The sequence below is a fragment of the Loktanella gaetbuli genome, from assembly GCF_020531945.1.
Taxonomy (GTDB): Bacteria; Pseudomonadota; Alphaproteobacteria; order Rhodobacterales; family Rhodobacteraceae; genus Loktanella; species Loktanella gaetbuli.
This window is the reverse complement of the sequence record NZ_JAJATZ010000008.1, coordinates 1-115,343: the sequence shown is the minus strand read 5'-3', so window position 1 is coordinate 115,343 and position 115,343 is coordinate 1. Positions and strand designations below refer to the sequence as shown.

At 60.3% G+C, this 115,343-nt stretch carries 85 protein-coding genes and 5 pseudogenes (1 of these 90 running past the window's edge); 46 read left to right on the top strand and 44 right to left on the bottom strand.

Features of this window, described 5'->3' with window-relative positions:
* The 4 genes from LGQ03_RS14740 to LGQ03_RS14725 form a co-directional block, all read right to left on the bottom strand.
* Positions 1–180, bottom strand: the beginning of a protein-coding gene (locus tag LGQ03_RS14740) for an ABC transporter permease (protein WP_226749017.1). It extends 801 nt beyond the left edge of the window; the window shows 180 of its 981 coding nt (coding positions 1–180); it begins with the start codon at positions 178–180; its stop codon lies beyond the left edge, outside the window.
* Positions 177–1,718: a sugar ABC transporter ATP-binding protein gene (locus LGQ03_RS14735; protein WP_226749016.1), complete on the bottom strand. Its 1,542-nt coding sequence runs from the start codon at positions 1,716–1,718 to the stop codon at positions 177–179. Before LGQ03_RS14735 ends, LGQ03_RS14740 begins: the two co-directional genes overlap by 4 nt.
* A 76-nt stretch (positions 1,719–1,794) precedes the next feature.
* On the bottom strand, positions 1,795–2,790 hold the full coding sequence (rhaS, locus tag LGQ03_RS14730) for a rhamnose ABC transporter substrate-binding protein (RefSeq protein ID WP_226749015.1): 996 nt from the start codon (positions 2,788–2,790) through the stop codon (positions 1,795–1,797).
* A 25-nt stretch (positions 2,791–2,815) separates the two neighbouring features.
* Positions 2,816–3,628: a DeoR/GlpR family DNA-binding transcription regulator gene (locus LGQ03_RS14725; RefSeq protein ID WP_226749014.1), complete on the bottom strand. Its 813-nt coding sequence runs from the start codon at positions 3,626–3,628 to the stop codon at positions 2,816–2,818.
* Positions 3,629–3,815: 187 nt separating this feature from the next.
* Between LGQ03_RS14725 and LGQ03_RS14720 the strand changes: the two genes are divergently transcribed.
* The gene (locus LGQ03_RS14720; RefSeq protein WP_226749013.1) at positions 3,816–5,918 is read left to right on the top strand and encodes a bifunctional rhamnulose-1-phosphate aldolase/short-chain dehydrogenase; all 2,103 of its coding nucleotides are present in this window, start codon (positions 3,816–3,818) and stop codon (positions 5,916–5,918) included.
* Positions 5,919–5,939: 21 nt separating this feature from the next.
* Positions 5,940–7,178: an L-rhamnose isomerase gene (locus LGQ03_RS14715; protein ID WP_226749012.1), complete on the top strand. Its 1,239-nt coding sequence runs from the start codon at positions 5,940–5,942 to the stop codon at positions 7,176–7,178.
* Positions 7,179–7,405: 227 nt separating this feature from the next.
* Here LGQ03_RS14715 and LGQ03_RS14710 read toward each other — a convergent pair.
* A pseudogene (locus tag LGQ03_RS14710) lies at positions 7,406–7,555 on the bottom strand (integrase); the annotation flags it as partial.
* Positions 7,556–7,912: 357 nt separating this feature from the next.
* Complete coding sequence (locus LGQ03_RS14705) at positions 7,913–8,833, bottom strand: LysR family transcriptional regulator (protein WP_226749011.1); 921 nt, start codon at positions 8,831–8,833, stop codon at positions 7,913–7,915.
* A 103-nt stretch (positions 8,834–8,936) separates the two neighbouring features.
* On the opposite strand from LGQ03_RS14705, the gene LGQ03_RS14700 reads away from it, so the two are divergent.
* Positions 8,937–9,344, top strand: coding sequence for a RidA family protein (locus LGQ03_RS14700; protein WP_226749010.1), 408 nt, complete (start codon positions 8,937–8,939; stop codon positions 9,342–9,344).
* Between the two features lie 158 nt (positions 9,345–9,502).
* Here the strand turns inward: LGQ03_RS14700 and LGQ03_RS14695 are convergent, their stop codons facing one another.
* A complete protein-coding gene (locus tag LGQ03_RS14695; protein ID WP_226749009.1) occupies positions 9,503–10,393 on the bottom strand; it encodes an NAD(P)H-binding protein in 891 nt (296 codons plus the stop codon).
* 106 nt (positions 10,394–10,499) lie between these two features.
* Here LGQ03_RS14695 and LGQ03_RS14690 point away from each other — a divergent pair, with 106 nt between their 5' ends.
* Positions 10,500–11,417, top strand: a complete 918-nt coding sequence (locus LGQ03_RS14690; protein WP_226749008.1) for an AraC family transcriptional regulator — start codon at positions 10,500–10,502, stop codon at positions 11,415–11,417.
* Positions 11,418–11,483: 66 nt separating this feature from the next.
* Here LGQ03_RS14690 and LGQ03_RS14685 read toward each other — a convergent pair.
* Together LGQ03_RS14685 and LGQ03_RS14680 are read right to left on the bottom strand one after the other, a co-directional pair.
* A pseudogene (locus LGQ03_RS14685) lies at positions 11,484–12,554 on the bottom strand (DDE-type integrase/transposase/recombinase).
* 134 nt (positions 12,555–12,688) lie between these two features.
* Complete coding sequence (locus tag LGQ03_RS14680) at positions 12,689–13,579, bottom strand: PfkB family carbohydrate kinase (protein ID WP_226749007.1); 891 nt, start codon at positions 13,577–13,579, stop codon at positions 12,689–12,691.
* 169 nt (positions 13,580–13,748) lie between these two features.
* Between LGQ03_RS14680 and LGQ03_RS16810 the strand changes: the two are divergent.
* The 10 genes and pseudogenes from LGQ03_RS16810 to LGQ03_RS14635 form a co-directional block, all read left to right on the top strand.
* Positions 13,749–13,889 (top strand): annotated as a pseudogene (locus LGQ03_RS16810) (LacI family DNA-binding transcriptional regulator); the annotation flags it as partial.
* Between the two features lie 57 nt (positions 13,890–13,946).
* The gene (locus LGQ03_RS14675) at positions 13,947–14,786 is read left to right on the top strand and encodes a LacI family DNA-binding transcriptional regulator (RefSeq protein WP_264195044.1); all 840 of its coding nucleotides are present in this window, start codon (positions 13,947–13,949) and stop codon (positions 14,784–14,786) included.
* 34 nt (positions 14,787–14,820) lie between these two features.
* A complete protein-coding gene (locus LGQ03_RS14670) occupies positions 14,821–15,753 on the top strand; it encodes a substrate-binding domain-containing protein (RefSeq protein ID WP_226749005.1) in 933 nt (310 codons plus the stop codon).
* The gene (locus tag LGQ03_RS14665; protein WP_226749004.1) at positions 15,750–16,550 is read left to right on the top strand and encodes an ATP-binding cassette domain-containing protein; all 801 of its coding nucleotides are present in this window, start codon (positions 15,750–15,752) and stop codon (positions 16,548–16,550) included. The genes LGQ03_RS14670 and LGQ03_RS14665 overlap by 4 nt, the downstream gene beginning before the upstream one ends.
* The gene (locus tag LGQ03_RS14660; RefSeq protein ID WP_226749003.1) at positions 16,547–17,548 is read left to right on the top strand and encodes an ABC transporter permease; all 1,002 of its coding nucleotides are present in this window, start codon (positions 16,547–16,549) and stop codon (positions 17,546–17,548) included. Before LGQ03_RS14665 ends, LGQ03_RS14660 begins: the two co-directional genes overlap by 4 nt.
* Before the next feature lie 64 nt (positions 17,549–17,612).
* Positions 17,613–18,455, top strand: coding sequence for a BtpA/SgcQ family protein (locus LGQ03_RS14655; RefSeq protein WP_226749002.1), 843 nt, complete (start codon positions 17,613–17,615; stop codon positions 18,453–18,455).
* 3 nt (positions 18,456–18,458) lie between these two features.
* Positions 18,459–19,106 carry a TenA family protein gene (locus LGQ03_RS14650; RefSeq protein ID WP_226749001.1) on the top strand — a complete coding sequence of 216 codons (648 nt, stop codon included), beginning with the start codon at positions 18,459–18,461 and terminating at the stop codon, positions 19,104–19,106.
* Positions 19,107–19,108: 2 nt separating this feature from the next.
* Positions 19,109–20,176, top strand: a complete 1,068-nt coding sequence (locus tag LGQ03_RS14645) for a phosphotriesterase family protein (RefSeq protein ID WP_226749000.1) — start codon at positions 19,109–19,111, stop codon at positions 20,174–20,176.
* Positions 20,173–20,940 carry a glutamine amidotransferase gene (locus tag LGQ03_RS14640; protein WP_226748999.1) on the top strand — a complete coding sequence of 256 codons (768 nt, stop codon included), beginning with the start codon at positions 20,173–20,175 and terminating at the stop codon, positions 20,938–20,940. Before LGQ03_RS14645 ends, LGQ03_RS14640 begins: the two co-directional genes overlap by 4 nt.
* A gap of 350 nt (positions 20,941–21,290) precedes the next feature.
* A pseudogene (locus LGQ03_RS14635) lies at positions 21,291–21,494 on the top strand (IS3 family transposase); the annotation flags it as partial.
* 187 nt (positions 21,495–21,681) lie between these two features.
* Here LGQ03_RS14635 and LGQ03_RS14630 read toward each other — a convergent pair.
* From LGQ03_RS14630 to LGQ03_RS14600, 7 genes and pseudogenes are all read right to left on the bottom strand, one after another.
* Positions 21,682–22,507, bottom strand: a pseudogene (locus LGQ03_RS14630) (IS5 family transposase).
* Positions 22,508–23,386: 879 nt separating this feature from the next.
* On the bottom strand, positions 23,387–25,045 hold the full coding sequence (locus LGQ03_RS14625) for a hypothetical protein (protein ID WP_226748998.1): 1,659 nt from the start codon (positions 25,043–25,045) through the stop codon (positions 23,387–23,389).
* Positions 25,042–29,547, bottom strand: a complete 4,506-nt coding sequence (locus LGQ03_RS14620; protein ID WP_226748997.1) for a hypothetical protein — start codon at positions 29,545–29,547, stop codon at positions 25,042–25,044. Before LGQ03_RS14620 ends, LGQ03_RS14625 begins: the two co-directional genes overlap by 4 nt.
* A gap of 331 nt (positions 29,548–29,878) precedes the next feature.
* Complete coding sequence (locus LGQ03_RS14615; protein ID WP_226748996.1) at positions 29,879–32,668, bottom strand: hypothetical protein; 2,790 nt, start codon at positions 32,666–32,668, stop codon at positions 29,879–29,881.
* Between the two features lies 1 nt (position 32,669).
* Positions 32,670–36,095 carry a DUF6603 domain-containing protein gene (locus LGQ03_RS14610; protein ID WP_226748995.1) on the bottom strand — a complete coding sequence of 1,142 codons (3,426 nt, stop codon included), beginning with the start codon at positions 36,093–36,095 and terminating at the stop codon, positions 32,670–32,672.
* Positions 36,092–40,603 carry a hypothetical protein gene (locus tag LGQ03_RS14605; protein ID WP_226748994.1) on the bottom strand — a complete coding sequence of 1,504 codons (4,512 nt, stop codon included), beginning with the start codon at positions 40,601–40,603 and terminating at the stop codon, positions 36,092–36,094. Before LGQ03_RS14605 ends, LGQ03_RS14610 begins: the two co-directional genes overlap by 4 nt.
* Positions 40,600–41,028, bottom strand: coding sequence for a Mov34/MPN/PAD-1 family protein (locus LGQ03_RS14600; RefSeq protein ID WP_226748993.1), 429 nt, complete (start codon positions 41,026–41,028; stop codon positions 40,600–40,602). Before LGQ03_RS14600 ends, LGQ03_RS14605 begins: the two co-directional genes overlap by 4 nt.
* A gap of 951 nt (positions 41,029–41,979) precedes the next feature.
* On the opposite strand from LGQ03_RS14600, the gene LGQ03_RS14595 reads away from it, so the two are divergent.
* The 5 genes from LGQ03_RS14595 to LGQ03_RS14575 all read left to right on the top strand — a co-directional run bounded on the left by LGQ03_RS14595 (position 41,980) and on the right by LGQ03_RS14575 (position 45,347).
* Positions 41,980–42,543, top strand: coding sequence for a hypothetical protein (locus LGQ03_RS14595; RefSeq protein ID WP_226748992.1), 564 nt, complete (start codon positions 41,980–41,982; stop codon positions 42,541–42,543).
* A gap of 126 nt (positions 42,544–42,669) precedes the next feature.
* The gene (locus LGQ03_RS14590; protein WP_143056807.1) at positions 42,670–43,302 is read left to right on the top strand and encodes a hypothetical protein; all 633 of its coding nucleotides are present in this window, start codon (positions 42,670–42,672) and stop codon (positions 43,300–43,302) included.
* A gap of 199 nt (positions 43,303–43,501) precedes the next feature.
* Complete coding sequence (locus tag LGQ03_RS14585; RefSeq protein WP_226748991.1) at positions 43,502–43,846, top strand: curli assembly protein CsgF; 345 nt, start codon at positions 43,502–43,504, stop codon at positions 43,844–43,846.
* 26 nt (positions 43,847–43,872) lie between these two features.
* Positions 43,873–44,718 (top strand): CsgG/HfaB family protein, encoded by an 846-nt coding sequence (locus LGQ03_RS14580; protein WP_226748990.1) that lies wholly within the window; start codon positions 43,873–43,875, stop codon positions 44,716–44,718.
* 170 nt (positions 44,719–44,888) lie between these two features.
* Complete coding sequence (locus LGQ03_RS14575) at positions 44,889–45,347, top strand: hypothetical protein (RefSeq protein WP_226748989.1); 459 nt, start codon at positions 44,889–44,891, stop codon at positions 45,345–45,347.
* A 32-nt stretch (positions 45,348–45,379) separates the two neighbouring features.
* Here the strand turns inward: LGQ03_RS14575 and LGQ03_RS14570 are convergent, their stop codons facing one another.
* A complete protein-coding gene (locus tag LGQ03_RS14570; RefSeq protein WP_226748988.1) occupies positions 45,380–46,105 on the bottom strand; it encodes a cyclic nucleotide-binding domain-containing protein in 726 nt (241 codons plus the stop codon).
* Between the two features lie 316 nt (positions 46,106–46,421).
* Positions 46,422–47,126 carry a Crp/Fnr family transcriptional regulator gene (locus tag LGQ03_RS14565; RefSeq protein ID WP_226748987.1) on the bottom strand — a complete coding sequence of 235 codons (705 nt, stop codon included), beginning with the start codon at positions 47,124–47,126 and terminating at the stop codon, positions 46,422–46,424.
* A 137-nt stretch (positions 47,127–47,263) separates the two neighbouring features.
* On the opposite strand from LGQ03_RS14565, the gene LGQ03_RS14560 reads away from it, so the two are divergent.
* Entirely contained in the window at positions 47,264–48,874 is a 1,611-nt protein-coding gene (locus LGQ03_RS14560; RefSeq protein WP_226748986.1) for an FAD-binding oxidoreductase, read from the top strand.
* Positions 48,875–48,880: 6 nt separating this feature from the next.
* Entirely contained in the window at positions 48,881–52,138 is a 3,258-nt protein-coding gene (locus tag LGQ03_RS14555) for an ATP-binding protein (RefSeq protein WP_226748985.1), read from the top strand.
* On the opposite strand, the gene LGQ03_RS14550 is transcribed toward LGQ03_RS14555, so the two are convergent.
* From LGQ03_RS14550 to chvE, 7 genes are all read right to left on the bottom strand, one after another.
* Positions 52,133–53,659, bottom strand: a complete 1,527-nt coding sequence (locus tag LGQ03_RS14550) for an aldehyde dehydrogenase (NADP(+)) (protein ID WP_226748984.1) — start codon at positions 53,657–53,659, stop codon at positions 52,133–52,135. The genes LGQ03_RS14555 and LGQ03_RS14550 overlap by 6 nt on opposite strands.
* A gap of 10 nt (positions 53,660–53,669) precedes the next feature.
* Positions 53,670–54,587, bottom strand: coding sequence for a dihydrodipicolinate synthase family protein (locus LGQ03_RS14545; protein WP_226748983.1), 918 nt, complete (start codon positions 54,585–54,587; stop codon positions 53,670–53,672).
* A 33-nt stretch (positions 54,588–54,620) separates the two neighbouring features.
* Complete coding sequence (locus tag LGQ03_RS14540) at positions 54,621–55,544, bottom strand: Gfo/Idh/MocA family protein (RefSeq protein WP_226748982.1); 924 nt, start codon at positions 55,542–55,544, stop codon at positions 54,621–54,623.
* The gene (araD, locus tag LGQ03_RS14535; RefSeq protein ID WP_090159732.1) at positions 55,544–57,286 is read right to left on the bottom strand and encodes an L-arabinonate dehydratase; all 1,743 of its coding nucleotides are present in this window, start codon (positions 57,284–57,286) and stop codon (positions 55,544–55,546) included. Before araD ends, LGQ03_RS14540 begins: the two co-directional genes overlap by 1 nt.
* 4 nt (positions 57,287–57,290) lie before the next feature.
* A complete protein-coding gene (gene mmsB, locus LGQ03_RS14530; RefSeq protein WP_226748981.1) occupies positions 57,291–58,520 on the bottom strand; it encodes a multiple monosaccharide ABC transporter permease in 1,230 nt (409 codons plus the stop codon).
* Positions 58,521–58,535: 15 nt separating this feature from the next.
* Positions 58,536–60,038: a multiple monosaccharide ABC transporter ATP-binding protein gene (gene mmsA / locus LGQ03_RS14525; protein WP_264195050.1), complete on the bottom strand. Its 1,503-nt coding sequence runs from the start codon at positions 60,036–60,038 to the stop codon at positions 58,536–58,538.
* 141 nt (positions 60,039–60,179) lie between these two features.
* Positions 60,180–61,235: a multiple monosaccharide ABC transporter substrate-binding protein gene (gene chvE / locus LGQ03_RS14520; RefSeq protein WP_264195043.1), complete on the bottom strand. Its 1,056-nt coding sequence runs from the start codon at positions 61,233–61,235 to the stop codon at positions 60,180–60,182.
* Positions 61,236–61,360: 125 nt separating this feature from the next.
* On the opposite strand from chvE, the gene LGQ03_RS14515 reads away from it, so the two are divergent.
* Positions 61,361–62,278, top strand: a complete 918-nt coding sequence (locus LGQ03_RS14515) for a LysR family transcriptional regulator (protein WP_226748979.1) — start codon at positions 61,361–61,363, stop codon at positions 62,276–62,278.
* A gap of 69 nt (positions 62,279–62,347) precedes the next feature.
* On the opposite strand, the gene LGQ03_RS14510 is transcribed toward LGQ03_RS14515, so the two are convergent.
* Together LGQ03_RS14510 and LGQ03_RS14505 are read right to left on the bottom strand one after the other, a co-directional pair.
* Positions 62,348–63,247, bottom strand: a complete 900-nt coding sequence (locus tag LGQ03_RS14510; protein ID WP_226748978.1) for a sugar kinase — start codon at positions 63,245–63,247, stop codon at positions 62,348–62,350.
* Complete coding sequence (locus LGQ03_RS14505; RefSeq protein WP_090159737.1) at positions 63,244–63,975, bottom strand: GntR family transcriptional regulator; 732 nt, start codon at positions 63,973–63,975, stop codon at positions 63,244–63,246. Before LGQ03_RS14505 ends, LGQ03_RS14510 begins: the two co-directional genes overlap by 4 nt.
* Before the next feature lie 147 nt (positions 63,976–64,122).
* Between LGQ03_RS14505 and uxaC the strand changes: the two genes are divergently transcribed.
* The 18 genes from uxaC to LGQ03_RS14415 all read left to right on the top strand — a co-directional run bounded on the left by uxaC (position 64,123) and on the right by LGQ03_RS14415 (position 83,895).
* A complete protein-coding gene (gene uxaC / locus LGQ03_RS14500) occupies positions 64,123–65,529 on the top strand; it encodes a glucuronate isomerase (protein ID WP_226748977.1) in 1,407 nt (468 codons plus the stop codon).
* 23 nt (positions 65,530–65,552) lie between these two features.
* Positions 65,553–66,533: a TRAP transporter substrate-binding protein gene (locus LGQ03_RS14495; RefSeq protein WP_226748976.1), complete on the top strand. Its 981-nt coding sequence runs from the start codon at positions 65,553–65,555 to the stop codon at positions 66,531–66,533.
* A 54-nt stretch (positions 66,534–66,587) separates the two neighbouring features.
* A complete protein-coding gene (locus tag LGQ03_RS14490; RefSeq protein WP_226748975.1) occupies positions 66,588–67,109 on the top strand; it encodes a TRAP transporter small permease in 522 nt (173 codons plus the stop codon).
* A 1-nt stretch (position 67,110) separates the two neighbouring features.
* Complete coding sequence (locus tag LGQ03_RS14485) at positions 67,111–68,391, top strand: TRAP transporter large permease (RefSeq protein ID WP_090159740.1); 1,281 nt, start codon at positions 67,111–67,113, stop codon at positions 68,389–68,391.
* 8 nt (positions 68,392–68,399) lie between these two features.
* Positions 68,400–68,705, top strand: coding sequence for a cupin domain-containing protein (locus LGQ03_RS14480; RefSeq protein ID WP_226748974.1), 306 nt, complete (start codon positions 68,400–68,402; stop codon positions 68,703–68,705).
* A gap of 17 nt (positions 68,706–68,722) precedes the next feature.
* A complete protein-coding gene (gene kduI, locus LGQ03_RS14475; protein ID WP_090159742.1) occupies positions 68,723–69,547 on the top strand; it encodes a 5-dehydro-4-deoxy-D-glucuronate isomerase in 825 nt (274 codons plus the stop codon).
* A complete protein-coding gene (gene kduD / locus LGQ03_RS14470; protein WP_226748973.1) occupies positions 69,544–70,287 on the top strand; it encodes a 2-dehydro-3-deoxy-D-gluconate 5-dehydrogenase KduD in 744 nt (247 codons plus the stop codon). The genes kduI and kduD overlap by 4 nt, the downstream gene beginning before the upstream one ends.
* Positions 70,265–71,704, top strand: coding sequence for a mannitol dehydrogenase family protein (locus LGQ03_RS14465; RefSeq protein ID WP_404807668.1), 1,440 nt, complete (start codon positions 70,265–70,267; stop codon positions 71,702–71,704). Before kduD ends, LGQ03_RS14465 begins: the two co-directional genes overlap by 23 nt.
* On the top strand, positions 71,701–72,873 hold the full coding sequence (gene uxuA / locus LGQ03_RS14460) for a mannonate dehydratase (RefSeq protein ID WP_226748972.1): 1,173 nt from the start codon (positions 71,701–71,703) through the stop codon (positions 72,871–72,873). The genes LGQ03_RS14465 and uxuA overlap by 4 nt, the downstream gene beginning before the upstream one ends.
* Positions 72,866–74,389 carry a UxaA family hydrolase gene (locus LGQ03_RS14455; protein ID WP_226748971.1) on the top strand — a complete coding sequence of 508 codons (1,524 nt, stop codon included), beginning with the start codon at positions 72,866–72,868 and terminating at the stop codon, positions 74,387–74,389. Before uxuA ends, LGQ03_RS14455 begins: the two co-directional genes overlap by 8 nt.
* On the top strand, positions 74,386–75,771 hold the full coding sequence (locus tag LGQ03_RS14450) for a family 4 glycosyl hydrolase (protein ID WP_226748970.1): 1,386 nt from the start codon (positions 74,386–74,388) through the stop codon (positions 75,769–75,771). The genes LGQ03_RS14455 and LGQ03_RS14450 overlap by 4 nt, the downstream gene beginning before the upstream one ends.
* Positions 75,771–76,655 carry a carbohydrate ABC transporter permease gene (locus tag LGQ03_RS14445; RefSeq protein ID WP_226748969.1) on the top strand — a complete coding sequence of 295 codons (885 nt, stop codon included), beginning with the start codon at positions 75,771–75,773 and terminating at the stop codon, positions 76,653–76,655. The genes LGQ03_RS14450 and LGQ03_RS14445 overlap by 1 nt, the downstream gene beginning before the upstream one ends.
* 4 nt (positions 76,656–76,659) lie before the next feature.
* Positions 76,660–77,571 (top strand): carbohydrate ABC transporter permease, encoded by a 912-nt coding sequence (locus LGQ03_RS14440; RefSeq protein WP_218144657.1) that lies wholly within the window; start codon positions 76,660–76,662, stop codon positions 77,569–77,571.
* Positions 77,571–78,707, top strand: a complete 1,137-nt coding sequence (locus LGQ03_RS14435; RefSeq protein ID WP_226748968.1) for an ABC transporter ATP-binding protein — start codon at positions 77,571–77,573, stop codon at positions 78,705–78,707. Before LGQ03_RS14440 ends, LGQ03_RS14435 begins: the two co-directional genes overlap by 1 nt.
* Before the next feature lie 10 nt (positions 78,708–78,717).
* Positions 78,718–79,980 (top strand): ABC transporter substrate-binding protein, encoded by a 1,263-nt coding sequence (locus tag LGQ03_RS14430; RefSeq protein WP_226748967.1) that lies wholly within the window; start codon positions 78,718–78,720, stop codon positions 79,978–79,980.
* Positions 79,981–80,043: 63 nt separating this feature from the next.
* Positions 80,044–81,549 (top strand): polygalacturonase PglA, encoded by a 1,506-nt coding sequence (gene pglA / locus LGQ03_RS14425; protein ID WP_226748966.1) that lies wholly within the window; start codon positions 80,044–80,046, stop codon positions 81,547–81,549.
* Entirely contained in the window at positions 81,539–82,594 is a 1,056-nt protein-coding gene (locus tag LGQ03_RS14420) for a glycoside hydrolase family 88/105 protein (RefSeq protein ID WP_226748965.1), read from the top strand. The genes pglA and LGQ03_RS14420 overlap by 11 nt, the downstream gene beginning before the upstream one ends.
* The gene (locus LGQ03_RS14415) at positions 82,594–83,895 is read left to right on the top strand and encodes a pectinesterase family protein (protein ID WP_226748964.1); all 1,302 of its coding nucleotides are present in this window, start codon (positions 82,594–82,596) and stop codon (positions 83,893–83,895) included. Before LGQ03_RS14420 ends, LGQ03_RS14415 begins: the two co-directional genes overlap by 1 nt.
* A 90-nt stretch (positions 83,896–83,985) precedes the next feature.
* Here LGQ03_RS14415 and LGQ03_RS14410 read toward each other — a convergent pair whose 3' ends face one another.
* The 9 genes from LGQ03_RS14410 to LGQ03_RS14370 all read right to left on the bottom strand — a co-directional run bounded on the left by LGQ03_RS14410 (position 83,986) and on the right by LGQ03_RS14370 (position 94,223).
* Complete coding sequence (locus LGQ03_RS14410; protein ID WP_226748963.1) at positions 83,986–85,566, bottom strand: flotillin family protein; 1,581 nt, start codon at positions 85,564–85,566, stop codon at positions 83,986–83,988.
* A 13-nt stretch (positions 85,567–85,579) separates the two neighbouring features.
* Positions 85,580–86,386, bottom strand: coding sequence for a coniferyl-alcohol dehydrogenase (locus LGQ03_RS14405; protein ID WP_226748962.1), 807 nt, complete (start codon positions 86,384–86,386; stop codon positions 85,580–85,582).
* Complete coding sequence (locus tag LGQ03_RS14400) at positions 86,386–87,852, bottom strand: aldehyde dehydrogenase family protein (protein WP_226748961.1); 1,467 nt, start codon at positions 87,850–87,852, stop codon at positions 86,386–86,388. The genes LGQ03_RS14405 and LGQ03_RS14400 overlap by 1 nt, the downstream gene beginning before the upstream one ends.
* Position 87,853: 1 nt before the next feature.
* Positions 87,854–88,999 carry an ABC transporter ATP-binding protein gene (locus LGQ03_RS14395; protein WP_226748960.1) on the bottom strand — a complete coding sequence of 382 codons (1,146 nt, stop codon included), beginning with the start codon at positions 88,997–88,999 and terminating at the stop codon, positions 87,854–87,856.
* On the bottom strand, positions 88,992–89,723 hold the full coding sequence (locus tag LGQ03_RS14390) for an ABC transporter ATP-binding protein (RefSeq protein ID WP_226748959.1): 732 nt from the start codon (positions 89,721–89,723) through the stop codon (positions 88,992–88,994). The genes LGQ03_RS14395 and LGQ03_RS14390 overlap by 8 nt, the downstream gene beginning before the upstream one ends.
* Before the next feature lies 1 nt (position 89,724).
* Complete coding sequence (locus tag LGQ03_RS14385) at positions 89,725–90,660, bottom strand: branched-chain amino acid ABC transporter permease (RefSeq protein WP_226748958.1); 936 nt, start codon at positions 90,658–90,660, stop codon at positions 89,725–89,727.
* Complete coding sequence (locus tag LGQ03_RS14380) at positions 90,657–91,523, bottom strand: branched-chain amino acid ABC transporter permease (RefSeq protein ID WP_090159758.1); 867 nt, start codon at positions 91,521–91,523, stop codon at positions 90,657–90,659. Before LGQ03_RS14380 ends, LGQ03_RS14385 begins: the two co-directional genes overlap by 4 nt.
* 63 nt (positions 91,524–91,586) lie before the next feature.
* On the bottom strand, positions 91,587–92,786 hold the full coding sequence (locus LGQ03_RS14375) for an amino acid ABC transporter substrate-binding protein (RefSeq protein WP_226748957.1): 1,200 nt from the start codon (positions 92,784–92,786) through the stop codon (positions 91,587–91,589).
* Between the two features lie 51 nt (positions 92,787–92,837).
* Complete coding sequence (locus tag LGQ03_RS14370; RefSeq protein ID WP_226748956.1) at positions 92,838–94,223, bottom strand: aldehyde dehydrogenase family protein; 1,386 nt, start codon at positions 94,221–94,223, stop codon at positions 92,838–92,840.
* A gap of 143 nt (positions 94,224–94,366) precedes the next feature.
* Between LGQ03_RS14370 and LGQ03_RS14365 the strand changes: the two genes are divergently transcribed.
* Together LGQ03_RS14365 and LGQ03_RS14360 are read left to right on the top strand one after the other, a co-directional pair.
* Positions 94,367–95,287 carry a helix-turn-helix domain-containing protein gene (locus tag LGQ03_RS14365; protein ID WP_226748955.1) on the top strand — a complete coding sequence of 307 codons (921 nt, stop codon included), beginning with the start codon at positions 94,367–94,369 and terminating at the stop codon, positions 95,285–95,287.
* Between the two features lie 88 nt (positions 95,288–95,375).
* On the top strand, positions 95,376–96,479 hold the full coding sequence (locus tag LGQ03_RS14360) for a TIGR03032 family protein (RefSeq protein ID WP_226748954.1): 1,104 nt from the start codon (positions 95,376–95,378) through the stop codon (positions 96,477–96,479).
* On the opposite strand, the gene LGQ03_RS14355 is transcribed toward LGQ03_RS14360, so the two are convergent.
* On the bottom strand, positions 96,476–97,357 hold the full coding sequence (locus LGQ03_RS14355) for a hypothetical protein (RefSeq protein WP_226748953.1): 882 nt from the start codon (positions 97,355–97,357) through the stop codon (positions 96,476–96,478). The two genes, LGQ03_RS14360 and LGQ03_RS14355, sit on opposite strands and share 4 nt — an antisense overlap.
* Before the next feature lie 271 nt (positions 97,358–97,628).
* Here LGQ03_RS14355 and LGQ03_RS14350 point away from each other — a divergent pair, with 271 nt between their 5' ends.
* Positions 97,629–100,871 (top strand): autotransporter family protein, encoded by a 3,243-nt coding sequence (locus tag LGQ03_RS14350; protein ID WP_226748952.1) that lies wholly within the window; start codon positions 97,629–97,631, stop codon positions 100,869–100,871.
* A 71-nt stretch (positions 100,872–100,942) separates the two neighbouring features.
* Here the strand turns inward: LGQ03_RS14350 and urtE are convergent, their stop codons facing one another.
* From urtE to LGQ03_RS14320, 6 genes are all read right to left on the bottom strand, one after another.
* Positions 100,943–101,641, bottom strand: coding sequence for an urea ABC transporter ATP-binding subunit UrtE (gene urtE / locus LGQ03_RS14345; RefSeq protein ID WP_226748951.1), 699 nt, complete (start codon positions 101,639–101,641; stop codon positions 100,943–100,945).
* Entirely contained in the window at positions 101,634–102,383 is a 750-nt protein-coding gene (gene urtD / locus LGQ03_RS14340) for an urea ABC transporter ATP-binding protein UrtD (protein ID WP_226748950.1), read from the bottom strand. Before urtD ends, urtE begins: the two co-directional genes overlap by 8 nt.
* On the bottom strand, positions 102,380–103,546 hold the full coding sequence (gene urtC / locus LGQ03_RS14335) for an urea ABC transporter permease subunit UrtC (RefSeq protein ID WP_226748949.1): 1,167 nt from the start codon (positions 103,544–103,546) through the stop codon (positions 102,380–102,382). Before urtC ends, urtD begins: the two co-directional genes overlap by 4 nt.
* Positions 103,547–103,673: 127 nt before the next feature.
* On the bottom strand, positions 103,674–105,608 hold the full coding sequence (urtB, locus tag LGQ03_RS14330; protein ID WP_226748948.1) for an urea ABC transporter permease subunit UrtB: 1,935 nt from the start codon (positions 105,606–105,608) through the stop codon (positions 103,674–103,676).
* A 69-nt stretch (positions 105,609–105,677) separates the two neighbouring features.
* Positions 105,678–106,970 (bottom strand): urea ABC transporter substrate-binding protein, encoded by a 1,293-nt coding sequence (gene urtA, locus LGQ03_RS14325; RefSeq protein WP_056035592.1) that lies wholly within the window; start codon positions 106,968–106,970, stop codon positions 105,678–105,680.
* A 428-nt stretch (positions 106,971–107,398) separates the two neighbouring features.
* Positions 107,399–108,085, bottom strand: coding sequence for a D-lyxose/D-mannose family sugar isomerase (locus LGQ03_RS14320; protein WP_226748947.1), 687 nt, complete (start codon positions 108,083–108,085; stop codon positions 107,399–107,401).
* A 214-nt stretch (positions 108,086–108,299) separates the two neighbouring features.
* On the opposite strand from LGQ03_RS14320, the gene LGQ03_RS14315 reads away from it, so the two are divergent.
* From LGQ03_RS14315 to LGQ03_RS14305, 3 genes are all read left to right on the top strand, one after another.
* Complete coding sequence (locus LGQ03_RS14315) at positions 108,300–109,454, top strand: efflux RND transporter periplasmic adaptor subunit (RefSeq protein WP_226748946.1); 1,155 nt, start codon at positions 108,300–108,302, stop codon at positions 109,452–109,454.
* Positions 109,451–112,573: an efflux RND transporter permease subunit gene (locus tag LGQ03_RS14310; protein WP_226748945.1), complete on the top strand. Its 3,123-nt coding sequence runs from the start codon at positions 109,451–109,453 to the stop codon at positions 112,571–112,573. The genes LGQ03_RS14315 and LGQ03_RS14310 overlap by 4 nt, the downstream gene beginning before the upstream one ends.
* A gap of 103 nt (positions 112,574–112,676) precedes the next feature.
* Entirely contained in the window at positions 112,677–114,833 is a 2,157-nt protein-coding gene (locus tag LGQ03_RS14305; RefSeq protein ID WP_226748944.1) for a malate synthase G, read from the top strand.
* A gap of 183 nt (positions 114,834–115,016) precedes the next feature.
* On the opposite strand, the gene LGQ03_RS14300 is transcribed toward LGQ03_RS14305, so the two are convergent.
* The gene (locus LGQ03_RS14300) at positions 115,017–115,250 is read right to left on the bottom strand and encodes a methyltransferase family protein (protein WP_226749032.1); all 234 of its coding nucleotides are present in this window, start codon (positions 115,248–115,250) and stop codon (positions 115,017–115,019) included.
* Positions 115,251–115,343: the final 93 nt, after the last annotated feature.

Below are 115,343 nucleotides of genomic sequence, written 5' to 3'. Positions count from 1 at the left end.
GCGGGTCAGGATCACGACCATCTGCCCAAGCGCGAGGATAATCAGCGGGGCCGTGTCGTTGAACACATTGGCCAAATTAGAGGGCGCAACGAAGCCGGCGAAGCGGGACGCGGTCAAAAGCAGGAGCACCAGAATGGCACCTGCCAAAATTGTTTCGCGCACGGGAATAAAACGGGTCATGCAGCCGCTCCGTCAGTTGTAATGCCCGCTGCGTGGCGCACGAGGGTCTCTGGGGTTAATTCGTCTTTTGACAATTCCGCAGCGATACGACCGTCCCGCATAACGATCACGCGGTCCGACATGCCAATGATTTCAGGAATTTCAGAACTGACCATAATAACGGACAGCCCTTGCGCGGCCAGTTCGGACATAAATTCATGCACGGCCGCCTTGGATCCGATATCGATGCCCTTGGTGGGTTCATCCAAAATGATCACCTGCGGCTGGGTCGCCAACCATTTGGCAATGACAACCTTTTGCTGATTGCCGCCCGACAGATTGCCCACGTCTTGATCAAGTGCCGCCGCACGAAGGTCCAACCGCTGTGAATACTCGCGTGCCAGTTTGAATTCCTCGGCGAGCTTCAGGAACCCGCTGCGGGATGTTTTGCCCAAGGACGGCAGGGTGACGTTCTGAAATATCGGCAGGCCGATAATCGCGCCCTGCTTGCCGCGATCCTCGGGGACATAGACGATCCCGTTGAAGACCGCATCGGCGGGCGAGCGGATCACCTTGATGTCGCCATTGACCCGGCACACGCCTTTGGAGGGTTTGGTGATCCCGAACAGGGCTTGCATGAACTCAGATCGACCAGCGCCAACGAGGCCATAGAAGCCAAGGATTTCGCCCTTGTTGAGGGTAAAATTAATGTCGGCAAATTCGGTTGGGTGTTCATATCCCACGACTTTCAGGACCTCGTCACCAATTGCATGGTCCCTTTGCGGGAAAATCTGATCGACGGATCGTCCGACCATCATCGTCACAAGATCGCCTTCGGAGATATCATCGATCTTGCCATCGCCGACAAAGGCACCATCACGAAACACGGTGTAGCGGTCAGCGATGCGGAAGATTTCATCAAACTTGTGGCTGATAAACAGGATCGCTTTGCCCTGTGATTTCAGGGTTTCGACCAGCTCATACAGCTCTTGGATTTCTTTGTGGGACAGGGCTGCGGTCGGTTCGTCCATGATGACAACACGGGCATCGACGGACAAGGCGCGGGCAATTGCCACGAGGTGTTTGTTGGCAATGCCGAGATCGCGCAATTGGGTGTGGGAACTGAAGGGCGCGCCGATGTCAGCCAGAAGCTTGGCCGCGTTGCGGTGCATTTGCGCGGTATCAATCAGGCCGAACCGCGTGCGGGGCGCATGCCCGATGAAGATATTCTCGGCCACGGACAGCTCATCAAACAGCACAGTCTCTTGGTGGATGGCCGTGATGCCCGCTTTTGCCGCGTCATTCGGGAACGCAAAGGCAATTGGGTCACCGTCGATCCGGATCGTGCCACCGTTGGGTTGGTAGATGCCTGTCAGGATTTTCACAGTCGTGGATTTACCAGCGCCATTCTCACCGACAAGGGCGGTCACTTGGCCGGGGTAAAGGTCCAGCTTGACCTGATCCAGCGCTTTCACGCCGGGAAAGGTTTTGGTGATCATGTCCATCGAGACCATCGGGGACACGTCAGGCGATATGGCGGGCGCGGGGCGAGTCGACATGCCGATACTCTCTCAGGATGGGTGGGATAAGTTGGCCCGGCGCACGTGATGCACCGGACCGAAGCGGCGAGACGTCTTAGAAGATCGACTTAAAATCGTCGATGTTGCTGGCGTCGTAAACAAACGGATCGGCCATGGCGCCTTCGTTATTTTCATCCAGCGTCAGCGTGCCCATGCGGCCCATTGGGATTTCCGCACCGGGTGCTTCTTCGGCTCCGTTCTGGCTCAGTTCATAGGCCAGCATCGTTGCGGAGTAGCCCAGATCTATGGGGTTCCAGATCGCGAAGGACTGAGACGCACCGGATTCGATGGCACCGGCCATTTCGGACGGCAAACCAAGACCCGTGACGTTCACCTGACCGACTTTGTCAGCATCCACGACGGCCTGTGCGGCGGCCACGATACCAACGGACGTCGGCGCGATTATCGCATCAAGATCGGGGTAGGACTGCATCAGGCCTGTTGCTTCACGGTAGGATTTGTCGGCGAGGTCGTCGCCATACACAGTCGCAACCACGTCGATGCCAGGATAGTCGCCCATGACGGCCATCATCTCTTCGATCCAGATGTTCTGGTTTGTGGAGGTGGTGGTGGCCGAAAGCAGGGCCACTTCGCCGCCGTCTGGCAGGTGATCGGCAGCCAGCTTGATAATCATGTTACCGATCAGCGGGTTGGAGGACGGGTTCAGGTGCAATTGGCGCCCTTCGGGGGCCACGCCGGAATCCCAGCTGATAACCGTGATGCCACGCTGCATGGCGCGTTGAAGGGCGGGAACCAATGCGTCGGTGTCATTTGCGGAAATCGCAATCGCGTCGACCTGCTGCGCGATCAATGCGTTGATGACTTCGATCTGGCCTTCGGCCGTTGTGTCTGTTGGGCCGGTATAAATGATCTCCACATTGCCAAGCTCTTCTGCGGCTTCTTCTGCACCTTCTGCAGCGGCCTCAAAGAACCCGATGCCAAGCGCTTTGACGACAATGGCGATTCGAACGTCGTCTTGTGCGAATGCTGGCGTGGCGATCATCGCGGCGGCCATTGCAGCAGATGCTGCCAGTTTCTTCAGTACACTCATGGTTTCCTCCCTGGAGTGGTTGCGGTCAGGCTGGCAGGTGCGCCACCCCCTCTTTCTGCGCAGCACCCGAAGGCACCACGATCAGTGTGACATCCGCCGATTCCAGCATGGCCGCCGTGCGGTCATCGATCTGGTCGTCGGTGATGATTGTGTCGACCCGCTCAAGCGGGCAAAGCACAAGGCTGGAGCGATTTTCAAATTTGGAGCTGTCCACCAGAACGATCAGTTCCTCGGCTTGGCCGATCAGCTTTTGTTCGGCCTGGATCAGCAATGGATCGCCCTCCATCAGGCCCAGTGGACCGATGCCCTGCGCGCCCATGAACATGCGTTTGGCATAGAAATTGCGGGTCACGTCATTGTCGAAGGGCGACAGGATTATGTTTTGTTCGCGGTAGATAATTCCGCCAGACAGCATCACAGTGTTTTGGGTGTTCTTCAGCAGATGTTCGGCGATCGGGAAGGAGTTGGTGAAAACCTGCATCCGGCGCGAGGCCAGCGGGTGAACCATCTGGAACGTTGTCGTGCCGCCGTTGATGATGATTGGCTCACCGTCCGCGCAAAGTTCTACTGCAGCTGCAGCAATGGCCTGCTTTTCGGCAATGTTCATCGTCTCGTTGATGGAAAATGGACGGCCCGAAAGGCCAACGAACGGCGTCGTCGTCAGGGCCTCGGCGCCGCCACGGACGCGGCGCAATTTCTTCTGTTCGTCCAACGTATTGATGTCGCGGCGCACGGTCGCCTCAGAGGCGCCAGTCAATGCACACAGGTCAATAACGGTTACGAGCGACCGGTCTTGAACGGCGGATAGGATGACTCTGTGGCGATCGTTTTCGTGCATGGGATGTCCCTTTGATTGCTCTGAACGTGAGGCGAATCGCGACAGTTTGTCAATCACTATTTGTCATATTCAATCATTCTGCACTGCAGCATGATTGTTTGTGATTGAAAATGATTGACTCGCCTGCAACCTGCCGTCACGTTGATTCTGAATAATTCGTCTTAACCCGTCGTCCACGGAGACACACATGACCTCTTCCAAAAATAGTCAACGTCTTGAAAACAAATGGGATGACGCCCACACCAGAAAGATGAGCGAGCCGGAGAAGTTGCTGTATCGCTCCAACCTGCTTGGGTCGGACAAGAGAATCACGAACTACGGCGGCGGCAATACATCTGCCAAGGTCACGCAGATGGACCCGCTGACCAAGAACGTCACGGATGTTTTGTGGGTCAAAGGGTCGGGCGGGGACGTTGGTTCAATCAAAATGGATGGGTTCTCAACGCTCTATATGGAGAAACTGAACGCGCTGCGCGGGCTTTATCGCGGTGTCGAGTTCGAGGACGAGATGGTCGCATACCTCCCCCATTGCACGTTCAACTTGAACCCGCGCGCAGCGTCGATCGACACGCCGCTTCATGCCTATGTGCCTGCCAAGCACGTCGATCACATGCACCCGGATGCTATCATCGCAATTGCCGCCGCAAAGGACAGCAAGGCGCTGACGCAACAGATATTCGGTGACAGCATCGGCTGGTTGCCGTGGAAAAAGCCGGGCTTTGAGCTGGGCCTGTGGCTGTCGGATTTCTGCGAGAAAAACCCGGATGCCAAGGGCGTTGTCCTTGAAAGCCACGGGTTGTTCACTTGGGCGGATGACGCGAAAGACTGCTATGAGCTGACGCTAGATGTTATCCAAACGGCGGTGGATTGGTTTGCCAGGGAAACCGCCGGCAAAGATGCGTTCGGCGGGGCGGTTCACACCAGCCTGAGCGCCGAGGACCGCCGTGCCACCGCTGCACGCCTGATGCCAGCCATTCGCGGATATGTATCCGGCCAGCAGCACATGGTAGGCCATTTCACCGACAGCGATGCGGTGCTGGAATTCGTTAACGCCAAGGATATGGAGCGTCTGGCCGCGCTGGGCACGTCTTGCCCCGACCACTTTTTGCGCACCAAAATCTGTCCGCTTGTGGTGGATTTTGACCCCGCCAAGCCGGACGTAGACGCCACGATTGCTGGCCTCGACGAAGCCATCGCCGAATACCGCGTCGGCTATCAGGCTTATTATGACCGTTGTAAACGCGATGACAGTCCGGCCATTCGTGACCCCAGCGCGGTCGTCTATCTGATCCCCGGCGTCGGCATGATCACCTTCGCCAAGGATAAGGCGACAGCCCGCATTTCAGGTGAATTCTACGTCAACGCCATCAACGTGATGCGCGGTGCAGACGCTGTTTCTGAATACCAAGGCCTTCCCGAACAAGAGGCGTTTGACATCGAATACTGGCTGCTTGAGGAGGCCAAGTTGCAGCGCATGCCCGCGCCGAAATCCATGGCGGGCCGCGTGGCTTTGGTCACTGGCGGGGCTGGCGGGATCGGGGCGGCGACGGCTGAACGATACTTGTGCGAAGGCGCCTGTGTGATGTTGGCCGATATTGATGACGCGGCCCTTGCCGAAATCTTTGAGAGTCTCAGCACCAAATACTCCGCTGACGTTGTGCGCACCGTAAACATGAACGTCACCGATGAAGCTGCCGTCGCATCTGCCTACGATGATATCGCCGCAGAGTTTGGCGGTGTCGACATTCTCGTCTCCAACGCAGGCATCGCGAGCTCTGCCCCAATCGAAGAAACCAGCCTCGATCTGTGGAACAAGAACATGTCGATCCTCTCCACGGGCTACTTCCTTGTGAGCCGCGAAGCGTTCAAGCTCTTCAAGGTTCAAGACATGGGCGGCGCGGTTGTGTTTGTGGCTTCCAAGAATGGTCTTGCGGCCTCGCCTAATGCGTCGGCCTATTGCACCGCCAAAGCGTCTGAGATCCACCTCGCGCGGTGTCTGGCCCTTGAGGGTGCGCCAATGGGGGTGCGGGTGAATGTCGTAAACCCTGATGCCGTGCTGAAGGGGTCCAAAATCTGGCAGGGTGAATGGCTCGACCAGCGTGCGGGCACTTACGGCACCGACAAGGACGGATTGGAAGAGATGTATCGCGATCGCTCCATGCTGAAACGTTCCGTGCTTCCCGAAGATATCGCAGAGGCTGCCTATTTCCTTGCATCCGATCTTTCGGCCAAATCGACAGGCAACATCATCAACGTCGATGCGGGCAACAAAGAAGCGTTCACGCGATAAGCGGCGCAGGGAGGACAGACGATGAGTTATGAGAGCGCAAAAGCCGCCTTTGCCGACTGGGGCGTGGACACGGAAGCGGCCCTGAACCGGTTGGCCGATATCCCGATTTCGATGCACTGCTGGCAGGGCGATGACGTTGTTGGGTTCGAGGCCAAAACCGGCAACTCTGGCGGGGGCATTCAAGCCACGGGTAACCACCCCGGCCGCGCCCGCACACCTGACGAGCTGCGCGCCGATCTTGAGTTCTCCTACTCAATGATCCCCGGCAAGCACCGGTTGAACCTGCATGCTTTCTACCTTGACACCGACCAGAACCCTGACCGCGACGAGATCGAATTCAGCCACTTCGAACCTTGGGTCGATTGGGCCAAGGATCAGGGGCTTGGCCTTGATTTCAACCCGACGTTCTTTGCCCATGAAAAGGCAGATGACAACCTGACCCTCAGCCACCCGGATCAGGGTATTCGCGATTTCTGGATCGAGCACGGCAAACGGTCACGTGATATTGCGGCGCAAATGGGGGCGGCCCTTGGCAGTCCATGTGTCAACAATATCTGGGTGCCAGATGGTTATAAAGACACGCCCGTCGATCGTATGGCCCCGCGCCAGCGTTTGGAAAACTCGCTCAACGCGATGATGGCCGCGTCGCAGGATAAGGCGCAAATGCTTGATGCTGTCGAAAGCAAACTGTTCGGCATCGGCGTAGAGGCCTGCACTGTCGGCAGCCACGAATTCTACATGGGCTATGCGATCCGCAAAGGCACCTTGCTGTGCCTCGACATGGGGCATTTCCACCCGACCGAAAACGTCGCTGACAAACTGAGTTCAGTGGCCTTATCGGTTGACAAAATCCTTCTCCACGTCAGCCGCCCCATGCGTTGGGACAGTGACCATGTGATCCTGTTGGACGACGCAATCCTGCAGATGGCGCAAGAACTGGTGAGTGCAGACCTGCTGGGGCGCACCCATATCGGGCTTGATTTCTTTGACGCAACCATCAGCAGGACCGCAGCTTGGGTCATCGGAACGCGCAACATGCAAAAAGCACTTTTGCGCGCGCTACTGGCCCCGTGGGATGGGTTGAAGTCAGCGGAAAACAACCTCGACTACACATCTCGTCTGGTTGTGACCGAGGAGATCAAAGACTTGCCCTACGCAACCGTCTGGACCGAGTTCTGCGACCGAATGGATGTCCCGTCAGGCCAATCTCTGGTCTCGAACCTCAACCGATACCAAGGCAGTATCGCCGGCCGCGGCTGAATATGCTGCAAAGCCACGTGTTAGGCGGTTTCGAGCGACGGCTTCGAGTCGGGAAGCCGACAATCGAGATAAATCGTCGTTCGGCAGCTTAGTCCGCACACCGGACCTTGGCCCTTAGAAAATGCTGCACGACGCAAGAACGACCGCTTCGATTAAGCTGCACCGCAGCTTTGTCACCCAGTCTCAAAGTCGGCAATGGGTCGGCCGCGACAGCCGGCCCGTTCGGGTCAGATTTCCACCGCATCGGCAATCGCGAGCGCATCTTTCAGCTCGACTCCCAAGAAATGCACCGTGCTGTCCATCTTCGTGTGTCCAAGGAGGAGTTGCACCGCCCGCCGGTTGCCGGTCTCTTGGTATATCTGCGCGACGCGCTCTCGCGCGCTGCACGCGATCAACTCGCGGACTGGATGAGCATCGGTGGTGTGACAGGTAACTTGCTGCGCGCCGATGCGCCGGACGGTTGGCTTGTCTTGGACAAGTCGGGCAGCGGGAGTCACACGCGCAGCATCATTGGGGTGGTCGTGCCCGAATGCCGCGCCCCCTGGATCGTCAACATTTTCGTCTCCGACGTCGATGCAGATTTCGAGACGCGCAACGTTGCACTTCAGCAGGTCGGCAGCGCTGTAATTTCGGTGATGCGAAACTAAAAACGGCCAGATCCGGTGACCGCTGGCGTCTGCATCGTCATGCCGCATCACGGGCGGCATGACGACCGCGGCCCCGGCATGATCGCGTCAATGAGGCGCCGCGTCGGCACTTGGGGGCGCAAGGTCCGACACTAAAGCATCAATGAAACGCCGCACGCGCGGTTCGAGAAATTTTTTGTGCGGATAAAGCGCGATGATCGGCACCTCCCCACAGTCGACATCCGGCAAGACCCGCAAAAGGCGTCCTGCTTGCAGGTCATCCTTCACGAGGACCATGGGCAGTAGAGCGATCCCCATCCCTGCGAGTGCCGCCGCCCGCAGACCCTCTGCGCTGTCCATGCGCAGAGGCACGCGACCCGACACATTGCCCGGAAAGCTGCTGGGATCCTGCAGGGACCAAGCCTGACGCTTCGCGACACTCGAAAATTGCAAAAGGTCATGACTGCTAAGCTGATCGACGTTTCGGGGCGCATCGCGGTTCGTGAGATATACGGGCGACGCGCACAAGACGGTTTTCTCTACCATCAAAGTTCGTGAGATCAGCGTGGCATCCGGGGTCGTTACGCCGACCCGAATGGCCAGATCGAAACCATCCTCAATGATACGGCTGACGGTGTCAGAAAAACTGATTTCAAATCGGACGTCGGGCCAGGTCTTCTGAAATCTCGCAACGACAGGAAGAATAATGCGCCGGCCAAGCGCATCCGGTGCGGTGATCCGCAGCGTGCCCTTGGGGATGCCGTCGACAGTATCAAGGCACGCATCGGCTTCGGCAATGGCCGCTTGAATGGCTTCGCCCTGCGCGAACAACCTTTGGCCCGCCTCGGTCAGGCTGACGGCGCGAGTCGTGCGGTTCAAAAGGCGGACACCGTATCTGTCCTCCAGCCGTGTCACGGCCTTTCCCGCAGTCGAGCGTGAGAGGCCGAAGGCCCGACCCGCCGACGCGAAGTTCCCGGCTGCGGCGACCGACATGAACAGAAGGATGTCGTTTACTTTCGAGTCAGCCATGCCGTGCCAATTGTCGAACCTTGTTCGCCTCAGATGCGGAATCCATTCGCCAGTGTTTTGCCATATGCGGCGGATATTCAAGTGCAATCAAGGGACAAACACGATGCAGACCTCACTGAAAAGAATGAACCCCGCAACGCTACCGAATACGGGCAGTATGGGCTACTCGCAGATTGTGGTTGTGAATCCGGGCACCTTGGCCTTTGTGTCCGGTCAGGTTGCGCAAACCGCAGACGGATCCGCCGTGCCGGACGGGCTTGCCGCGCAGACGAGTCAGGTCGTCGCGAACCTTGCCGAAGCGTTAAGGGCCGTGGGCGCAAGCCCCCAAGACATCGTTCAGATGCGCATTTACGTGACGCATTTGGACGATGACGCCATTGCTATCGCGATGCCGCCTATCATGGGGTTTCTTGACGGGGCAAAGCCCAGTCTGACGGGGATAGGTGTTGCGGCGCTGGCTGGGCCGGATCTGAAAATCGAGATCGAGATGATCGTTCAGGTTCCGGATTGACTCCGTCACACGCTGAGGTCCAGCACCCCCTGACGTAGGCAGAGTTCAACCGGTTTGGCCGAAGCGCGGAGCAACTCAAAAAAGATGGTGCAGGACCATACAGCGGGGGGCTGGCCGGTTCTGCACTAGTCATTCGAGGAATGCCTCGCGCTTCGAAACTATTTCGGCAAACTATTTGTGAGGACAGGACGCAGCTCTTCTTCGCACCATTGCCGGAAGGTCGTGGGCGTGTTGGCGCGCGAAGGCGGCTCTACCATGTTGTCCATACCCTCATTCTTGGCCGTAAACATTTCTACCATTGCCGCCGCCATACCTTCGGAAGCACCGACTGCCTGCATCATCCCGCCAAAGTCATCCATGCTCATCTCCTGAAACCGAATGGGGCGGCCCAGAACGGACGTCATAACGTCCGCCATTTCCGCAAACGACAGGTTTTCCGGCCCGAGCAGCGGAATGGCATCAACGCCAGACCAGTCGGTATTTATCAAGAGGTGCGCGGCGACATCGGCAATATCTGCTTTTGCCACGTGCGGAAGCTCCAGTCCCTCGGCGGTAGGCTGATAGAAGGCGCCGCCATCACGGATCACGTCCGTCTGGCGCAAGAGGTTGTCCATCAGAGACGCACAGGCAAGCGCGCGATAGGCGACCCCGCTCTCAGCAATCATGTCGTCCATGCGCAGGCTTGCGGTGACATGGCCTGCGGATTTCGGCCAACCACGTCCAAAGGCCGAAACGCCGACCACGTGGCGCACCTGCGAGCTAGCCAGTGCCGCACAGAAGGGGCGGCTGAAGTCGACGTAGGCTTCATGTGCGCTCGCGCTTGCAGGAGACCCAGGTGGCAGCCAGAAGACGCTTTCGATCTTCGCGAGAGCTTGTGCGATGACGGACGGATCGCCGTGGGAGCCTTCAATAATGTCGACGCGACCTATCAAATCGCGCGGTATCTTTGCCGGATCGCGAACGACGACGCGAAGTGGAAGAACGCTTTGCGCGAGGCGCGACAGAACGCGGGCCCCTATGTCCCCGCTAGGGGTCGTGACAAGGATCATGGTCTAGGCCTTTCTGAGTTATATATTCCCCCAATTTACGAACTGATGGCGAACGCTCTATGGTGTAGCGTCCCGATTACTATCGCCTCCGTTCAAAAGGACTAAAATGGACCCGCTTTCCCAGGTGATATCGCATCTCAAGCCGCACAATTGCGTAGCAGCCGGTCTCGATGCAGGCGGTGCATGGTCAATTCGTTTCCAGAGTCATGCCGGCCTGAAGTGCAATGCAATTCTAAAGGGCCGGTGTTGGCTTACTGTAGAGGGGTGCGACCCGATCGGTCTGGAAGAGGGTGATTGCGTCATCCTGCCTCACGGGCGAGCTTTCGTTATGTCGGCGGAGCGTCTCCGTCACGGCAAAGACGCGGGGACGATTTATGCCCCGGTTTCGCATGGCGGCACCGCGATGCTGGGCGGCGGTGGCGACTTCTTTATGATTGGCAGCCGCTTTTTGGTCGCGGGGCTACCCGCTGACAGGCTGCTCCGAACGCTTCCGTCTGTAATGCACATCCGCGCCGGACCTGAACAGGCGTCCTTGAGATGGGCGCTTGACGGGATCGCGTCAGAAGTGCGGACGTCGCGGATCGGCAGAGCGGTGTCGATTGAGCATCTGTCGCACCTGGTCCTCGTGCAGGCTTTGCGGCACCATCTCGCCAAGCCCGCCGTGCCAGGGACGGGTTGGCTCGCGGCGCTTGCCGATCGTCAGTTATGTATTGCAATAGGCGCGCTTCACGACGATCCGGCGCGGGACTGGAGCGTATCCGAACTTGGTGCCCACGCTGGTCTGTCGCGCACCGCCTTCGCCACGCGCTTTGCGCAGACGGTGGGCGTAACGCCTATGGCTTACCTTACCGAATGGCGGATGTGTCTCGCTGCGGATCAGCTCACCCGGGGCGCTCAGCCGGTTGCGCAGATCGGGAGGGACGTCGGATACGCATCGGTGAGCGCCTTCGTCGCCGCCTTTAAGCGTGTAACAGGCCAGACACCGCGACAATACCGGCGGGCACCCAAAACGGGGCCCTTGTAGTTGGTCGCGTTGAAAGGCTCGCTCGGTTCGAGGCCTATCAGCAGCAGCACACATCTGCAGTTCGACCTATTCAAAAAACGCTACGGGCTTTTTCGTGTTTAGTCCCGGCATTTGGTGGATCGGATCGATGATGAATCTGTCTGGCTTTGATGTCCAGATTTTGCAGATGTATTCGTAGGGCGTGAGCCCGCTGAGGGTCTTCAGTCTGCGAGAAAAATTGTAGGTGAGGAGGGGTCAGACGACAGTCCAGTGGACTGTCGTCCCCGACGCAAGATGAAGTCTGCGAGGTGTGTGCGCAGCTGGTCGTGGCTGTCGTGATGGTATCGTTCGACGGTAGCATCCTTTTTCGTCCGGTTGGTTCGTTCGATTTGGCCGTCCCTCGAGAAAACAGTCCCCCGGACTGTTTTCTCATCCTCGAAACTCCACGGGTTGTTGGGCTTTGTGAACCTATGCTCAATCTCATTTGCCTCGCAGATCATGTCGAACCGCATTTGCCTGGATACTGCGTTATTGCGGTTGCGGGGTTGCTCGGCGAACTGGATCCCGTTGTCCGTCAGGATCATATGGATACGGTAGGGAACGGACTCCAGCAGGTGCTCGAGGAACTCCCATGCTGTCTTGCGATCAGCCTTATCCACCAGCTGCATGACCGCAAACCTGCTAGTCCGGTCGATGCCTAAGAAGAGAAATAGCTTGCCCTTCCACCGTTTGAACCTCGGCGATTTCGATATGGAAGAACCCGATGCGGTATCGCTTGAACTTCTGCCACTTTGGATTGTCGCCTTCGACATTTGGTAAGCGAGAAACCCCATGTCGCTGCAGACACCGATGCAGCGCTGAACGTGTCAGGTGCGGTATCGAGGGCTGAAGGGCATAGAGACAGTCATCAAGCGGTAGCAGCGTGTGGCGCCGGAAAGCGACGATCATTGCCTCCTCAGCTACAGTGAGAACGGTCGAGCGCGGCTCTTTTGGCCCGGTCTTCAAGTCCTCGACCGTCGCACGCTTGCGCCACTTCGTAACTGTCTTGGGGTTGATACCCAATTCCTTGCTTAGCTGCGCGAGCGAAGCTTGCGATCGCTATATTACAGCTCTGACGGCGTACGTGGTCGTGGCGCTCCCGTGACGAACTTGTCCCATAGTGCTTCCTTTCACGCCTGAAAAAGGATCGCACCATCAAACCGTGGGATCAAACACCTAGTTTCATCATGGGCGCAGCGAATGTCCGGAATCCGCCCATCTACGAAGGCGACCTTGGGGTCAACGTGCCCGGCTCAAAGAAGTCCCTCCAGTTCCGCGGCCGATGGAAATGCGGCGGCCGTCCCGAAGCGCGACACGGTGATGGCCGACGCCTTAGCTGCTTTTGACAGCGCGTCGCTATCGATCCATGCCTTTCTCCGCAAGGCACTCCCGATAGCGACGCTTTGGAATGTGTCACCTGCACCTGTGCTATCCGCGACGCTGACCTTTTGCGCAGGGACAGAAATCACGCCGTCTTTGCTGCCAAGAAGTGCCCCGGAGGCACCCAGTGTCAAAACGACGACATCGATGTTGAGGTCCTGCAGATAGCGAACCGCCGCCTGCGTGCGCAGACCCGTAATCTCCTCCGCCTCGTGTTCGTTGAGAAATATGGCATCCAGACCTTTCATATGGGGCACTATGCCTGGAGAAAGCGGCGAAGGGTTCAGGGCAAGCCGCAACTGCCTTGCGCGCGCCTCTCGCATTATGTCCGCAGTTGCCGCCACGGTCAGGTTTCCCTGAAGGACCACCAGATCGCCCGGTTCGGCATCTTCCATCAGCGGTCTGACGTCGTCGATTTCGAGACTGCGCGCGCAGTCGACAGTCGTGATGTTGACGTTTCCACCGTGGGCATCCTTAAGTACGATAGTTGTATCGCCCGAGATGTTTGACCTCTCGATCAGCCGTGCCGTGACTGGCTCTCTGGATAAGCGATCACGCATTTGCCGGCTTTGGGCATCGGCTCCGATTGCCGCGATCAGAATGGTTGTGATACCGCAACGCGCCAGGACGATCGCTTGGTTCGTGCCCTTGCCGCCGAGATCGGTGGAGATGTTGCTCCCAAAAATCGATTCGCCTTCAAGCGGCATCCGGTCCACTGCCAGCGTCTGATCCAACGCTATGTTTCCGACTACAAAAACTTTCATCGCCCTCTGCTTTCTTACCGGCGAAGCTGATTAATTTTCAGGCAACGCCGGCTACCACTACAATTCTTTCCCGCAAGAATGGTTGACAGAATCAAAAAAGGCAATTGTTAATGGGTTTACTAAACCGCTTAACTTACGCTTCGCCGACCTGATTAAAGAAGAGTGACGCATGAAATTACGGACCAGTCTCAAGGATGTTGCGAAGGAGGCAGGCGTTTCGACGGCGACTGTTTCCCGCCACCTAAACGGATCACTGGACCTGCCGGATGCGACGCGCGCCCGGATCGACGCGGCCGTGTGCAAGCTTCAGTACCACCCGAACCCCCATGCCCGGCGCCTGAGCCTCGGGCGGTCGGATTCGATCGCATTGATCCTGCCGGATATCGCGAACCCGTTTTTCGCAAAACTGGCCGCGGCCATCGAAGGGGCTGCCGAAAAACACGGCTCCATGGTGCTCCTTCACGCGACTTTCAACAAAAGAGATCGCGAAATGGCGGCGTTGCGACGTGCAGCCCAGAACCAGGTGGATGGCGTAATCTTTATCACCAACCGCGCACCCGAAGCGCAAGTCGCGCGGGCACTGAATGACTTTGCGAGAGCCGTCATCCTTGACGAAGACGTGCCCGATGGAAAGATCCCGCGGGTGCTGTGCGACAACGAACTCGGTGGCGTTCTGGCAGGGCAGCATCTGAAGGCTGCGGGTCATCGCCACGTCGCCTATTTCGGCGGCGGGCTCGATCTGCACAGCACGCAGATGCGGCTGGCAGGCCTGCGCCGCGGATTGGCTCAGGACGGCACCCAGTCCGTCGAGCCGACCCTGTTCGTCGGAGACCATTCTCCAACCTCGGGCCGTGTGCTTGCCGAAACATTTCTGCGCGATGCCGATCAAGAAACAGCCATCTTTTCGGGGTCTGACGAGCTGACAGTCGGAATTCTGGAGGTCTTTCGGGCGCGGAGCATCCGCGTGCCTGAAGACTTTTCCCTCATCAGCTTCGACGACGCGCGATCTTTGCATCTTTTTGCGCCAGCGATCACGGCGGTTTGTCAGCCCGTCGAGCAGCTTGGCGCGCGCGCCGTTGAAATCCTGTTCAGCGACTCTTGGGGTCAACCAGGTTTCAAGGCGCTGACAGAACGTCTGCCGGTAAATTTGATCGAACGCCGTTCGGTTTCGACACCGGCCAATAACAAGAAACGAACCGAAACCTAAGCACAAAAACAGCTTGAACCCAACGGAGACAAATATGACACGCTTTATAAAGACGGCATTACTATCGGCCACAGCTACGGCTTGCGTGATGGCTTCCTCTGCAAACGCCGAAACCTTTGCAATGGTGCAGATCAACCAGCAGGCACTGTTTTTCAATCAGATGAACGCAGGCGCGGTCGCGGCGGCAGAGGCGTCTGGGGACGAGTTGGTTGTATTCAATGCCAACAATGATCCCGCCGCGCAGAACAGTGCTATCGAAACCTACATCCAGCAGGGTGTAGACGGTATTATTGTCGTGGCAATCGACACCAATGGCATCATGCCAGCGGTCCAGCAGGCCGCGGACGCTGGTATTCCTGTCGTCGCAGTTGATGCCGTTCTTCCGGAAGGTCCGCATGCCGCGCAGGTCGGTGTGAACAACGAAAGCGCTGGCGCTGAAATGGGCGCATTCTTTCTGGACTACATGGTCAGCGATATGGGTGGCACGGCGAATATCGGCGTCGTAGGCGCCCTGAATTCTTCGATCCAGAACATCCGGCAGGACGGTTTCGTGAATGTCATCTCAGGTGCAGAGGGTGTTACCGAGACGGGGGTAGTAGATGGCCAGAACGTGCAGGATCTTGCCTTGGCCGCGGCTGAGAACATGATTACCGCGAATCCGGATCTGACCGCGATCTACGCAACGGGAGAGCCGGCGCTTGTGGGTGCGGTCGCTGCTGTCGAAAGCCAAGGCAAGCAGGACAGCATCCAGATCTTCGGCTGGGATCTTACGGCGCAGGCCATTCGCGGCATCGATGAAGGCTATGTCGCGGCGGTGATCCAGCAGGATCCGGCGGGAATGGGTGCGGCTGCGGTCGAAGCGCTCAAGACCCTGAGCAGTGGCGGAGAGGTTGAAGCGACCATCGCCGTGCCTGTCACGATCGTGACCAGCGAAAACGTCGACAGCTTCCGGAGCATTTTCGAGTGAAAGCAGGGCCAGCACAGAGCATTGCCCGGGAGCCGGAGGGCCTTGCGTCCTCCGGCACGGGCATAGTGCCGCGCATCTCTTTGCGCGGCATCAAGAAGAACTTCGGATCCATCGAGGCGCTAAGAGGCGTCGATCTGGATATTGCCCCAGGGGAATGTCTCGGATTGATCGGCGACAATGCAGCCGGCAAGTCGACGCTGACGAAAGTCATCTCCGGCACCTATGTCCCCGATGCAGGAACCATCAGCATCGATGGCGAGGTCGTTCGATTTGCCAATCCAGCTGATGCAAGGGATCGTTCTATCGAGATGGTTTTTCAGGACCTGAGCCTGTGTGACCACATCGATGTAATGGGGAACTTGTTCCTCGGTCGCGAAATGACAAAGATGTCGTTTCTGGACAATAGCAGCATGCGCGCCAAAGCCCGCGAGATGCTGGATGATCTGGACATCCGCATTCCGAAGCTGACGGCCAAGGTTGCACAACTGTCCGGCGGACAACGCCAGGCCATCGCAATTGCCCGCGCTGCGTCGTTCAATCCGCGTGTCCTGATTATGGACGAGCCGACATCTGCATTGGCAGTCGCCGAGGTCGAGGCCGTGTTGCGGCTGATCAACCGCGTCAAAGCGCGGGGCGTGTCAGTTATCCTAATTACGCACCGCCTGCAGGATCTGTTCCGCGTCTGTGACAAGATCGCGGTCATGTACGAGGGCACCAAGGTGGCAGAACGCGACATCAGCACCACAAGCCTTGAGGATCTGGTGAAGCTGATTGTTGGCAAGGGAGAAGAAATATGAGCAACGCCTACACAGAGCGTGGTCAAGGATCGGCACTGGCTGATTTCCTGACAGAGAACGCACAAGTTCTGTCCATCTCGTTCTTCTTCGCGGTTTGCGTGATCTTCTTTTCAGTCACGACCGACGTTTTTCTGAGCGTCGGCAACATTTTGAACATCCTGCGGCAGGCGGCTCCGATCCTGATCGTCGCGGTCGCGATGACCTTCGTCATCATCACGGCGGGCATCGATCTGTCGGTGGGCTCGCAGGTGGCGATCATCAGTGCATCGGTCGCACTGATCCTGTCATTCGGTATCCCTTGGCCCCTCGCTGTCTTTGCGATGCTCGCTTTTGGCGCGATGATCGGTCTGGTGCAGGGCTGGTTCATTGCCTACCAAGGGATCCCAGCCTTCATCGTGACACTGGCGGGCCTTTCGATCCTCCGTGGCTTCGCCTTGTACATGACGAAAGGGTACTCGATCCCGATCGACGATGTGCCCGGGTTCTTTGCCTTGGGTCGTGGGACGATCCTAGGTCTACCGGTGCCGGCGGTGATTGCGCTGCTGATCGCCGCTTTCGCCGCGGTCATCATCCAACGCCAGATGTATGGCCGCCAGGTTGTTGCCGTCGGCTCCAACCCCGAAGCTGCACGTCGCGTCGGGATGCCCGCGAAGTGGACAATCGCATCGGTCTACATGCTGTCTGGAATTGCCTGCGCCATTGCCGGCCTTCTGATCGCGGCCCGGCTGGGATCAGGGTCTTCGAATGCCGCGGTCGGCTTCGAGCTACAGGTCATCGCTGCCGTTGTTTTGGGCGGAACGTCGTTGTTCGGCGGCCGCGGGTCCATTCTGGGCACACTGCTTGGCACGTTGACCATCGCGGTCATCGGAAACGGTCTGATATTGCTTCATGTGTCGCCGTTTTTCACTCAAATCGTGACCGGCACGATCATCCTGATCGCGATCTGGCTCAATACCCGGATATTCACCGCGAACTTCAAGTTCAAGCGCAAGGCCTGAACGGTCGGACTCTGCCGTGGCTTGTCCCAATCGGACAGGTCACGGCGCAAAAAATAGGACTGAAATGCAATCTATCTCTGACAACGCAGGCAACGCCATCACGCAGTTATTCGGCCGGCCAAAAGCCTTGATCGGCATGATCCACTGTCCGCCCTTTCCCGGTTCGCCGCGCTATCGCGGCGAAACGCTGGACCAAATCTATGACGCCTGCATGCGCGATGCGGACCGGTTGATCAGCAACGGATTGCACGGGCTGGTCGTTGAAAACCACGGCGACGTACCTTTTGCCAAACCGGACGACATCGGCCCAGAGACACCGGCGTTCATGTCCGTCGTCGTCGACCGCATCAAGCGCGAGTTTGATGTCCCCATCGGGATCAACGTGCTGGCAAATGCGCCCCTTCCCGCATTCGCCATCGCGCGGGCAACGGGGGCAGCGTTCATCCGGGTGAATCAATGGGCAAATGCCTATGTCGCCAACGAAGGCTTCATGGAAGGCCGCGCGGCAGAGGCGATGCGCTACCGGTCTGCCCTGCGCGGAGAGGGGATCAGAGTATTCGCCGATAGCCACGTCAAACACGGAAGCCATTCGATCACGGCAGATCGCAGCGTTGCAGAGCTGACACGGGATCTGGCCTTCTTCGACGTGGATGCCGTCATCGCTACCGGTCAGCGGACCGGAAACAGCGCCACGATGGAAGAGATCGCCGAAGTTGCGGATGCGACGGACCTACCGGTTCTGGTCGGCTCGGGCGTGACCGAAGGCAACATCTCCGACATCCTGTCGATCGCAAGTGCCGTCATCGTTGCGTCCTCACTGAAAGAAGGCGGTGTCTGGTGGAACCCGGTAGAAGCCGCGCGCGTGCGGTCATTTGTGGCCGCCGCAGCACCCGCGCTAGGTGATTGAGCCATGTTGCTTTCGGACAGGATCCTGTCGGCCAATGATGCCGTTCTGAACCGGATGCTGAAGCATCGCTTCGTCGCCGACATCCAGGTCGGCGGGCTGGATAAGGAGGTTTTCCATCGCTATCTGGCTTACGAAGGCCAATTCGTGGAAACGGCAATTTCTATCTTTGCATTCGCGACGATCAAGGCGCCCGACATCACGGCAAGGCGCTGGTTGATTGGTGTGCAGGATGCCTTGGCCAACACTCAGGTGCCATACTTCGAGGAGATATTTGCCCGCCGCGGGATCGTTGTGGCGGACAGCATGCCCCTTGCCGTGACCGCCTTCGATGCAGGCATGCTGGACATTGCGCGCGCGGGCAGCTTCCTTGATGTGCTGACCGCCATGTTCGCGGCAGAGTGGATGTACTGGACGTGGTGCCGGAACACGAACAGCGCACAGATCACCGATCTTGATCTGCGCGCCTGGGTGGATATGCATACCGCCACTGGCTTTGCCGATCAGGCGCTTTGGCTCAAGCAGGCGATCGACACCTATGGCGCGGAGACGGACGGAGACCGACTTTGCGCGATCTTCGATCAGGTGACGCAGCTGGAGATCGATTTCCACACGGCGGCCTACCGAGACACAGCACAGATTGAGGGAAGCTAGGCATGGACACGGAATTTTCCCAAACCGTCATGACGGTGCTGGGGCCGGTGCCCCGGGACACTCTTGGCGTCACCCTGATGCACGAGCATATCCTGAATGACTGCCGCTGCTGGTGGCGCGGACATGAACCGGATTTTTCGTCCGACATTCTGGATGTTCCGATCACGCCGGAGATTCTGTCGCAGTTGCGACACGACCCTTTCGCCAATCGAGAGAACTGCGCGCTGGATGATGAGGATCTGGCGGTGCGCGAACTGATGCTGTTCGCTGCCGAAGGCGGGGCCACCATCGTCGATCCGACCTGCAAGGGCATCGGTCGGGATCCCGAAGCTCTGACCCGTATCGCGCGCAAGACAGGGCTCAACATCATCATGGGCGCAGGATATTATCTTCATACCTCGCATCCGGACTATCTGTCCGGGATGAGCGAGGCCGATATCACGGACGAGCTAATCCATGAGGCACGGGTCGGCATTGGTCCGGACCAGACGAAGATCGGACTGATCGGTGAAATCGGCGTCAGTTCCGATTTCACAACTGCCGAACGAAAGGTTCTGGCGGCTTCGGCTACGGCCGCTGCGTCAACGGGGTTGCCCCTGATGGTCCATCTTCCGGGCTGGTTCAGGCTGGCCCACGACGTTCTTGATCTGGTCGAAAGAAGCGGTCTGCCCACTGACAGGGTGATCCTGTGCCACATGAATCCATCGGGCAAGGATCTGGCCTATCAACGCAGCCTGGCCGACCGCGGAGCGTTTCTGGAATACGACATGATCGGCATGGATTTCTGGTATGCCGATCAGGCCGTGCAATGCCCATCCGATGAAGAAAATGCCGCCGCCATCGTCAATCTTTTCGATCTTGGCTACGGCAACCATATCCTGTTGTCGCAAGACGTCTTCATTAAGATGATGCTCTGCGCCTATGGGGGTAACGGCTACGCCCATGTGCAGCGACATTTTTTGCCCAGGCTCCTGCGCCACGGCCTGACGGAGGGGGATCTGCTGAAACTGATGGTGGACAACCCACGACACGCCCTTGCCCGCAAAATAACGACAGGACAAACGACATGAAAAAAGTGCTTCTGGTTGGCGAAAGCTGGGTCAGCTCCTCGACGCATTACAAGGGTTTCGACCAGTTTGGCAGCGTCACCTTTCACACGGGGCACAAGCGTTTCATGGAGGGCATGAAAACGGGCGGCTATGACGTCACGCATATGCCGGCCCACGACGCCGCAGCCGATTTCCCAACGACACCGGACGGCCTCTCGGACTACGACGTCATTATTTTGTCCGATATCGGCGCCAACACCCTGCTTCTGCATCCTGATGTCTGGTTGCGCGGCAAACGTGTCGCGAACCGGATCAACCTGCTGGCCGACTGGACTGCACAGGGTGGCGGTCTGATCATGATAGGTGGCTACTTCTCGTTCCAAGGGATCGACGGCAAGGCGCGCTGGCATAAGACTTCTGTCGAGGCTGCACTGCCGGTCGAGTGCATGTCGTCAGACGACCGCATGGAAATACCCGAGGGATGCGCACCCGTCGTGAACATGGCCGATCATCCGATCCTTGACGGCATCACGGGGGAATGGCCTTACCTGCTTGGTGTGAACGAGGTAAAACTCAAAGACGCGCCCGAGGTTAAGCTGATTTTGTCCCTACCTGAGACCCAGCGTGGCCTGCCGTTGCTTGCAACCGGACAGTTTGGAGAGGGCCGCACCGTTGCATGGATGTCCGACATGAGCGAGCACTGGCTGCCTCCCGCATTCCTTGAATGGGATGGCTATGACAGATTATTCTGCAATATGATCGGCTGGGCTGCGCGCGACATCTGATCCTAAATGGTCGCCCGCGCACAAGTCTCGTCGCTGTGATAAAAGCCGCACAGGTCATATTGGCATGTGATGGGATTACTCAACATGACTTGCCCGCCGCAATGTTTCATAGCGGCGGGCAAGTCATTGGGCTTGGGTCAAAGTGACCTCGCGCCGGGGGCGGGCCTGTTCCGCAACGCACCAAGTCCTTCCTGAAAAAATACAGACATACAGGCGAGTTTGGGTTCCAGACGACAAGCCTACCATTTCGCGTCGATCAGATGCAGACCGGAACCGGCGAAGTCCAGAAAGAACTCGTCCCCCGGCATGGGTTCATCCCAGCCGGAAGTCTCGCCGAGAAATATTGGCCCAATGTCTGGGAGAACTCGGTGATGGAGAGCTTCTTCTCGTCGCTAAAGATCGAGCGGACAGCCCGCAAAGTCTACCGCACACGCGATGCGGCACGCGCCGATGTGTTTGACTACATCGAGCGCTTCTACAATCCGAGACGACGCCACTCAAAGCTGGGCTATCTCAGCCCTATGGCGTTCGAGGACCGCGCTATGCAAACCTAACCTCGTGTCCACAGAACCGGCAGCAGCTCAGAATAATATATCTGCTACACAGATTGCTACCCATACCTTAGCGAGAAGGTTTATTAAATCATTGATTTATTTATTGAAAGAGAGCTGTGCGTGAGAAGTAGACTGATCCCCAGTCCGCCATTTTCACCCAGTATTTTGAAGTATAAGTCGTCTGATGTCAGTGGACTAGGGTCATGACTCGTAACCAGTAGATGACGACGGCTGCGAGCGCGATGGCCGAGAGGAATGTCTTTGGACACCTGTCGTAGCGGGTTGCAACGCGCCGCCAATCCTTGAGCCTGCCAAACATGATCTCAATGCGGTTGCGACGTTTGTAGCGGCGTTTGTCGTATTTCACCGTCTTCTTGCGCTGTTTTTGTCCAGAGATGCAGGCGCGTATTCCTTTCTCTTGCAAGGCATCTCTATACCAATCGGCGTCGTAGCCTCGGTCTCCAAGCAGCCATTCGACCTTTGGCAAACCATCCGGCAAAGCCCGCGCGCCGATATAGTCACTGACCTGTCCAACGGTGACGAAGAAGTCGAGCGGGCGTCCCTCGCTGTCGCAGATGGCGTGCAGCTTGGTGTTCATGGCGCCCTTGGTGCGACCAATCAGGCGACCGCGCCCCCCCTTTTTAACGCCCATGCTGGTCGCTGTCCGGTTGGCCTTGAGATAGGTCGCGTCGATCATGACGGTCTTCTTCTCGCCGTGCCCGGCCGCCAGACCCGCCATGATCCGGGCGAAGACGCCCTGTTCGTGGCCGCGCTCGGACCGGTGGCGCTTGCTACTCACCTCCACCGCTTCCAGCGAATGTAGGCGTCTTGTGGGGGCCGTAGGCTGCCGGCGCATCACGCCAGCGTAAGCCATTTCGATTGATGAATATAATCCCGCTCAACACGCGCCGGTCATCGACGCGCGGTTTGCCGTGGGATTTCGGGAAGAAGGGCTCGAGGCGCGCCATCTGCGCATCCGTCAGCCAGAAAAGAGCAGACGTGTTCACCCCCATTTTTCAGCGGTGAATCGCCCCGTCAGGTGGAAATCAATGGGTCCTGACCGTAGATGCACGTGCGTTGCAATGTTGATTCTATTTTTCCAGTCGCGTTCACTGCGCAAACGAATAACTCAGCGACGATGACTTCTCATTGGGTGACGGGACTGGTCACTCATAACTATCGAGTGTTGAATATCGAACCACTGCAGTGGGGGGAGACGGATATGAATCCTTCCCCCCCCCAGAGTTTTTGCACGAAGCCAATGTCCGCTCTCTGGGTTGCAGACGCAGCATGGTGAGTGTCCCGCGAACGGAAGCTTTGGGCAGGAAGCGAAGGCAGCTGACTGTTGCCGTCAGCCCTCCGGCGCGCCGCGCTGCCGCATGTCCGCTTCGAGCCCATTTTTCCGGATGCTGCGCCCCGTACCAAGGTCCGACAACAGGTGCGAAGCGGTTATTCGAGGATGGTTTTTGCGTTTGTCCGCTGATGGGTGGTAGATATTTCAAATATATTTCAATGGATAGAGTGGTGTCGTGTGCAGTTCATGTTCATGCTTTTATCGCGAATATCGTGTTGCGTCGCGTTTGAGGCTGTCGCGCTCGTTTGAAACTCTGGAACTCAATTCTTGAATCTCATCTGTCGAAATGTCATGGAAATGCGTCGTGTTCGTTGGGACCTTTGGCCTCCGACAATATCCGTCTTTCTGGCCGTAGAACCTGCGTTGGTCTCCGTTTCCAATACCCGCCTTGATCTGGATGGATATGGAGCTGCTGTCTGCACCGGGCGTATCGATGTGGCATAGCGCGCAGTCATGGTGATCAGGTGTGCAACGTCACAGGCCTTTAAATGCGCGACCTCTCTTTTTGCGCCGGGCGCAAAGTCACTTGGATCTCTGATCACCATTTCCGGTCAATCGTGTCGAACTTCAGACCGCTGGCTCTTTCCTTGGCCCCAAAGCTGCGACTCCAAGACTGCCACAACACAACTTGCCCGTCATAGCCGCGAGCGATTTGCCAGTGGCGGATCAGCTGCAGACCGGCCTTCGGGACGGCGTGTTCCGCCAAAATGACCGCTTTAGTGGGATCCATGATCCGGCTTTTGGGCCCGGTTTTGGCAGGGTCCATCGTTTCCCAAACGCCGAGCCGTGCGCGCCGCAACTGGATCTGATCTGTCTTGTCGATGCGCTCTGGCACCAGTGGGATCCACCAGGGTGGAACCGCTGTTTGAAGACGATATGGCCATGCTGAATCGTCCTCAAGAACGGGTTCGTCCGGGATTTCCCAGGCTTGCCTGCGTCGCAACGGAAGACCAAAAGGACCTTCGATCTCTTCCTCGATGGCCCAGGCAAGGTTTGCCTCTTCATCGCGGCGAAACCCGACCGTTTCAATCGCGGGTCCGTTCATGGCACCTGCAGTGACTGGCAGGATCGGCAACCAGTCGGATGTGTCTTTCTGGGGAACGGCATCCTTAACTGTGAACAGGGCAAAACCTGCTGTTGGATCGTCCAACCCCGACCGATCTGCAACCAGCGCAGGAGGGATCGTGTGTTCGCGGTTGAAACTGTCAAAAACCTTCAATTCTGTCACCCGCGTGAAACATCCCACGGGGGCTGCCACCGACAGGACAAACATGTCATCCCCGCCAATGGCTGCGAAATCCGCAACGATCATCCTGGCTGTATCACCGGGGCCTGCGCTAATCCCTCCAAAGTGCACTGTGCCATCCTCAAACTCCCAAAACCGTGGGACTGGCTGCCCGACATAGCTTAGGGCTGAGGGCATCGGTTCTTTCGTCTGAGTGCTGGAAATGCCGGTCAGCACATCCGTATCGATAAAATCATGGTCGAAACTGTACCAGTCCAACCGCCCGCCGCCGTAATTGTCGGTTTTCAGGGCCAGCTGCCCGGATTCGGATTTTGTTGAAACGGTCGCCTCGTAGGACAGGCGATCAGATTGCCATGTTGACGCGGTCTCGGCGATTTCGCGTCCGCGGCCATCGCACAAGCCTTTGACCGCAGTGATCCAATCGCTGTCAAAGTAATTCGCAGGCAGGCTTTTTCCTTTGTCTGCGACCAAAGCAAAAGGATCAAACGCGTTCCGCGCCAAGAGACGCAGTCTGCGCTCGGCTGCTGGACGCAGCGGATACCCGGTGCGATAGGCCTCGGCGTCAAAAGGATAGGCTGTTTGCAGCTTGACCAGTAAATCGGAAGACTTGATGCCGGACAAAGTCCAAGCATGCAGTGCAGCGTTGCACAGCGAAGCAATATCTTCGGCACTGTGTGTCGAAGGGAGAATGGCTTCGACCTTGGCCTCCAGGGGCACCGAGCTGTTGCGCAGGTCTTGAACAGTGCCGTCCGGCGCATGAAACTGGGTGATGGGTGTGCGTTCGGTCGTCAGCGAGGTCGCGACCGGAGAGGCGGCGTCTTCGCCGTCGAATTCCCCAGTTTGCCATTGTCGTGCCAGCATCCAAAGCGGATCGGCCACGCGCGCCTCCACCCCTTCGCGCAAGGTTTCATCAGTTGTGTTCGGCTCTAACCGGTCCCACCGCGTACTCATTCAGTGTTCTCCTCAGCTGGGGGCGGGGGTTGGGGACCGGCGTCCAGCCCACCCTTGGCAAAGATCGCGGGTAGATGGTGGCCAAGTTTGCCCAGCTCGGTGCCGGTGACGGCGCGCAACTGAGCGTTCTCGATGGTTTCGATCAGCGTGCGCCGCAGCAACGCGTCGGACCAAGGCATCCCTTCTTCAGGTGTGACAGCGAGCAGAATGGCTTGCGGTGGTTTGGAGGAAGGTGCATCGAAATGAAATGCAACACCGGTCGTGGCCTCAGGCGCAGGCAGCCGTTCGGTCCATCGGTCAATGATATAGCCGGTACTGCTTGAGCCCTTTTTCAATTTTGGCACTCCGCCCCCATCGACAAGCACCCAGCTGGACCCGCCATCCGACCCTTCCGGTGGCAGATGCAATCCCATCCATCGCGGAAGCTTTTTGCTGCTATGCTGGCGGAGTTTTATATTGAACGTCAAGTCGGGGGCCAACAGGCGGGCGGTATCAACCGCACGGGTCCAGCGCCGCAAATCAGGGCGGATATGGGCGTATTTGCCCGCCCAATCCGCTAACTCGACCGCCAAGGGGGACATCTGTATCCCATTGCGAGGACCGAATGTTCCGCCGTTCAGTTTCACTTCTGCCGGCAAGCGATTGCCGCTTAGCTTTTTCGCAAGGGCAAGACACTGATCCAGCGATGGAGCATTTTCCAGAATACTGCTCGCCGCTTCGCTTCGCTTGCGTGCCGCTTTCACCGCCGATCTGGCAAAAACCCTTAAAGCGTGGGAATGCGGGTCTGCAATAAGCTCGGTGCCCGGAAGGGCCGCCGGGAAGCCCAGTTTTGCGAGGTCAGCCAGCGCGTTCAGCAGTTGCTCCTCGGCGCCGTTTAGGCTTCCGTCTATGACCTGTTCAAGATGATCGGCTGCTGTTTTGATGTTTTGGCATTCGTTTTTCAGTTTCTTGCTCAGCGCCGTCTGATCTAGACTGATCGATCGGTTTGGAAGACCTGTCGTCAAAGCATCGGGCATCAGAGGTCGCAAAGAGCTGAGATGATCTGCAAGTGCAACGCAGAGCTCCTCAAAGTCTTCCAGATCCGGCGACACGCTGCCTATCGGCTTTTCGGTCAATGATGTTGGACAATACGCATCAGGCGGCAGCTCTGCGCCGGTGTTGACCAAATGGATCATCGCCCGCTGACCCAGCGCGGCCGGGCGGGCAGCTTCGAGAACAAGATCCAGTGCGCTCAGCCCAAGGGCATTCAGTGGAACGTCGTGCACGATATCTTTGGTGATCACCTGAACCGTCAGTCGGGAGAAGCCGAGCAGAAGCGGCTCGATAAACGCGTTCAGGCTTGGATGGCTAGCCGCCAACCCGGTCTGGGGCGGCGCGTCCTTGGCAGGCAAGGGCAACGAAAGGGCGACTGTATGCGCAAGCTCAGATTTTGAGATGTCGGTGCGGGCGTGACGTAATTCGCTTGGCGGTGCTTCTCCCAGCGAGATTGCATCCAGTATTGCGGCCGCACGGGTGGCATTGCCCTGCGCAAGGTAATGAACTGCCTCTGTCAGGCCCGCATCGCCAAGTGCATCAAAACTTGCCTTGACCGATTTGATCAGGGTTTCGACATCGGTTTTGTCCGTATCGGGTTTGATCCTGTCCAGCGTGGATTGCAGATCACCGCGGTCAAAGGCTTCGATCAACGACAGCCCATCCATCGGCCCATCTACGCGCGGCGGTTTGCCGTCCGCTCGCAGCACCGCGACGCGGATTGCGTTCAGCAACCGGTCCAGACCCTTGTCGTGAAGTCCGCGTTCAAAGTCATAGCCCAGCACATCGCCCAGTTCACGGCCCTGAGCCACAGCCTGGATCAATCGATCTGCCGTTCGGATGCGGTCCGATTGAAGGTTGACCGCCAATGGAGACGCCTGATCATCGCGCCCGTGATTGCGCCAGGCAGATCGCAGAATTCCTGCTGTGACGGCCTGTTGCGTTGAAGGCGCGTGCTGATAGCCGTCGCTGTCGCGCAGTTTTTCATCGGGTTTCAGATCCAGCACAAACCCATATCCGCCGTATTGCGCGCGACCGTTCGGCTGCAGGTCACGCAAACGCCGTGTGGCCAGCGCCGTTAACCAAGCATCCAGCCGATGCGACGCAAGCCCCAGAGTTTCGCGCAGGTGCCATTCCAGCGTCGGGACAGGAAGGCCCAGCAGACCTTTGAGGGCTGCCCTAAAGCCGGTGCGCTCTCCATCCCGCAATTCTGGCACGGCGGCGTCAACCAGCTGCTGTAGCAAAGGTTTTTCATCTGGCCGGTCAAAGGGGATGCGTTGAGTGTTCTCGGTGAAGAAGTCTGCCGGATTGGGCTGCACCACCGATGGGGCAGGGCGCAAGGCTGTTGTGCCCCTCAATCCTTCGATGCGTGCGCTTGATTGCGACGGCATGCGCGGTTGGTTCAGGGTATTGCCGGTCGTACCCACAGGTGGCTTGACCAAATCCAACATGGCACTCAGATCACGTCGCGAATCGTTAGGCACCTGTGCAAGCGCTTTGGCGAGGTATGTGCTGGGTTGCGCGGGAATGGATTGTCCATCGCCGGAAAAGCCCCCCATTACCAGACTTCGGGTAAATTCCCGGGTCTTGTTGTCATAGATATGCATGCCAATAATCGGGTCTTGGGTCTCGTCATGCAAAACCCCCGCAACCTTGGACAACGGAAGGTTCCCCAAATCAGACAGCAGTGGTTCCAGACGGGTGAAATAGGCGTTCAAGATTGCAATGCTGCGATCCAGCCAGACGCGGGCACCGTCAATCTTGTCAGAATCCTCGACCAAATCTGCGACGTTGTCACGCAAGTTCATCAGGAATTCCAGCTGAGCCTCAGCCGACGAAAAATCGCCCTCAATAAGCGCTGCAAACGCGTCCGGAGGCATGTTTGCGCCCGCGTCTAAGGGTGCCTCATCGCCCATCATGGCAAGGCCCCAACCCCACTGGCCCAGCACGGACAGACTGGGATGGCCGTAATGGGGATCATTGCCGGCAAGAAAGAACAACCCGAAGGCCGCAAGGATGGAAGCCCATTCATCGTCATAGCTGTTGTTGCGCCAATCCCTGAGTTTGCGCACAAGGAACCGTGATGGGTGGGGTTGCGCGCCAAGCACCTGCACGACATCGGTCAGTTCTTCGTCCGGCGGGCCGTTGCCGCGAGCCGACAGTTTCGGCACAAGCGGTGTGCCGTCCAGCCATACGTCGCGCAGCCGCAGCAGGATGGTTTCGAACCAAGGATCGGGGCTTTTCCAGGCCGTGGGGACGTGATGTGCGCGCACCGGCAGGATACCATAGGGTTGCGTGCCGACGCGCAACGCCGGTAATGGCCCGCCGCCCCGCACATCGTAGAGAAACGCGTCGCGGGCCGTATTCACCACCCCATCAGGCAGGGATCGGTTGCCGGACGGGTCAACCAGCAGCGCGTTGAAATACGCCCCCCAAGTAACAGGCCACAGTGCTTCGTTCATCCAGCGCTGACCGCTGTCTTCCTCGCGTTCGGCACCGTCGACACGTTCGAGCGGACCCCCATCGGTTCCCCCCAACAGGTGCGACAACCGGCGTCCGTTCGCCTCGGGTGCTTCGGTCAGATCCAGCGGAGACAGGACCGTGTCGAGCGTGCCATCTTCCACTGTTGGGTCTGTTGTAATCGGACTCCGACGATCCTCGACCGAGTTCGTTGGAACACCCTGCGCCTGAAACGCAAGCCCGCCAGAAAAGCGATGCGCCGTCATCAACGTTTCCAACTCCCGGGCTTGCTCACGCGAAGCCGGTGCGTTGACGCCATAGACCAGCAGCAGCGCAATGCCATCTTCTTGCGTCCATTTCTTTCCAAAAAGCGGGACATCGACGGCCATGCCAAATTCCAAGGCCTTGGAATAGTCTTTCATCCATACGATGTTTCGCTGCGGCGGGGCATCGCGGTCCTTGCCATCACCATAAAGCGGATCAAGGCATAGCGTTTTTTCAATTTGTGCCCCATCCTCAGAAACCATCTCCTCCAAGGTGCCATCTGCGCGCCGCCGGTACCCGACAACCCGCCAAAACTTGGGCAGACAGGCAGCAAGGGCGGGTCGTGGTTTTCTCGCCCTTTTAATGTCGGTTGCAGGATTGGTACGTGTGACGTCGATGACATAGGCCGCACGGCGTTCAGATAACGCATCAATAATCCAGGCCCTGAGCGCTTGTTCGGTCTTGTCATCTCCGGCAGCCGCCTCGAACCTTTTCCAGAACTCCAGACCAATGGTCTCCTCGTCCTGTGTTAGACGGGTGTCGTGGTCATTCATGTGGATGTCGTCAGGGTAAACCCGCACGTGCAGCGTCGCCGGCGGGCTGCCACCGGAAAACACGGTTTCGATCCGGATCGGCAGCATGGTAAGCGGACAGTCGGGTTTCATATTCCCAAAGACATCGCCGCGTGGGTGCAATTTCGGGTCAAACAGGATGTCTGGCGGAAGGAGATCCAAATCTGTTGGCATGAAGTTACCGGGACGGTCGCCAGGGAACAGGCCGGGTTTCGGCTTGGGTCGTGGCGGAGGCGTTGGTGTCGGTTTCCTCCGAGGCTTTGGTGTCAACTCGGGTTTCTGTCCGTCGTTTGCTCTCCGCCTAGGTTTGAGCCCGGGTGTGGGCTTTCGTTTGGCTTCAGGCTTTGGCTTGGAAGCCTGACCGGGCTCTGGGTTCGCCTGGGTTTTCGTTTTCGGCTTGATGCTTGGCTTTTGTGCCTGTGTTGGACGCACGAGTTTGCCAGGCTTCTTTAACGGCCTGCGCTTGGGGGCATTTGGTTTTGAACGGGGACGCTTCATTGGAACCTCATGGCAGCATTGCACTGGCGTGCATCAAGACCCGCGCCGGGGGTTGCAGTGTGATCCGAGCCTGCGCAGATGCCGACCTACCCCAGGTTTCCAGGAACCCGTCTTGTTTGGATCGCAACTCCGTTGCACCGACGCCGCGCGCGATGGAAACATGAGTGTCTTGCCCTTGGCCACTTGGGTCATCCAATGCATGGCCCCAATGCAGGTTTGACCAATAGTCGGGTGGACCCGGCTGTTCGCGGTCGGGAACATCAAGGCCGAATTGCAGACCTTCGGGTGGCTGCTCGAAGACAAAGAACCACCCCGGATCGGGGCCCATCATCTCAAGTGTCCCGCGTGCCTCCCTCAGACCTATATCAAACGCAAAGAAAGCCGTGGATTTTGTCAGCCAACCACCAAAAAGCGGATCTTTGGTATTGGGTGGAATGCCCAATTCGGCGGGATCGAAACGGAAGTTCCGATCATCCCACATCGCCTGAGTTGCATAGATCCGCAGATTTGGGAAACGCGCCAGAACCTCACCTTTGATCAACAAGACAAGGGTGTTGTCCAAACCAGCTCCGATCTGATTGGATCCCAAAGGGCTTATGCCCCATTCCGAGATCGGCTCGATATCCGCCTCGCCACCGGGCGTGTCCCAAAATCTGCGAAAATAGGTGGCCGATAACAGGGCAGGGTATTCACGCCACAGAAACTCGCGCGTCATTTCTGAATTGGCGCCCACAAGCCAGCTTTCGACGAAGCGTGCGTTGACCTGCGCCAAGCCGACGGAATTCAGCGGCACATCAGACACGCCCGGCATGACAGCATCTGGGCTGATTTCACGTAGGAGAGTATAGCCAGGCATGTCAAATTCGGGTGCGATGAGGTGTTTAGATGGGATTGCATTCGGGACGAGTAGCCCGTCAGGTACGTTCAGCTTGGCCTTCAGGCGCGCGGACAGAACCGGCACGGGATCAAAGCCCATTGTTGCGCTTCTAGCCGCGCTTGTAATCGTCTGGCCTGATGCAACGACGCGCTGGGCCAGCGATGCACGGCTGCTGGTTATCTTAACGAGTTGCCGCGCGGGTATTTGTCTGGTGTTGCGCAAGGCGGACGCGGAACGCCATTTCAAAGTTCTCAGGCGCGGGGAGGGTCGTGTTTCCGGCACGTCACGTAAGCCTTTCGACGTAGACGGTGCCGGAAATTGCCTTAACTGGTCCTGATCGCTCATCTGTGCGGGAACCGTGAATTCAGCAAATGATAAAGCGGTCACAGGGTCTTGCGCGAACTGTTCCAGAACCGCGGGCTGGACAGGGGCCGCTCCAGACAAACGTTTACCAATTGGTCCTGACTTGCGTGTCAGACGTGCGATTGCACTGCCGAACAATGCATCTGGAGAAGGCGAAAGCCTCAGGGCCATATCCAGCGATTGGCCTGGCACATCTGTTGGAATGCGGGTGCGGGCGGGCGCGGCAAGGCTCAGCTGATCGGCGGCAGTCAGTTTATCGATCTTGCCGGTCTTCAGCGCTTTGCCGGTTTCAGCAGACAGACGGGTTTGACGAAAAACACGATTGACCTCGCGCAGGCCCTCTGCTTGGCGCCAAGCTTCGGTCATCAACTCTTCCTGATGGCGACGAACGGCCTCGGCACCCAACCCGGCTGCCGCGCGCTCCGCCGGGGAATAGTTTAGTTGCGCGTCCCAGGTGACGTCCTGTGCGGGCGCGTCGAAGGGCGGTTCTGGGGCGGTCGTGGCGCCCGTCTTGTAGGATCCCCAGATGGGTGGCGCGACCACGGGATCATCGCGCAACGCATTATAGCCCGTGCCACCGCTGCGCGCGGGACGATGTGTGCGCAGGATCTCGGACATGCGCTTTTGGTATTCAGCCCTGTGATTTCGATCCCAGGGAGCGATGTCTGCTGATGTGCCAACCAGCGCCCCCTGGAACGTCACCTGGTCTTCGCCGCCCTGTGGCAGGCGGGGATCGCCGGGTGCAGACAGATCCAGCGGCACGGACCCTGCCGATAGTTCAACGGGTGCCAGTTTTCGCACCAGATCTTCGAAATCACCGCGCGCCGTGGTTCGAAACGTCCAGTGATCGTAAACCGGCAGGTCGATCCGTGTTGTCGCGGGCCCCCAAGCATCCGCATGCGGTGTCGATCCGAGACCAAGCCCAAGCCCTTTTTGAACACCACCCAGCGTAGCCGGAACAAGGCAGGCTATATAATCGGTGAAGGGCTTCAGGCGGCGGGGGCAGACAAGTCGCGACCGAAAGAGCTCGGGCGTATCACTGAATGCCTTTCGTGCATTATCGGTGTCCAGATCAGCCTCGCATTGGATATGCGCCCAGGCCCAACTTTCGCTCAGATCGGGCAATTCTTGGGTAATCTCGATAGGTTCTCGGATTTCGAGGATTGGAAGATTTTTCCCCGCAACGCTTTCCCGCAACACCACGCCGGTTTGCGCTTCAACAACGGCCAAAACCACCCAAGGCCGCAAATGGCCGTCAATATCTACGGGGTCAGGCGAAAACAGCCATGGCAGATCTGGCAGGGCAAATTCGATTGACGCGAACAGGTTTGGTTCCATATCGCGGCTGCCCGGATCGGGGACGCGTCGCAAAATCTGGGTTTTGGCAATGCCGGTGACGGCCTCTGGTCCCATAACCTTCAGGCTGGACTGAATATCGGCGCTGTTTGGTCCCGCCTTTAGCGTTGCCGAGGCAGTGATCTGACCCGTCTCATCGCGGTGTTGGCCGATGCCGCGCTGCATATGTGACAAAAAGAACAGCCTGCCGCTTTGGGTCATGTCAGGGCTCCATCAGGTCCAGCTCGTAGGCCGGAAGAATAATGCGGGATTGACCGGATGCGCGGGCGGCACGCTGCGCCTCTGCTGCTTTGGACCAGCTTTTCGTAAGCTGCGGTGCGGAAGAGGGTGCGGCCGGATCGGCGACCGCCATCGCAAACGTGCTTACGCCAAAGTGGGGGGAGGGGGTGGCACCCTTCGGCCTAAGGCTCAGCGATAGATCAGGATTCACAAACCGGCCCAGATGCGGGAGCACGCCGCCGCGGCGTCCTCTGTCTGCGCCTGAACGGCCGGATGCGCGCTGCGCAAGCATCTTTTCGATGTCCGGATCGACACGCTTGGATTCATAAACAAGATCATAAGGATCGGGTTCTGCAAATCTGGGCGCAGCTTCGCCAAGGGCCACGCCCGCGTCCAATTCCTCAAAGGACGGGGCACTGACCAGCTCGTCTTCGACCAGGTCAAAGAATTTGCCGGGCGAGAACCACTCCACCATCGGATCCGTGACAGCAGTTGCGCCGCCGAGACGAGCGTTAGTCAGTTCCAGGTAATTGTTATCCTCGTCCACTTGCGCATCGCCGAATTTCTCCAACGTCAGACCAATGGGCGCGATCCCTTGCGACAAAGAGACCTTGCCTGCGGGATGTACGCTCAGCTCTCCCTCTGGCACATCTGTCTGGACAGCTGATGACAGCGCGGCGTCGGCCAATACGCTGTTCCAGGCGCCACTTTGTTGCAGAGCAGATCGCACTTCTTCGAATACGTTCGCAATGGCATGCGGACCGTTTGATGCCGCGCGCCCGACAGTCAGTTCGACGTTGAATTTCTTCTTCGCCCCAAGCGCCCTGAATTCTGCATATCCGCTAACAAACCACGGACTTGGCCCTTTCAAAGTGCCGCGCAATCGGACCGTCAGCAACTCCATTGATCCGGCGCTCACGGTGATCTGGAAGCCCAAAGACGCCGTCAAGCCAAACGGTCGCATGAGGATCAGCGTGTCAAACTCAAACCGCCCTTCGGCGGAAAGCCCGACGGCCTTGGCGAAGAAAAACGCGGCAACTCCGAATTGAAGGCTGTTGGAGCTGACAGAAAAATAGGCCTCTACGCCCACGCGCAATTTGTCTTCATCAAAGATCTTGACGGACATCCGCGCCAGCGTCGGAAAGCCCTCCGGCGGAGTGAAATGCGGGTGATATCCCCCGTGCGAGACTAGGAAACTGGGTTGACTGCTTCCCACATCCGCGCGCACAGCCATGTCACCGGCAAGACTGACGGGCCCAATAATTCCTTCGGTGATCGAACTGTCGATGGCCAACCGCCCTTCGGTCGGCCAAAGGGTACCGGCAGTATCGACCTTGATTGAGATAATGTCGTACCCCGCAAACCCGATTTTCACATGCATCGAGCCTAGGAGAGAGATGGTCGTGGGGCTGGGCATTTGGATCGCAAGGCCCAATTCCAATGTCACAACGGTCGGCGTTCCCCAGCTCATCTGCAGCATCGGCCCAAAGACAAACTGCCCCTGCGCGGGCGGAAAGATTTCGTCCAGTGCCGCCAGGATCATCGGGGCGTTGCCCACAGGATCGTCCGGGAACAGGATCGCATCAAGGGATCCAGACCGGACACCATTGCCTAGCGCCTCGATATCAATACTGCGGTTGATCCCGGTAAGACCGCCCAACCCGGTCAGTTTCAACCCGAAACCAAGCTGTAAACCCGTTTGCAGCTCAAGCGTTAAGGAAAGGTACATCGACCAGCCCTCATCACCGCTGGGCAGGCGCGTAGCAATCAGTGTGATCGCGGTGATTTCCAATCCCAGAAGCTTGAGATTGACGATGCCATCATAGCGTCCTTCATCAGGTTGAATGCGCAAAAAACCGCCGCCAGATACAACCGGAGAGCGCAAGTCCAAACCAACACCAATCGGGGGTTTGAAACCGGGCAGAACGGTCAGCGCACCCGCATCACCCCGCGCCAAGCGATCATTTTGCTGAACTTCCAGCTTAAAGCCGACTTCTTCAATCACGGCAGTGAAGGGGCCAAGGGTCAGTGACCCTGCCGTTGCCGCAGAAATTTCGGCGCCTGACGTGCTGGCCGCAGCTCCGAGGCGGATCCAGAACACCTCCAGCGGTCCGATTTTACGGTTAATTGGAATTTCCACCTCGATGCCCGCGCCACCGGTCAGGCGCAGGCCGTCCTGATTGGTCCAGAGCATCGACAGCTCAAGCGGAATGGCAAATTCGACATTTCCCAGAATGTCGCTCAAAAAGCTGTCGCCATCCCCGGCGGCGATGACGAGCGAAAGCCCGTCAAGCAGCGCCTCGACCGCGAAACTGGGTGTCCCGGCCGAAATGTCGGCACGCGCGGCGGCAGAAAAACGGGCCAATTCAATACGCGTCGCATCCGGGTTGCCGATTAGCGCGAACGGGGTCTGCGGCAGTGCGGACAGGGCAATTTCGACATTCGCATTCGGCTGACCCGCCGGGATCGACAGGCCCGTGGGTTGCAGTTCAAGCCCGATCAGACCGCTTGCGTCCACAGCGGCCGTGGTTGTCACGCTCCAGTCGTCATTCAGCGCAAGGTTGATCGCCGCGTCGCCAAGGGCCTGCAGCGTCAACAGCACACCCGTCGGATCCGAGCCCGATGCCGGGACAGGCATCAAAATTCCGTCAAGTCGCGCGGTGCTGGTACCACCGGCCTTGGCGTGTATCGATGACAAAATGGGTGCGCCGATGGCCGTCGCTCCTGCCGGGGGCGTGCCTGCAAAGCGATCGGCGACAATCGCATCGGGCAGGGCGTAGCGGTTCATCTGCAACCCAGCCGCGCGCAGTAATCTGCGAAGCCGTGCCATCAGCAACGCATGTTCCAGCGGGCCGCCCCAGTTATAGGTCTCTGCGATCTGGCCTGCAGGATCGGTGAACAAATCGCCCAGCTTATCCCAAAGGATCGTGCGGCGCGGCGGGCGGCCATCATCGCGCGGCTTTGACCCGATCACACCGCCGAAATCCATCGCAGCGTGAAGGATGGGAATGTAGGTCTCAAGATAGGTCAGGATCAGGTATTCAGGCAGATCCACTGCCAGATCTTCCCAGAATTTGGCCGTATGCGCCGGGGCCGCCAGCCCTGCAAGACCCGCGTCGCCATCTGTCAAATCGCGCAGTGCATCAATCGCGCCATAGATTGCCTGACCGCTGAGAACGGCCTGTTCGATGACATAGCCAATCTCGGTCTGGCCGTCCTCGTAGTCGGTGATGAGATCTGACAGTTGCGTCAGCGCGACGTGCACCGCCGACAAGGGCGCAAGTGCGTCGAGATCGAACTGATCATCCAGGGTCCAATCCAGATCGCGCAGCAGTACCATCGCCCGGTCCCGATTGGTCACCGCAAGCGTTAGAGGCGCGAAAAGGCGTTGGAGCGTGTAGGCGATCATAGGTCTAAAATCTCTCGACCCAAGGCCTGAACAGTGACCAAGACGCTAAATTCTTGGAGCCCGTGTTCGGCAATGTCCGCATCATCCGCCCCCCGAGCGCGTAATGCGGCTTCCTGAGCCTCTCGAAAGGCCGCTTTTGCCGGGTTCATCCAACCGTCCTGCAATCCCAAGGCATCAAACACGCGCTGTGCGCCGTTTTCGGCCATCAGTTCCATGGCATCGACGGTTTGGCCCTTGGGAAGGGCCATTTTCACAAACTTGCGCATGATCGATCGCCCGCGGAAATTGCTCGGAACCTGAAGAAATCTTTTCAGGTCTTCCAGCGTTTCCATGTTCTCGAGCACCGTTTCCATGTCGTTAGCCTGATCTCCAGAAACGTACCGCCAAAGTTCGTTGAGTGTGTCATCGCCAGACCGTTCAACCAATTCTTGGTAATCGTCTAGTTTTGTGATGCGAAACGTTTTCCCGGTGGCATCCACCGCTTGGTCGAGCTGGTCGCCGACAGCCATGATGAAGGGTGTCATGGATGCTGGAAACTCGTCCAGGGTCACGAATACTTCGTCCCCGGCCAGTCGCCACATCTCCTCCAGGCCGTGTTGTCCGGCTTTGCGGAACTGGTCGAAATCAATGATGGACAGGTACTCTCCATTGAACGCGTTAGGGGCACCATCTGGAACAAAATCGGCCCCCAACCGCCATGGTTCTTCGTTGTTAGCCAGTCGCGCCATGTCCTTGATGAATTGGAACATGTTGTCTTGATAAGCCCCTTTCCCCACCTCCCGGGCCAGATCCGAGAGGGATTTGTACTGTACGATCCGGTATCCGTCCTCGAGGAACTCGATAAGGTCGGGACCCAGAAGATCGTCGTCAAACCGTACCTGAAGTTTGAAAGCAACTATACCGGCATCGTTTGCGACCCGATATGCACTGCCGAAAAACTCGAACACAGCGCCATTTTGATGCCCTGAACGCGTGACGCCTGCTTGCATCAGTTCGTTCAGAATGGGACGCAGCTCTTGCACGTCATCTATAGAATCCAATGTGCGTTCGGCTTTATGGCAGGCGTCTTCGGCCAGCTCCATCAGATGAGCCATGACGGTGATGACCTCCTCTACCGACCGATGCTTGTCGCCGACGATCTTGGCCAGTTCCGCGTCAAGCGCCAGGTCCAGATCCGCGTCGCCGGTGCGCGCGAGAAACGCATCCAGTCGCTCCGCATAGCGCAAGACAAAGGCTGCGTGTTCCGGCTCTAGATCTGCTGCAAGCGCGGTGGCGCGTCCTGGACCGCGCAACGCGGTCACAAGATCGGCGGGCGAAATCTTCGTCGCGCCCTCAAAGGTCAAATGTGCCAGCCTCGGCCATCTTGCTCGCATCTGACTCGAACCTGCTTGCACCGTGCGACCCAGCGTTTTTCCGATCATTTTCGGTCCGCCGAACGTCTCGAGCACACGGCGCAAGCGGCCCTTTGTGAACTTCCGGCTGCGCAGAAACGCCTCGACCGATTTGTCGGCTAATTTGGTGTTTTCGGCCCAGAAATTATAGGCCAGACGAAGTTCAAGGAATTTAAACTCTCCCGCCTCATCCAGCAGGTCATCCAATTTCAGAAACCCTGCGCCAATCCCGTTGCCCAAGGTTTCGGCAAGGCGCAAGACCATCGCGCTCATGCCTTCGATGTTCTTCAGTTCTTCCAGCAGGTCCGCCTGTTGGCGTGGCGACAGATCCCGAAAGGCCGAGGTGCGCTGCGCGATCGCCTCCAGCGCGGCGACTTCTTCTGCGTTGTTGCCAACAACCCGCATGGGAGGCATGGCATCGCCAAGACTTTGAACAGGTGGCAATCCGCCGCTCATATCTTCAGAAAAGAAATACCACGTCGTGCCGCCCGCAGTCGCGCCAGCGCCCAAGACCCCTGCCTTTGCCATGCCACTGGATACGAATGGGCACAGGGCCACCCCACCCATAAAAACAATTTCAGCGGTTGAAACCGGGCGTCCCCATTTGTCTTCGTGGTAATAGCAGGCATAAAAGAAATCGAAGACATCGACCGCGTCGCCGATCGGTGTGAAGCCAAGCACCACATCGACCGTGAGCGTGATCCAGAACCATGTCGGATCCTGGATCGTCACCTTGCCCTCGATGATCTGTAATGCGCCGGTATCGACGTCGTTCGCCAACGCCGGGTTGGCAAGGCGCCAGCGTTCAACCTCATGCGAGTTGATCAGATACGCACCATAGGTATCCAGCCGCGTTGTTCCGACCCAGTCGGCGATGTCAATAACCGGGAACAGATCGCCAACCTGGAATTCATCAGCCACACCGATGGGCCGGGCCGTGAATGCCCCGTCTATCTGCGTGTCGTCCCACGGTGGGAGCAAGTTCTGATCGCTGTCTGCCATTCTCCAATAGAAATTTGCGGCATACTCGGTACTGTCGTCAGGCAATCTGGACAGATAGGGCAGGTCATAGGCCCTGATCGGCAGCACATCGCCTGCAGGAGGCAGATCCAGCGGATCGTCAAAGCGGATCAGTTCAGGCACGATGCTGACGCGGGTGGTGATGTGGTTATGCACTTCCATGTCCACGTCGCCGCTGAACCACAATCGGAAACTGACAATACAGATCACTGGCAATCGGTCTGCCGTTGTCATCGACAACAGCATGAAAAGGCCCAAATGCATCCATGGAACCGGGGGTGGAGTGTTGGAAGGGTTTTTCGGCCCAGCTTCGATGTAATCGATGTTGAAGCTATAAGCGAAATCGCCTGATTTAGGGTTCTTGGGCTTCAGGATCACCGTGAAAAGCGGTTCAGCGGGTGGGGCCTTGCCTTGGCCGGTCATATCCTGACTGGTCTTTTCGTCCTTGGGGTTGAACCATTCGAATTTCACCCCCCCGTTGCCCAAGGGCGTGTGCACAAGCATCGGGGGGCTTTCGGGATTAAAGCCCATCGCCTGCAGATCTGGATCCAGATCCGCTTCAAAGACAGCGGGACGCATGTCATTGAGATGTGCAAGGGTCTGGGCGTCGTTCAGCGTGATATCTTCAGTCTGAACGTCAGCGTAGTCCTTATCAAAGATTGCTTTCTGGGCGGTGGTCATATCCGCTTTGATTGCAGCGCGTGTCAGGTTCAGAGGGGCGTTGACAGGGCGGGGAATACACTCGGGCATCTGGGTCCAAACGATGTCGAACGCACAAGGTATCGGACCATCTTCGACCGTTTCAATCCGCACAGCGCGGCCAACGGTCAGAGCAATGCCGTGGGTTTCGCCGGGACCAACGATGCCCAGATACTCCCAGCCTACATTGTCCAGAATGTAGGGGGCCTTGCGACCGTTGCCGTTGTCGCCGCGGCTGTTCTGGATCAGCGTTGCAACAATCACGTCGTCGATGCGAAACACCAAAGTTTGCTGGCCGGGACTGCCCACAGAAGTGTTGAACACCTCGACCGACATCGGCTCGGTCGTTTCGGGTGGATCGGTGAACAGTTCAGGGATCGCCGACAAACGAGACGAAGCCAGCAACCGCGGCGGGTTGATCAGACCACAATGCAATAGCAGACAGACAAGGTCGAACCAGCTGACCGAGGCCGCAGCCTCTGCCAGGTTGCGCAGCATGGCATCTTCTGTTGCCGTCAGCTCAGCAAGGTGCTGGTCCAACCCTTTTTCGCTGTATTTCCAATAGGATTTTGCAATCGGGTTTGCGTCAAACTCGGCCACGATGGACATGGAATCGTTGAACTGTCTCCCCAGTAAGGCTGTCCGGGCATCGGTGTTGCTTTGTGACGGTAAAGGCGCAGTTTCTTCCGAGCTGCCGGGCGCATGAGGAAAAATCCGATCTGCAATATCGAAGATCTGCGCGGTGAACGGATCGGTGCCCGCGGGAGGTTTATGCGTTCCAAACCATTCGGTCGGATCCAACAACCAAAAGAGCCCCGCATATTCCGTGCCATGGACTTGGGCGGCCAATGCGGTTTCCATCGCGCCAAGAACGCCCTGACGCCCCGGCATGATCGCGGACAAAGCCGCAGGAAACGTGCCGTCCGTTCCGCTGCCTGCCACAAGTTCCACAGTCCACTTTCCGGAAGCTTCGTCATATCCGGCAACCCAGCCTGCGCCGGATCCGGTGATGTTCAACCCGTGATGTCCACCGCTGTTCGAGGCAAAAGGTGTCATCTCGATCAATACAAGCGGGCCGGTATTTGCCGCCTGGCGCAGACCAACCGTATCATCGGCTGTGGTCTGCGTGGTCCGACTGCCCAAATCGACGCTGATCCATTCGCGCGCGCTGCCGGGCACATTGGTCGGTGTGAAGTGCGCGAAAGTCGGTTGGAAACCGCAAAACGAAAGGCTGCGGATCACATGATCGCAAATAGCCATCACAGTGGCCGTGACGAGCATGCCCTGAGCCCAGCCCGGAGGGGTATCAGGTTCCGAGGGCCAGGGTGCGGGGGACAGAGCGGTCAGGACCGAATTCGCCGGAAACAGCGGATTGAGAATCGGACCGCCATTGCTCATGACGCGATACACTCCTCGCGGACAGTTATCGCGCATGGGCTGCCGTTCCGATAGGCCCTGACCTCAGTGACGTTGCGCCGATCCGGTGGGGCGTCGATGCGCGCAATCACCTCCATCCAGCCCGGGGGCAGCGACAGCCGGTCCAGCCGAGAAGGCAGCGGCGGGTGATGCAGATGCGTATGATATCGGCCCAGAACGACCAACCCTGCCGCTACGGCAAAATCGTGGCCCGATTTCAGGTCAGCCCGTGTCATCGTAAATCCGTCGCCCATTCGACCGCGCCAATGGTTTGCCCGGGGCAATATCACCGACACGTGGCTGGCCTGTCCAATCAACAGCCCGACGCGCTCGACCCTGTTATGCAATCGGCAGTCTGACAAAAGGTCGTCATAAGCATTTTTTGTAAATGAAACCGTGGCGTTCATAATTGTTCTGACTTGTAATCGAAAAAATAAGGCCTATCTTATCGTGCAGACCGTATAAATCAACACTCTTGGCGACCGGGAACCCCAAGTCGCCCTACGTGCGCCGCGTGTTTGCACGGAAGGTGCCAGGTCGTGGACCGCCCGAACCGTTTGCTTTGGCGTCCTGTGCACCCAGATACGTCAGCATGATTAATGCGCCCCCTTTCCATTGGTCTGCCTCGGGTATTCGAAAGATAGCCCAATGCCTGAAGAGTTGCGCTCGGGGCGAAATCGATGTCGTTCTGATTGAAAACCGTTTGGACGCCGGAGCTCACTTGGTTCAATCCGACGGTCCCCGGGGCGGTTTCCCAACCTTGCACTTATCGTCAATATGCCAGTCGATGACGACCTTTGCCGCAGGCACGGTATGTCAGGCGGCACCTGTGATGCGTAGAAGCCGAAGTCTGGCGCGATGCACCGACGGCGCATGAGTCTATCCCACTACATCGACAGCGCCCATTTGAATGAGTGGGCGCTGTTTCATGCGGTTTGTGAAATTACTGATTTCAGTGGCCGCCAGGGTCAATTCGTGCGTCGGGCGCGCACAGCTTTCAAACAATATCTGAACCAGATAGTGGGGTTTTCGCGGGATGCGTCTGCGGTCAAATGTGGAAAACTGTCTTTGTTTCCAAGCTACGAGAGAATCATCTGTCGAATACGGGTCCCTCTACCAAATTGAATAACCCCAAAGGTGTAGTGGCGAGGCTAAAAGACACGTTAAGCGTGTGTAACAGAATTAAATACCTATATCTTTCAGGTAGTTGCAAAATTTGTGAAAAATGTGTCAACAAAGAGGCCGTCGTGTTAACATGTTTGTGCAAGTCGGGAAAAGAACTGCTTCTTTAACCAATGGCGACCCTCATTTTTTTCGAGGGGCCTTATCTTGCGAAAACTTTTTGATAGGACTTTGACATGAAAACTCTATTCTTGGCTACCGCAGCCACGATCATTGCGTCCGGCGCTTTTGCACAGGATGCTTTCATCACACAGCTTGGCGATGACAACGCTGCCGCAAACATCCAGACTTCCCTGGGCGGCGGCAATCTGGCTGTCGTGCAACAGGTCAACAATGTGCCTGGAGGGTTCTTTGGATTCCTGGGTCCGCAGGGTGACAACACGGCTGTCCAGTTGCAGCGTGGCGCTGACAACAATGCCTTTACCTACCAGGAAACGACCCGTTCGTCGAACGCGTCGTTGATCCTGCAGACCGAGGAAACAGGCAACAACGTCGCCAGCAACAACATGGCGATCAACGTGATGGCGAACGGCAGCGCCGACGACTTTACCGCGCAGACGCTTCAGTATGGTGACGACAACGTCGCTATCAACTGGATCGAAGAAGGCGGCAACGCCGTCGCAACGGGGTCGCCGACCCTCGCGATGCCGATGCTGGCCTTGACGTCCATTCCGAACCCGGTTCCGGGCGGAATGGCGACTGTCAGCGGTTTCGGTTCCGTCTCCGTAAACTCGAACTGATACGTTTTCGATAGCCTCGGTCGCTTTTCGACCCTGCGCCGAAAACTTCAAGAGATCGGTGGGCCAGACGGGCCACCGATACCATTTTCACGTTTTTATTTTATTTATAACGCATTGGGATTGGACATGTTTTCCATCACCAAAACCTTTAACCACCCCGCCGCGATCTGTGTCTTTCTGCTTCTGAGTGCTGCGCCTTCTCTTGCTCAGGATGCCTTTGTCGCACAGGTCGGTGATGCGAACCGAGGTGCCAACCTTGATCTGACGGGGCAATCGTCATCGGTCATCGCGCAGATCGGAAACCGGAATACGTCAGTCCAGATGACGCTGGGCGGTCGCGACAACCAGTTGGCGTCGGTTCAGGTCGGGCAATCCAACCAGAACCTGTCAATGACCCAAGGACGCAAGAATATCACCGGCACGTTCCAGTCAGGGCGCAACCATGTGGCGCAGGCCATCGTGTTAGGGAATTTCAACAGGGTTGCGACATTGCAATTCGGTTTCGCGAATGCCTCGCGTGTTCAGGTCGACGGCAATCACACCGAAACCTACGTCACCCAGAACGGTGCCGGACTGAACAGCAACGTCGCGTTGATCGATGGCATGACCGCACGTTCTGCCGCTGCGGATCCCCTGGCGGTGCGTGTCAATCAGTCCATGGGACAAGATCCGGTCAACGTTCGCATCATGCGTGACGCAGCCGGCACGCTGATGATCCAGCCGGGCACGGCAACAACCGTTTTGCGGCTGTCGGGCTAACCCAATTTCATCGGCGACAGCGCCGCTGAAAATACAATAGTGCAGCCATTTCCACCGAAATTCCGGCGAGAGCCGGATTTTTGTGAATGTACTATAATGATCGAAGGTAAAATTTCGTTGCGATAACGACACTTCATAATTTTTTGTGAAATGAGGCCCTATCTTAATTTTGTTTCTTGGTTTCAAGTGGGTCATATTTTTGATTTTCAAGAAGAGATTTATTATGAACATGGCATTAAAAATGGCCTTTGCCGCAGTAATTGCGGCCGCCATACCAAGCGTTTCTTTTTCCGAGGATCGGAATTTCAATTTCCTTAGCCCCAGCTTTGGTGGAAATCCGAACAACGGTGTTTTTCTGTTCGGCGTCGCGCAGGCGCAGCAGTCGGCGACCAATCGCGATTCGCTCGAAGGCGCGCCAACCGGTGGGATCGGTGGGGCACCAGCCGTCACGGGTGGCAACATCGGCGGGCCGACGATCATCATTCCGATCAGCAACAGCGTGCCTTCGCCCGGTGATGTGACCAACACGATCCCCGGCCAGTAAGAACCGAGCAGAAAAAGAGTATCAAGATGCGCATCGCACCAATGATTGCAGTCTGCCTCGTGCTGGCTGGATGTAATACGCTTCCGCCTGTTGCAGACGTGATGACCCAACCGGCCGAGCTGGCGCCCATGACCAGAACCGGCTTTACGGTTGAAAACCTGCCGCCCCCCCGTCGCCCGATCGACGTCGCGGTTTACGCATTCCCCGACCTGTCGGGCGCGAACGAACCGGTCGAGGATTTTGCCAGCCTGTCACGGGCCGTGACACAGGGTGGCGCACATCTGCTGGTCGACGTCCTGTCGGATGTCGGGAACGGACGCTGGTTCGCGATCTCGGAACGCACGGGCGTCGACAACTTGCTGCGTGAACGCCAGATCATCGAACAGACCCAGAATGCGTACCAGGGTGTTTCGACATTGCCGCCGCTGCGGTTCGCCGGCACCCTGATCGAAGGGGCCATCGTCGGATACGACAGCAACGACATCACCGGTGGCGTCGGGGCCAGCTTTCTCGGGATCGGGTCATCGGTCGAATACCGGCGCGATGTCGTCACGGTGTCGATGCGCGCTGTCAGCGTATCGAACGGACGGGTGCTGGCGTCGACCACAACGACAAAAACGGTGTATTCCGCGCTGGTGCGCAACGGATTGTTCCAGTTCACCTCTGTCGACAAGTTTCTGGAAATCGAGAGCGGTTATTCCCGCAACGAACCCGAAATCTTTGCCGTGAAGGAGGCGTTGGAGCTGGGTGTCCTGTCCCTGATCCTGGACGGCGTCGAGTCGGGCGAATGGGCGTTTGCCAATCCGCAGCAAGGTCAAGAGATCCTGAATTCCTTCAAGCGGCTCGAAGAACAGCGTTTCGCGCTTCGCTAAAAGAGGGTGGCGCGCGCCCAGCAATGACCCAATGCGCGCCACAATATAACTGTCTTTCATGACTAGCCCTGACCTGTGCAGCCCATGCTGCGCAGGTTTTTCACCTTTGGGCCATGTCGCGCAGCCGGACCGCGCGGCCTCTGTCCCATTTTCAGGACGAGGCTATATTCATGAAAAAAGCAGTTATTTTCGCTGTCGGCATGTCGTTGTTTCCGCAATTTCTGGCCGCACAGGACGCTTTCGTGGCACAGGTCGGTGACCTGCGCGTCAGCACCACCGCACCCGTTTCCCAGCAGATTACCGTGGCCAGCATTCAGGCCTCGCTTCCGGCGGTGATGCCTGACCGCACAGGGATCGCGGTAGGTTTCGACGACAGCCTGCTGCCTGCCGTTGCAGATGCCCGGCCCTATGCAAACGTTGCACAGAACGGCACCAACCACAGTGCATCCATCACACAAGGCGGGCTGCATGCGGCGATGATCCAGCAAACAGGCATGGGGCACATGGCCACGATCACGCAGACCGGCGGCACCATGAACCGCGCGGCCGTCATTCAGGCCAGTTCCAACGCAACCGCGGGAATCAGTCAATTCGGTTCGCGCAACCGCGCACTCATCATCCAGAACTAGGCCGGGCCGCGCGCCCGCCTGTCATGCGCGCATCACTCTCGGTGTGCCTGGTCCTTGGGCCAACTCACCGAGAGTTTGCGCGCGATGTCCGCGTTGAACAACGCGCCGATCGCATTCGACAGCCGCACTGATTTATGCATCAACGACATCAGTTTCTGGCGATCCCACCGGACCAGCTCTGTTCCCTGCATTGCGATGACGTCGGCGGTCGCCGGGCAGTCCAGCAGAAACGAAATTTCCCCGATGAAATTGCCGCTGCCGACCGCCACGTTCCGCCCGTCGTCGCGCAGGATCACCTGCCCCTTTGACACCAGATACAGATAGTCCGACCGAACACCCCTGGTGCAGATCGGCAGGTCCTCGGGGGCCGTAATCCAATCCGCGTGCCGCATGATCTTGCGAAATTGGCCAGGGTTGAGGGTCGTGAATGTGCCGTACAGGGCCAGCATGTCGTCCGACATGCCCAGCGTGGATTTTTCGCGCAGGATGACCAGTATCATGATGACATTCGCAAGGCCGATCATCGCGCTGGCGAATATGGCATCCCACAGCGGGACATCCGAAACAAAATAGTAATACAAGATGTAGAACATCGTGCCGATCAGCAGCAGACCGCGCAGCAGCAGTTCGTTCCGCACCAGCAGGCCCAACACGTAGAACAATAGCGCAATCTGCACGAAAATGCCGGCCGTAAAGAGGTAAGAGATATCCACCGCGCCACCCGTTCTGGACGTAACCCTGTCGGTATAGAACCGCATCGCGCCATGCATCAAAATAAAACTGCTTTGACCTGCCCGGATTGACGATCTTGCGCCCAGACTGGCAACGAAAATGACATCCTGTGCCTTGGGACACAGAACCGTTTCGGCGGGCCATGTACCAAGATCGCATTCAATGACCAAATTATTTCAGTACTTTGATTGTCGCCGCCGGGATCGCCCGCGCGGCGGCAATTATTCATGCGGGGCAAAAAATGCGGTGAAGGCCGGTCAGGCCCCCACCGCCAGAGGTATCAGGAGATGTCGAGACCCTGACAGGTCAAGGGATCGCGTGATGTGCGCTGCGGCACAGGATCTAGGGATCGGCGGCATCCATCAGCCGGTCGAGGTCACGGATGCTGATACGCCCGCGGTCCGTCGCGATGACCCCCGATTTTGCCAGTCGCGCAACGGACCGGCTTACGGCCTCACGGTTGGATCCGACAAAGCTGGCCAGCGCCTCGTGGGTCGGTACATCGGTGATGGTGCCGCCCTGCACCAATTGTTCCTGATCCTGCGCCAGTTGCATGATGCGGATGACCACCCGCGTTTCAACGTCATGCATCACCAAACCGAACAGACGGTCATTCATGCTGCGCAGGCGTTTGCCCAGTTCGCGCGCCAAATTGATCGCGATCCGGGGAAAGGTCATCATCAGCTCGGTGAAATCGGCCTTTGTCAAACGCGCGATCCGGCAATCGGAACTGGCCGAAATCGTGATCGACCGGGCGGCACCGTCCAGCGCGGCCATTTCGCCGAAATGCGCGCCGGCGTCGAATTCCGTGAATAATATCTGCCGTCCGCTTTGCGCGACAAGCTGCCCGATCACCGTGCCCGACAGGACAAAGAAAACGTCGGTTGCCAGATCCCCGTGCTGCATGATCAGGCGACCCTTTGGCACGGTCATCACCGTCATCCTGTCCGCGATACCCTGCAAATCATCGTCAGCGATGCCGGAAAACAGATCGCTGGCCGCCAGATCGAGCGCCTCTTGCGTTTCAATCCTTGAACTTGCGGTCATGGTCTCAACGCTTTCAGACAGGGGACGCACATCATCGGTGCCGAATTTTTTCAAAATGATGATCAATAGGTTAACATGTCATCACGCTTGCGCGAGTCGCAATTTAAAGGACGCCTTATTTCACCAAAGGATTTTTCATGCCTGCAAATTTTTCATCCAAACGTATCGCAGATGCAGAGACTTTTGCCGCATGGCACGCAGTCCCCGATGCAGAGTTCAAGGGCCTTGGCCTGACGCGCGACCAACTGAAACAGGCGCAGGCCAGTCTGTCGGGCAATATCATCTTCAAAGGCGATCCAACCTACGATCAGGCGCGGCAGATCTTCAATCCGATGTTCAATGCCTATCCCGGCGTCATCGTCAAATGCCAGACAGAGGCGGATGTCGGCATCGCGCTCGCGCTGGCACGGCAAATGCCACTGGGTTTCTGCCTGCGGTCCGGCGGGCATTCGACCGCGGGATATTCCACGACCAACGGCATGTTGATCGATGTCTCTGCGCTGAACCAGATCGTCTATGATCCATCGGGCACGCAGATTACCGTCGGGACCGGGGTGAACTTTGGCCAGCTGTTCCAAGACCTTGATTCAAAGGGGTTGAATGTGCCGGGCGGCGAATGTCCCGATGTCTGCATCGGCGGTTTCGTGCAAGGCGGCGGCTACGGGTTTACCTCTGGCATGTATGGTTTGAACTGCGACAACGCCGTGGGGTTTCGGGTGATGCTGGCCGACGGCACGATCATCCGCGCCGACGCGCAGACCAATGCGGACCTGTTCTGGGCACTGCGTGGCGGCACTGGCGGCAATTTCGGCATCTTGTTGTCTGTCGACCTGAAGGTGCGACCTGTGGGTCAGATGACCGGCTTTGCCTATGCCTGGCCCCTGACCAGTGCCGCGGGCATCAGCAACGCTGCGGCGGCGATGGCGGTGCTGCAAGCGGGGTTTTCCGGGCCCGGGGTCACTGACACGCACATGACGGTGCAGACCTCCTTGTGTTTTCAGAACCACATCGACCCCATGCAGCCCCCGCCACCAGCCGGCACGCCGTTGAGCCCCTATTTCATGATCCGGGGCATGTCGGATCAGGACCCAGGTGCCGTGACACAGACATTCGCCGCCATTGCCGCCATGCCGGGGTGCATCACGCAGTGGATCGCACAAGGATCTTTCCGCAGCCTCAACGACAAGCTGCTGAACTATCCCCAAGGGATGCCGGTGCTGGATCAGATGCCATTCGAGGACAAATCGAGCAGCTACATCGCACGCAATCTGTCCGCGCAGGAATGGGAAAGCCTCTTTGCGCTCTTTGCCAGTGCGCCCAACAACATGGCCTACGGATATGGCGAACTTTACAGTGGTGCGATCACCAGCGTGGGCACTTACGACACCGCTTTCATCCACCGTGACGTGTCGCTGAACATGGTCATGGATGTCTATTGGCTTCTGAACGCCGACCGAGAGACATGCGAAACCTTTCTGGCGGACTGGAATGCGGCGGTCGCGCCGCTGTCGAACGGGGAATCCTATCAAAACTATCCCAGTGCCGCTGACCCCGCGTTCATCGAACGGTTCTGGGGCGCGGCTTATCCCGTGCTGCAGGCGGTCAAGGCGAAATACGACCCCGACAACGCCTTTGCCTTTCCGCAGCAGATCTGGGCCGACCCGACCAATGCCCCGGTCAAGGATCCCGGCGTGCCCCCCAGTGTGATCGCCGCCCTGCAACGCCCCGTGACCGCAACGCTTCATTAGGATTCCATGACCTCCGAAACCGCAGATCCACTGGTTCACTGGCTCGATCAACTGGGTCTGGGGCAATATGCGCAGGCTTTTGCGGATCAGGATGTCACGCTGGACATCGTGCCTGAACTGACGGCCGAGGACCTGACCGAAATCGGCGTCAGGTCAATCGGTCACCGTCGCAGATTGCTGTCCGCGGCCAAGGCGATGTGCGACGCCCCCACACGCACGACCGGGGCCAGCAACCACCCCTTGCCCGATACGGCGAAGGCAGTCGAGCTTGGCGACGGTGCCGAACAGCGCATCATCACTGCGATGTTCTGTGATCTGGTCGGGTCCACGCGGCTTTCGACGCTGGTCGACCCCGAGGAATATCGCGATCTGATTGCACGGTTCAGGCAGATCATTTCGGATGCGCTGGTGCCCTATGACGGCCATGTGGCCCGGTTTCTGGGTGATGGAATCGTGGTGTTCTTTGGGCTGGCCCGGGCGCAGGACCATTCCGCCGAAAACGCCGTTGCTGCGGCACTGGACATCATCCAGCGAATTGCGCGCAACGACCGGGCAGATGATCGCAGGGCGCGGGTGCGCATCGGCATCGCGACCGGGCTGACCATCGTGAACGGTCAGAATCCCGACGGCGATCAGATCCAGATCGACGATACGATCGTCGGTGAAATTCCGAACCTTGCGGCCCGGCTGCAGGCGGCGGCGGCTCCGGATACGGTGTTGGTGTCGCAGGCAACCCGCGACCGGTTGGGTGACCTCTTTCGTTTCGAGGATTTCGGCCTGCTGACGCTCAAGGGCATCGCGGGCGGCGTTCAGGCATGGCGTGCGATCGATCACGCCGAGGCGGACAGCCGGTTTGACGCCCTGCGATCAAAGGCCCCGGCGACCGGTTTCGTCGGTCGCGCGTCGGAAATGGCGCAACTGATGGAAACAGCCGGGCGCGCAGCCGCTGGTCAGGGCCAAGTATCACTGATCATGGGGGACGCGGGCATGGGGAAATCCCGGCTGGCCCGCGAACTGCTGGACAAGATGCGCAGACCATCGGCCCTGCGCCTGTTCATGCAATGCACACCCTACCATCGCGGTACGCCGTTTCATCCGATCCGGCGATCCATCATTCGCCTGACTGAACCGACTTCGGACAGGCCGCACCTGCCAGTCGCTGATTTTCTGGCCCAATTCGGAATGACGGATCCCGAACAGGTCGCCTTGCTGTCGGATGTGTTGGGCTCTCCTGCGCATGACCAGGTCAATGCACGCCGTGCGCTGGAACAGCGCAATGCGCAGATCACGATGTTGACCGATCTGTTGTGTGCAATGGCCCAACAGGCAGGCACGATCATCCTCGAAGACATGCAATGGATCGACGCCTCTACCATCGAAGTGCTGTCGCGGGTCGCAACCAGGCTCGACGGCCTGGCGGCCCATCTGCTGGCGACCATGCGCACGGGCGAGGTGCCGCAATGGTGCGAACAGGCCCGCGCGCAGGTGCTGGTTTTGGACCGGCTGCCACCCGCGGATTTCAATGAACTGGTGCGCGCCATCGCACGCGCCAATGCACCACATGTGTCACTGAGCGACGATCAGATCGCGGAAATTGCAATCCGCTGTGACGGCAGCCCGGTTTTTGCCGAAGAACTGACGCGCTTTGCCCTGGATCGTGCGGCAGATCATCCGGGTGCCGCCGACCATCCGCTTCCGGCGACGCTGGCAGACTCACTCCTGTCACGCTTGGACCGGTTGGAGACCGGGCGCGAACTGGCACAGCTGTCGGCGGTGATCGGCAGCGAATTTCCCGTCGATCTGCTGATTGACGTGTCCGACCTGCCAAAATCAGAGGTGTTGCGCGGGGTGTCCAGCCTGATCGAGGCGGGTGTCCTGCGCCGCGGTCACAGCCCGTTCGGTCCGGCAGTCGGATTTCGTCACATGCTGCTCAAGGATGCGGCCTATCTGACATTGCTGCGCCGCGACCGGATCAACCTGCATGCCCGGATCGCCCGCACGATGACACGGCGTTTTCCGGAACTTGCCGCGACGGTGCCGCAGATCGTGGCACACCATCTGTCCTGCGGTGGTGATCTGGAAGGTGCCGTCACATTCTGGGACCGCGCTGGTTCGCTTGCCGCCGGACGATCCGCCTATTCCGAAGCGATCGTCCATTTCCGCCGCGCCATCGAAGACTGCGCCAAGGCCCCCGCCGGGACGGACCTCGAAGAGGCGGAACTGGCGGTGCGTATCCATCTGGTTGCCGCACTCGTGTCGGCTTACGGGTTCAACTCGGCCGCGGTCCACACGGAAATGCCACGGGTCGAGGCGCTGGGCGCTGCACTCAAGAGCACGGGACAGATGCTGCCGCTGCTGATTTCGAAATGGGTCTTTGCCGGTGCCAGCAGTCAGTTTTCCGCCTCGCTCGAGGTAGCCCGCCAGATCGAGCAACTGACGCGGGACAACGGCGAGGCAGGCGACCTGCTGGCCAACCGCTGTCTTGGCACCTCGCATCTGTTTTGCGGCAATCTCAAGGAGGCTGACAGACATCTGCGCGCGTTCTTTGAAACCTATGACGCCGGCACCCATGACGTTTGGCTGGACAGGTTCGGCAGTTCGCATCACGGGGCGATGTCGGCGGTCGGTCTGGCCGAACTGGCTGTTTTGGCATGCGACGGAGCGGAATCGCAGCACTGGTCGGATATGGCAAGAAACCTGTCAGACCTCAGCGGGCAGGCCCATGATCTGTGCCACTGCACGTTCTTTTTGGGCTGCGTTCTGCCGCTATTGCTTGATGAATACGAGGTGGTGCAGGTCCACGCCGACCAGTTGCGTCGCATCGCGCGGGCGCATCAGTTGGAAACTTGGGAAATCTACGCGGATCTGTTTCAGGGCACCGCGCTGATGTCGCAGGGCCAACTGGATAAAGGGTGTGCCCTGGCCGATGCGAGTATCTCACGCATCGGCCACATCGGTGTATTCCTCGATTTCTGCATGGCCTTGCACGCCGAGGCCTGCGTCAGGGCCGGGCTGATCCCACAGGCCAGAAAACGCTTTCAGGCGACCGGCCCCACGCTGCTGCAACAGAAAACCTGGCTATCGGCGGAATTCGGTCGCATTGACGGTCTGATTGCCCACCACGAAAACCGCGATCCCGAACAGGTGCGGGCCATTCTGGACCGCGCGCAGGGCGTCGCGGACCAGCAGGGCGTCGTGCTGTTTCAGCGCAAGATCGCTGCGACCCGCGCAGCGATCGCCGCGGAAGTGACCGACTTGCTATGAATCCTGACCTTGGAAATCGGCGGGCAGCAGCGCGTCGGGCATGTTCTGATAGCTGACCGGACGCGTGAACCGGCGGATTGCCAGCGTGCCAACCGATGTCGCGCCAAAGTTGGTGGACGCAGGATAGGGGCCGCCGTGCACCATGGCGTCCGCGACCTCGACCCCCGTGGGGAAGCCATTGACCAGCAAACGACCCGCCTTGCGTTCCAGCACGGGGACAAAGGGTTTCGCCATGTCGGTGTCGCCGTCGTCCATCTGTAGCGTCACTGTCAACTGCCCTTGCAGGCTGCGCGCGACTTCCAGCATTTGTTCGGGTCCGGTCGTCGTGACGACGATGCCCAGCGGGCCAAAGACTTCTTCGGCCAGATCTTCGTTGCCCAGCCAGTCCTCTGCGCTGACGCGGTAGACGGCAGGGGTTGCGGTGCGACCTTCGCCCGTGCCGGACACCAGTTCCGCGACACCGCTGGCCGCGGCGACCTTGGACACCCCGCTACGGTAAGCGCTGGCAATACCTGCCGTCAGCATGACTGCGGCGTCGGCCCCGGTCAGCGCGTCGGTTGCAGCGGCGCAAAATGCGTCGAGGTCGGCGCCGGCAGGGGCCACGACGATGCCAGGGTTGGTGCAGAACTGCCCCACGCCCATGGTCAGCGATCCGGCCCAGGCTGCGCCCAGATCAGACGCACGCGCAGACAGTGCCGCAGGCATGATGAACACCGGGTTGATCGAACCGAGCTCACCGAAAAACGGGATCGGCGTGGGACGTGCGGCACACAGATCATAAAGCGCGCGACCGGCACCCAGCGACCCGGTAAATCCGACGGCCTGGATCAGCGGATGCTGCACCAATGCGCCGCCCAATTCGTGGCTGGTGCCCTGGATCAGTGAAAACGTGCCTGCGGGCATGCCGCATTTTTCAATCGCTGCCTTGATCGCATCGGCCACGATTTCACCGGTTGCGGGGTGCGCGGGGTGGCCCTTGACCACGACCGGGCAACCAGCTGCCAGTGCCGATGCGGTGTCACCGCCGGCTGTCGAAAACGCGAGCGGAAAGTTCGATGCGCCAAAGACGGCGACAGGCCCGATGGGACGCTGCACCATTTTCAGGTCAGGCCGGGGCAGGGGCGCGCGGTCGGGCAATGCTGCATCATGGCGACGGTCAAGGTAGGCACCTTTGCGGATATGGTCTGCAAACAGGCGCAACTGGCCCGTGGTGCGGCCCCTTTCACCTTGCAAACGGCCCTCTGGCAGGCCGGTCTCGGACACGCCCAGACGGGTGATGTCCGCGCCGCGTGCCTCGATTTCGTCGGCGATGGTTTCCAGAAACGTGGCGCGGTCCTCGCGTGTGGTCCAGCCGTAGGTCACGAATGCGTCTTCCGCTGCCTGCACCGCGCGGTCAACTTCGGTCTTGCCGCCAGAGGCATAGGTCTGGCCATCCCCCGTCACGGGTTGCGAGGTAAAGGTCGCGTCGCTGGTCACCCATTCGCCTGCGATCAGGTGCTTGCCGTGTGGTTCGTATGTCATCGGATTTCCTTTATTTGCCCCAGCGCAGCGCGATCACATCACGCTCGGTCGCCAGTTGCAGCAGCCGTTCGCGGGTGCGTTGTGTCATGGGTTTCAACGGATGGCGCACATGGTCGGACCCGATCACGCCGCCTTCCTTCATCACCACCTTGGCGGCCCGCAGGCCGCACTGGCGGTTTTCGTGGTTGATCAGCGGCAACGCATCGCGCCAGCCTGTCTGTGCCGCCTCGATGTTACCTGCCAGGTAGTCAACGACGATGGGCCGGATCAGTTCCGGTTGCAGCGCCGAGGTCATGGTCCCGGTGCAGCCTGCGTCCAGATCGGCCAGCAGTGTCGCTGCTTCTTCGCCGTCGAAGGGGCCGGCGATATGGTCGCCTGCCGCCTCGATCAGCAGCGCCAGTTTATCTGCGGCAAAGGGGGATTCCATCTTGAAATAGCTGACGTTCTCGATTTCTTTCGCCATCCGCGCGAGCAACGGCACCGATAGCGTCACACCCGACAGCGGGGCGTCCTGCACCATGATCGGGATGTCGATCGCGTCCGACACGGCGGCGAAATGTTCAAAGATGCCCTGCTCCGGCGGTGCGAGGCCCACGCCGTGGTAGGGCGGCATCATCATCAGCATCGACGCGCCCATGTCCTGCGCCATGCGACCACGATCCACCGCGATCTGCGTGCTGAAATGGCTGGTGGTCACGATGACGGGCACGCGGCCCGCGACATGTTCCAACGACAGCCGCGTCAGTGTCTCGCGTTCCGCATCCGAAAGCACGAATTGTTCGGAATAATTGGCGAGGATGCAGATTGCGTCCACGCCTTGGTCGATCATGCAATCCAGCACGCGGCGCATGCCGTCCTCGTCGACCGCGCCGTTATCATGAAACGGGGTGGGTGCGACGGGCAGGATTCCGGTCAAAGGGGTTTTCATCATCTCTCCTTGCGGCGCGATGGCGCCGGTCTGTCAGTCGTGGAATGGTGCGACGGTTTCGCGGCGTCCCAGCGTGTAGGCGTCGGCGACCAGCGTCATTGGGCGCAGGTCCATGTCGATGCCGCCGTCTGCGATCAGTTGCGCCATTTGTGCATAGAGGCGGGGATATTCGCCGCCCAGCGGCGCGGCGGTGCCAGAGCGTTCGCCGTTGATCTTCAGGGTCGCACCACCGTCGGTCAGGGTCAGTGTGCCTGCTTCGGTTTCGGCTTCGATCATCCAGATCTGGTCGCCCTCCTGGCGCCAGTCGAAATCGGCTGTGACCTGTGCACCCTGCGGGTGATGAAATTCCAAATTGACCGCGATGGGGGTCTGGCGGTTTTCGGGCACCTTCAACGTGGCACCGGTCACGTGGATCGGATGGGGCAGGATGTCCGTCACGATGGACAACGCGTTGATGCCGGGATCAAAAACGCCCAGCCCGCCCGGTTCCCAGATCCAGTCCTGACCCGGATGCCAACGGCGCACGTCCTCTTTCCAGGTCACATGCAACCGCGTCAGCCGCTTGTCCGTCAGCCATTCCTTGGCTGCTGCGACCATATCCGCCTGACGCGAATGCCACGTTGCATAAAGAGACAGGCCGTCCGCCTGCGCCTTGGCCGTCAGCGCGTGGCATTCGGCCAGTGTCGCACCCGGCGGCTTCTCCAGCATCACGTGACGGCCCGCTGCCAGCGCCTGCATGGCGTAGGCAAATCGCGGGACAGGGGGCAGGCACAGCGACACCACGCGGATGTCGGGGCGCGCGTCCAGCATGTCGCCCAGATCGGTAAAGGCATCGACCCCGTCCACGGACCCGTGCCGGCTGACGGTCGCGGCCAATTCCCAATCGGGGCTATCGTTGATCGCAGGGATATGTTGATCAACCGCGATCTTGCCGATGCCGACTAATGCAATCTTCATCAATGACTGTCCTTTCCGACCGGCGCGCCCCGGCATCCCTTGAGGAAATCCAGATCGGCACCGGTGTCGGCGCCTTCGACGTGGGTCTGATGCAGCATCAGGTAACCCGAGGTCGCGACTTCGTGGGCGGGGGTCCATGCGGCCAGCCGGTCGGCCAGTTCCGCGTCGGGGATGTCCAGATGCAAACGGCGGTTTTGCACGTCCAGTTCGATCATGTCGCCGGACCTGACGACAGCCAGCGGGCCACCGGCTGCCGCCTCGGGAGAGGTGTGCAGCACGACGGTGCCGTAGGCTGTGCCCGACATGCGGGCGTCCGAGATGCGGATCATGTCGGTGATCCCTTTTTTCAGCACCTTGGGCGGCAGGCCCATGTTGCCGACCTCTGCCATCCCGGGATATCCCCGTGGTCCGCAGTTTTTCAGAACCATGATGCAGGTCTCGTCAATATCCAGCGCGTCATCGTTGATGCGCGCCTTGTAGTCGTCGATATCCTCGAACACGACGGCGCGGCCCCTGTGCTGCATCAGCGCAGGCGTCGCGGCAGAGGGTTTCAGCACGGCGCCGTTCGGGGCCAGATTGCCACGCACCACGACGATGCCACCCGATTGGGTCAACGCCTTGTCGGCGGGCAGGATCACGTCTTCGTTATGGTTCTGGACGTGTTTGACCTCGTCCCAGATCGGTCCGCCTGACACCGTCAGCGCATCCTTGTGCAGCAGGTCCGCGTCGCCCAGACGTTTCAGAACGACGGGCAGGCCGCCCGCGTAAAAGAATTCCTCCATCAGGTATTTGCCCGATGGCATCAGGTTCACGATGGTCGGCACATCACGCCCGCAGCGGTCCCAGTCGTCCAGCGTGATATCGACACCGACACGGCCCGCCATGGCAAGCATGTGGATCACCGCGTTCGTGGACCCGCCAATCGCGGCATTGGTCCGGATCGCGTTTTCAAATGCCTGTCTGGTCATCACGTCAGAAGGTTTCAGGTCGTCCTTGACCATCTGCACGATACGGCGGCCTGACATCTGCGCCATGACACGGCGGCGGCTGTCGACGGCGGGGATCGCGGCATTGCCTGACAGGGACATGCCCAGCGCCTCGGCCATGCTGGCCATCGTGCTGGCGGTACCCATCGTATTGCAGGTGCCCGTGGACCGGGACATGGACGCCTCGGCCTCCAGAAAATCCTCCTGGCTCATCTCGCCGGCCTTCACGGCTTCGGAGAATTTCCACAGGTGCGTGCCGGACCCGACGCGTTCGCCCCGGAAATAACCGTTCAGCATCGGACCACCGGTCACGACGATGGAGGGCAGGTCGCAGGATGCGGCGGCCATCATCAGCGACGGCGTGGTCTTGTCGCAGCCGACCAGCAGCACGCAGCCATCCATCGGCTGGCCGCGGATTGCCTCTTCGGTCGCCATGGCAGCGAGGTTGCGGAACATCATCGCGGTGGGGCGGAACGTATTTTCGGATGCCGAAAACACCGGTACCTCGACCGGAAAGCCTCCGGCCTCGAGGATGCCTGTCTTTACCTTTTCGGCCAGTTCGCGCAGGTGCCCGTTGCAGGGGGTGAAATCAGACCAGGTGTTCAGGATGCCGATGATGGGACGTCCGTCGAACATGTCGTGCGGATAGCCCTGATTTTTCATCCAGCCACGATGGTAGATCACGTCGCGGCTGGATCCCGAATACCAGTCCTGAGACCGCAGGCGACGCGGCCATGCAGCGGGTTCAAAGGTCATGCGATCAGCCCTTTTGCTTGTTGTAAACGTCAAAGATCACGGCAGCGAGAAGCACGAGGCCCTTGATCATTTGCTGATAGTCGATGCCGATCCCCATGATCGACATGCCGTTGTTCAGCACCCCCATCAAAAAGGCACCGACGACGGCCCCGACGATTTTGCCGACCCCGCCGGACATGGATGCCCCGCCGATGAACACGGCCGCGATCACGTCCAGTTCCAGTGCGAAACCGGCCTTGGGTGTGGCGGTGTTCAGACGTGCGGCAAAGACCAGACCCGCGATGGCCGCAAGGATGCCCATGTTGACAAAGGCGAGGAACGTCAGGCGTTCGGTTTTGATGCCCGACAGTTTCGCGGCCTTTTCATTGCCACCCAGCGCATAGATGCGGCGGCCCAGCACGGTGCGTTCCGTCAAAAAGGCGTAGATGACGGTCAGCACGCCCATCGTGATCAGCACGTTCGGCAGGCCGCGAAAGGTCGACAGTTTGTATAGAATGAACACCAGCGTCAGCGAAATGATCGCGATGCGTGCGACGAAAAACGCGCGCGGTTCGTCCTCGATTCCGTAGGATTTATTGGTCGCGCGTTGTTTCATGCCTGACCAGACGACCCAGGCGGCGGCGATCACACCCGTGCACAAGGCCAGGACGTTGACGTTTCGTACGTCCAGCAGTCCGGCCAGCGCCTCTCCGCCGGGCAGCACATCGGGGACAAAACCGGTGGCGATGACCTGAAATTCACGCGGAAACGGGCCGACGGACTGGCCTTCGAGAAGCCACAACGACAGACCCCGGAACACCAGCATCCCCGCCAGCGTCACGATGAAGGACGGGATTTTCCAGTATGCGATCCAGTACCCCTGGGCACCGCCGATGATCGCGCCGACAATGATGCAGGTGATCATCGTGACACCCATGGAGACATCCATGTTCACGATCATCACGGCGGCCAAGGCACCGACAAAACCCATCACGGACCCCACGGACAGGTCGATGTGACCCGCCACGATGACGATCAGCATCCCCAGCGCCATGATGACGATATAACTGTTCTGCAGCAGCAGGTTGGTCACGTTGATCGGACGCAGCAGCGTGCCGCCCGTCACGATCTGAAAGAACGCCATGATGGCTATCAGGGCGAACAGCAGGCCGTATTCACGCAGGTTTGCGGCCAGATAGGCCCCGACGCCGCCACGACCCTGCGGTTTTTCCAGTTTTTCTTCGGCGATGGTCATGCCTGTGGCCTCTCCCTAGTGATTGACAATGAGCGACATGATCCGCTCTTGGCTGGCCTCTGCCGCCGGCATTTCACCGACAAAGGCCCCTTCGTTCATGACGAAAATCCTGTCGCACATGCCCAGCAGTTCCGGCATTTCCGATGAAATCATGACGACGCCTTTGCCGGCAGCGGCCAGATCGTTGATCAGACCGTAGATTTCGTATTTCGCGCCGACGTCTATGCCGCGCGTCGGCTCGTCCAGAATCAGCACCTCGGGCGCGGTGAACAGCCATTTCGACAGGACAACCTTTTGCTGGTTGCCCCCCGACAGATTGCCGACCTTCTGGAACACGCCGGGCGTGCGGATCGCCAGATCGTCGCGATATTTTTCGGCAACTTCGGTTTCGCGATGCTTGTTCAGCACGACGCCGTTGGACACTTGTCGCAGGTTCGCGAGGGTGATGTTGCGCTGGATCGTGTCGTCGAGGATCAAACCAAGGCTCTTGCGGTCCTCGGTCACATAGGCAAGGCCATTGGCGATGGCGCGGCTGACCGTCGAGACGTCGACAGGCTGGCCACGCATTTCGACCTGGCCGCTAATGCCCTGTCCCCACGATCTGCCGAAAATGGACATGGCCAGTTCGGTCCGGCCTGCACCCATCAGCCCGGCGATGCCGACCACCTCGCCTGCGCGCACGTCGAAATCCACATCGTGGATCACCTTGCGATTGGCATGTTCGGGATGATGAACGGACCAGTTCGATACCTTCATGATCCGGTCGCCGATCTTCGGCGTGCGGGCGGGATAGCGGTTTTCCATCGATCGCCCGACCATGTCGCGCACGATCCGGTCCTCGGTGATGCCGTCACCCTTGGTGTCAAAGCTGGACACCGACTGGCCGTCGCGGATGACGGTCACGGTATCCGCGATCTTGCGAATTTCGTTCAGCTTGTGGCTGATGATGATCTGGGTCATGCCCTGCGCCTTGAGCTCCAGCATCAGGTCCAGCAGGGTCTGGCTGTCGCTTTCCGACAGGGCAGCGGTCGGTTCGTCCAGGATCAGCAGGCGCACATCCTTGGCCAAGGCCTTGGCGATTTCGACCAGCTGCTGTTTACCAACACCCAATTTGTCGACCAACGTGCTGGGTGCATCGCTCAGCCCGACCTTGCGCAGCAGGGTTTCTGTCCGCTGGTTGGTGCCGTGCCAGTCGATCACGCCACGGTTGGCGTTTTCGTTGCCCAGGAACAGGTTCTCGGCGATCGACAGCAGCGGGATCAGCGCGAGTTCCTGGTGAATGATGATGATTCCACGCTTCTCGCTGTCCGAGATGTCGCGAAAGGTCGCAAGCGCGCCGTCATAGTGTATTTCGCCGTCATAGGTGCCCGCCGGATAGACGCCGGACAGCACCTTCATCAGCGTGGATTTGCCAGCGCCGTTTTCGCCGCAGATGGCATGAATTTCGCCGCGCTTCACCTTGAGCGACACCTCGTCCAGCGCCTTGACGCCCGGAAAGGTTTTGGTGATCGAACGCATTTCCAGCAGAGTGTCCTGCACGGCAACATCCTGTCAGTTAAATGATTGGGCGGCGCTACCGCCGTGGTGTGGCGGGCCGGTGTCCGTCATCCGGACCGGCCCGCCTGTTTGGCTGGCGTCAGCTGACGCCGTGGCCGTGTCTTACTGGATCTGGTCCATGGTGTAGTAACCGGACTCGATCACACGCTCTTCCCAGTTGTCGGCAGTCACCTTCAGCGGTTCCAGCAGATAGGAGGGCACCACCTTGACGCCGTTGTCATATGTTTCCGTGTCATTGATTTCCGGCTCGCCGCCTTCCAGCACAGCCTCGACCATGCCCACGGTCACACGGGCCAGTTCGCGGGTGTCCTTGAAGATCGTCGAATATTGCTCACCGGCGATGATCGACTTGACCGACGGGACTTCTGCGTCCTGACCGGTGACGATCGGCATCGGTGTATCGCCGGACCCGTATCCAACACCCTTGAGCGACGACAGGATGCCGATGGACAGGCCGTCGTAGGGCGACAGAACGCCGTGGACCTGTGCGTTGGTGTAATGGGCGGACAGCAGGTTATCCATGCGGGATTGCGCGACAGCACCGTCCCAGCGCAGGGTGCCGACAGTGTCCATGCCCATCTGGCCGGATACGATCGTGACGCGGCCATCGTCGATCATCGGTTGCAGGACCGACATCGCGCCATCGTAGAAGAAATAGGCGTTGTTGTCGTCGGGCGAGCCGCCGAACAATTCCACGTTCCAAGTCTCGGCGTCTGGGAACCGTTCTTCGAGGCCGGCAACAAGCGTTTCAGCCTGCTGCACGCCGACCTGAAAGTTGTCGAAGGTCGCATAGTAGCTGACATGCTCGCTGTCGCGGATCAGGCGGTCGTAGGCGATGACCTCGATCCCGGCAAAGCTCGCGTTTTCCAGCGCGTTCGACAGTGTCGTGCCGTCGATCGCGGCGATGACCAGAACGTCGACGCCATTGGTGATCATGTTTTCGATCTGCGCCAGCTGGTTGGGGATATCATCCTCGGCGTATTGCAGGATGGTGTCGTAGCCGGCTTCCTCGAATTGCTGAACCATGGATTCGCCATCCGAAATCCAGCGTGCGGATGATTTGGTCGGCATGGCGATACCGACAAGGCCTTCGGCGAATGCGCCGGTGGCGAGGGTCGTGACGAGTGCAGTGCTGACAAGTATGGACTTAAGGGTCATGATTTTCTCCTCCCGAGGTCTGCGCGTCCTCCGCGGCAGCCTTCCTCGTGTTGCCTAGCCGATCCTGTCATACCAATCTAATGCAATTTACATGGACGAACATATCAAAATTGGTATGATTATGCATGTCATTTCCCTTTGCAAACCGCCTGAAGCCCGCCCACCTGCGCCTCATACGCGCCATAGAGGAAAGCGGAAAACTGCAGTTGGCTGCCGATTCCGTGGCTATGTCACAACCAGCCGCGTCCCGACTGCTGGCGGAAATCGAAACCGAAATCGGCGGCGCATTGTTCGACCGGCTGCCGCGTGGCATGGCAGCGACCGCCTTGGGTGAGGCGTTCTTGCGTCATGCGCGCGTCATCCTGTCAGAGGTCGATGCCCTGTCGGACAACATCGCAAGGTTGCAGAACGGTCAGGCCGGGGCAGTGCGGGTCGGTTCGGTCACCGGGCCTGCCGTCAGCGCGCTGGTGCCGGCGCTCCTCGCGGTCCGCGATACCGCGCCCGACATGCAGCCCACGATCGAGGTCGCCCCCTCGGTCGATCTGTTGAAGGGGCTCGAAGAGGGGCATTTTGATTTCGTCCTCGCGCGGGTCGGGGTCAAGAGCGACGTTGCCAACCTGCGCGCGCACCCCGGACGCAGCGAACGGGTCAGGCTGCTGGTGGGCGCCAATCACCCGCTTGCCGGGCGGCAGCAGGTCGGACTTGCGGATACGCTGGACTATGCATTCGTCATCCAAGAGACCGGGTCGCCGATCAGGACGGCAGTCGAACGGCAATTCCTGCAAAGCGGTCTGGCCACGCCCAAGCACGTGATCAACAGCTCTTCCTTGCTGATAGCCTTGAGTGTCATCACCAGTTCGGACGCGATTTCCCCGCAAACCCAAGAGGTCGCAGAGGTCCTGTCCCACGGCAATTCGGAACTGAGCGTCATCGACATCGCGGAAGAGATCGCTGTTTCACCCTTTTTGGTCCTCTACCGTGCTGATCGCCATTTGTCCCCGATCGCGCAGCGCCTCTTGGAAGAGGTGTTGTCGCGGCTCTAGCGGGTTGCGTATGGGACCGGTGACCGTGTGCCTGTGTGTTTGGGTCCATTGTTTGACGGGATCAGTGCGTCAGGTCAGGTCCACCAATGCACCGCGCGATTGAATGACCTGTGCGGCGACCTGCGCACCGTTTTGCACGGCCCCGGAAAGTGCAGCACCCCGGATGATGGATGCCAGAAAGCCTGCGTTGAAACTGTCACCTGCGGCTGTCGTATCGATCACCTGTTGTACCGTGACGGGGTCGTGCGATGTCATGACCCCGTCCACGCAGGTCAACATCGGTCCAGAGCCGTTTTTGACGACAACAGTTTGCACGCCGCAGGCGGCATAGCGCGACGCCGTCGCTGCGGGATCGCGATCGTCGAACCAGGTGGCTTCGTCCTCGTGTGATGGCAGAATGATCGTGCTGACCGCCGCACCTGCCATGATTTCATCCCGCATCTCTTGTGGATCAGACCACAAGGCAGGGCGCAAATTGGGATCGAACACAACCTGACCCCCATTTGCACGAAACACCGCAAGGGCATCGCGCAACCGCGCCCGATCCTCAGGCGGCAGAATCGCAAGCGTAATCCCCGAAAAATAGGCGTAATCCGCGCCACTCAGGGCAGCGTTCAGCGCTGCCTTGTCCTGCGCCAGCGTCCGCGCCGCACTTTGCCCGCGCCAATAGCTGAAACTGCGCTCGCCGTTGTCCAGCCGAATGACGTAAAGGCCCACAGTGCGGTCGCTGCGGCGCAAGATGCTGTCCACGCCAAGTCCGGCCTGTTGCAGGAATGCAGACATCTGTTGCGAGGCGGAATCGGTCCCGATGGCTGTAAGGTAATCGACCTGATGATCCGCCCCGAGTAGTCTGCGCAGATACCAGGCGGTATTCATGGTGTCGCCGGCAAAGCCCATCCGGAACGCGCCCTCGGTGTCTGTCGGTGCCATTTCGATCATGCACTCGCCGATGCAAACAGTCCGTGTCACGTGTCCGTTTCCTGAAAAAAGCTGTGCTGCTGTTTCTTGACCTCGTCGATCAGCACGACAATGCGCGACAGATGTGCAGTCATCGCGGCCTCGGCCGTATCCGGGTCGCGCGCCGAAATGGCATCCAAAATTGCGACATGTTCCTGCAACGCCAGTTTCTGTGACGTCGTATTCAAAGACAGCATGCGGATGCGGTCCATATGCGCCTTGCTGTCCTGTATCAGGTCCCAGACGAACCGGACGTCGGCCAGGACGCAGATCGCGATATGAAATTCTTCGTCCAGGGCGTGAAACAGGTCTCTGTCCTGTGCCTCGATCGCCTCTTTCTGACGTGCGATCAGCGCATGCAGTGGGGCCAGCGTCTGGGGTGTGGATGTCTCGCAGGCTGTCCGGCAGGTTTTGACCTCGAGCGCGGTTCGGATGAACTGGGCGCGCAACACGGCTTCTTCTGAAATCAGGCTGACGGTCGTGCTGCTTTGCGGACGGATATGCAGAAACCCCAGCTTGGCCAGACGCTTGAACGCCTCTCGGACGGGTTGCCGGGAAACGCCCATCAGCTTTGACACTTCGGCTTCGGAAATCTTGGTCTGCGGCGGAAGCTCCAGTTTGAGAATGCGCTGCTGAAGAGTGTCGAACACCTGATCTGCGACTGTCGGTTGGGGAGTCTGTCGCAGCAGGGGCAGCGTTATATCCGATCCCCCCGACGACAGTGTGCCGCTTATCTTCATGGCTGTTTCCCCAATTATCGCACGTTGCTTCAGTTATCCCGCAGAAAGCGTCTCCTTGCAACTAGGATATTAGTTGACAGGCGTTTCTGGATAACTAGGATATCAGTAGGGAGAGTCGGGCAGGTTGCCGACAGTGAAGGGGGATGAATGCCGTTACTTGATGAGGATCGCCTGTTCGCCACAGATCCGGCCGTTCGGACACTGGCGCGGGATCTCTATGATGGCGTCAAGGACCTGCCGATCATCAGCCCTCACGGCCATACCGATCCGCGCTGGTTTGCCGAAAACGGGGCATTTCCGGACCCTGCGACGCTTTTCGTCACGCCGGATCACTATGTTTTCCGGATGCTGCACAGTCAGGGGATCGCGCTAGAGGATCTGGGCGTGCCGCGTGTCGATGGCGGTGCCACAGAAACCGACAGCCGCAAAATCTGGAACCTGTTTGCGTCCAACTATCATCTGTTTCGCGGCACGCCGTCGCGCATCTGGGTGGATCACGCCCTGCAAGAGGTGTTCGGCGTAGACGAACGTCTGTCCGCGGCCTCGGCGGACGCGATATACGATCATATCGACGCCAGCCTGAAAACCGATGCGTTTCGTCCCCGTTCTCTGTTTGAGCGTTTCAACATCGAGGCGATTTCGACAACCGAGAGCGCGATTGATGACCTCAAATGGCACAAGATGATCCGCGACAGCGGCTGGGACGGCCGCGTCATCACAGCCTATCGTCCTGATACGGTCATCGATCCGGAATGCGACGGGTTCGCGGATAACGTGGCAAAAATGGGCGAATTGGCCGGCGAGGATGCCACCACGTGGGGCGGGTATCTGGCTGCCCATCGCAACCGCCGTGCATTTTTCAAATCTTTCGGTGCCACGTCCTCGGACCACGGCCACCTGACCGCCCGGACAGAGGATCTGCCGCAAGACGAGGCAGCTGCACTGTTTGATCGCGCACTTCAGGGCAAGTGCAGTAGCGAGGAGGCAGACCGTTTTCGCGGGCACATGCTGACCGAAATGGCGCGGATGTCACGCGACGACGGGTTGGTGATGCAGATCCATCCGGGCGCTGCACGCAATCATTCGGCGGACATCATGGCCCGTTTTGGTCGTGACAAGGGGTACGATATCCCGATGCGCACCGACTATGTCACAGCGTTGCGCCCCTTGCTGAACGCGGTCGGCGGTGACGCCGGACTGACGATCATCCTGTTCACCCTGGACGAGTCGTCCTACGCGCGCGAACTGGCCCCCCTGGCCGGGGTCTATCCTGCGCTGCGACTTGGCCCGCCATGGTGGTTCCATGACAGCTACGAAGGCATGATGCGTTTCCGCGAAATGGCGACGGAAACTGCTGGTTTCTACAACACCGTCGGTTTCAACGACGACACACGCGCATTCTGTTCCATTCCCGCCCGCCACGACGTGGCGCGCCGGGTCGATTGCACGTTTCTTGCCACGCTGGTCGCGACTGGCCGGCTGGACAGGGACGAGGCACCCGAGGTCGCGCATGACCTCAGCTACCGGCTTGCAAAACAGGCCTACAAGCTCTGACGAGCATTTTCTGGGAGGGAAAAATGACTTACACGAAAACACTTGGTGCGGCCCTGTTGGCGAGCGTCGCAACCGTCACTGCCGCATCCGCCTGCGAAACGACGTTCCGGTCGTCCGACACGCATCCCGAAGGGTATCCGACGGTGGCGGCAGTCGAGGAAATGGGCCGCCTATTGGAAGAGCGGACCGACGGCCGCCTGTGCGTCGAAGTCTTTCATTCAGCCCAATTGGGTGAGGAAAAGGACACCATCGAACAGACGCAGTTCGGTGTGATCGACATGAACCGTGTCTCGCTCGGGCCGTTCAACAACATCATCGAAGAAACGCAGGTCCCGTCGCTGCCCTATATCTTCCGCTCGACCGACCACATGCACAAAGTCATGGACGGTCCTGTCGGACAGCAGATTCTGGATGCGTTCAGCGATCACGATCTGGTTGGCCTGGCATTCTACGACGGCGGATCGCGCAGTTTCTACAACTCTGAAAAGCCGATCGCATCAATCGACGATCTGGCCGGCATGAAATTCCGCGTCATGCAGTCTGACATGTTCGTGGACATGGTCGATGCGCTGGGCGCGAACGCGACCCCGATGCCCTATGGCGAGGTCTATTCCTCGATCCAGACCGGCGTCATCGACGGGGCAGAAAATAACTGGCCGTCCTACGACAGCTCTGGCCATTTCGAAGTGGCGAAATACTACACCCTCGATCAGCATCTGATCGTGCCCGAGGTGCTGGTGATGGCGAAATCGACCTTTGATGGCCTCAGCGCCGAGGATCAGGAGATCGTGCGTCAGGCCGCCCGGGATTCGGTGCCGGTCATGCGTGAACTTTGGGCCGCCCGCGAAGCCGAATCCGAGGCGCGTGTGCGTGAGGCTGGCGTCGAGGTCATCAGCGACATCGACAAGACTCCGTTCATCGAAGCGATGGGGCCCGTGTACGACAAATACGTCACCTCTGCGGTGTTGCAGCAGATAGTCGCCGACATTCAGGCCACTGAATAAAAACGCCTTCGGCCCGCCGCGCTGATGCGGCGGGTCGATTTTTGCGGGGGACATATGCGGCAGACGATGGAAAAAGCGGCGATCTGGACGGGGCATCTGGCCCGGCTGGCCCTGTGGTCGGCCGGAACCGGGTTGGTCCTGATGACCGTACTGATCGCGGCCCAGGTGGTCTGGCGCTACATCCTCAATGACAGCATCATCTGGACCGAACCCGCATCGGTCATGATCATGGGCTGGTTCATCTTTCTGGGGGCCGCCGTGGGTATCCGCGAAGGCTACCACCTGTCCTTTGACGTGCTGCTGTACATGCTGCCGTTGCGGGCGAAACTGGTGCTTTATTCAATTTCAGACATCGCAGTCACGGCCTTTGGGATCGGCATGATCTGGTTCGGCTGGCAGCTGGCTGCGCGCACAGCGGGCAATGTCCTGCCCAGCCTTGGTATTTCTGGCGCATTCGATTTCGCGCCGCTTGTCGCGGGCGGCATCCTGATCGTCCTGTTTTCCATCGAACGCGTGTTGCGCCGTGCTGCGGGCCTGCCCACGGCGCGGTTCGGCGAAGACCCGGAGGCCGCGTAGCATGGAACTTTACGTTCTGTTCGGGACATTCGTCTTTTTGCTGCTGATCGGGACGCCGGTGGCGTTCTGCCTGGGTCTGTCCAGTTTTGCGACCATCGCCTATCTGGGCCTGCCCCCGGTCGTGGTTTTTCAACGCCTGAATTCCGGCGTGTCCGTCTTTGCGCTGATGGCGATCCCCTTCTTTATCTACGCTGGCGATCTGATGGTGCGTGGCGATATCGCGCGGCGTCTGGTGGCGCTGGCCAGCGGTTTTGTCGGGCATTTTCGCGGCGGTCTGGGACAGGTCAACGTGCTGTCGTCGGTCATGTTCGGCGGTGTCTCCGGCTCTGCCGCGGCGGATGCCAGCGCGGTGGGCGGTCTGATGGTCCCCCAGATGAAGGAACGCGGCTACGATGTCGACTATGCGGTGAACATCACGGTCGTCAGTTCGATCATCGCCCTGATGCTGCCCCCGTCGCACAACATGATCATCTATTCCATCGCGGCGGGCGGGCGCATTTCCATCGCCGATCTGTTCACCGCAGGGATCATCCCCGGTTTCACGCTGGCGCTGTTGCTGATGCTGGCCGCCTGGTGGGTCGCCAAGCGCAAGGGCTATCCCGTCCAGCCATTCCAAGGATTTCGCGTGATCGGAACCCTCTTTGCCTCTGCCGCACCGGGCTTGATCCTTGTGGCGATCATTTTCGGTGGCGTGCGTTCGGGCATCTTTACCGCATCGGAATCGTCGAACATCGCCGTTGTCTATGCCCTGGTCGTGACGCTGTTCGTCTATCGCAGCCTCAGCTGGCACGATTTCAAGGAAGCGACATTCGCCGCCGTGCGCACAACGGCCATGGTGCTGCTGGTGATCGGGTGCGCAGCCTCCTTTGGTTGGCTGCTGGCCTACACCAAGGTGCCCGCGTCCATGGTCGCCCTGCTGCAGAACGTGTCTGACAACCCGATCGTCATCCTGCTGCTGCTGAACGTGATCCTGCTGATCCTGGGCACTTTCATGGACATGTCGCCGCTGATCGTCATCACGACACCGATCTTTCTGCCGGTGGCCGTGGCCTTTGGTGTCGATCCTGTCCACTTTGGCGTGATCCTGATCCTGAACCTTGGCATCGGGCTGTGCACCCCGCCGGTAGGGGCCGTGTTGTTCGTGGGCTGCGCTGTTGGCCGGATTCCCGTCTGGGACGCGGTGCGCACCATCTGGCCATTCTATGGGGCCGCGTTCCTGACCCTGATGCTTGTCACCTATATCCCCGCGCTGTCCCTGTGGCTGCCGGCACTGTTCAGATGAGGTCCGCCATGTCCTATCCCGTCGTTCCGACAGACCCCGGCGTGACCCGTCAGGTTCTAGCCGAAAATCCCGCAATGATGCTCGTCGCCTTCAGGTTCGACACGGACGCCCAGGGCGCGCTGCACGATCATCCGCACGTGCAGGCCACCTATGTCGAAAGCGGGCGTTTCACCTTTACCGTCGATGGCACGGCACATGATCTGGGGCCGGGCGACAGTCTGATGATCCCGTCTGGTGCCCGGCACGGCTGCACCTGCCACGAGGCGGGCACGTTGATCGACACCTTTACACCTCGTCGCGACGATTTCCTTTGAACCAGAAAGACATGACCATGCTGAAAACCCAAACACGCCACGCGATCGATCCCGCCACGTCCCGGACGCTGGACACAGATCAGTTGCGCGACCATTTTCACGTCGGTGGCTTGTTCGCGGACGGCGAGATCAATCTGGTCTACAGCCATTATGATCGCCTGATCCTCGGCTCTGCTGTGCCCGCGGGCGGCACCCTGACGCTGGACAAGGTCGAGGCCACCGGCACCGCGACGATCCTGGAACGCCGCGAGATGGGCGTGCTCAACATCGGTGACACCGGCACGGTGTCGGTAGGCGGCGAGAGCTATGAGCTGGAGAACGGCGAGGTTCTGTATATCGGCATGGGCGCGGGTCCGGTCGAATTCAGCGGCGCGGGGCGGTTCTATGTGCTGTCGGCACCGGCGCACCAGACCTATCCGACGACGCTGATCAAGCTCAAGGACGCCCGCCGTGTCGAGATGGGCGCGCGCGAGACCGCGAACGAGCGGGTGATCATCCAATTTCTGCACCCAGAGGTCTGCAAATCCTGCCAGCTTTTGATGGGCTACACGCAGTTCGCCGAAGGGTCGGTCTGGAACACGATGCCCGCGCACCTGCACGACCGCCGTATGGAAGCCTATCTTTACTTCAAGATGCCCGAAGACCAGCGCGTCTTTCACCTGATGGGCGAGCCGGACCAGACCCGTCACATCGTCATGGCCAACGAAGAGGCCGTGATCTCTCCGCCTTGGTCGATCCACGCGGGCGCGGGCACGTCGTCCTATACGTTCTGCTGGGCGATGGCGGGCGACAACGTTGATTTCACGGATATGGACATGGTCGCCATGGGGGATTTGCGGTGAGCACGCCGTTCGATCTGACAGGCCGCCGTGCGCTGGTCACCGGGGCCAACACCGGCATCGGACAAGCCATTGCGGTCGGTCTGGCGCAGGCCGGCGCAGAGGTGATCTGCGCGGGCCGCCGCGCCTGCGACGAGACAGTTGCGATGATCGCGGATGTGGGCGGGACGGCATCATCCATGCTGGTGGATTTCACCGATCCGATGGCGGGGCAGGGGCTGTTCGACGACCAGCCCATCGACATTCTGATCAACAACGCCGGCATCATCCGGCGCAACGACGCGGTCGATTTCACCGAAGCCGACTGGGACGCGGTGATGGATGTGAACCTCAAGGCGCTGTTCTTTACGACACAGGCCTTTGCCAGGGCGGTCCTGGCGCGCGGGGGCACTGGCCGTGTCGTCAACATCGCGTCGCTGTTGTCGTTTCAGGGTGGCATCCGCGTGCCAAGCTACACCGCGTCCAAGCACGGCGTCGCCGGCCTGACCAAGCTCTTGGCCAATGAATGGGCGGCCAAGGGCATCAACGTGAACGCCGTGGCCCCCGGGTACATCGAGACCAATAACACCGAGGCCCTGCGCGCCGATCCCGACCGGAACAGGGCGATCCTGGAACGGATTCCGGCGGGCCGCTGGGGCGCGGCGTCGGACATCGCCGGGGCTGCTGTTTACCTGTGCACGCCTGCGGCCGGATATGTCCATGGCGCGGTCCTCAATGTGGATGGAGGCTGGCTTGCCCGCTGACGGTCAAATGAATGACGCGGTGGCGCGTCCAGCAACCGGCATCGTCCATCTGGGACTTGGCGCGTTCTTTCGCGCATTCGGTTGCGTCTATATCGCCGACGCAATGGCCGCGTCGGGCGGCGATTGGGGCATCGTGGGCGTGTCCCTGCGCAGCCCCGACACACGCGACGCGCTGCGCCTGCGTGACTGGCACTACACCTCTGTCACGCTGGCCCCCGAAGGCGAGCAGACGCGCGATATCACGCTGCTCAATGACGTGCTCGTCGCGCCAGAAAACCCCGAAGCGGTACTGGCGACAATGACCGATCCCGGCGTCCGGATCGTCACGTTGACCGTCACGGAAAAGGGATATTGCCACAATCCCGCGACCGGGAAACTGAACCTCGATCATCCTGATATCCGGCACGATCTGTCGCATGACCTGCCCGTGTCGGCACCGGGTTTTCTGGTGCGGGCGCTGGCGCGCCGCCGGGCTGCGGGAACGCCCCCCTTTACGGTGCTGACCTGTGACAATCTGCCAAACAACGGCAGGCTCGTGCGTGAAATGGTGTTGCAACTCGCGCGGCAGATTGATCCGCCGCTTGCCGACTGGATTGCAGCCGAGGGCAGGTTTCCGTCAACGATGGTGGACCGGATCACCCCCGCAACCACCCAGGCCGACATCGCGCGGGTGACTGCCCTGACCGGCATCCCCGATGCCGCACCAGTGCTGCACGAGCCGTTTTCCCAATGGGCCGTCGAGGATGATTTCGTCGGCGGCACCCGCCCCGACCTGAGGGCTGCGGGTGTCGAACTTGTCGCGGACGTCACCGCGCACGAGGACATGAAGCTGCGGATGCTGAACGGCACCCATTCCGCGCTGGCCTATACCGGCTATCTGGCCGGGCACGAGACCATCGCGGACACCGTCGCGGACCCCGATTTCGCCGCGTACGTCCATGCCCTTTGGTCCGAAATCTCGCCCGCCGTGACTGCGCCACAGGGGGTAAGCCTGACCGAATATGCCGATGCCCTGATGGACCGCTACGCCAACCCCGCCATCCGCCACCGGACATGGCAGATCGCGATGGACGGCAGCCAGAAACTGCCGCAACGCATTCTGGGTACGGTGCGCGACAACCTCGATGCGGGACGACCCGTCGAGGGACTTTGCACGGCCATTGCCGCATGGATGCGCTATGTCACCGGCACGGATGCGGCCGGACAGCCCATCGACGTGCGCGATCCCATGGCCGACCGTCTGCATGCACTGGCACAGTCACAGGACGACCCTGCCGGCATCGTCGCATCCTTGTTGTCGGTGGCGGAAATCTTTCCCCGCGATCTGGCTGACCGCTTGCAGGGGCCTGTGTCACAGGCCGCGTCGGTCATCTGGCAGGACGGTGTCCGTGCCGCCATCAAGAGGGCCATCCGATGATCGAGAGTTGGCGCTGGTACGGAGAATTCGACAGCATTTCCTTGGGTGACGTGGCGCAGACCGGCGCGCGGGGCATTGTCACCGCGCTGCACGGTATCCCCTACGGCGAGGTCTGGCCGCAAGACGCGATTGCCGCGCGCAAGCGTCAGATCGTGGATGCGGGTTTCAATTGGGTCGTGGTCGAAAGCCTGCCGGTCCACGAGCGGATCAAAAAGGGCGAGGGCGATCTGACCACCTTCTTTGCCAACTACCGTCAGTCCATGGCCAATCTCGCGGCCGAGGGCGTCACCACGATCTGCTACAACTTCATGCCGTTGCTGGACTGGACGCGGACCGATCTGGCGGCCCCCGTTGACGGCGGTGCCACCTGTCTGCGGTTCGATGCCGTGCGCATGGCCGCGTTTGAAATTTACATGCTGGGGCGTCGCGCGGCAGAGGACGACTATAGCCACGCGGTACTGGCCAAGGCGGCGGCTTGGTTTCAGGCGGCGACAGAGGACGACCGCGCTGGTTTGCTGTCTGCGATCATGGCGGGATTGCCGGGGGCGTTCGACCGTTACGATATAGCTGGTCTGAAAACGGCCCTCGCGGGATACGATGGCATCGACCGCGACGCCTTACGCAGCAACTACAAACGGTTTCTGGACGAGGTGGTGCCGACCGCAGAAGATCTGGGGCTGCGGCTGTGCGTGCATCCCGATGATCCGCCCCGTGACATTCTGGGTCTGCCGCGCATCGTGTCGGATGGTGCTGATCTTGATTGGGTGCTGAAGGCGCACGAAAGTCCTGCCAACGGAATCACGCTGTGTTCCGGCTCTCTCGGGGCGAATCCCGCAAATGACGTGCCCGCGATTGCGGCCCAAGTGGCCGACCGGATTCATTTCGCGCACTTGCGCAACGTCCGAAAGGACCCCGATGGATCGTTCGAGGAATCGGATCACCTGGAGGGCGACACGGATATGGTCGCGCTGATCCGCGTGCTCTTGACGGAACAGGCGCGCCGCCGCGATGCGGGCCGTGCCGACCATGCGATCCCGTTCCGGCCCGACCACGGCCACCACATGCTGTCGGACCTGACCCGCGACCTGATCCCCGGCTATCCGCTGATCGGTCGGCTGCGCGGATTGGCAGAGCTGCGCGGCGTGATCAAGGCGTTGGCCCATGACTGATCCGCTGGTCCTCCACCCCGGTGATACGGTCGCCGTCCTGACGGAACGTGCCGGGGCGGGTGCCGATCCGCTGGGCCTTGGTGCGCCGCTGGTGGCACCGGTCCCGTCGGGTCACAAGGTTGCACGCGTTGCGATGCCTGCGGGTGCGTCGGTCATCAAGTTCGGACAGTTCATCGGCCAGGCGACCGAGGCGATTGCGGCGGGTGCGCATGTCCATACGCACAACTGCACCTTTGCCAATCCCGAACAGGATTACGCCATCGGGGCCGATCTGGCGTCGGCCCAAGCGGCAATCCCGCAAACCGATGCCCTGACCTTTGACGGATATGCCCGCGCCGATGGCCGCGTGGGCACGCGCAATTACATCGCCCTTGTGGCGACGGTGAACTGCTCGGCCACGGTGATCCGGCGTGCCGCCGCCGAGATCGAGGCAAGCGGCCTGCTTGACGGCTACGGGAATGTCGACGGCATCGTCGCACTGGCCCACGGCACCGGTTGCGGCATGGCTAACAGCGGGCGTGGCTATGACATTCTGGACCGGGTTCTGTGGGGTCACGCAACCCACCCGAACGTGGGTGCCACGGTCTTTGTCGGTCTTGGATGCGAGGTCATGCAGATCGCGCGGATGCAATCGCATTTCGGCGATGCGGGCACCGACCGGTTCCATGCGCTGACCATTCAGGACACTGGCGGCACCCGCGCCACAGTGGACGCGATCAAGGCGCATGTGGCGCTGATCCTGCCTGCGGTGAACGACATCAACCGCACCCCCCAGCCTATGAGCGCGCTGCGTGTCGCATTGCAGTGCGGCGGGTCCGATGGATTTTCCAGCATAACTGCAAACCCCGCGCTTGGCATCGCCAGCGATCTGATCGTGGCCCAGGGCGGCACCGCGATCCTGTCAGAGACGCCCGAAATCTACGGTGCCGAACAACTGCTGTTGCGTCGTGCGAACAGCCAGGCCGTGGCCGACAAGCTGATCGCGCAGATCAAGTGGTGGGAAGGTTACGCCGCGCAGAACGGCGGTTCGATGGACAACAACCCAAGCCCCGGTAACAAGCAGGGCGGCATTACCACGATCCTTGAAAAGTCGTTGGGCGCTGCGGCCAAGGCCGGGGCGACCCCGTTGATGGCGGTCTATGATTATGCCGAACAGGTCGTGCAGCCCGGTTTCGTCTTCATGGACACGCCGGGCTATGATCCGGTGTCCGCCACGGGGCAGATCGCGGGTGGTGCGCAGATCGTGGTGTTCACGACGGGTCGCGGTTCGGCCTTTGGATCGAAACCCGCCCCCACGATCAAGCTGGCCACGTCGGACCGTCTGTTCAACCAGATGCCCGACGACATGGACCTGAACACCGGCGATATCCTGTCCGGTGGGATCACGATGTCCGACAAGGGGCGCGAAATCTTTGACCTGATCCGCGCCACCGCATCGGGGCAGACGACCAAGTCCGAGGCGCTGGGCCTGGGCGACAACGAATTCGTACCCTGGCAAATCGGAGCGGTGATGTGACCCGGAGACCTGTAACAATCGCATATATCGGCGGTGGATCGTTGAATTGGGCGACCAAGCTGATGGCTGATCTGGCCCATGACACGGCGCTGGCAGCCCATGTCAGGCTTTATGACATCGACCATGCCGCGGCAGAGCGGAACGCCAGGATCGGCACACGGTTCGCCGAGGTGTCGAAGGGGACGCCCGCGGTCTATCGGGCGGTGCCATCGTTGCAGGACGCCCTGACCGGTGCTGACGTGGTGGTCGTGTCGATCCTGCCCGGTGAATTCGATGACATGGCCCACGACGTGGATATTCCCGCGCGATATGGGATCAAGCAGGCGGTGGGCGATACGGTCGGTCCAGGCGGCTTCGTGCGGGCGCTGCGGTCGATCCCGATGATGTTGCCGATTGCCGAGGCCATCCGCGATCATGCGCCAAAGGCCTGGGTCTGCAACCTGACCAACCCGATGAGCGTGCTGACGGCTGCCATGTATCACGCGTTTCCGGGCATCCGCCTGTGGGGAGAGTGCCACGAGGTGACAAAGCTGCGCCATCAGGTTGCCTGGATCGCCAATCAGCAGGCGGGTGCCCAGCACCACAGCCACCGCGATGTGCAGGTCAACGTGCTGGGCATCAATCACTTTACCTTTGTCGATGCCATCGGGCTGGACGGGCGCGACATGCTGCCCGCCTATCGCGCCTTTGCCGATCAGCACGGCAACAGCGGTTGGTCCCCGCGCGCGGTCGATCCGGGCGACGAGCACGATCTGTATTTCATGGACCGCAGTCGTGTGAAGTTTGACATGTATCGCCGCTTTGGCATTCCCGCCGCTGCCGGGGATCGCCACCTGGCAGAATTCGTGCCGCAGGCCGAATACCTCGATACCGCACAGGACTGGGATTTCGCGCTGACGCCGGTGTCCTACCGGATCCGGGACCGCACCGAAAAACGCGCGCGGGCAAGTGCGCTTGCCGCAGGGGAGGGCGCGCCGCATGCTGACCGTTCGGACGAGGCCTTGGTCGATCAGATCAAGGGGCTGATGGGGCTAGGTGATTTTGTCAGCAACGTAAACCTGCCCAATCGCGGCCAGATGGACGGCCTGCCCATGGGCACGATTGTGGAAACGAACGCGCTGTTTTCATCGCTGGGCGTGACACCACTGGTAGCCGGGCGTCTGCCCGATGCGCTGCACGACATCGTACGGGACCATGCGGCACGGCAGACAGACCTGCTGGCTGCAGTGGTCGAAAACCGCTGGGACGATCTGTTCGGCCTGTTCCGCACCGATCCTCTGGTTGCGCCGTTGCCTACGGATACGGCGCGGCTGATGTTTCATGAAATGGTGCAGGCCACATCGCACCATTTGCCCCGTGATCTATTGAGGGAGGCTTCGTAATGGGTGGTGACAGCAAGTTTCTGGGGATCGCTTATGTGTCCCCCTACATCTTCGGGTTGTTTCTGTTCACGGCCTTTCCGTTCCTGGCCTCGCTCTATCTGTCGTTCACGGATTACGATCTGCTGTCGACGCCGGAATGGGTGGGCCTCGACAACTACGAACGGCTGTTTACCCGTGACCGGACGTTTTCCAAATCATTGAACGTCACGCTGCTGTACGTGTTCATGACCGTCCCGCTGAAGCTGGCCTTTGCGCTGCTGGTGGCGGTGGTGCTGAACTACAAGCTCAAGGCGATCGGGTTTTTCCGCACGGCCTATTATGTGCCGTCGGTTCTGGGCGGGTCGATCGCGATTGCCGTGCTGTGGCGCTACATCTTTGCCGAAGCAGGCTTGGTGAACATGGGCCTGACGGCCATCGGGATGGAACCGGTCAACTGGTTCGGCGACCCGCAGAATGCGCTGTTCACGCTGACGCTGCTGCGCTGCTGGCAATTCGGATCGGCGATGGTGATCTTTCTCGCGGCACTGCAATCCGTGGACAAATCGCTGTATGAGGCGTCCAGCATCGACGGCGCGGGCAAATGGCAGCAGTTCCGCTATATCACCGTGCCACTGATCACGCCGGTGATCTTTTTCAACCTGATCATGCAGACGGTGCAGGCGTTTCAGGAATTCAACGGCCCCTACATCATCACCAATGGTGGTCCGCTGAAATCCACCTATCTGCTGCCGCTTTATATCTACGACAAGGCCTTCAAGAGCTTTGACATGGGCTATGCCTCTGCCATCGCCTGGGTCCTTTTCGTCATCATCATGGTGCTGACCCTGATTGCCTTCTGGTCGTCGAAAAAGTGGGTCTACTACGCCGGCGACAAGAGGAGCTGAGGCCATGACCACGATCCCCGATCTCAAACCGATGCCGCAGTCCGAACGCACGCGGTCGCCGCAGGAACTCAAGATTCAGCGCGAACAAAGGCGCGGCGCGATCATCCGCTATGTGGTGCTGACTGCATTTGGCTTGTTGATGCTCTATCCGCTGATCTGGCTGGTGGGCGCATCGTTCAAAACCAACGAAGAGATATTCAGCTCTGCCGCGTTCTGGCCCAAGGACCCTACGATCCAAGGCTATATCGATGGCTGGCAAACCTCGACGCCCTATACCTTTGCGCGGTTCTTCATGAACTCGCTTTATATCGTGATCCCGAAAATGCTGGGCACGGCGTTTTCATCGGTGATCGTGGCCTACGGGTTCGCGCGGTTCGATTTTCCGGGCAAGAAGATCCTTTTCGGCATCCTGATCGCAACATTGCTGCTGCCCGACGTGGTCACGCGCATCCCGCAGTACCTGCTGTTTCGGGAATTGGGCTGGCTGGATACCTACCTGCCGCTGTTCGTGCCGCAGTGGTTCGCACTCGAGGCGTTTTTCGTTTTCATGCTGATCCAGTTCATGCGGTCGATCCCGCGTGACATGGAAGAGGCAGCAAGGGTCGACGGGGCGAACACGTTCCAGGTGCTTTGGTATGTGGTCGTGCCGATGCTGATGCCGGCCATCATCTCGGTCTGTCTGTTTCAGTTCATGTGGACCATGAACGATTTCCTCGGGCCGCTGATCTACATCTCTTCGGTCGAAAACTATCCGGTGTCGCTTGCGCTGAAACTCAGCATCGACACGACCGAGGCGTTCAACTGGAACCAGATCCTCGCGATGACCGTGCTTGCGCTGGCCCCGTCGCTGATCGTGTTCTTCATCGCTCAAAAATACTTCATCGAAGGTATCTCAACCGGAGGGGTCAAAGGCTGATGGCTGATCTGCAACTTACATCCGTCGAAAAGGTCTATGGCGGCGGCTTCAAGGCGGTGCATGGCATTGATCTGCATGTCGCGGACGGCGAATTCATGGTGCTTGTGGGGCCGTCGGGCTGTGCGAAATCCACCACCCTGCGGATGATCGCGGGACTGGAAACCATCACCGGCGGCGAAATCCGCATCGGGGAAAACGTCGTGAACGACCTGGTTCCGGGCAAGCGGGGCATCGCGATGGTGTTCCAGAATTACGCGCTTTATCCGCATATGAAAGTGCGGCGGAACCTGTCGTTCGGGCTAAAGCTCAAACGTGAACCTGCGGCCAGGATCGAAAGTGCGACGCAAGAGGTGTCGGGCATTCTCGAGATCGAGGAACTGCTCGACCGTCTGCCAAAGCAACTCTCGGGCGGTCAGGCCCAACGGGTTGCCGTGGGCCGCGCGCTGATCAAATCGCCCGAAGTCTTTCTGTTCGACGAGCCATTGTCGAACCTGGACGCCAAGCTGCGCGCGTCGATGCGCATTCGGATCACCGATCTGCACAAGCGTCTGCGCGACGAAGGGCGGCCCGCGACCGTGGTTTACGTGACCCACGATCAGGTCGAGGCGATGACCATGGGCGACCGCATCTGCGTTATGAAAGAAGGCCACATCATGCAGGTGGCCGATCCGGTGACGCTGTATGAACGGCCTGCCAATGCGTTCGTGGCCGGGTTCATCGGGATGCCCGAAATGAACCTGGCCCCGGCGGTGCTGGCCGATGACGGCGGTCTGAAAATCACGCTGGCTGGCCAGTCCATTGCTGTGCCACCGGAATTGGCCGCGCGGCTAACCGCGCAGGAGGGGCCGGTCACATTCGGCATCCGGCCGCAAAACATGGACATCGTGGCGGCAGGCACGCCCGATGCCTTTGCCGGCACGGTCCACAACATCGAGTTCATGGGCCACGAGGTCAATCTGCACATGAACATCGGGGACAGCACCTTTATCGCCGTGATCCCGAACGACAAATTCGACACCGGCATCCGGCGCGGTGACGCGGTTTCGATGCGCCCCCACGGCGCGCGAATCCATCTGTTCGACCGGGAAAGCGGGGCGAACATCTCGCTCGCGGACCAAACCAAATCACTGTCATAGGGAGGAAAACATGACATATTTCAAAACGATTTTGGGGGCTGCGTTGGCCACCACGACCCTGGCCGGGACAGCCAAGGCCGAAGACCTAAGGATGAGCTGGTGGGGCGGCGACAGCCGTCACGAGGCGACGCAAGCCGCGCTTGAGGTCTGTGGCGAGGCGCTTGGCCATACGATCAAGCCAGAGTTCACGGGCTGGTCCGGCCATTTTGAAAAGGTCGCCACCCAACTGGCAGGCGGCACAGAGGCCGACATCATGCAGATCAACTGGCCGTGGCTGCCGATCTTTTCCGAAAACGGTGACGGTTTTGCCGATCTGCGTCAGTTCGCGGATACGATCGACCTGTCCCAATGGTCCGACGAAGAACTTGAGGCATCCACCCGCAATGGCGCGTTGAACGGCCTTCCCGCGTCGGTGTCAGGTCGCATCTTCTTTTTCAACAAGACCACCTTTGACAAGGCCGGTCTGCCTCTGCCGACCACGTTCGACGAGTTGATGGCTGCCGGTCCGGTGTTCGCCGAAAAGCTGGGCGACAATTATTACCCGCTTGAAGGCATCGGTCTGGACGCGTCCCTGCTGATCCAGATGATCGTGACCCAGCAGACTGGCAAATCCTTTATCAATCCCGAAACCAACGCGGTTCAGTGGTCCGCCGCCGAACTGCAAGCGGGCATCGACATGTATCAGGCGATGGTCGACAACCATGTCATCAAGGGCTGGCAGGACCGCGCGGCGCAGGGCAACATCGCGTTGCATGAAAACGCGGATTGGACCTCTGGTCAGATCGCGGGCAGCTATCAGTGGGACACGACGTTCTTCAAGATTTCTGATCCCTTGGCCGAGGGGCAGGAACTGGTGCCGGCTGGACTGTTGCGCGTAGAAGGCGCGCAGAACGACGGTGTCTACCGCAAGCCGTCCATGGTGTTTTCGATCTCGGCCAATTCGCCCAATCAGCAGGCCGCGGCAGAGGTGCTGAACTGCCTGCTGACGCAGCCCGACGGGATCGCGGCCATGGGGTCCGCCCGTGGTGTGCCGTCGTCCGACGTGGCCGCGGCCCAGCTGCTGGAAAACGGGGGGATCGAACAGATCCAGGTCGATGCGCAGGACATGGTGATGCAAGCGGTCGCACCCGCGATCAGCCCCTACAACGAGGATCCCGACGTACGTGCGGGCATCGAGGACACGCTGGAACTGTTCGCCTATGGCGAGTTGGACAGTGCCGAAGCATCCGAAGAAATCCTGATGCTCGTGAGCGAAGCACTCGAAGACAAGTAACTGCATGCTGGCGTCGGTCTGCACCGGCGCCAGCAGAACAATTCCCCTGGAAAGCGCCGTTTCGTGCTCAACGTCCTCGCAATCACACCTTACACCGCAACCATTCTCATCCACGCAGACAAGGCCCGCTACCATCTGGATGCGCCGGTCAGCTGGCGGTTGGAGGGCGCTGACCAAGGCGGCGTCTCACATACCGTTCCCGTGTTCATCGAAGGGCTTGCTCCCGATACTTCCTATACATTTGCCACCGCCGAAGAGGCGGTCCGTTTTACGACCAAACCCTGCGCCGGTCTGATTGATGCCACCGATTTCGGCGTCGCGGCCGGTGCGGCGAACAACGCCGATGCATTTGCACGGGCCATTGATGCAGTGCCCACGGGTGGCACGCTGCTTGTGCCCGCAGGGCGATTTGCGAGTGGCCCGTTGTTCCTGAAATCCGACATGACATTCTGGCTGGCCGACGGGGCAATACTGGAGGCTGTTGCAGACCGCGGCGGCTGGCCGATCCTGCCGGAACACGACGATACTGGGCGCGTGATCGGTACGTGGGAAGGGCTTCCCGCTGCCAGTTTTGCCTCACCCGTGACAGCCATCGGCTGCGCCAATCTGGCGATCACGGGCCGCGGCACGCTGGATGGTGGTGGCGACCGTGGCGACTGGTGGCACTGGCCCAAGGAAACCCGCGACGGCGCGCGTCGACCCCGCACGCTGTTTCTGGCCCATTGCACGGACACGGTGCTGTCCGGCATCACTGTCCGCAATTCACCGTCATGGACGGTCCATCCGTTCCGCTGCGACCGGCTGACGGCGGCCGCGCTGCATATCCGGAATCCTGCCGACAGTCCCAACACCGACGGGTTCGATCCCGAAAGCTGCACACAGGTGCAGCTACGCGGGCTGCACATCAGCGTTGGTGACGACTGCATCGCCGTCAAGGCAGGCAAGCGCGGCACGGGTGACGATACCCGCGTGGATCACATCGCCCCCACCCGTCATCTGACGATTGCGAATTGCCTGATGGAGGACGGCCACGGCGCGGTCGTCATGGGGTCCGAGATGAGTGGCGACATCACCGACGTCGATATCACCCGTTGCGCGTTCAAGGGCACGGACCGTGGCCTGCGGATCAAGACCCGCCGTGGCCGTGGTGGGCAGGTATCCCGCATCACCATGGATGATGTGGTCATGGACGGCGTGGGAACGGCACTGGCCATAAATGCCTTTTACTTTTGTGATGCAGATGGAAAGTCTGCGGCGGTGCAGTCGCGTGATCCTGCACCCGTGGATGACACGACACCGCAGGTGTCTGACATCACCATCTCCAACCTGCGACTGCGCGGCGTGCGTCACGCGGCGGGAGCGTTTCTGGGCCTGCCAGAGGCACCAGTGCGCGGCCTGCGGCTGTCAGGGATCACGATTGACTATGATGCGACAGCCGAGGCGGGCGAAACGCTGATGGCCTGTCATTTGCCCCCTGCACGACACGCTGGGCTGTTGCACCGCTTTGCCATGATCCAGGCAGAGGCCGCGTTGACTGAGATACTCGAGGACTTGAACGATGTTGGCTGATTATTTCGACGACTACGCACGGCGCTACCAACCCTACAAGGGTGGAAGCTGGTGCTATGAGGATGGCTTGCTCTATCGCGGTCTGGAGGCCTGGCATCACCAGACGGGCGAGGCGCGTTGGCTGGACCATCTGCGACGCCTCACGGATCCGCAGATTGGCCAGGATGGAAGTCTGAAGGGCTATGGTTTGTCCGATTACAACATCGACAACATCCTGCCGGGCCGGACATTGTTGTATCTGCACGGGCTGACCGGGGACTCGCACTATATGAAAGCGGCCGACCTGCTGGCGCGGCAGTTACAGACCCAGCCGCGCACCCAAAGCGGCGTTTACTGGCACAAGCTGCGCTACCCTTGGCAGATATGGCTGGATGGTCTGTATATGGGGCAGCCGTTCCGGATCGCCCATGCACAGGCAAGGGGCGATGCAGGTGGTGTCTCCGACAGTCTGGCGCAATTGGATACCGCACTGGAAACCCTGCGCGACCCTGCAAGCGGTTTGTACTGGCATGCCTACGACGAAGCACGCGAACAGCCCTGGGCGGACCCCGCGACGGGATTCAATCGGGCATTCTGGGCTAGGGCGATTGGCTGGCTTGCCATGGCGCTGGTCGATGTGGCCGACCTTGTGGGGGATGATTTCGCGCCGCTCAGGGATCGCACGATCACCTTGCTGGACCGGATCGCTGCCTTGCGCACGGCGGACGGCATCTGGTGGCAGGTCATGGATCAGCCTGATCTGGATGGCAATTATTCCGAAACCTCTGCATCGGCGATGTTCACCTACGCGCTGCTGCGCGGTGCCGATCTGGGTCTGAACGTCGTGCCCGACGGGTTGGTCACAACGCTCGTGACCCGGTGCTTGCGTCCCAGAGCGGGCGGGGGGCAAGAGATGGTCGACATCTGCGAGGTCGCGGGCCTTGGCTGGTACGAAAACCGGTTCCGGGACGGCAGCGCCGCGTACTACCTGACCGAAGCGCGCGTCGCGGACGATATCAAAGGCGTCGGTCCGCTGATGATGGCAACTGCGCTGATGCAGCGCTGATGCGCCCGCAACTGACACCTGCGCAGGCCGCCGGGTATACCCGATCACAGGTGCTGCGCTACGTCGGCTCCGCCGGTGCAGAGCGCGATGACCCGTGGACGCCAGAACCGCTGGACCCCGCAAGATTGGTGCCGGATTATGTCGTGGGTTCTGGCTGTGACGCCGACGGCGTGCAGACGGCCGTCAATCTGGCCATCGCCGAGGGCCGCACAGGTCGCGTCGTGATCGGGATTGCCGCCGGCACACACGCAGGGCTGGTTTATCTGCCACGGGGTGCTGCCCGTTTTACACTGGTCGGGCTGGGCGATCATCCCGCAGATGTCGTGCTGTCCGAAAACATCGACGCGGAAATGTCCGGCACGGAATACAGCGCAAAGTTCGGCCAGTCGTTCGCGCAGGCGCATGCCTCGGTGCGTTCGATCCACGATCGGATCGCGGCGCTGGACACGATCACCACCGCCAACGCATCGGTCATCAGGGTCGAGGCGGACGGCACGCAACTGGTCAATCTGACAGTGCGCAACACCTACAATTGCGACCGCGCACAAGGTGGGTCCGATGACAGGAACGCCGCCGGGCAATTCACCACCGGCCAGCATCAGGCGGTGGCCTTGCTCGTCGCGGGCGCGGATCGGGTGCAGGTGCAGAATGTTGCGCTCAAAAGTTTTCAGGACACGCTGTATCTGCAATCGCCCACCCGGGGCGAGACCGTTCGATCGTGTTTCACCGACTGCGATATCGAAGGCGACGTCGATTTCATCTTTGGCCAGTCGACGGCATGGTTCGCGCGCTGCACGATCCGAACGCTGACCAGCCGTGCTGCGAAATCATGGGCCACGGCACCCAGCACCGACATCCGAACGCGGTTTGGGTTCGTGTTCCACGACTGCCATTTCACGCATGACGGACATGCCCGACCGGGCCAGTTCCACCTGGGACGGCAATGGTTCGAGGGCGTCCGCGCCACACCTTTCGGCTTGCCCGATATTTCGGGGTACAGGGTCACGATCGGTCCGACCTCTGCCTACCATGCACCCGTCGGGACGATCAGTCTGGCGACCCTCAATGCCGTCGGAAAATGCGTGATCCTGCATTCCAGGATCGCGGGTCATATCGACGCTGCCTCACCTTGGGACGCCTGGTCTGGCAACACTTGGAACCCACGGCATCGCCCGGTTCTGTACCGTGCGGCGGATATGCTGTCCCCTTTGGCCGACTGGCTGAGACAGCAGGGGCAAAGCTATGACGACATCTGCCCTGACACGATATTTCTGGGGGAATACGGCAATTCGACCGCATAAGGCCGTATTGTTTTCGCCCACCGCATTCAACGACAGTGCGCTAGAGGTGTCATGATCGGGCCATTCCCGCGCGTGCAGTCCACTTGTGCATCAGGTCGCGCCAGTCTCTGGCGATCTTTTGCCCGTAGATGACTGCGGCCTTGTCAGGGTCGCATCGACGTTGACGCCGATGGATTCCCCCAGTTTTTGCAGCGCGGGCAGAGACACGGCCATATCCATGATCGCGTCGACCGTCTGATTGATTGGCGACGACGCTGAATTGCCGGTGCTGCGATCAAGACCGGTCATCTGGTTGATCGAAATACCGGTGATCTTTTCTGCCGGTTTGACCATTTCGGACAGGATCTTTGGCAAGGCACCCAGTCTGGCCAGTTCCAGTTCCATGGCGACCTGCGCCTCTGAACGCGCATTTTCGGCATTGATCTGAGCCAGATGCGCCTCTGTCTCGGCCAGTCTGACGGCCTTGATCGCCTCGGCCTCTTCGCGTTTGGCAGCCGTCTTGTCCGCGGCGGTGGCCTTGTCGCTTGCGGCCATGATCCGGGCGCGGGCGGCTGTCGCCTCGGCTTGTTCCTGTGCTGCAATCAGGGCCAAGGCCTTGCGGCGTTCAGCCTCGGCCATCTGCCGGGCGGTCAACAGCGCCTCTGCCGCCTCGACGGCTGCGATCCGCGCCGTGTCGGCCTCGGTCTGGGCGCGGCTTTCTTCCTGGGATTTGGCGGCGCGCGAAATGTGGCTGTCCTGCTCGGCCATGTCGAGTGCCAGCGCCTGGGCGATTTCCGCCTGGCGCAGGGCCTGTTCCTTGGCGATATCGGCGGCGGCGATGTCCTGTTCCATCTGAATCCGGGCCTGTGCTGCGCTGCGTTCGCTGTCGGCCTTGCGCGCAGCGATTTCGGACAGTTGCGCCGCGATCAGGGTTTCGATTTCCTGCGTCTGCGCGATTTCGGCCCGGCGCTGGTCAAGGTTGATTTCCAGTTTGCGCCGTTCGGATTCCATTGCGGCGCGGGCGACGCTGACCTGGCTGTCGCCTTCGATCTCGGCGCGTTCCTTCTTTGACTTGGCGATGACTTCGGCCAGCTTTCGCATGCCGACCGCATTGAAGGCGTTGTTTTCATCCAGCGCTGCAAACGGGGTCTGGTCGAGCGCGGTCAACGACACGGAATCCAGCTGCAAACCGTAGTTCGCCAGCGTATCGGTCAGCGCCTCGCGCACCTGTTTGACGAAACTGGCGCGGTTTTCATGCAGTTCGTCCATCGTCATCTGTGCGGCCACCGACCGCAGCGCGTCGATCATCATGCCGTCGATCAGACCCTTGAGCTGGTCTGGCTGGAAAACGCGGTTGCCCAGCGTCTGTGCCGCCCGTGTGACCGCGTCGTCGTTGGGCGAGACGCTGGCATAGAATTCAGCGCCGACGTCAACGCGCAGGCGGTCCTTGGTGATCAGCGACGATTCACCGGACCTGGCCACGTCCATGCGCAGGGTCTGCATGTTGACGCGGTTGATTTCATGAAAATAGGGGATCGCCAATGTGCCGCCGTCGATCACGACGCGGCGGCCACCAAGACCGGTGCGCACCAGTGCGACCTCGTTCGTGGCGCGCTGGTAGAATGACGCGGCCAGCGCAATGATGATCGCCGCCACGATGAGGATGATGATGATCCAAGCCAGTGCAGACATGATGTGGCCTCCCTTATGATGACAGCCCGTGCATGTCGCACAGGATGTTTGATGACATGCCGCCGTCGGCGGGGATGTTGGTGCCGCGGATCCAGGTGGTCATGTCCGACAGCAGAAATGCGATGATGGGCGCGAGGTCGGCCGGCGTGCCGGGCCGGTCCATGATGCGGGCGTCTTCCTCGGCGCGGGCACCCAGGGTTTCCAGAAAATCCCCCAGGATCGGCGTATCGACCGGGCCGGGGCTGACCGTGTTCATGCGGATGCCGCGCTCGCGCCAGGTCCAGCGGTTCTGCAACGTCCAGGCGATCAGCGCTTCCTTGGAGAAAAAGTAGCTGCGCCCGCCTGCGTTGCTGATCTGATGCGCCTCGGCAAAGCGCGCCGCATCGTCCACATGCACGCCCTCGCTGGCACGGATCGCGGGGATCGCGTCAGCCCATCCGAAGCCCGCGAGCGAGGCAAGGTTCACGATACTGGCCCCGTCGTTCATTTTCGCGATCAGACCCTGTGTCAGGTGTTTCAGGCCAAAAAGGTTGACCGCCAGCACCTTGTCCGCCGGGGCGGTGGGCGGCAGGCCCGCGATATTGGCCAGCCCGTCGATGCCGTCCGGCAGGGCGTCGATCAGCGCGTCGATGGTGGCCCCGTCAGACAGATCGGCCCGGTAGAATTCCTCGACATGGTCGAACCGTTTTGTCACGTCGATCCCCAGCACGCGGGCCCCCATCGCCGTGCAGACCCGTGCGGTTTCCAGCCCGATACCGGACGCCGATCCGGTGACGACAATCGTTTTGCCCCGCAGCAGGGGTGCGCGTTCCCAGCCCATCAGAACACCGGCGGGAACGGACGGCCGCCGCGATCAAGCGTGATCCAGCGCGTTTCGGTAAAGGTTTCCATCGACCATTTCCCCCCGTGTTTGCCCACACCCGACGCCTTGCTGCCGCCGAACGGCACGTGCGGTTCGTCATTCACCGACGAACAGTTCACATGGCACATCCCGGTTTCCAGCTTGCGCGACATGTCCAGCGCGCGGTTTTCGTCGGCAGTGATGATGCCCGAGCTCAGTCCGTATTCGGTGTCATTGTTTAGGGCGATGGCCTCTGCGTCCGTGCTGAACGGGACGACGACCGCCACGGGACCAAAGGTTTCGTCCTGCCAGACCGCCATATCCGGGGTCACGTTGGTCAGGATCGTGGGTTCCACGAACCTGTCCCAGACGCGACCGCCCAGAACCGCCTTGGCCCCCTTGGCAAGCGCATCCTCGATCTGGAATTTCACCCGTTCGACCTGGCGGTCGTTGATCAGGGGACCGATCACATTGGCCTTGTCCGCCGTGTCGCCGGTTTTCAGCTTGGCCGCGCGGGCGACGAACTGGCGCAGGAAATCGGCGTAGATGCTTTCGTGAACCAGCACCTTTTCGACCGACATGCAGATCTGGCCCTGATGCATGAAGCTGCCGAAACTCGCGGCAGAGGTCGCACGATCCATGTCGGCGTCTTCCAGCACGATCAGGCTGTCCTTGCCACCCAGTTCGACACAGGCCTTTTTCAGGTGCGCGCCCGCCTTGGCCGCGATCTGGCGACCCACCGGGGTGGAACCGGTGAAAGAGATTCCCTTGACCAAAGGGTTTTCCACCAACTCGTCGCCCATTTCCCCCACGCGTTCGCGCGAACAAGTCACGACGTTGAACACGCCCTTGGGGATGCCCGCCTCTTGCATGATTTCGGCAAAGAACAGACCGCCCGCATAGGGCGTGTCCTCTGACGGTTTCAGCACGATCGTGTTGCCAGCTGCGAGCGGAAAGGCAAATCCGCGCGAGGTCAGGATGCCGGGCATGTTCCACGGGCTGATGACGCTGATCACGCCCATCGGGGTCCGTTCGACCATCGACACCTTGCCGTGTTGCGACGGCAGCATTTCACCCACCGCGTTATAGCACATGGCGGCTGCGGCGCGGAATACTTCTGGGACATAGCCCGCCTCGAACATGCCCTTGCCGAACCAACCGCCGCCTTCGGCCTGTGCGGCGGCAACGAAATCGGCCTTGCGTGCCTCCCAGACGTCGGCGGCGCGCAGCAGGATGCGGGCGCGGTCCTGAAAATGCAGGCCTGCCCAAGCTGGAAAGGCTGCTTGTGCTGCATTGATCGCATCGCGTGCCTCGGCGCGACCGCCGTCGGGGATCTGCGCCCAGACAGCGCCCGTGGACGGGTTGATGTCATCGAACGTGGTGTTCGAGGACACCCAGTTGCCGCCGATGAACATGCCTTTGATCTGGGTCTGTGAATCGCGCATCCTATTTCCTTTCAAATCCGCTGCCGTCGGGTTGGCGGCGGTACACTTCGACGCGCGGGGCGCGGTACACTTCGATCACGGGGCGTGGCTTCGCCTCGGTCGGTGGGGCAGGGGGCGGCGACGGCGCATAGCGGTCAGGTCGTGGCTGCGGCTTGGGACGGTTGCGGGCGGCCCGTGCGCTGCGTTCGATGTCGGCGAGGGCGGCAGCCAGCCGATCCGTCGGCACCGTTGCTGTTTGTGCCTGCTTTTGGTCAGGCCGCTTTTGTATTGTGGCGGCCACGCTTTGACGTCCCGCCGCCGCGACCAGATCATCGACCGAACGGCCAAGGATACTGTCCGCCGAGATGGTTTTCTGGCTGCGTGGGCGCAGGGCAAAGGCCTCTGACACGGTTTCCGGCATCTCGGGCGCGGGCGGTGTCGCGGCGCTTTCGTCGCCGCTGCCGACGCCCAGGTAGGCCGCCTGCACGGCAGGATCATTCATCAGGTTGGCGGCGCTGTCCTGATGCACGACATGGGCGTTTTCGATCAGATATCCGCGATCCGCGATGGCCAGCGATTGTTTGGCGTTCTGTTCAACCATCAGCACGCCGATGCCCAGTTCGCGCACCCGGGCGAGGTTCTGGAACAGCTCCTTGGACAGCAGCGGCGACAGGCCCAGCGATGGTTCGTCCAGCGTCAGAATGGTGGGGTTCGACATCATGGCGCGGCCAATCGCGACCATCTGCTGTTCGCCTCCCGACATGGTGCCGACGATCTGCCTGCTCCGTTCCGCCAGTTTCGGAAACAGGCTGTAGACACGGTCCAGCGTCATTTTCTCGTCGTCGCGTGCGCGTGGCGCATAGGCCCCCAGCGTCAGGTTTTCGCGCACCGTCAGGTCGGGGAACACGCCGCGCCCCTCTGGCACAAGTGCAAGTCCCGCATCGACGATCCGGTTCGCGCTCAGCCCGTTCAGCGCCGTGCCATCAAGGCGAATATCGCCGGTCACGGCACCTTCGCAAATCCCGCTTGCAGCCTTGAGCAGGGTCGATTTGCCAGCGCCATTGGCCCCGAGGATGACGACAATCTCGCCTTTGCCCACGGTGACATGCGCGTTTTCCAGCGCCCGGTGCTGGCCATAGCGCACCGTGACGTTTGACATCTCAAGCATCGTCGTCCCCCAGATAGGCGCGAATGACTTCCTTGTCGGACAAGACCTGCGTCGGTGTGCCCTCTGCAATCTTGGTGCCCGATGCCATGACGACGCAGCGGTCACACAGCGACCGGATCGCATCCATGACGTGTTCCACGAGGATGATCGTGCGGCCTTCGTCGCGCAGCGATTTGATCAGCGTGATTCCGATTTGCAGTTCGGTCGGGTTCAGGCCCGCCAGCCATTCATCCAGCAACAGCACCTTGGGGTCGCTGGCCAGCGTGCGCGCCAGTTCCACCCGCTTGGTGTCGATATAGGTCAGCTGCCCCAGCGCCATGTCGCCCTTGCCGCCAAGGCCCACCTTGTCCAGCAGTTGATCGGCGTGGTCCCAGGCATCTTGTCCCCAGCGCCTGCGATGGCCAAAGACGGCTCCGGCGACCACGTTTTCGCGCACGTTCATGGATGGCAACAGGCGCACAAGCTGGAACGTGCGACTGACGCCCTTGCGGGTGATGGTCTGCGCGGGCAGGCCGGATATGCGACTCCCCCACAGCGAGACGTTGCCCGACGTCAGCGGCAGCGCGCCCGAAATCAGGTTCAGGGTCGTGGATTTGCCGGACCCGTTGGGGCCAAGCAGGCCCACGACCTCACGCTCTGCCACATCGAAATCCATCGCGTTCACGGCGACCAGCCCGCCAAAGCGTTTGGTCACGCCGCGCAGGGACAGGACAGGGGTGCTCATGCTATGTGCCCTCCCGCGTGTTCAGGTGGCGATTGATCCGCCCCATCAGGCCGACGAAACCGCCGGGCAGCAGATAGACGATCACCAGGAATGCCACACCGATGACCAGCGTGGTCTGGTTGGGGAAATTGGACGACACGGCCTCGAGCAGGAACGTGAACGGAATGACGCCCAGCACTGGCCCCCACAGGCGGGATGCACCGCCCAGCAGCGCCATGATGACCACCTGAAACGACAGGATCGGCGCGAATGCCAGCGACGGTTCGATATAGACATAACGCGGGGCCAGGATCGCACCGGTCATGGCGGCCACGGCACCGGGCACCATGAACAGCAGCACCTTGGCGCGCGCCGTGTTGATGCCGGAATGGGCCGCGACGGTTTCGTCATCGCCGATGATCCGCAGCGCGAACCCCAGCCGCGACCGCCCGATCAGCCAGCCCGTGAGGAACACCGCCGCCGACAGACCCAGCAGCCACCAGTAGATTCCCGCCTCGTCGAGGTCGGTCAACACATAGAGGCCCTTTTGCCCCGAATTGTTCTGCACCCAAGTGATGACCTGCCGCACCAGTTCGGCCAGTCCGAGGGTGAAGATCACGAAGTAGACGCCCGACAGGCGCAGCGTCGCAAGGCCTACGAGTGCGGCGAGTACTGCACCGATGACCCCGGCCAGCCCCACCAGTGACCAGAACGGAAGCGTGTCGATGCCAAGGCCCGTGACATAGGTGCCGACGCCGAAAAACGCGGCTGTCGCAAGGCTGATGTAATGCGTCGGCCCTGAAAACAGTGCCCACGATGTCGCGAGGGCTGTGAACATCGCGATGGTGACGCCCAGCCCCAGCCAATAGCCCTGATCGCCCAAGGGCAGCAGCGCGCAGATGGCAAAGACGAGGCTTGCAAGGCACAGATTGCGGATATCGGTCGCGGTCAGGCTCATGTCGGTTTCTTTCCGAACAGGCCCTGCGGCCGGAACAAAAGGATGCCCAGGAACATCACGTATGCGGCGGCGAGCGTCAGGCCGGGGTCCAGCAGGCTGGCCACGAGTGTTTCCAGGATGCCCAGCAGCAGGGCCGCGACGATGGTGCCGCGTACGTCACCCACGCCGCCCATGATCACGATGATCAGCGCCTTGAGTGTGAACACGACCCCGGTCGAGGCATCGAGCGTGAGGTAGGTTGAAATCAGCGCACCACCCACCGCCGTGACAGCGCCGCCCAGCGCAAAGGCCAGCGCCGACAGGTGTTTTACATCAATGCCCACCAGCCGGGCAGAGGCGGGGGCCGTCGCAATCGCGCGGATCGACAGACCGGCGCGGGACCGGTTCAGCCACAGATACAGGGCGCCACAGATCAGCACCGCCATCACGAACGACAGCACGCGGTTGGCCCCGTAGGTATTGCCCAACAGCTCGACCGGGAAAGCCATGAAGCTGTAGGAAAAATAATCGCCGCCAAAAAAGCTGAGCATCAGACCCACGCCGATGAACGACAGGCCAAAGGTGGCAAGGATGCTGTCGGTTTCCAGCTGGCCACGGTTTTTCGCGCGGTTGACCAGCGGTTGCAGCATCAGGCGGTAGATCAGCCAGTTCAGCGCAAAGGCGAGCGGTGCCACCAGAAAGATCGTCAGGATCGGGCTGAGTTGCGTGGCCGTGTATGCGATGAACGCGAAATAGCCCCCGGCAACAAGGATTTCACCGTTGGCCAGATTCATGATCCGGGCAACGCCGTATTGCAGGTTCAGGCCCATCGCGATCAGCGCATAGGTGCCGCCCAGCAGAATACCTGTGATCAGAATGTCCAAAGTGGTGTTCCCCTGTTGATCGGTGCGGGACGGCGCGGACGCCGCCCCATTTGGTGTGCAGGATTATTCCCAGCCGTCCTTCAGGATGACGGGGACGGTGCCGTCGCGGCCACGCGATGCAACGCCCTTGAACACGCCGCCCTGCCACTGGCCGACGGTCCAGAAGTCAGGGTTGGAGTTGTTCTCGTCAAAGCTGATGGGGCCAAGGATGGTCTCGTAGGTGCTTTCGCGCAGATGTGCGGTGACGGCAGCGCGGTCCAGACCGACGGCCTCGATCGCTTGGGCCAGGATTTCCAGCGAGGCATAAGTCGTGGCCGAGGCCCAGTAATCGGGCTTTTCGCCGGTGACTTCTTCGTGCGCTGCGGCATATTCCATGAAGGCCGGGCTTTCGGGGTTCACACCACCGGCCCCCAGAACGCCCTCTGCGGCGGCCCCGAAACGTGCGCCATAGCCGGGGAACGGGGTGGCGACTGCGGTGTAGAACGCCTTGACGTCCAGGTTTTCGATCATCGCCTGTTCGGTCAGACCGAATGTGTCCGGTGGGTAGGACCATGCGACAAAGGCATCGGGTTCAGCGGCTGCGGCCCCCTTGATTACCGGCGACAGATCCTGCGTGCCCAGCGGGTAGGATGTCTCGTACACCAGCTCAAACCCGGCCTCTTCGAACAGCGGTTTGGCGGCAGTGGCCAGTTCGATCCCAAAGGCATCGGCCACGTTGACCATGGCGACGCGGTCGCCCATCTGGCCTGCGTCACGCATGTCGGTCAGCACCTTGACCACGTCGGCGGCCAGCGCGGTGGTGGTGCCCAGGGTAAAGAACATGTTGGGGAACTGCGCGGACAATTCCGGTTGCTGGTCGGTAATCGCAGAAACCGCGATCTGCGGATAGCCGTAGCGGTCGAACAGCGGTGCAGCGGCCAGGTTCAGGCCCGTGCCATAGGGGGCGATGATGAAATGCGCGTCGTCCTGCGTGGCCAGACGTTGCACGGCCTTGATCGTCTCGCCGGGGTTGGTCTGGTCGTCGTATTCGATCAGTTCGATCATCATCTGTTCGCCGTCGACGGTCAGGCCGCCAGCAGCGTTCACCTGTTCCACCCACAGATAGATCGAAGGCCACTGTGTGACGGTCGCACCACCGGCCAGCGGTCCGGTTTTGGGGGCCACAGCACCGATGCGGATGGTTTCGGCCGTGGCGGCAGATGCGGCCAGCGCACTTGCGATGGTCAGCGCACTGACGAGTTTCAGAAATGGTCTGCGGTTCATTGCGTATCCTCCATTTGCAATTGATCGTGTGGGCGGATGCCCGTCGTTGTTTCAAAGTGTCGGCGTCTGACCCGCGCTGTGTGTCGCGATCCAGCGCAATTCGGTAAATTCGTGGATGGCCTCAAGGCCACCGAACCGGCCGTAGCCGCTGTGTTTCATGCCCCCGAATGGCATGGCCGGATCATCGTGCACGGTTGGCCCATTGATCTGGACCACCCCGTATTCCAGCCGGTCGGCCATGCGGCTTGCGCGGTCCTGATCCCGGGAATAGACGGCGGCATTGAGCCCGAAATCGGAATCATTGGCGATCGAGATGGCCTCTTCGGCGTCTTGGACCCGCATGATGCTGGCCAGGGGGCCGAATGTTTCCTCGTGGAAAATGCGCATGTTGGCCGCGATCCCGTCCAGCAGCGCAGGCTGCATCACGCAACCGTCGATTTGACCGCCCACCAGCAGACGCGCGCCCTTGGACACGGCGTCCTCGATCAGGCCGTGGATGCGCTGGGCGGCATCGGCGGAAATCATGCGGCCCAGCGTGGCTGTTTCCTTGACCGGGTCTGCTGCGCGGATGTCTGCGGCGCGGGTACAAAGCTTCGCGACGAATTCATCTGCGATGGCTTTGACGACAATGATCCAGTCCGTCGACATGCAGATCTGACCCTGGTTGAAATAGGCCCCGAAACAGGCTGCTTCGACAGCGGCATCCAGATCCGCGTCCTCGAGCACGATCAGCGGGGCCTTGCCGGACAGTTCCAGCAGGACGGGTTTCATGTCGCGCGCGGCGGCGAGGGCCACATCACGGCCGACGCGGGTCGATCCGGTGAAATTGATACGGCGGATGCAGGGATGCGCGATCAGTTGCGCCATGGTGTCGTGGGCCTGTTCCGCCTCTCCGACAACACAGGTCAGCGCACCCGCGGGCAGATCGACACTGTTCAGGACATCGACAAGGTGCCGATGCGTTTTAGGACAGCGTTCCGACCCTTTCATCACGACGGTGTTGCCGCACATCAGCGCACCGGCGACCGCGCGCACGCCCAGCGTGATCGGTGCATTCCACGGCACCATGCCCAGCACGACGCCAGCGGCCTGCCTGCGGATGATCGACTGTTTGCCCGAGACCGGATCGTCTATGCGCTGGTCGGCCAATGCGGGGGCCAGTCCTGCCACATGAGTCAACTGCGCAATGGCCAGGTCAATATTGAAGGCGGTCCAGGGGTGTGCGGCCCCCACCTCTTCGGCGGCCAGCGCGTAGAATGTGTCGCGATTGGCATCGAGTGCGGCACGCATGTCCAGCAGCACCTTTGCACGGTCGGCGGGTGATCTGCGCGACCACAGCGGAAAGGCGGCGGCAGCTGCGTTCACGGCCCCGTCCACCGCGACAGCGATGGCATCCGACCCTGTGATCAGACTGAATTGTGACGCCTGATGCCGCACGTATCCCTCCCAATCTGCCCTGACGCGCAAACGGACCTCCATCGGTTTGCGCGCACGCCCCTCCCAAGGCGGCTCGAACAGCTTACTGGAACGGGGCAGCTAAAAAATATTGATATCCGGTCTTTTCATGTCATGATCTGGTCATGATTTCTGGATTCAGGGGCGGCACCCCACTGTCGGCGCGTCACGCCACGGTTCATGCCGATGTTTTTCGCGGCGGCCTGGCCGACCGATTCCTGGGTGGTCTGGTGGATTTTCCGGGCCGCCCGGTGCAATGCATCATGGTATTGTCCGGGTCGGCGGTCCGCATGACGCCCGATCAGGAAGAGGTCATTACAGGGCCCGCAATCAACTGGACCCCCAAACAGCCCGAGACGCGGATCAAGGCACGGGCGGGCAGCAGCGGCGTCATCATGACGCTGGGTGATTCCATGCTGAGCAATGCCATCGGTCACAAGCCAGAGGCCGCGGCCCTGCGCCTGATGTCGGCGCGGGCCTTTACACTGGAGCTCGGGGCCAAGCCTGACATTCTGCAAACCTTGTCCACCTGTTTCGACGCGATCTTTCGCGAGCTGGACGCCGCCCAGACCGGCATGGAGACCGTTATCGAGGCGCAGATCCGTATTTTGCTGGTGTCGCTATGGCGTGCCGGCGTGAACGAGATAATCGAGGATCACCCCTACAGAACGACGAACCTGACGCTGGAACGGTTCCGCCATCTGGTCGAGGCGCACCTGCGCGAACGGTGGCCGGTTGCGCGCTTTGCCACGGAACTTGGGATTTCGCCGGACAGGTTGCACGATATCTGCAAACGCAAGCTGGGCAAGTCACCGCAGCGGTTGATCCGGGACCGTCTGACATTCGAGGCACAGGCCCTGCTGCAACGGTCGCACCTGACGCTGGATCAGATCGCGGATCACCTGGGATTTCGCAGCACGCCACAGTTCAGCACCTTTTTCAAAGGTGAGGTCGGCATGCCGCCGGGGGCGTTTCGCAAGGCGCTGATGCAGCAGGCTGGCAAAAAGTCGGCGGTCCAGATGCGCAGCTACGCCGATTGGCCCTGACGCAATGCTGCGCTGTCATCGTAAATCGGGTTGTTGAACACGGACGCATGCCGCAGGCTGTTCCCCGGACGCAACAGGATGCAACACGATGGATCAGGCCCAAGCCACCGAACCCGGGACCCAGCCGGAAACGCAATATTCGGTGTCGCCGGGATTTGCGGATTGGTGTGCAGGCCAGCACATCTGCGTTGCAATCACATCCTATCAGTCGGGCCGATTTTACCTGCTCGGGCGGAATTCCGAAACGGGTGGCCTGATGGTGAACGAGCGTGTCTATCAAAAGGCGATGGGGCTGGCGACGCCGCGACCCGGCACGATCCTGCTTGCGACGTTGTTTCAGATCACCCGGTTTGAAAATGTCCTGCACCCGGGCGAGGTCGCCGATACCGTGTTCGACGGTCTGTTCGTGCCGCGGGTGCTGCATACGACGGGCGAACTGGACGTGCATGACGTGGGCATGCTGGACGACGGGCGCATCGTGTTTGCCAATACGTCCTACAATTGTCTGGCAACGGTGTCGGATCGTCATTCGTTCACCCCCTATTGGCGGCCAGGGTTCGTGTCCGATCTGGTGCAAGAGGACCGCTGTCACCTGAACGGCCTCGCGATGGGCGAGGCAGGCACGCCAGAGGCGGGGCGCGTGCGCTATGTCACGGCCTGTTCCCGATCGGATACGATCGACGGCTGGCGCGACAGGCGGCAGGACGGCGGTGTGGTGATCGACGTGGACAGCGGTGCCGTGGTCTGTTCCGGCCTGTCCATGCCCCATTCGCCGCGTCTGCATGACGGGCGTCTGTATGTGCTGAACTCCGGCACGGGTGAATTGGGCTGGGTCGATACCGATGCACCCGCCGATCAGGCATTTCAGCCGATCAAGTTCCTGCCCGGGTTTGCACGCGGTCTATCCTTTCATGGCCATCATGCGGTGATCGGCCTGTCGAAACCCCGCCACGAAAGGTTCGAGGGACTGGCGTTGGATCGTCGATTGCAAGAGGCCGACAGCGACGCATGGTGCGGCGTACAGGTCGTGGATCTGCGCACCGGCAAGGTTGACCACTGGTTCCGGATCGACGGGGCCGTGACCGAGCTTTATGACACCGCCGTGGTCGGGGGGACGTCATGCGCGATGTCGCTGGGGTTCACGGCACCCGACATCGTTCATCTGATCACGGTGGACAAAGCACTGTCCTAGGCTCGGGCGATCGCTGCCGCGATGACGGCGGCCCCGTCGGCGGTATAGTGATATTCATCCAGATAGGTCAGTTCAGCGGCCCCGCACAGCGCAACTCGTGTAGCAGGGCGCAACAAACCGATCACGAATGCCCTGTAATCCGCGCAACGCAGGCGGTGGGTCTGAAACCGCAGATGGTCGGCATCCGATTGGGCGACAGTCACACCGCAGGCGCTTTCATGTTCCGACAGGTCCGGTTTTTCAAAGGCCGTGAATTCGGGGTGCAGGACAAATGTGAAACCGTGCCTTGCTGCCAGCATTTCGAATTCGCCGATCCAGAACGCCGAATAGGCCCTGAGCGCGTTATAGGCAGCTGTCTCTTGATCGCTGCCGGGCGGGGGACCGTCTGCCTTGACGGTCTGGAAATCAGGCACCCCGAACAGGGGGTCGCAACTGCGGACAAATTCGAACCGTGTCAGCGCCCCACCCGGCATCAGGGCGATGAACGCAGGCGGGCGGGGGGCCTGCGCGCAGATCCGCAGTGCCACGGCATACAGCGTGTGCAGCTGCGCCTCGGGGAAGGAAATATTCAGGCAGGGCAACCCCCTGTGCGCCGCCACCTGTGACGGAATGGTCAGGGCATCACCGTCCAGCCCGAACCCGAAAACGTGGCTGGATCCCATGACCAAGGCATAGGGATTTCCGGAAAACGCCGCGTTCAGATCATAAGGTGCACCATTCAGCATCCCACGTCGGAACCCGGCGACATCGGTCGTGAAAACCGGCGTCCGCAGCATGGGCGCATAGGCGATGACGCCCGCCCGATCGACCCATTTGCGATGCTTGATGTATTGGCGCACCACTGGTTGCTGGCGTGCCAAGGCGCGAAAGTCTGCCATAAACTGGTTTTATCCTTTTCGCCTGCAGCCTAGCGCGCGTTTGGCCGCTCGTAACCCGATTAACGGACCACATCGCTTGCACAGCCTGAGGATGCGCTGAACGTGTCACTTGGGCAACGTGGAAAAAATTTCCTCTGTAAACCGACAGATACATCCCATTTCGTCCGCACTGGCGGCTAGCGTCACACTGTATTGATCGGGGGCCAGCCGCACTGCGGTTCGAAAAACCAGCTGGCGTGGCCTCTCAGACGTGTTTTCAGAAGGATTTCATATGTCAGAATTCAAGACGCGAACGTCAATGACCCGAGGACAGCTGCTGCTGTCCGTGTCGGTTGTGGCAATGGGGCTGGTGTCCTACGGGCGACAGGCCGAGGCGCAGGTAGCCGGCTGCGATTTCGACGCGGCAACGGGCACCTACACATGTGCGGGTGACCTTGGAGAGCCGTTGGTCCTTGATAAGTCAGGGGCAGATGTAAACGTCATCGTCGAACCGAGTGCCAATTTCCCGGGGAACGGAACTGCCATCAGGGTGACGGGATCGACGGTCAAGATCGACGCCTTGCCGGGATCGAATCTGAACGGCACGATAAATGCCACCGCAGTGACCGATACTCCGGGTTCGGATCCGGTTATTGATATCAATGTCGACGGCGCGATCCTTGGCAGCGAACTCTTCAACAGCGCGATCAGCGCAGCGGCAGTGGCCGGCGATATACGGATTGTGACAGGCGATGGCGAAATCCGGTCGAACTCTCCCGGAGCATCTGCGATTGCGGTGACACGGAGGGCCGACGTCGAGATACTCCAACCCAACACGCTGGATTTGTCTATCGAGAAACCCGTCGCGATCACACGCACGGGGGACGTCAGCATCACGACGGGTAGCGGCAACGTGATCGGTGGCGATTATGCCATCAACGTCGACAATCGTAGCTACAACCTCGAAACAAGCCGTGGTGGCCGCATCGCCATCGAAACCGGATCAGGTCAATTGGCTGCAAGCAAGTACGGCATTCAGACCTATACGACCGGTGGGTCCGTGGACATCACGGTTGGCACCGGCGGGATTGGATACCAAGGCGGGGACCAGGTGCCGACGGTTGCCCGTTCAGCGGAGCCGGAAGACGTCGAAATCGCCGTGCCCGAGGGGACGATGAAATATGGTATCTTGAACAGGCCCGGTCAGGGATCAAGCCGGGACAATTACGGTGCTGAAACCGTCACGATCACTGTCGTCGAAGGCAGCAACATCACGGCTGCCACCGGTATTCGCAGTAATGGCGCGTCCCATGATATCGAGATTTCCGGGGATATCGTTGCGCGGCCTGCCAGCAGAGCGCCAACATATTCCGGGCCGTATGGCATTCTGGTCGGCAAGAATATTCCCGCTTTTTCCAATTCCGGCTCTGAGGCAAAAGTCGCCGAATTGCCGACGGCCGACGGCACCAACACGATCCGCATCACGCAAAGCGGTTCGGTCGACGCGAGCCAAGGCATTGCCGCCATCGTATCCCTTCAGAATGCATCCGATATCACAGTGGCAGGACGGGTCGTCGGAAGTGACATCGAAGCAGGCGCTGCCATTGCCATCATTGACGACCGAAGAGATTTGACGCTGCCGGCGAACCGTGTCGAACTTCAGTCCGGTTATGACATCACCGGCAATGTCTATGTCTCGGGTCCGCGCACGGACGATGTATTGGCCTTGGGTGGTGACGGCGATCTGAGCTTTGACATCGGCAAGATCGGTGGCGACTACGAGGGCCTGCTGGTTTCGCCGAAACCGGTGGGCGAAGATTTCAGTAAGGAAATCAACCTGCAGACCGTCCCACCGGAACCGTTTGCCATGAACGACATGGTGATGATCACACCCGAAGAAGGGACGTCGGAGCAGTTCTTTGGTTTTGACGCTTTTGAAAAGATTGGCAGCGGCACGGCGACACTGACCGGAAGTAGCAAATTAATCGATAATCTGACCGTTCGCGAAGGCACCGTGCAGTTGGACAAGACGCTTGCCAACAGAATGGCCATCGACCTGATCGGTGGACGCCTGACAGGCGCTGGCGGCTTTGGCAGTCTGATCGCCCGCAGCGGCACGGTCGTCTCGCCCGGATCAGGCACCGGGATCGGTACCCTGACGTCTAGCAGCAATGTGACGTTCGAGGCTGGCAGCACCTTTGCGGTGAACCTGCGTGCGGATGGCACCAGCGACCTGATCGATGTAGGCGATGCCGCGCGCATCAGCAACGCGGCGACCCTGGCTGTGACGGCAGCGGCTGGCGACTATAACGGCGACGATCTGGCGTGGACGGTCCTTGTCGCGGACGAGGGGGTCGACGGCACCTTTGGCACCGTGACCGACAATCTGGTCGATGTCGATTTCAAGGATGTCTACGACGGCAGCAGTGTCGTTCTGACGGCAACGGTCGCAGAGGCAGCGCCGGGCGGCGGTGCCGGCCCCGCGCCTGCGGCCCCCGGCGCGTCCGACAAGACCAACGGCCCGGCCTCTGGTGCATCGGCTGGGTTTTCCGGTCTGAAATTCTCGGATGCCATGGCTAATCTGCCAACGGTCGGTTCCGGTGCCGTGGAAGGCACGGCATCGACCCGGAACGTTGCCACGTCGGAATTCATCAGCACGAAATCCGAACCCACCGGCATCTCCGGTCTGACCGATATCGACATGAGCACGTTCTTTTCGACCTTTGCCGAGAAATCCGATGTCGAGGATGCCGGCGGGCTGTCTGGCTATGACGTGCAGTCGACCGGTATCGCGGCGGGTGTCAGTTTCTACAACAGCTTCGGTGATGCCGCGTCCTATCAGTTGAACCTGGGGCTGGGGTATAGCCAGACGAATGTGGACACCGCAGAGGGTGCGGCCGACTCCGATGATCTGCACTTTGGTCTGTCGGGGTCCTATGCGCAGGGTGCGCTGCGCCTGTCGGGTGCGCTGGGCTATTCGGCGTCTGAGTTCGATCTGTCGCGCCGCGTTGGTGCCGCAGTCGCGACGGCCACAACGGATGTGAAAACGGTGTCCGGGCTGGTCGAGGCCTCATATGATGTGGCACCGCAAATGGGCCTGACCAGCGGCGCGCGTCTTGCACCGCTGGTGCGTCTGCGCGGCTATCAGGCGACTGTCGACGGCTATAGCGAAACCGGTGCGGGTTTGCAGAACCTCAACGTGGCGGAACTGGACTCTGACGCGGTCTATGCCGGTATCGGTCTGCGCTACGGGGCCGTCTATGATGCGCTGGGCACGACCCTGCGCCCCAGCGTGACGATGGTCTACGACACCATGATTTCCGGCGAGGACACGAATGCGATCGGCACGATCACGGGTGTCGAGGGCGCGTTCGACACAGCGGTGAAATCCGGTGCCGACGATCTGCTGTCGCTTGACATGAACATGACCTACGAGATCGAGGACGCCGTCGAAGGTTTCGTGAATCTTGGCGGTAGCGTGGGTGACGACGTCAATGCCCTGCGGGCCGGTGTCGGTCTGACGATCCGGTTCTGATCGCATACAACGGGATTGGGCGGCATCTGGTATCAGGTGCCGCCTTTTTCATGCCCGAGGATCAGTGAGCGTTACGACAGGGACAGACAGTCGACGATATCAGTGCGGGTGCTGTCTGACTTTGACAGCTTGCGGAACACGGCCCCGCGTTTGATCATCACAAAGCTGTCCGCGACCGACCACGCAAAATCGACGTTTTGTTCCACCAGGATGATTGCCAGGTCGCCACGATCGCGCAACTGCACGATGGCCCGGCCGATCTGCTGGATGACGTTGGGCTGGATGCCTTCGGTCGGTTCGTCCAGCAGCAGGACACGGGGTTTGGTGATCAACGCCCGCGCGATCGCCAGCTGCTGTTGCTGTCCCCCCGACAGGTCGCCGCCGCGACGGTGCCGCATGTCGCGCAGAACCGGGAACAGGTCATAGATCCAGTCAGGCACGTGATGATCGCTGCGCGGCAGACAGGCAAACCCGGTTTCCAGATTTTCCGCCACGCTCAGCATCGAAAACACTTCGCGCCCTTGCGGGACATAGGCGATACCTGCGCGTGCGGCCTGTGCCGCACTGGGATGCACCAGCGGATCGCCGTCCAGCCGGATCGTGCCCGCACTGTAGGGATGCCGCCCGGACAGGGCGCGCAGCAGGCTGGTCTTGCCCACGCCATTGGTGCCCATCACGGTCGTGACCTGACCTGCGGGGGCTGTCAGCGAGATGTCATACAGGATCTGGCTTTGCCCGTATTTCAGTGACAGGTCGGCAACATCAAGCATCGGAGCGCCCCAGATAGACATCAATCACGGTGGGATCGGCGGTCACGTGATCCAGCGACCCTTCGGCTAGCACATGCCCTTCGTGCAGCACCGTGACCTTGCAATTCAGGCGGCGCACAAATTCCATGTCGTGTTCCACCACCACGACCGCACGGGTCCGTGCCGCGCGTTTCAGAATGTCGGTGGTTTTTTCGCGTTCTTCGGCGGTCATGCCGGCGGCAGGTTCATCGACCAGCAACAGACGCGGGTCCTGCGCCAGCAGCATTCCGATCTCCAGCCATTGTTTTTGCCCGTGGCTCAATTCGCCGGCGGGCCGGGGCAGTTGATCGGCCAGCCCGATTTCGCCAGCGATTTCGTTGATCCGGTCTGCATCGGTCTGCGGTTCCTTGAAAAACAATGCGGCCAGCGGGCCGCGTGGATTTTTCAGCGCCATGGCGAGGTTCTGGCGCACGGTCTGGTTTTCAAAAACCGTCGGTTTCTGGAACTTGCGCCCGATCCCACGATTGGCGATTTCGGCCTCTGACAGGCCGGTCAGGCTTTCGTTGCGCTCACCCCAAAGGACCTGACCGGTGTCGGGCCGCGTCTTGCCGGTGACGATATCCATGAACGTCGTCTTGCCCGCACCATTGGGGCCGATGATGGCGCGCAGTTCGGGTTCGTTGATCTGGATCGACAGGTTGTTGATCGCGCGGAACCCGTCGAATGTTTTGCTGACGCCAGAGACTTCGAGCAGGCTGATCATCGCGGTTTCCTTATCAGATAGTCGAACAGCCCGCCGATGCCCTTGGGTGCAAAGAGCGTGACACAGACAAACGACACGCCCAAGAGCACCAGCCACCAGTCGGTCCATTGCACCGTGTAGAACCCCAGGTTCACGTCCGGCGCACCGCCGCCCGTGAACCAGCTGGACAACAGCGACACCAGCGCTGCCCCGATGACTGCGCCATAAAGCCGCCCGCGCCCGCCGATGGCGACCCAGACCGCCAGATAGATCGATGCGATGGGTGCGATTTCTGCCGGGTTGATGATGCCTGCCTGCGGATAATACAGCGCGCCCGCGATACCGGACACAACGGCGGTCAGTGTAAAGACGAATAGTTTGTAGCCCTCGACCCGGTAGCCCAGGAACCGAACACGGGCCTCGTTATCGCGGATCCCCTGCACGATGCTGCCCATTTTGCCCCCGACGACAAAGGCAAACAGCATATAACCCAGACCAAGCGCCAGCGCCGAGCCCCAGAAAAAGACGAGGCTGATCGTGGCCTGTGACGTGGACTCGAACCCCGGAATGTTCTGCAGGCCCGACAGGCCGTTGTTGCCGCGCAGACCGGAATCGTTCTGGAACAGATAAAGCGACAGCGCCAGCGTCATCGCCTGCGTCAGGATCGACAGATAGACGCCCGTGACCCGGCTGCGGAATGCCAGCCAGCCGAACACCAGTGCCAGCAGTCCGGGCACCAGCACGACCATCAGCAATTGCAGGATCAGACTGTCGGCAAAGGACCAGATCACCGGAAAATCAGAGCTGCCGACCACACCGAAAATCTGCGCGCCGATGGCGTCCGTAACCTCTGCCGGGGTAGGGGGGATGACCTGACGTGCGAGGCTTTCGGTCACGATGGTTTCGGTGCGGGCATACATCAGCCACATGCCTATGGCATAGCCGCCGATGCCGAAGAATGCGAAATGTCCCAGGCTGAGGATGCCGCAATAGCCCCAGACCACATCCATCGCGATGGCGATCAGGCACAGGCACAGCGTCTTGCCCAATGTCTTGACCAACGAGGTCGAGATGACGCCCGTACCCATCGCCTCTGACCCCAGGGTCACGAGGAGGGTGAACAATCCGAGAAGCCCGATGAACCACATCACGGAACGGTTGTGGATGATGAAGCCCTGGGTCATGCGATGGTGCCTTTGATCGTTTTGCGCCGCGCGGGGCGCGGCGCCTGGGCGGGGGGCCAGCCCCCCGCACCCCCCGGGATATTTTCCACCAGAAGAAGGGGGGACGGGTGTTGCGGATGACGGCGCATCAGTCTGCCGCCGCCCGACCCTTTTGGGCGACGATGCCCTTGGGTCTGAACTGGATAAACAGAATGATGAACAGCACCATGTAGGTTTGCGCGGCGAGCGTGTTCGAGGGGTTCAGGAACTCGATCCCTTTTTGCAGGCTGCCGATGAGTGAGGCACCTGCGAGCGTGCCCCATACGTTGCCGACCCCGCCCACGACCACGGTCATGAACGACTGCACGATGTAGTTTGCGCCCATTTCGGATGTGACCTGCGCATAAAGGCCGATCGCCACCCCCGCGATACCCGCGATGCCGGAGCCAAGGCCGAAGGTCAGCATGTTGATGCGGTCGGGGTCGATCCCCATGGAAGCCGCCATGCCTGGGTTCTGAGTGACGGCCCGGACCTCGAGCCCAAGGCGGGTGCGTTTGAGGATGTAGAGGATCAGGCCGAGAAACAGCAGGGCCAGCACGAAGATCGCGATACGGATGTAGCTGATCTGGATCACGTCTGACATCACCCAGGCACCGTCCAGCCAGCCGGGGGAGGTCAGCGGACGCGCCTGCGTGCCAAAGATGTTCTTGGCCAGTTGCTGCAATGCGATGGAGATGCCGAATGTCGCCAGCAGTGTTTCCAGCGGGCGGTGATACAGGTGGCGGATGACAAGCCGTTCCATCGCGACCCCAGCGGCAAAGGTCACGGCAAATGCCAGCGGCAGGGCCAGGATGAGCGACACCGTGTAATCCGGCACGAATTGCTGCACGACGTAGCCGGTATAGGCCCCCATCATGATGAATTCGCCGTGGGCCATGTTGATCACGCCCATAACACCGAAGGTAATGGCAAGGCCGATGGCGGCGAGGAAGTAGATCGACGCCAGCGACATGGCGTCGAGCGTCAGATCCGCGAAACCGGCGGCGGCCACACGGGTTTCCACCGACGAAAGCGCGGCGCGCGCCGCATCGGTGATGGCGGGGTCATCTTCGGTGTAAACTTCGGCAAAGACATGGGCCGCGATGGCGGCGGCGCGTCCCTCTTCGGTCAGGCGGGGCGGGACGAGGCCGCGGTCGGCCAGCGCCGCATAGGCCTGCGCGCGGGTGGCCTCGGTGTTCAGTTGTGCGGTGGGAATGCCGCCCACGCGGCCATCTGTGATATTGGCGGCCAGCGCATCGCGCACGGCGGCAGAGGGGATCGCCGCGGGGGCCAGGTCTGCGGCGACCAGCCGGTCGTAGGCCTGGTCCGCCGTGATATCGGTGCCGACCGTCAGGATCCGGGCGATATTTCCATCCGGCGCATCGGTGGCCACCACGTCACGGGTAGTCAGTATCTGGTTCAGCACGGCGCGCGCCTCGATCGAGGTATCGCGCGACAGGCTGTCGATCGCGGCAATGCGGTCGCCGGGGTCACCTGCAAAACTGGCCGAGAGAAAGTTGGCAAGCTGGATCTTGCGCGCCCGGAGTGCCGTGTCGGGTTCGCCGTCGATCGAAGCCAGCAGCGGGGCAAGTTGGTCGGCGTCGGGGCGGCGTGCGATGGAATCGATGGCGCTTTGACGGCGGCCCAGGTCCGGATCGCTGAGCTGGAATTGCACCAGGGCCGTGCCGATGACACGGCGCACACCGCCGTTGGGGCGCAATTCGGTGTATCCGGCGCGGTCCACGGTGGTCTGTGTGCCTGTGTCGATATCCGTCAGGGCCAGGTCATCGCCGTCGGTGCGGCCATAGTAGAACTGCCCGTCAGCCGTGTTCTGCCAGACGCCCTTGTCCGACCAGCGTTCCAGAAAGGTCGGCACCTGCGGCAGACCGGAGGCCACAAGATCATCGAGCACAACCGAGACACTGCCGCGGGATGGGTCGGCGACCTCTGCGGCATGGGTCTGCAGGATGGGTTGCAGCGTCTGGGCCGCGGCACCATTGGCCACGGCACAGATGATCAAGAGGCACGCCAATGTGCGAAGCATGGCTGGTTTTTCCTGGGGCATGGGGAGGAGGTGCCGGGGCGCAGGTGGTTGCGCGCCCCGGCAAATGGTTCAGTAGTTCGAAGTCAACTGAACGCAGGTTTCGGTTTCGGTATTGTACATGCCGCACCCCAGCTCTTTCCAATCAGAGATCAGGACCGCGCTTTCAGGCAGAAAATCGGTCCAGGCGTCGCCGGGAACCGGTTCGGTCTGGCTGATGATGTCGAACTGGCCGTCTGCGCGGATTTCACCGATCAGCACGGGCTTCGTCAGGTGGTGGTTCGGCAGCATTTCGGCCATCGTGCCGGTCAGGTTCGGAAAGGTCTGGCCGATCATCGCCTCTGACACGGCGTCCACATCCGTGGTGCCGGCCTGTTCGACCGCTTGCACCCACATGTTGAAACCGATGTAATGCGCCTCCATCGGGTCGTTGGTCACGCGGGCCTCGTCGCCAATGAAGTCATGCCAGGCGGCGATGAATTCGGCGTTTTCCGGCGTTTCGGCGGACATGAAGTAGTTCCAGGCCGCCAGGTGACCGACCAGGTTCGAGGTGTCCAGGCCGGACAGTTCTTCCTCGCCCACGGAAAAGGCGACGACGGGGATGTCATCGGCGCTGACATCGGCGGCGGCCAGTTCCTTGTAGAAACCGATGTTGGCGTCACCGTTGATCGTGGAAATCACGCCGACCTGTTTGCCGTCCTCGCCCAGGGCCACGACGTCACCCACGATGGTTGCCCAGTCGGACTGGCCAAAGGGGGTGTAGTTCACAAAGATGTCCTCTTCGGCGATCCCCTTGTCCATCAGATAGGCTTGAAGGATGTTGTTGGTCGTGCGCGGATAGACATAGTCGGTGCCCAGCAGCGCGAACTTTTCCACGCCCAGCTCTTCGAGGAAATAATCGACGGCAGGGATTGCCTGCTGGTTTGGCGCGGCCCCGGTGTAAAAGACGTTTTTCGAGGATTCCTCGCCCTCGTACTGAACCGGGTAGAACAAGAGGCCGTTCAACTCTTCGATCACCGGCAGCACGGATTTGCGCGACACCGACGTCCAGTTGCCAAAGATCACGTCGACCTCGTTCACGGTCAGCAGTTCGCGGGCCTTTTCGGCGAACAGCGGCCAGTCGGATGCCGGATCGACCACGACGGCCTCCAGTTCGCAACCCAGCAGGCCGCCCTTGGCGTTCTGGCCTTCGACCAGCATCAGCATCACGTCCTTGAGCGTCGTTTCCGAAATCGCCATCGAACCCGACAGCGAATGCAGCACGCCGACCTTGATCGGATCAGCGCAATCCTGTGCCCATGCAACCGACGCGGTCGACAGCAGGGCAGCAACGGATACTGCAGTTGTTCTAAGTGTTTTTTTCATGTTCAGTCCCCATGTTCCGCTGCTTGTCCCGGACGAAAAATGCTTTCGTGAAAACGCGGTGCCGATTATGCAGGACGCGCAGCAGTGATGTTGTGGTCGTCGCGTGGTGGGGCTTGATCTGCCAGGGTTAGCCCGCCGCGCGGCGATGGTGCCGAGATGGCACTGTGTAACCTGTTCGCAGCTGCAGCATCGGCGCCAGATTTTTTCACAGCTTGGCCGTCAGGTGGTCGGGGGTGCCTTTTTTCCGCGCAAGGCAGACGTCGCATGCCGCATTTTCACGCAGTTCTCGAAGCATAACGCCGATGTGAACTGCGTGCCGTGGCGAAATTCACGTCAACTTCGTGAATCGATCTAGCGCCGTCGGGAGTTTGGTCTGTCATCGCTGGCGATGCCGCACCGACAGCCTGGCCATGCGCGCGGTGCCTGGGTCAGGACAGCCAGACCGGGTAGTCGCTGACCAGCAGATGGGTGGGGTCGGTGTCTTCTTCGATCTGGGCGAACCGGCCCAGCGGTGCCTGAAACACGTTGTCGGTCTCATCGTCGTTGACGGTGCTGACCTCGCCGATCAGGACGTCGCCGCCTTCGCCCCAGAACGCGTGCCAGTCTCCGGGGCGCAGTGTCACGCTTTCGCCCGGCGCAAGACGCAGTTTTTCACCCGGTGCATAGGGCCGCGCGATCCCGTCGCACATGACCACACCGCCGCGATCCTCGGCAAAGCCGCCCTGATCGTCGGACCCGTAGAGTTTCACAACCAGCGTGGCCCCTCCACGGTTGATGATGTCCTCGGCCTTGATGATGTGGGTGTGCATCGGTGACAGCTGATCCTGCCGCGAGATCAGCAGTTTTTCAGCATAGCACATGCCGCCACCGCCTTGCAGGTCTGACAGCAGACCGTTGCGCAGGGTGAACAGAAACAGTCCCATGTCGTCAAATCGGCCACGTCCGTAGTCGGTAATGTCCCAGCCGCAACGCGCATCGATCACATGGGCGGCGTCCTGTGCCCGTGCCTTGAATGTGTCCGGAGTCCAATAGGCAAAGGGGGGCAGGACAAAACCATACTGCCGGATCATGTCATCCGCAGCTGCCATGATGTCGTTGATTCTGGACCGTTTCATCGTATTTCCCCCCGCAATGCGCCGTGTCACCCTAGGCGTGGCCGTTGCGCAATTCAATTGGCCGCAAAGTTGTGCAAATCGTGATCTGTGCGCGACTGACATCTCTATGTGCGCGGCGTAGCAGGGTAATTTGGGGCTCTGGGCTTGCTTCACCCCTGCCTTGCACCCCAAATAGGCCCAAATCTGCGCGTTTGGCGCAGCGGAGACCCATTCGATGACCAAGCCACAGGCACAATCCGCAGCACCACAGCCAGACAGCGCGGCAGAGCCCCGTCGCAGTCTGCGTTTTTCCGACGACAAGGGAGCCTCGAAATCCACATGGATCGCGGGCCTGTTCGTCGTGCTGATCGTGGGCTGGATGGGCAGCGGTTTCGTGGTCCCCTCCGAAGATCCAGAGCCGGTGGTCAGGCGTACGACCCCTGAACCCGTCGCCGTTGCCGTCACGCCATCCGTGGCGGAAACGGTGACTCAGTTCTTTCAGGCCGAAGGTCAGGCATTGCCCGACCGTGACACGATGCTGGTCGCCGAAACCTCTGGCGATATCGCCGAGGTACTGGTCCGCAAGGGTCAGGACGTATCCGCCGGTGACGTGATCGCCCGGTTCGACCCGTCCAACAGTGACGCCGACACCAACCGCGCCGCCGAACAGCTGGCCAGTGCGCAGCGCGAATTCGACAACGCACAGCAGTTGCTGGATCGCGGCGTGGCGACGACCGACCGGGTCACGGATGCGCGTGCCGCACTTGCGGCAGCACAGGCGCAGGTCACCGCCGCCGAACAGGCCGCGAATGCGCTGGCGATCACTGCCCCCTTTGACGGGCGAATCGAAACGCTGGATCTGGATGCCGGTGAATTCGTCACGGCCGGAACAGCCGTTGGCCGTCTGGTCGATATCAGGCCGCTGACCGTCGCCATTCAGGTGCCGCAACAGTCTCTGACCCGCCTGACCGTCGGGCAATCGGCCACCGTGCGTTTCATCACCGGTGAAGAACGCGAAGGCACATTGACCTTTGTCGGCACCTCGGCTGCGGCTGAAACACGTACCTTTCTGGCCGAAGTCGAAATCGCGAATGATGACGGTGCCATTCCCGCGGGTATTTCCGCCGAAGTCAGTATCCCCACAGGCGATGTCACGGCGCATTTCCTGTCGGCCTCGGTCGTGTCGCTGGATACCGATGGCACCTTGGGGGTGAAAACCGTGGCCGAAGATGATACTGTCGCGTTCTATCCCATCGAGGTGGTCAGTGCGCAGATCGACGGAATCTGGGTGACAGGTCTGCCGGATGATGCCGCCGTCATCACTGTCGGTCAGGGGTTCGTCAACGCAGGTGAAACAGTGATCCCCAGTGAACAGGACATCACCAAATGAACGCCATCATTGACGCAGCATTTTCGCGGTCGCGGGTCATCGTCCTGGCGCTGTTGATGATCATGGGGATCGGGGCCTACGCCTATACGGCGATCCCAAAGGAGGCCAACCCGGAAATTCCGCTGCCGCTGTTCTATGTGTCCACGGGGCTGGACGGCATCAGTCCGGGCGACGCCGAACGCCTGCTGCTGGAACCGATGGAAACGGAATTCGCCTCGATCACCGGACTCGACAGCATGAAGTCGGACGCAACCGAAGGCTTTGCCAGCATCCAGCTGGAATTCACCGCCGGTGGCGACAACCAGGAGGCGCTGGACAAGGTTCGCGAGGCCGCCGACCGCGCGCAGGGCGAATTGCCCGATGACGCGAATGACATCATCATCACCGAGATCAACACGGCCCTGTTCCCGATCATCACGGCAGTGTTGTCCGGTCCGGTGCCGGAACGCACGCTGAACAGCATCGCAGAGGACCTGCAAACCGAATTGGAAGGTCTGTCCGGCGTGTTGGAGGCCGATATCGGTGGCCAGCGTTTCGAATTCCTGGAGGTCCTGATCGACCCCACGGTGTTCCAGACCTATAACCTTTCGTTCGATGAACTGATCGGGCAGATTCAGCGCAACAATCGGCTGGTCGCGGCAGGCGCGATCGAAACCGGTTCGGGGCGCATCGTCCTCAAGGTGCCGGGCCTGATCGAGGACCTCGAGGACGTGATGGCGATGCCGGTCAAGGTGCGCGGCGACGCGGTCGTGACCTTTGGCGACGTGGCCACCATCCGCCGCACGTTCGAGGACCCCGATTCATTCGCCCGCATCAACGGGCAGCCCGCGCTGGCGCTGGAAATCACCAAACGTTCGGGAGCCAACATCATCGAGACTGTCGATGAGGTCAAAGCCACGGTAGAGGAAATGCGCGTCGACTGGCCCGACAGCGTCAACGTCACCTACCTTCAGGATCAGTCCAAACAGGTCAAGGACCTGCTTAGCGACCTCGAGGCGAACGTGATCGCCGCCGTGATCCTGGTGATGATCGTCATCGTGCTGGCGCTTGGGTTCCGGTCATCCGTGCTGGTTGGCCTGTCGATCCCCGGCGCATTTCTGGTGGGTGTGATCGCGCTGTGGGCGTTCGGGTTCACCATGAACATCGTGGTGCTGTTCTCGCTGATCCTGGTGGTGGGCATGCTCGTGGACGGCGCGATCGTCACGACCGAACTGGCCGACCGCAAACTGCAAGAGGGCGCACCCGCCAAAGAGGCCTATGCCTTTGCCGCGAAACGTATGGCCTGGCCGATACTTGCGTCCACGGCGACGACGCTATGCGTTTTCTTTCCCTTGCTGTTCTGGTCGGGGATGGTCGGTGAGTTCATGAAATTCATGCCGATCACCGTGATCCTGACACTCTCGGCGTCATTGTTCATGGCGCTGGTGTTCATCCCCGTGGTTGGCGGGCTGATCGGCAAACGCCAGCCGCAGACGGCCAAGGCCAAGGCGGCATTGCACGCAGCCGAACTGGGTGATCCGCGCGATATCGGCGGTCTGACGGGTCTATATGTGCGCGTTCTGGAATGGGCGATCCTGCGGCCAGGTGCGACGCTGTTGCTGGCGGTCGCGCTGCTGCTGGGCGGTTTCGGGCTGTACGGTCAGTTCGGGCGCGGGGTGACGTTCTTTCCTTCGGTGGAACCAGATTTCATGCAGGTCCAGATCCGTGCACGCGACAATTTCTCGATCTTTGAACGCGACGCACTGGTGCGCGCGGTCGAGGATCGTCTGGTGGATTACGAGGAAATCGCCAGCATCTACGCCCGTTCGATGATGAGCGCGGGGCAGGGTGACGAAGAAACGATTGGTGTTATCCAGCTGGACCTGACCCCTTGGGACACCCGCCGTCCTGCGGCCCAGATCGGCGAGGATATCCGCGCCAGCGTGGCCGATATCGCCGGCATCGACGTGCAGGTCCAGACCGAGAGCGAAGGCCCCGCCGCAGGCAAGCCCGTGAATATCGAAATCACGTCGCGCAACCCTGACCTGCAACCGGCAGCCGTGCAGCAAATCCGCGACATCATGGAAGAAATGGGCGGTTTCACCGATGTCACCGACACCCGTGCCGTGCCGGGGGTCGAGGTTTCGATCCTCGTGGACCGGGCCGAGGCCGCACGTTTCGGGGCCGATGTCAGTCTGCTGGGGCAGGCGGTGCAGCTGCTGACCCAAGGCATCACGGTTGCGGATTACCGCCCCGATGACGTGGACGGGTCGCTGGATATCCGCGTGCGTTTCCCGCGCGAGGAACGGTCACTTGCGGAATTGGCGGGCCTGCGAGTGCCGACCACATCCGGTCTCGTGCCGATCTCGAACTTTGTGACCTTTGCCCCAACGGACCGCACCGGGGTCATCCGCCGGATCGACGAAAAGCGTGTGATGACCATCGAGGCCAACGTGGCCCCCGGCGTGCTGGTCAACGATCAGGTCACTGCATTGACCGCCCGCCTGAACAGCGCCGATCTGCCCGAGGGCGTCGAATTCAGTTTCGGCGGCGAGGCCGAGGATCAGGCCGAGAGCATGATATTCCTGCTAAGCGCATTCGCCACGGCCATTTTGCTGATGTTCGTGATCCTGCTCATCCAGTTCAACAACTTCTATCAGGCCTTTGTGGTGATGAGCGCGATCATCTTTTCCATCGCGGGTGTGTTGCTGGGGCTGCTGATCACCGGGCGGCCCTTCGGGATCGTCATGGGCGGCATTGGTGTCATCGCCCTGGCGGGGATCGTGGTGAACAACAACATCGTTTTGATCGATACCTACAACGATCTGAAAAAGGCGGGCCAGTCCCCACTGGAGGCCGCGTTGCGCACCGGCGCACAGCGTCTGCGGCCGGTGTTCCTGACCTCGATCACCACTGCGCTGGGCCTGATGCCCATGGTGATCGGGATGAACATTAACTTTTTCACCCGCGAAATCGTGCTGGGCGCGCCGTCAACGCAGTGGTGGACCGAATTGTCGTCCGCCATCGTGGGCGGTCTGGTGGTCGCGACCGTCCTGACGCTGGTCGTAACCCCTGCGATGCTGATGCTGGGCGAACGCCGCGCCCAGCGGCGTGTGCCGCAGGGTCTGCCCGCCGAGTAGCACACGGCACTGTCGTTTTGGGGGTTTGCCCCCGCGCGGTTTGGCCTAAGTTGCGCCAGACGCGCGCGCAGGCGCGCCATGCATATCAACGGGGGGACAGCAGATGAAAGATCGTTCAGAGAGCCGGGTGGAACGCGCGGGCCTACAGGTATCAGAGGTCTTTGCCGCCTTTGTCGAGGACCGCGCCCTGCCGGGCACAGGCGTCGACGCATCCGCGTTCTGGGATGGTTTTGCAGCGCTGATCAATGATTTCGGTCCGCGCAACCGCGAACTGCTTGCCACGCGCGACGCGCTGCAAACCCAGATCGACGATTGGCATCAGGCCCGTGCAGGCCAGCCGCATGACTCCGTCGCCTATAAGGCGTTTCTGCAAGAGATCGGCTATCTCGTGCCCGAAGGGGACGATTTCGAAATCCAGACGACCAATACCGACCCTGAAATCGCGACCGTGGCGGGCCCGCAGCTGGTGGTGCCCGTCACCAATGCGCGTTTCGTGCTGAACGCGGCGAACGCGCGCTGGGGCAGCCTCTATGATGCGTTCTACGGTACCGATGCGATGGGCGCGGCCCCGGTCGGCGGAGGCTATAACGCAGGCCGTGGTGCGCGTGTTGTGTCACGATCTGCCGTGTTCCTTGATGATGTATTCCCGGTCGAGGGTGGCAGCCATGCGGGGGCCGCCAGCTACCGGATCGCGGATGGCGCGTTGCTGGTCGACGGCACGCCGCTGATGCAGCCCGAAAAATTCGCAGGCTATCAGGGTGACCCCGACAGCCCCGATGCGATCGTTTTGCGCAACAACGGCCTGCACGTGAAACTGGTCTTTGATCGCAGCCATCCGATCGGCAAGACCGCGGCCTCTGGGCTGGCTGACGTTGCGCTGGAATCGGCCCTGTCCGCGATTGTCGATTGCGAGGATTCGGTTGCCTGTGTGGACGCCGAGGACAAGGTGCTGGCCTATGGCAACTGGCTGGGCCTGATGCAGGGCGATCTGTCCGAAACATTCGACAAGGGCGGGCGGACGATCACCCGCGCGTTGCACGCCGATCAGATGTTCACCGCAGCGGACGGCGGCGACCTGACGCTCAAGGGCCGCGCGCTGCTGTTGGTGCGCAACGTGGGCCATCTGATGACCAACCCCGCGATCCTGGACGCGCAGGGCGCAGAGGTGTTCGAGGGTCTGATGGACGCGATGATCACCACCCTGATCGCGATGCATGATCTGAAAAAGGACGCTGGCATTCGCAATTCGACCACCGGGTCGGTCTACGTGGTGAAGCCGAAAATGCACGGCCCCGCAGAGGTCGCATTCACCAACGATATCTTTGCCCATGTCGAACGGGTGCTGGGCCTGCCCGAACACACGGTCAAGCTGGGGATCATGGACGAGGAACGCCGCACCTCTGTGAACCTCAAGGAATGTATTCGCGCCGCCCGGCACCGGGTCTGTTTCATCAACACCGGGTTCCTTGACCGGACCGGCGACGAAATCCACACCTCGATGGAGGCGGGACCGTTCAGCCGCAAGGATTTCATCAAGCGCAAGGGCTGGATTACCGCCTACGAAAACCAGAACGTCGATATCGGTCTGGAATGCGGATTGTCGGGCAAGGCACAGATCGGCAAGGGCATGTGGGCCGCCCCCGACAACATGGCCGCGATGCTGGATGCCAAGGTCGAACACCCGCTGGCCGGTGCGAACTGTGCATGGGTGCCCAGCCCGACCGCCGCGACGCTGCACGCGCTGCATTACCACAAGGTGAACGTGGCCGCCGTACAGGACCGTCTGCGCAAGGGTGGCAGACGCGCCTACGTCGAGGCGCTGCTGGACATTCCGACCGCAAGCTATCGTCGCTGGACCGACGACCAGATCCAGCGCGAGGTTGAAAACAACGCGCAGGGTATCCTTGGCTACGTGGTGCGCTGGATCGATCAGGGCATCGGCTGTTCGAAGGTGCCCGACATCAACGACGTCGCCCTGATGGAGGACCGCGCCACCTGCCGTATCTCGGCCCAGCATATCGCGAACTGGCTACGGCATGATGTGGTCAGCCGCGATCAGGTGATGGAGACGATGAAACGCATGGCGCAGGTCGTGGACGGCCAGAACGCGGGTGACCCGTTGTACACGCCGATGGCCCCGTCATTCGACGGCATCGCGTTCAAGGCTGCGTGTGATCTGGTGTTCGAGGGCCGCACGCAACCATCGGGCTACACAGAACCCGTGCTGCATGCCCGCCGTCTGGAATACAAGGCGCAGTGAAGTTTCAAAGGGGCGGCCATCTGGCCGCCCCTTTGCGATGAGGGTGGCCAGCTTTGACCGTTGTCGCGCGGGGCCAGCGGCCGAAGATTGGTCAGTCAGGATGCATGCGCGGTGAGGCCGGGGAAGTCCGGCATGCGGACGAAGCCGACATTGGCCGTATGTCCGCTGTTGATGAAGCCATAGTTATCTCGGTATGCCAAAGAAACGTGGAGCTCGGGTGCGGTATTTACGGTAAAGCGCACCGTAGACATCTTCGAGCCAAGGTTCCTCCGCGAAGGGGGCGAGTGCGAAGGCAACTACGCCGCCTAATGCGATGATCCATGCAGACGGAGCAGCGGACAGGATCGCCCATCCGAGCAGTATGCCCATGTCGGCGACGTATTGCGGGTTTCGCGACCAGCGGTAGAAGCCGTCAATCTTCAGCTCCGCTTCAGCTCCGCTTCAGCTCCGCTTCAGCTCCGCTTCCGCTCCGCTTCCGCTCCGCTTCCGCTCCGCTTCCGCTCCGCTTCC

What these genes read in the sequence shown, in the direction of transcription:
- LGQ03_RS14555 (WP_226748985.1), top strand. Translation starts at nt 48,881, where the DNA reads ATGACCTCCGAAACCGCAGATCCACTGGTTCACTGGCTCGATCAACTG.
- LGQ03_RS14480 (WP_226748974.1), top strand. Translation starts at nt 68,400, where the DNA reads ATGTCCTATCCCGTCGTTCCGACAGACCCCGGCGTGACCCGTCAGGTT.
- LGQ03_RS14560 (WP_226748986.1), top strand. Translation starts at nt 47,264, where the DNA reads ATGCCTGCAAATTTTTCATCCAAACGTATCGCAGATGCAGAGACTTTT.
- LGQ03_RS14540 (WP_226748982.1), bottom strand. Translation starts at nt 55,544, where the DNA reads ATGAAGATTGCATTAGTCGGCATCGGCAAGATCGCGGTTGATCAACAT.
- LGQ03_RS14390 (WP_226748959.1), bottom strand. Translation starts at nt 89,723, where the DNA reads ATGAGCACCCCTGTCCTGTCCCTGCGCGGCGTGACCAAACGCTTTGGC.
- LGQ03_RS14445 (WP_226748969.1), top strand. Translation starts at nt 75,771, where the DNA reads ATGGGTGGTGACAGCAAGTTTCTGGGGATCGCTTATGTGTCCCCCTAC.
- LGQ03_RS14600 (WP_226748993.1), bottom strand. Translation starts at nt 41,028, where the DNA reads ATGAACGCCACGGTTTCATTTACAAAAAATGCTTATGACGACCTTTTG.
- LGQ03_RS14310 (WP_226748945.1), top strand. Translation starts at nt 109,451, where the DNA reads ATGAACGCCATCATTGACGCAGCATTTTCGCGGTCGCGGGTCATCGTC.
- uxuA (WP_226748972.1), top strand. Translation starts at nt 71,701, where the DNA reads ATGATCGAGAGTTGGCGCTGGTACGGAGAATTCGACAGCATTTCCTTG.
- LGQ03_RS14570 (WP_226748988.1), bottom strand. Translation starts at nt 46,105, where the DNA reads ATGCGGTTCTATACCGACAGGGTTACGTCCAGAACGGGTGGCGCGGTG.
- LGQ03_RS14590 (WP_143056807.1), top strand. Translation starts at nt 42,670, where the DNA reads ATGTTTTCCATCACCAAAACCTTTAACCACCCCGCCGCGATCTGTGTC.
- LGQ03_RS14575 (WP_226748989.1), top strand. Translation starts at nt 44,889, where the DNA reads ATGAAAAAAGCAGTTATTTTCGCTGTCGGCATGTCGTTGTTTCCGCAA.
- LGQ03_RS14715 (WP_226749012.1), top strand. Translation starts at nt 5,940, where the DNA reads ATGAGTTATGAGAGCGCAAAAGCCGCCTTTGCCGACTGGGGCGTGGAC.
- LGQ03_RS14725 (WP_226749014.1), bottom strand. Translation starts at nt 3,628, where the DNA reads ATGCACGAAAACGATCGCCACAGAGTCATCCTATCCGCCGTTCAAGAC.
- LGQ03_RS14695 (WP_226749009.1), bottom strand. Translation starts at nt 10,393, where the DNA reads ATGATCCTTGTCACGACCCCTAGCGGGGACATAGGGGCCCGCGTTCTG.
- LGQ03_RS14640 (WP_226748999.1), top strand. Translation starts at nt 20,173, where the DNA reads ATGAAAAAAGTGCTTCTGGTTGGCGAAAGCTGGGTCAGCTCCTCGACG.
- LGQ03_RS14625 (WP_226748998.1), bottom strand. Translation starts at nt 25,045, where the DNA reads ATGAGTACGCGGTGGGACCGGTTAGAGCCGAACACAACTGATGAAACC.
- LGQ03_RS14465 (WP_404807668.1), top strand. Translation starts at nt 70,265, where the DNA reads ATGGAGGCTGGCTTGCCCGCTGACGGTCAAATGAATGACGCGGTGGCG.
- LGQ03_RS14545 (WP_226748983.1), bottom strand. Translation starts at nt 54,587, where the DNA reads ATGAAAACCCCTTTGACCGGAATCCTGCCCGTCGCACCCACCCCGTTT.
- LGQ03_RS14550 (WP_226748984.1), bottom strand. Translation starts at nt 53,659, where the DNA reads ATGACATACGAACCACACGGCAAGCACCTGATCGCAGGCGAATGGGTG.
- mmsA (WP_264195050.1), bottom strand. Translation starts at nt 60,038, where the DNA reads ATGCGTTCGATCACCAAAACCTTTCCGGGCGTCAAGGCGCTGGACGAG.
- LGQ03_RS14700 (WP_226749010.1), top strand. Translation starts at nt 8,937, where the DNA reads ATGCAGACCTCACTGAAAAGAATGAACCCCGCAACGCTACCGAATACG.
- LGQ03_RS14620 (WP_226748997.1), bottom strand. Translation starts at nt 29,547, where the DNA reads ATGCCAACAGATTTGGATCTCCTTCCGCCAGACATCCTGTTTGACCCG.
- urtC (WP_226748949.1), bottom strand. Translation starts at nt 103,546, where the DNA reads ATGACCCAGGGCTTCATCATCCACAACCGTTCCGTGATGTGGTTCATC.
- LGQ03_RS14595 (WP_226748992.1), top strand. Translation starts at nt 41,980, where the DNA reads ATGAAAACTCTATTCTTGGCTACCGCAGCCACGATCATTGCGTCCGGC.
- LGQ03_RS14580 (WP_226748990.1), top strand. Translation starts at nt 43,873, where the DNA reads ATGCGCATCGCACCAATGATTGCAGTCTGCCTCGTGCTGGCTGGATGT.
- urtD (WP_226748950.1), bottom strand. Translation starts at nt 102,383, where the DNA reads ATGATCAGCCTGCTCGAAGTCTCTGGCGTCAGCAAAACATTCGACGGG.
- LGQ03_RS14410 (WP_226748963.1), bottom strand. Translation starts at nt 85,566, where the DNA reads ATGTCTGCACTGGCTTGGATCATCATCATCCTCATCGTGGCGGCGATC.
- LGQ03_RS14415 (WP_226748964.1), top strand. Translation starts at nt 82,594, where the DNA reads ATGCGCCCGCAACTGACACCTGCGCAGGCCGCCGGGTATACCCGATCA.
- LGQ03_RS14320 (WP_226748947.1), bottom strand. Translation starts at nt 108,085, where the DNA reads ATGAAACGGTCCAGAATCAACGACATCATGGCAGCTGCGGATGACATG.
- LGQ03_RS14455 (WP_226748971.1), top strand. Translation starts at nt 72,866, where the DNA reads ATGACTGATCCGCTGGTCCTCCACCCCGGTGATACGGTCGCCGTCCTG.
- LGQ03_RS14405 (WP_226748962.1), bottom strand. Translation starts at nt 86,386, where the DNA reads ATGGGCTGGGAACGCGCACCCCTGCTGCGGGGCAAAACGATTGTCGTC.
- LGQ03_RS14735 (WP_226749016.1), bottom strand. Translation starts at nt 1,718, where the DNA reads ATGTCGACTCGCCCCGCGCCCGCCATATCGCCTGACGTGTCCCCGATG.
- LGQ03_RS14365 (WP_226748955.1), top strand. Translation starts at nt 94,367, where the DNA reads ATGATTTCTGGATTCAGGGGCGGCACCCCACTGTCGGCGCGTCACGCC.
- LGQ03_RS14605 (WP_226748994.1), bottom strand. Translation starts at nt 40,603, where the DNA reads ATGAGCAATGGCGGTCCGATTCTCAATCCGCTGTTTCCGGCGAATTCG.
- LGQ03_RS14435 (WP_226748968.1), top strand. Translation starts at nt 77,571, where the DNA reads ATGGCTGATCTGCAACTTACATCCGTCGAAAAGGTCTATGGCGGCGGC.
- LGQ03_RS14485 (WP_090159740.1), top strand. Translation starts at nt 67,111, where the DNA reads ATGGAACTTTACGTTCTGTTCGGGACATTCGTCTTTTTGCTGCTGATC.
- urtE (WP_226748951.1), bottom strand. Translation starts at nt 101,641, where the DNA reads ATGCTTGATGTTGCCGACCTGTCACTGAAATACGGGCAAAGCCAGATC.
- LGQ03_RS14690 (WP_226749008.1), top strand. Translation starts at nt 10,500, where the DNA reads ATGGACCCGCTTTCCCAGGTGATATCGCATCTCAAGCCGCACAATTGC.
- LGQ03_RS14720 (WP_226749013.1), top strand. Translation starts at nt 3,816, where the DNA reads ATGACCTCTTCCAAAAATAGTCAACGTCTTGAAAACAAATGGGATGAC.
- LGQ03_RS14615 (WP_226748996.1), bottom strand. Translation starts at nt 32,668, where the DNA reads ATGACCCAAAGCGGCAGGCTGTTCTTTTTGTCACATATGCAGCGCGGC.
- kduI (WP_090159742.1), top strand. Translation starts at nt 68,723, where the DNA reads ATGCTGAAAACCCAAACACGCCACGCGATCGATCCCGCCACGTCCCGG.
- LGQ03_RS14395 (WP_226748960.1), bottom strand. Translation starts at nt 88,999, where the DNA reads ATGCTTGAGATGTCAAACGTCACGGTGCGCTATGGCCAGCACCGGGCG.
- LGQ03_RS14515 (WP_226748979.1), top strand. Translation starts at nt 61,361, where the DNA reads ATGTCATTTCCCTTTGCAAACCGCCTGAAGCCCGCCCACCTGCGCCTC.
- LGQ03_RS14350 (WP_226748952.1), top strand. Translation starts at nt 97,629, where the DNA reads ATGTCAGAATTCAAGACGCGAACGTCAATGACCCGAGGACAGCTGCTG.
- LGQ03_RS14505 (WP_090159737.1), bottom strand. Translation starts at nt 63,975, where the DNA reads ATGAAGATAAGCGGCACACTGTCGTCGGGGGGATCGGATATAACGCTG.
- LGQ03_RS14565 (WP_226748987.1), bottom strand. Translation starts at nt 47,126, where the DNA reads ATGACCGCAAGTTCAAGGATTGAAACGCAAGAGGCGCTCGATCTGGCG.
- LGQ03_RS14670 (WP_226749005.1), top strand. Translation starts at nt 14,821, where the DNA reads ATGACACGCTTTATAAAGACGGCATTACTATCGGCCACAGCTACGGCT.
- araD (WP_090159732.1), bottom strand. Translation starts at nt 57,286, where the DNA reads ATGACCTTTGAACCCGCTGCATGGCCGCGTCGCCTGCGGTCTCAGGAC.
- LGQ03_RS14375 (WP_226748957.1), bottom strand. Translation starts at nt 92,786, where the DNA reads ATGAACCGCAGACCATTTCTGAAACTCGTCAGTGCGCTGACCATCGCA.
- LGQ03_RS14705 (WP_226749011.1), bottom strand. Translation starts at nt 8,833, where the DNA reads ATGGCTGACTCGAAAGTAAACGACATCCTTCTGTTCATGTCGGTCGCC.
- LGQ03_RS14440 (WP_218144657.1), top strand. Translation starts at nt 76,660, where the DNA reads ATGACCACGATCCCCGATCTCAAACCGATGCCGCAGTCCGAACGCACG.
- LGQ03_RS14400 (WP_226748961.1), bottom strand. Translation starts at nt 87,852, where the DNA reads ATGCGCGATTCACAGACCCAGATCAAAGGCATGTTCATCGGCGGCAAC.
- urtB (WP_226748948.1), bottom strand. Translation starts at nt 105,608, where the DNA reads ATGCTTCGCACATTGGCGTGCCTCTTGATCATCTGTGCCGTGGCCAAT.
- chvE (WP_264195043.1), bottom strand. Translation starts at nt 61,235, where the DNA reads ATGACCCTTAAGTCCATACTTGTCAGCACTGCACTCGTCACGACCCTC.
- LGQ03_RS14680 (WP_226749007.1), bottom strand. Translation starts at nt 13,579, where the DNA reads ATGAAAGTTTTTGTAGTCGGAAACATAGCGTTGGATCAGACGCTGGCA.
- LGQ03_RS14490 (WP_226748975.1), top strand. Translation starts at nt 66,588, where the DNA reads ATGCGGCAGACGATGGAAAAAGCGGCGATCTGGACGGGGCATCTGGCC.
- LGQ03_RS14305 (WP_226748944.1), top strand. Translation starts at nt 112,677, where the DNA reads ATGAAAGATCGTTCAGAGAGCCGGGTGGAACGCGCGGGCCTACAGGTA.
- LGQ03_RS14315 (WP_226748946.1), top strand. Translation starts at nt 108,300, where the DNA reads ATGACCAAGCCACAGGCACAATCCGCAGCACCACAGCCAGACAGCGCG.
- LGQ03_RS14650 (WP_226749001.1), top strand. Translation starts at nt 18,459, where the DNA reads ATGTTGCTTTCGGACAGGATCCTGTCGGCCAATGATGCCGTTCTGAAC.
- LGQ03_RS14660 (WP_226749003.1), top strand. Translation starts at nt 16,547, where the DNA reads ATGAGCAACGCCTACACAGAGCGTGGTCAAGGATCGGCACTGGCTGAT.
- LGQ03_RS14355 (WP_226748953.1), bottom strand. Translation starts at nt 97,357, where the DNA reads ATGGCAGACTTTCGCGCCTTGGCACGCCAGCAACCAGTGGTGCGCCAA.
- LGQ03_RS14360 (WP_226748954.1), top strand. Translation starts at nt 95,376, where the DNA reads ATGGATCAGGCCCAAGCCACCGAACCCGGGACCCAGCCGGAAACGCAA.
- LGQ03_RS14385 (WP_226748958.1), bottom strand. Translation starts at nt 90,660, where the DNA reads ATGAGCCTGACCGCGACCGATATCCGCAATCTGTGCCTTGCAAGCCTC.
- LGQ03_RS14420 (WP_226748965.1), top strand. Translation starts at nt 81,539, where the DNA reads ATGTTGGCTGATTATTTCGACGACTACGCACGGCGCTACCAACCCTAC.
- LGQ03_RS14495 (WP_226748976.1), top strand. Translation starts at nt 65,553, where the DNA reads ATGACTTACACGAAAACACTTGGTGCGGCCCTGTTGGCGAGCGTCGCA.
- uxaC (WP_226748977.1), top strand. Translation starts at nt 64,123, where the DNA reads ATGCCGTTACTTGATGAGGATCGCCTGTTCGCCACAGATCCGGCCGTT.
- urtA (WP_056035592.1), bottom strand. Translation starts at nt 106,970, where the DNA reads ATGAAAAAAACACTTAGAACAACTGCAGTATCCGTTGCTGCCCTGCTG.
- LGQ03_RS14430 (WP_226748967.1), top strand. Translation starts at nt 78,718, where the DNA reads ATGACATATTTCAAAACGATTTTGGGGGCTGCGTTGGCCACCACGACC.
- rhaS (WP_226749015.1), bottom strand. Translation starts at nt 2,790, where the DNA reads ATGAGTGTACTGAAGAAACTGGCAGCATCTGCTGCAATGGCCGCCGCG.
- mmsB (WP_226748981.1), bottom strand. Translation starts at nt 58,520, where the DNA reads ATGACCATCGCCGAAGAAAAACTGGAAAAACCGCAGGGTCGTGGCGGC.
- LGQ03_RS14655 (WP_226749002.1), top strand. Translation starts at nt 17,613, where the DNA reads ATGCAATCTATCTCTGACAACGCAGGCAACGCCATCACGCAGTTATTC.
- LGQ03_RS14645 (WP_226749000.1), top strand. Translation starts at nt 19,109, where the DNA reads ATGGACACGGAATTTTCCCAAACCGTCATGACGGTGCTGGGGCCGGTG.
- LGQ03_RS14610 (WP_226748995.1), bottom strand. Translation starts at nt 36,095, where the DNA reads ATGATCGCCTACACGCTCCAACGCCTTTTCGCGCCTCTAACGCTTGCG.